Consider the following 99,651-nt stretch of genomic DNA (forward strand, 5'->3'; position numbering starts at 1 on the left):
AGTGTAGGCGGTATCTCGTTGCTCCTTAGCCCGATTGTACAGCTTCTGGCACAACCTCAACGTTCGAATCATGAGTTGCTCCTGTTTGGGAGTTGGATAGAGGCGAAACTGATAAGTGATTTGCACGAAAGGTCACCACCTCGATCGGATCATATGTTCCTATTATATCACACAAACATCCAACATCTATCCTCTTATTGGAAAAAGATAGGATGAATTTGACGCCCAAGGGTACACACAATAGAAAATGCATTTAGGCTTCGCCTAACCGAGATTCATCCCCTACCTGCAGAGGAAGGGGACTTCTCTCAGAAGGCCGTTAAAAATATATAGGTTAAACTAAAAGTTATTTCCGGGGTAGTCCTAATTAAGCAAAAGAGAACAACTCACAGTAAACCTGATGTCCTCGCTCATACAATCACAAAAAGAAGAAGCTCAAGCTACAGCTAGCTTAAGCTTCTTCTTTTTGTAACTCATGCACGTCCTGCTGATTCTGCGATTTTTCCTGCACGGACTTCTTTCTTCCACCAGGATCTCCACTAACGCTACAGCAGTTCCTTGCGAAGCTGCTCCGGCGATTTCGGCGAGAGCAGGCCGAACGGGATATCGAAGACGGTGTGCGCGCCGGACTCTCCCTTTTGCGCCAGACGGTAGGCCGCGCGGGCATAGGCGACCAGCACGCTGGCGGTAAATTCGGGATTGCTGTCCAGCTTCAGACTGAACTCGACGATCTGCGTATTCCCCGCCCCAGTCCGCCCGCTTCGGATAACATGGCCGCCATGCGGCATTGCACCATGTTCTGCAGCCAGCGTCTCTTCGCTCACGAAATGAACCACAGTCTCATAATCGGCAAAATAATTCGGCATGCTGCGGATTGTCTCCGCAATCGCCTCGCGGTCTGCGCCTTCCTCAGCCACTACATAACACTCGCGCAGATGCTTGTCGCGGGTAGCCAGCACCGGATTCTCCCCGCTGCGTACACGCGCCACTGCCTCTTCACGCGGAATGGTGTACTGGATGCCGTTCTTGACGCCGGGAACACGGCGGATGGCATCGGAATGGCCCTGGCTCACGCCTTTGCCCCAGAAGGTGAACTCGCTGCCTTCCGGCAGCACGGCTTCTGCCAGCAGACGGTTCAGCGAGAACAGTCCCGGGTCCCAGCCGGTAGAAATGACGCTGACAGTTCCCGCCGCCTTGGAGCTGGCATCCACTTCCGCATAATACTCCGGAATCCTCGCATGGGTATCGAAGCTGTCGACCGTATGGAACAGCTTCGCCAGAGCCGGGCCCTGTTCCGGCAGATCGGTTGCGGAGCCGCCGCATAGGATCAGCACATCAATTTTTCCCCGATAAGCCTCAATATCGTTAATGGACACCATCTGTGTGCCCGTCTCTAACGTGTGTGGATCGCGGCGCGTAAAAATCGCTTCCAGCCGAAGATCAGGATTTTGCCGGATTGCCGCCTCGACGCCACGTCCGAGATTGCCGTAGCCGACGATGCCGATGGAAATAGGTTGGGTCATGGTTATTGTGTCCTCCATTTCATAATATGCCGGATCAGATCCAGCCTCTGGCGCTCATCGCTTCGCTGATCCGTTTGATAGAGATCATGAAAGCGGCGGTGCGCAGATTGGTGCCGTGCTCACGGGATAAGGCGCGGACCGCATCATAGGAAGCGTACATCCGTTGTGACAGACGCTCCAGCACCTCTTCTTCCGTCCAGTAGAAGTTGGCCAGATTCTGCACCCATTCGAAATACGATACGGTGACGCCGCCGGCATTGGCCAGAATATCGGGAATGACGAGCACGCCATTTTCCTGCAAAATTTTGTCCGCTTCCGGAGTGGTCGGGCCGTTGGCCGCTTCGGCGATGATCCGGGCCCGGACGTTGGCCGCATTGGCGCCGGTAATCACATTCTCGAGTGCCGCAGGGACAAGGATATCGACATCCAGCTCCAGCAGCTCTTCGTTCGTAATCACGTAAGGCTCGCCGTAATCGGCCAGCTTAGCATGGTCTTTGAGCGCAAAAACTCTCTGCAAGTCAAGACCTTCCGCCTGATACAATCCGCCCCTCGAATTGCTGACCGCAACAACCTTACAGCCTTGTTCAGCCAGCAGTCTGGCTGCAATCCGTCCGGCGTTGCCGAAGCCTTGCACCGCAACCGTTGCACCTTCGGGCGATACGTCCAGCTCCTTGAGCGCAGCAAGCACTGTGTACACGCAGCCCTGCGCCGTCGCTTCATTCCGGCCTTTGGAGCCGCCGAGGATGAGCGGTTTGCCTGTGATGACGCCCGGCGTGTTGACGCCCTTCAGGCGGCTGTATGTATCCATCATCCAGCCCATAATCTCCGGTGTCGTGTAGACATCCGGCGCTGGAATATCTTTACCCGGACCGATGAAATCGGCGATAGCCTCCATAAAGCCTCGGCTGACGCGCTCCAGCTCGCCTTTGCTCAACTTGTGCGGGTCACAGATGACCCCGCCCTTGCCGCCGCCGTAAGGCAGACCCACAACGCCGCATTTGAAGGACATCCACATCGACAATGCTTTGACCTCGTCCAGCGTAACGTCGGGGTGGAAACGAATGCCCCCTTTTCCCGGACCGACCGCATCGTTGTGCTGGGAACGGTAACCTTCGAACACGATCACGCTGCCGTCGTCCATCTTAACGGGAAAGTTGACGGTCAGCACACGTTTCGGTTTTTTCAGAATATCGGTAACATGCTGCGGAAGCTGCAAATAGGCAGCCGCTTCATCAATCTGCTTTTGCACAATTTCAAAGGGGTTTAAGGTCTCTTGTGCCGGTGCTACATTCTCTGTAATACTCATGTGCTTCAGCCCTTTCTCCATCTGATTTTGCGGTTCACCGCATTAAAGAAGGTTAAAATACATCTTACATCATACGTCAGCTTTGTAAAAGACTTTTTACGGAAAATCAATGATATTTTTTTCATCAGATACGAAAATGTGCCAATTATTCGCTTACATTTATGCTTATAGATTCGATTCGGGCGGTTGATTTTATACGTTTTGAGCAGAATTCTTCTGCCGAACCGGCAAAGGGGCTTTTGCTGTGAATCCGCAAAAGCCCCTTTCGAGATACGTAACATCCCACAACGCTAAAGATATTCTTTGCTCAGATTTATATCGCTTTTGTCTTCCGGCAGCCGCTAAATCAGGCGGTTCACCGCATTATTCGGCACGGCAAAGACGACTATCGTCCCTTGACCCGGTTCACTCTGAATGTGTAGCCCCTTCCCATATAATTGTTTCAACCGTTGATTAATATTGAACAAACCGACTCCCTGCCTTTGGTTCGAACGTTTGTCGAATATATGTTGCAGCGTTTTTGTATCCATCCCCACGCCGTTATCGGCAACGGTTACTTCTGTACGATCCTCATATTCGGCGATATGAATATGAATTATTCCGCCAGACGAACGACTCATGATGCCGTGCCGCACTGCGTTTTCGACAAGCGGTTGAATGGAAAGCGGGGGAAGCCTTAGCTCCATGTCCGCTTCGACTTCCCAAACCGTATTCAGCCTGCCTTCGAAACGTTCATTTTCGATATATAAATAAGAACGTACGAGATCAAGTTCCTGTTCAAGCGGAACAAGCAGCCCGGCATTTTGAAAGTTGAAACTGGCCCGTAGATAATTGCCGAACTCGTCGAGCAGTAGGTGCATTCTGTTCAGATTAACGTCGCTAAGCGCAGCTATCGCATTGAGGACGTTGAATAAAAAGTGCGGTTGTATTTGCGCCTGCAGCCATGCTGCTTCCATACGCAGGCGTTCGCGCACGGAACGGTTCAGATCCGTTAATGCCCGCACCCGAACCTTTAACTCCATCGCATCCGCAGGCTTCACAATGTAATCGTTAGCCCCAGCCAAAAAACCGGCGGTGATATCCTCAGGCTTGTTGCGCGCGGTCAGAAGCAGAATGGGCAGTTCAGAGCTCGAATAGCGCTCACGTATAGCTCTCGTTAACTCATACCCCGACATGTGAGGCATCATAACGTCAGCAATAACAAGATCCCATACTCTCGTGTTCAGATGAGACAAGGCGTCAGTGCCGCTCGTAACCGTAATGATATCGAAAGCTTCCCCACCTAGAATGTTCTCCAGTATTCTCAAGTTAAGCGGATCATCGTCCACAGCCAATACCGAAGGACGCACCGGTCTCTCCGGAGCGGCAGAATCGTCATCCGTACCGTAACGGATGTTCGCGTCGGCAGCGGCAGCGGTTTCTGCATAGACAGGCGGCAGGCCTGCTGCAAAATCTGCTTCCCGTTGAACGGGCGAACCGGACAGCGCCAAAGCAAAGGAGAATGCCGAACCTTGGCCAGAGGCAGATGTCACTTCCAACGTTTCGCCGTGCAGCTCTACTAACTGCTTGCAAATGCTGAGGCCCAGTCCGATACCGCCCCCGGGCGCCGCCGTCATGCCGGAGTCGCCTTGCTCGTAAGGGTTGAAGATTCTTTGCAGCGTTTCCTCGTCCATGCCGACGCCCGTATCCGCAACGCTAATGTACGCCTTCCCGTCTTGTGCGACCACCCGGATGGCGACAGTTCCTTCGTTGGTAAATTTGATTGCATTGTGAACGAGATTAAACAAAATTTGAATGAGCCGGTTCTCGTCGGCCATCACAGGAGGAAACTCGTTCGGAATCTCATTGACCAGCCGGATCGGTTTACTAACGGTCATGAAGCGGAGCATGTCGAATACGCCGGAAGCGATCGCCTGCACCTGAACGGTCTGCACGTGCAGGCGGATGTTCCCCTCCTTGAGACGAGTCAAATCAAGCAGGTCATTTAACATAAACGACATGCGCCGACCGACCGTCATCGCCAATTCCAAATTTTGGACGCTCTCGCCGCTCAACGAATGTTTTTCGCTGTCAACGACGGTTTGCACCATATTCAGAATCCCGTGCAGGGGATTTCGCAATTCATGGGATGTGTTCGCCAGAAAATCATCCTTCTGCTTGTCTGCTATTCTTAATTGCTCATTTAGTTTGGCGTTTTCTTGGGAATTGCGGAAGTACTGCTTAAACCAGTAAGCGGAAAAGCTGATGATAGCCACCAGCACGTCAAACGGGAAGTAAATGTTTATTACTTCTAAGTGAGCATTAATCAGTCCCCATGCGGAGCTGGATAATATGCTCATGGTGGCAAGCAGCAGGAAGGTGGCACCGGGCTGATTTCTGGCTATAAGTTTGCCAATCAGATAGATAATCCAGGCCATTGGAAACCAATAAAGCAGTCTGAATATTTTAAATTCGATTAGATAGTAAATGAGCGGAGGCGGCATGACCAACACAAATCCTGAATATAAAGCCATAACAATGGCGTACGTACGGAACAAAACCGCGTTTGTCCGGAGCTTGGCAAATATTCCGGTAATCAGCAGGAAAAAAAAGGGGACTAATGAGTACGAGAGCATCTTAATTTTCAGTGCCCATGCATAGTTGATGAAAGGCATGCATACCAGCAGCAGGCTGTCGTTATCAGACACAATCGTAAGCCCGGCGGTCAAAAGCAGCAGAAAAAAGGCAATCAACCCTTTTTGCCAACTGAACAAGTATAACATCACGGCGTACAAGCCAAGAAACATCAGTACCACGAAGGTCATAATCTGAAAGCCGATGGAGATCCATCGTTCGGTATTGATGGCCGTATCCGACCCGAAGCGGATGGCTTTGACAATGCCGCCATTAAACGGATTATCAAAATTGGCCACGCGTACGAGCAGCTCGATCTCATTCACTCTGTCTGCCTTATAAAGCGGGGTATAAGAAATCCGGCGGGGCTTATACGTATTCGCTTGCTCCGCCGGTTGGCCGACTCCTGCTATTTGACCGTTGAATTCAACAACTGAAGAGGCTTGAATTTCCTGAATCCAGAATTTGAACGACTGTTGCGGTAGAGGATCGACCAGAATGCGCAGCCGGTACGTACCGTATCCGAACGACGACTTTGAATCTGCCGGTAAAGCACTTCGCCAATCTCCCGGAACCATGATATTACGCTTGTCCAGGGACTTCCAATCCTTGTTTTCATGCGTGACGAATGCTTCCGGATAAAAATCCCACTCGCCGTTCAGCGTAATGGAACGGGAGCTCGCGAAGTCCCAGCCGCGCAGATCGAGCACGCCTTGAACCGCACGAGGGTGTTCTGGCGTAAGGAAAAACCCGGACCAAAGCCACCGGACTCCGAGAAGTATAGAGAGAAACAGGATGAACGTTACAGCATATTTCAGAGTGGTTTTGTTTTTTAAAATATAAGAACTTATATGTTTCACACTATAAATTATCCTTCTATTTCTCGCTGAAACGGATACCGTCTTTTTAAGGACGGTGTAGCCGTTTCCACTTGTCCAAATCATACAGAGCTCACTCCCAACGTTTCGCCGTGCAGTTCTGCCAAGTGCTTGAAAATGCTATGGCCTAATCCGGCAGCCTTCATACTTCGACAAGAACAGCGGGAATCCCTTGTTCCATAAACCGGGTGATTAGGCACATTAGCCAGTGTTGTGAGGGACAAAAAAAGAGGAGGCAGTTAGCCCCCCTCTTAATCATTAATACTAGTCGATCAGCTTCGTAGCTTTCAGCAATCTTTCAACCATAGCCGTTGTTTCCGCGCGCGTCATCGCCGCTTTCGGGTTCAACTGCTGTCCGCCGGTCCCTTGCAGGATACCAGCCTTAATCAGTTGGGCTGCGGACTCCCGTGCATACCCGGAGATTTGGTCCATATCGCTGTAAGGAGCCAGAATCTGATTGATTTGTAGTGCGCTCAGCGCCTCTTGCGGCTGAACGATATGCAGGGAGCGGGCGATCATAGCGATGCCTTGCTCTCTTGTAATCTGTTCGCTGCCGTGGAAACCACCGTCTTCAAAGCCTTTGATAATACCAAATTCGCTGGCAATCGTTACGGCATCGTGGTACCAAATCGACGGTGCTACGTCGCTATACGGCGTACCGGATACACCTTGATGCATTAAGCCCAGTCCGCTTGCCACAATCGTAGCAAACTCCGAACGGTCAATACTGCGATTCGGGGAGAAGGTATTGTTGCCTGTACCTGCAAGCTGCAGTCTGGCTGCAATGTTATTGATGCTCGCTTGTGCCCAGTGGCTCTTCACGTCATCGAAATTTTGCGGATTCCAGATGACCGAATAGCTGCCCTGGCTGCGCAGGTCGTTGATCATTGCAAAGTAACGGTTGTTGATTTTCGTTACAACTGTCGGCACATGGAACACGGTACCGTCCGGATTAACAATGACGCCGGTCGTAATTTTGTTCGGATCAATACCTTCAGGCAATGCGATATAGCGGGGCGCGTAGCCCGTCAGTTGATCCGGCTTAAGCATTTGACCTTTGTAAGTGAAGTTAAGCGATAGATCGACCGGATCGACGAGCAGATCATAGCCGCCTTTGGTCGCCTGAGCTTTTGCTGCGGCTTTTAATGCTTCAGATGATTTCTTAATATCAATATCGACTGCAATTTCGCCAAGCGGCGCGCCGTTCCATTGTTTGATGATTGAACCCAGATCCAGTTGTTTGCTTGGAATCGGATAAATAGCAAGCAGGTTCTCGATGTTCAGTGTGGAACCAGTATCGGACAACTGCTTCAGTGTTGCTGCAGTCAAACCCACAACCTTGACCTCACCGTCGCCAGGCACAAGCACATTCAATTGCTGTCCGTTGCCTTTGGTGAGATGAGCCGATAGTTTATCTTGATCAATCACAACGGTCGTTACGTTGTTTGCCGTTGTGCCAGTAGCGAAGCCACTGTTCTCATTGTTTACGGTTGTTGTCACGCCCGATGCCGGAGCAGGAGCGGATGAAGGTGCAGATGTAGGTGCAGGATTTCCGTTCGTGCCGGAGCCACCGCTAGGGGCGCGCGTCACCGTTACGATGTACGTCTGCGTCGTGCCGTCCTGCGCCGTTACGACCACCTTGATCGTATTGATGCCTACGCTCAGCGGCAGCGAATTGGAAGCGACGCCACTTGTCAATTTAATCGGGCCTTGTACCAACAGGCCTTCGCTATTGTACACGCTCGCCGTCACCGTAGAATAAACAGCATCATATACCGTTGCCGTCACTGTCGTGTTGCTCACGCTGTTCGGCACACTTGTCGTATAATTTGTAGTGCCTGCCGAAAATACCGGGCTTAACGTGCCGCCCGACATCGTCAAATCTTCCAAGCCCGCGTTGTTAGCCACTGTACGAATCACTGTTCCTGTGCTGATAGCAGACGCGAGCTGAGTCGCTGTCGCTTTCACACGGGTTACAATCGTATAATCCGTCCCTGGCATCAGTCCGGCGAACGTCGAACTATCTTGCCACGTCACGCCGCCGTCTATGCTGTATTCCTGACCAGGGGCGGCTTGCAGCGTAATACTCTTTGTTGTTTTGCTTACTTCTACCGGTGCTGCCGGAGCCGCAGCGCCGTCCGCAGCCGTTACCGCCCCCGTTGCCGCGCTCGTCACGCTCCCTGTCGCATGCGTACCGTCAGCGGTTACCATCACGGTGATGCCTGCGCCGAAGTCGTCAGCGGTTAACGTGTAGTTTGAACCCGTCGCATTCGTGATGGCGACTCCGTTCCGGTACCATTGGTAAGTCAGCAGATTGGCCGACGTGTCAGGCGAATAAGTGATTCCCGATAAGTCCGCAGTCAACGTTTCACCAACTTTGGCAACACCGCTGATTCCCACGCTGCCTCTTAGCTCTGAAATCCCAATATCTTTTGTGGTAGTGATATTGTTGCTGATGACACCGGAATTATACTCGACAATAACTCCCGGATCGAAATATCCGCTGCTGCTGCCGTGTGTATTATTTACAGCTAAGTAACCTATTTTATTACTAGTCGTGTCTAGCAGAAGTGTAAGATGGTCATATGCTCCATTAGGCACAAATTCATTCGATGTATCAAGACCTGTGGGCTGACCGTTTGATACATACCTTGTAGCGCTATAAGTAGAAGTGTCCCAATTAGGTGCTGTAGTTTTAGTAGCGCCTATAAAGGTTAAAAAGCTCCAATTTCCCATAAAGGCACTTTTAAATTCTTTAAACATACTGGCAATCGCAAAAATTTCTTGAGGATTATTTGATTTTGGCTCTACAAGATGTCCGCTATTGTTCGTTGCAATCGTCACAGCATCTTTAAAAGTCAGGGTAGCAGCCTGTCTTTGCACATATACAAAATGGCGCCCGTTGTAGGTACGCACAGATGTTTTTCCATCGGTCAATGGTGCCCCTGGCGCTACATTTACTGTTACACTTTGGGTTTGCCCCACAGTTTTTGTAAATGTCAAATTTTGAATAACAGCCAGAATATCTTCATAAGTATTACCATTTGAAAAATTGAATACTCGATTTACAGATGTAGATTGATCAGTCACAATGCCGCTGATTTTTATGCCATTAATCAACTCGGTGATACCACTTGGAAGAGCTCCAACAGCAATAGAGCCATTATTTACTGCCACAGTAAAGTATCCGCCTGCTCCATTCACGACACCTGATCTTCCAAATGTAGCATTGGATAGCTGATAGGTTGTTTTCGTTACACTAACAGGAGTACCAAGATCAATTGTAGGTGTTGCAGCGGCTTTTACTTCTAACGGATGAAAAGGCATCATCGTCAATACCATAACAATTGCTATTAGAACAGATAACATTCTTCGATTTTTTAATTTCATATTTTGTGTATACCTGCTAGCGAAAGCATATAGAAATTCTATATTTGCAGATTTCTTTCAGTTAAGCAGGATTCTCCTTTCTTCTTGATAAGTTTGTCTATTCCTTCTAACTCAGGCGCTTCTGCTCACGCTGGAGTAAAACAATCGTTCTTTTTCTATTCCGCTTTTATCCTCCCCCCTGTCCCATAGGGACTCCAAGCCCCTTAATCCTATATCTTGATATAATCCACTTTCTTTCGACAGGTGTGATCATAACAAAAGGAACTTTACAAAATCTTTACAACTGCTTTACATGCTGTTTTCGCTCAACACCCATTGCTAAAATTCCGATAGTATTGGTGTAACAAATCGAATCTTGCCAAAAAACAATGCATACATGTTATGGAGCGTGAAATACATGAAGATCATGCTGGTGGATGACGAAGCGCTGGTGTTAAGCCAGATTCGGCGAATGCTGTCGGGATATCCCGGTATTTCAGTGGTAGGCTCGTTTGGGAATGCGCGAGAGGCTATTATGCGAATGCCGGAACTTCAGCCGGACGTCGTATTTTTCGATATTCACTTGCCGGAAATATCGGGAATCCAAGCGGTAGAGCTGGTACAGGAGGCTTGTCCTGGAGCCGATATTGTATTTGTAACGGCATACAGCGAGTATGCTGTCCAAGCTTTTGCGCTGAATGCGGTCGATTATTTGCTTAAACCGTTGCATCAGGCACGTTTGGATCAAACGATAAAGCGGCTGATGCAAAAAAGAATGCATAAAGAAGATATGCGCTCAACAGCGCCTTCTCGCATTCTGTGTTTTCGTTCCCTCCGTTTTCAGAGCAGCGGCGGGTCTCCGGAAATACCGAAATGGCGCACGGCAAAAACGCAGATTCTGTTTGCTTACCTGCTGCACCATCGCGGCAATATCGTCCTCAAGGAGACACTTTTGGAGCTGCTGTGGCCAGAGCTTGATGTGAAACAGGCGGCGAATCAATTGTACACATCGATTTATCACATTAGAAAGTGCTTGAAGCAAATGGGCATTGATGCTCCCATCCAAAATATCACTATTCAAGAAGGCTACATACTCGACACAAGCCGCATCCGGATTGACGTGGATGAATGGGAAAACGGCTTGCGGCAGGTGAATGGCGTAAATTTGACCGATAGTCACTCCGAACTGCGGCGGTTGCTTTCGCTTTATGAAGGGGACTATTTACCAGAAATCGGATATGGGTGGGTGGAGGACGAACGCGAAAGACTACGGAAGCTATGGTATCAGAATGCACGTTCGTTAGCCCGGTTCTATGAGAAAGCCATGATGCAGGAGGAAGCGCTGGCGCTGTATGAACGGATTCAGGATATGGACCCGTATAACGAAGAAGACGGACTTGCGCTAATGAAGCTGTATACGGCAAGCGGAAGGCACAAAGAAGCGGAGAAGCATTACCATAAGCTGGATCATCTATTTTCAAACGAGCTGCGGATCGGCTTGACCGATAAGCTGGTAGAGTGGTTCGAACACGCGAGAAAGAAATTGCCCACCGCATACAGGAACTGAGGCAGACCAGATACGCGTATACACTCTTCCCGCATGAAACAATTTATGGTACGGTTCAGCTTAACGTCTCTATCAGCGAATTTGCTAAAGGAGCTGTCGCCGACAGCTCCTTGTTTTAATTCGATCTGGTGTGCGTATTATCATTTTCTGACCTGTTTACCCACTGGAATACTCTGAGCGAAACGAAACACATTATGAGGATCGTACTTTCGTTTCACCTGCTTCAGTCTGCCAAAGTTCTCGCCATAATACGCCTTGGGCCAGTTCTTAATCTGCAAATCGGGAAAATTCACATAATCTCCTTTAACAAAGGGACGCAACGCTCTGCGGAACCTTTCCACCCACTGAATATTCCGCTCCTGCTCCCTGTTGTTTCTCCACCGGGCTGACAGTTCGTAGATTGTCTCAGCCTTCCGATGAGGATAAGCCGTTTCAGTAGGCGATACCTGGCTCACCGCGCTTCCTGCACCACCTAAGCTCTGGCTCCACACGCTAGAATGCCTGTTGGGTGCTTTAGATAAAAAGTCACGTATAATTCGTACTCCTTCAGGCGGCAAAGGTTGGAACCCGTAGGCCCCGGTTATTTTGAACTTTGGTTCCAAATTCAGGTCCGATTCGGCAAAAAATTTGGTTGCTTCAATAAAAGGCACTGTCTTCACCATCACCTTCACCGGAGTGCCTGCCCGCAAGAGCGGTCTAATCAATCGACGCAGCTCCTCTGCACCGCCAAGCAATTGTCCGGTAGATACAATGGTTCCCACCTGTTTGGCAGCCACTTCAATTGTTGAGGTTAAGCGGTTTGTGACAGATGGGGCCCAGCGTTGCCAAGCCGGTAACACCTTCTCAAGATCACTCCATTTCCACGTAATACTGTATATAGAAACCGATGAAATCGGTCTAACCCGAAATGTATATTCTGTAGCAACACCAAAGTTCCCTCCCCCTCCGCCTCGTGATGCCCACAACAGATCGGAATGTTTCCTTCTGTTTGCCACAATCGTCTTTGCCCCATATTGCCCCGAAGCTACGACCATCTTCACTTGTTTCAAGTTATCGCACGTAAGTCCATATTTGCGGGAAAGTAGTCCAATGCCTCCTCCCAGGGTAAGCCCAGCTACGCCTACGTCGGGCGCGGTCCCCGCCGGAATTGCCACGCGCTTATTCCACAGCCTTTTGTACACACGGGCAAGTGGATTTCCCGTCTGGACAATGGCCACTCTATTTTTTCGGTCAACTTTAACCTTATTCATCTCGCTCACATCGATAATAATACCGCCATTTACAGCTGAGAAGCCTTCATAGCTATGCCGTCCACTGCGCACTCGCAGCCGTATGCCCCGCTCACGAGCCCATTTGACTGCGTTGATCACATCCTGAGTTCGTTGGCAAAAAACAATGACCCTTGGAAATTTAGAAAAGCGCCTATTGAACTCCATTCTGGCCGTATTGTATGACGGATTGCCCGGAATTACGATCCTTCCGGTTAACCGTGTACTTTTATTTTTCAACTTTTGTGCCATCTACATTACACCATCCCTGCTCATGACATAAGCCTTTCTCATCAGCTTATGTCTATGTAGGGACATCTGTCCTAGTAACGGCAAACGCCCAGTTTGAACCGTAAAATAGTTCAAACCATGATCGAGGTGGAATATGAGGAGGCGCCTTCTGTAATTAAAAAAAGGGAATAGTAGAATAATGCCGAACTACATAACATTCATCGGATGAAAATATAAATGAGGTTGGAAGGTTGGCACAATGAATAATAATAGAAACTGGACAGTTTTATTTATTGGTGGAGCATCGGGAATAGGTAAATCAAGTATTGCTTATGAAATTGCACGATTTTATGGTGTGAATGTCTTGGAAGTAGATGATATTCACCTATCCGTAAAAGCAGTTACAACAAAGGAGCATTTTCCTGTAATTCATTATTGGGATTCTGGTATTGACTGGAAAGACGTTGGAGTTGACGGCAATGTAGACTGGCTGATTGGTGTAAGCAAAGAAATGGCTCCAGTATTAAAACAACTCGTAAACAGGCATATTGAAGATAAAGTACCTATCATTATTGAAGGTGATTTTATTAATCCTGAATTTACATTATCTTTCGATAACCCGGAGGTAAAATCAATATTTATACAGGAATCGGACAAAAATCAAATAGTGCAGAATTATTTAGCAAGAGAAGGTGGCGAATTACAACATTATAGAGCTGAAATAAGTATTTCGTATGGAGATTGGATAGCAGATACCTGTAAGCAAAATGGGATTGAATTGATCGAATCAAGACCTTGGAATACTGCTTTAAGCAGAGCCACCAAGTGTTTATTGTAATGAAAGGCCTTAGTCTACATTGGTAAAGTAAAGCGGATACCAATGTGTGAAGTATCCGCTTTCTTAGCTAACCGCCTCTACTCCCTCTCAAACAAAAAACCGATGATCCCGTCCGGGAGCCAAAGCCATTTGATTAACAATACGACGGCGAGTACGATCACACCTAGAATTACATTTTTCCTCCCCTTGCTCATACGAAGTCTCCTCCCCTTGCAAAGTCCGTCAGTAACGCTACTTGTCAAAACGTTTACCGCCGTAAATTAAGAAGACCAGCACTGTGGAAAGAACCAACCATACAAGCAAGTTGCCAAGGCTCAGCCAGAGCTGCTCCAACCCCTTGTCCAGAACAAGAGCTGACAACCCCTCCATGAAATGGTGCGAAGGAATGAAGCTAATCACATCCATAACGAACGGTACCTTCAGCCCAGGCGCAAAAATGGGGCCAAAAACAAAAAACAACAGGATCGGAAGCCCCACGATGGACGTCTCGGACGCCGTTCGAGAGATCAGACCGATGGATGTGCCCAAAGCCATGAAAATCACCATCAGAAGCAGAATGAATAAGACCAGGTACCCTAGATGTATCGCCGGAACTCCTGTAATCAGCATACAAACAGCCATGACGACAATCGTATACACTGTGGTCATTGCACTTTTGCCCAGCAATACCTCCACCGGCGAGGCCGGAGACAGCATCAGCGCACGCAGGGTGTTCTTTTCCTTTTCCTCCGCGATCATAAGAGCCTGAACAAAAGCACCGACCACCGAGATGGCAATCATAATCGGCATGGTAAAGTGATCGATGGTACTGCCCTCAGACAATGCCTTTCGGCCTTTCATTAAGATGGAGAGAACAATGGGCATGCCTGCCATCAGCAGAATTTGCGGGTTCTTAACATAGTCCTTCCACTCCTTCCCGGCGATGGCGAGTAGTCGGTTAAGTGAAAATGTCATTCCAGGCCCCTCCCTGTCAATTTTACAAAAATATCACCGAGCGTCGGCTCATTCGAGTGAATCGCCAGCAGTTCTCCGCTGTGGATCAGCTCGTTAATGCGGATCGCCCCTGCAACATTCCGTCCTACAATCTCCGGGCCCTCCGGTGTCGTCAGGGTAATGGTCTGATCCCCATGCTGCAGTCTTAACTGCAACGGGGTATCCAGCGCAGAAATTTCGCCATTGTTCAAAAAAGCAACACGATTACACAGCGCTTCTGCCTCCTGCATGTTGTGTGTTGTCAGGAAGATCGTCGTCCCATCCCGGTTCAACCGCCGCAGGGTCTCATGAATCTGCAGGACATTCACGGGATCGAGTGCAGATGTCGGCTCATCGAGGAACAGAATCTCCGGGCGGTGAAGAATGGCCCTGGCCAGCGTGACTCTCTGCTTCATCCCCTTGGACAACCGCTGCACTAGCGTATTCTGGTCAGCCGAGAGATTCACAGCATCGAGCACACCTTTAAGCGACTTTTCAGGTACGCCATACAAACGGCAGAACAGAGCCAGATTGTCATAGACGCTAAGGCGATCATACAAGCCGCTATTATCTGTCAGAATTCCGATTCGCCCCAAGTAATGTGCTTTGCGGCTGCGGCTCGGGGCTATTCCAAAGACCGTTACCCTCCCGGATGTAAAGCGAAGTTGTGAAGTCAGTATTTTCACCGTCGTTGTTTTCCCTGAGCCGCTGGGTCCGAGAAACCCAAATATTTCCCCTTTCCGCACTTGGAAGCTAAGATTCCTCAGCGCCTGCTTCTTTTGGTACATTTTCGCAAGTTTATCCACCTCGATGATGCTCTCCATGACGATTCACCCACTATTGCTTAGTAGCCTTTTCAAGCTCACGGCAAATCTATCGCGAATAAGGCATCGCAGCAATAAATCCCCCATGAAAAGCGCAGTCAGGGGGATGAATGGAGTCATTTTTGGGTTGAAAAATCAGGCGTTACAGCCCCACAATATTCTTAATTTCTTCGAAACGGGTCTTGGACATGGGGATCATCGACTTCTTGTCGTCACGGATAACCAGGCTGTAGCTATTGCGTGTCCAAGTAATCAATTCGGACGCATGATTAAGATTTACGAGGTAGGAACGATGGCAGCGGTAGAACTGATACGGGGCAAGCTTCTCCTCCAGTTCAGTTAATGTCCATGCCGTCGTGAGGTCGCCTATGCTTGTATGGATATGTGATAGGCCATCGCTGCTTTCAATATAATAAATGTCCGCCGGGTCTACGAAGACAAATTTGTCGTCCGCTTTGATCATCAGCTTTTCCAGCTTGGCTACCGTTACAAGTGAAACATTTGGATCACTTTCTGGATCGGGTTCTCCTGTCCCTTGCACAGTCTGCTCAGAGGCTTCCGGTTCGTCCTGCGTCGTAACCGGGTATAGTCCTCCTTCCGTTAACCGGTAGATATGCTCGGAAAGGAACATGGCCTGCTCCATTGTTGAACAAGTAACGAGTATCGCTGTGCCACGATCGACGAGAGCGGTGATCAATTTTCTGAGAATGATGCAGCTCTCAAGATCGAGATTCTGCTCCGGATTCTCCCATATGACAAGCTCAGGGTTGTGGATGAGGCTTCGCACCAAGTTAAGCAGCCGTTTCTCGGAATAACTGAGTCTGGAGACTAATACCTTGGCATGGCCTTCAAGCCCCACCAGCGTCAACAGTTCACTGGCCGGCATCCGAGTGGTGTATAGCCGTCCCCAAAAGGCCAAATAATCGGCAACCTTCATTCGTTCATATAATCCGTCATCCCAAAAGCAGCACCCAACACGCTGCACGATTTCAGAACGGTTCAGCCGCAGACGCTCACCGCGGTATAGCGCCTGAATCCCAAGCCCAGACGGCTCGCCCAGAACGGAGCGGATGAACTGACGGCCATGCTCGTAATTACACTGCACCACCGCACACTGTCCAGCCATCAGTTCCAGTTCCACTGATGACGATGCAGCATCGCTTTTTCCAGCTTCACTTTGTATATGCAATACGGTCATGCGTATCCAGCCTCCTGTCATCCCCACAACGGAGTATTACATAGCATTACTCAATATATTCCGATTGTAACCTATAATAGAAGGTTGAACCACATCAGCTGAACCATACCTAAGTCGAGCAGAGGATATTCTTCACATGCACTAAGATTTTACAATGATAAGCTTAATAATGTATGCCTTATGGCACTTTAGGAGGTAATTACGACGAAGCCATGAAGCTGCTGGAAGAACAAGTGGGTAACAAGGACGGCCTGATCTCTCTGTCCACCATCGCGCTGGAACCGGGGGCCAATGGCAAAAGCCGTCCCGCCGCCCGCATTGTAGACGCCTATTATGAGGACGGCGCGTTCTACACCGTAACTTACGCGACCTCAGGCAAGATGCAGCAGACCGCTCAAAACCCCGAAGTCGCCGTTTGTATCATCGTCGAAAACTTTACGGCTGATGGTATCGGTGAAAACCTGGGCTGGGTATGTGACGAGAAAAACGCGGAGATGATGGCAAAGCTGCGCACAATTTTCGCCGATTGGTATTACGAAGCTAATAACGATGAAGACCCTAACACATGCCTGCTGCGCATTCGCCTGACAAAAGGCCTGTGGAATGACGCCCATAAAGGGATCAGAAATGAGATTGATTTTGTCAATAAGACGGCAAATTAAGTAGTCGTGGTTCGCCTTATTGGATTAATGTGAAGTAGATATTTGATAACAGACACTGTTAGAACAAGGGGAGTGTGCGGACACTCTCTTTTTTTGCCGTTACTTATATACGGCTGCTTGTGCGATAGTGGCTTGGCGGGTCTATAAATTTCACCAAAATTTCATTACTCAACATAATTGTTTAAAAAAGGCGGGGATTCTGCCGATAATTATCTTGTTACAAAAAAAGTATGGGTTTGAACGGGTATCGACGATTAACCGAGACGGTAGAGTCTAAGGAGGAGGATTTGTGAGAAAAAAATGGGTTGTTTTATTTTTGGTTTTACTAATGTGCATGTCTGGCAGTGCGGTTTATGCGGAGGCGAAGACTTCAGCAGACTTCTCTGATCTAAAGGACCTGGATGCGGCGACGAAAGCCAAGTTTGATGCTTTGATTTCAGCGGGTATATTTAACGGGGTCTCTGACACTAGTTTTGGATTAAAAGAAGAGATGAATCGAGCACAATTCGCGAAGGTAGCTAGTTTAATTTTCGGTCTTAACGTCGATACATCAAAAAAAATTTCAAGCTTCTCAGACGTAAAATCAGATGACCCTGCGAATGGCTATGCTCTGCCTTATATTGAGGCAGTCAAGGCCGCTGGCATCACTGATGGAATAGGACAGGGTAAATTCAATCCTGCTGGAGAAGTTACGAAGGAACAATTGGCAACATTCTTGGTTCGTGGTCTCGGAGGCGAAGAGCTAGCGAAGAAAACTGACGGAGTGCAAGACAGCACAGTGTCTGGTTGGGCGCAAGGATACGTAGCACTAGCTCTGGAACTTAAATTGCTAAGTAATGGTGCTGATGGCAAGTTTGGCGGCCAAACGAATGCTACGCGTGATTTGCTAGTTACGGGTGCCTACGAAGCGAAATCACAATATAAAGCGCCGACACCAACGCTGACGTCGACACCAACACCGACGGCGACACCAACACCAACACCGACGGCGACACCAGCACCAGCACCGGCGTCGACACAAGCACCGACGCCGACGCCGACACCAACACCGACGCCGACACCAACACCAACACCAACACCAACACCAACACCGACACCAACACCAACACCAACACCAACACCAACACCAACACCAACACCAACACCAACACCAACACCGACACCGACGCCGACACCGACGCCGATGCCAACACCACCAACACCACCACCGACGCCGATATCTACATCGACACCACCACCGACACCGACATTGCCACCATCCAATATCGCACTAGATACGATTAATGCATCTGTTGGGACATGGGTCAATGTTGATGAGACGACTTTTGCTGATGCAGGTATTACGGGCGTAACGACATCCAATGTAACAGCCGTTCAACAAGCACTCGACTCTGATGGAAGATCTCCGTGGACGGTTTCAGAAATTCAAGCCATCGTCAATACGGTTATTGACGGTATTACGAAACAAGCGGCACTGGATTTGATCAATGCTGCATCGGCTTCGGGTTCATGGACGAATGTTAATGCGACCACTTTTGCCAATGCAGGCATTACCGGCGTCACTTTACAAGACCTAGCCTCCTACCAATACGCATTGGAAACCGGTTCAACACCACTTCCAAGAACATTGTCTCAAATTCAAGCGATTGTTGACGAGACTAATCAAGCAATTATGTTAGCTGCAATCTATGATTATTTGAATCCTTTCGGCGGAGGATCTATTCCTAACGAAGAAGTCTTCGCTCAAGCCGGTATAACCGGAGTGACAGCTTCGAACTTAAGTGAGGTCTTATCTGCCCTTGAATCGGCCTATCAGGAGGCCAAAAACAATCCTTTTGGAACGCCTATGTCTACTAGACAAGATATCCAAGATGTTGTTGACCTTGTCTTAAGCTACTATATGGATTAAGGCAAGTCATCATCGTAATACCGCAGAGGGGTTCCTTATTCAATCTTGAGTTGAAGGCAGCTCCTAAGCGAGAAGATAATTCCAACTAGAAAAATAACGGCGTAAGGGAGGCTGTCCCTTCGCCGTTATTTTTTGTTCCGGTACAAAAAAGCTAAATATTCCGCTCCTCATACTCGAAGGGTTCTTCACACGAATAAATCTCATGGAAAAAACCGAAATACGGGATATCGTCTTCCAGGCATTTTATATAATACGACAGCTCCTCATCACACTCCGGCCCTTCGCCGTTGTTTCGCATTACCTCGAATGCATCTATAATACCCTCCATGAGGTTTGCTTGAATAAGCAAGGGCAAACTATTCAACATCGAATGATCAAGCTTGGTTTCGGATCTGTATCCTGCGAGGACGCTTTCAAAATAATCCTCCATAAACTTTTTACGTTTACCGGCGTCTGGTTCAGATTGTATCCAGCCCATTCCGTTTCCCCAGATACTGGCCAAGTCAAACATATACCAACCGAAACAAGAATTATCGAAATCATAAACGGTTATTTGCCCGGTATCAAAATCTATAAAATAATTCCCATCGTTGTAATCAAAATGAATCATACCGAACGACTCGTGGTTCCTGTCCAACCCTTCCAAGGTTTTAAGGAGCCCTAACAACTTCTCTTTAAGCAAAGATAAAGAGCTGGGTATCAGTTTATCGATATATTCGGCATTGTATTTATCAAAAAAACTGTGCCGGGGATGAACTGGAGCATACCCTTTCGACAATTGGTGCAGCTTCCCCAGAACTTTACCGCAGTTATAATAGTATTCAGAAAGAGGAACGCCTTCCCGATAGCGATAATGATTTTCCACAAGCATTTTCCCTCTAGCCTTTTCAAACAGGCAGACAAAAAAGGTGTGATTATTATGAGTGATCTCTTCCAGCAGATTCCCCCTCTGGGAACTGACTACATTCGAGACACTACCGCCATGCTCGAATAAATACCTGACATACTCAAGTTCACCTAGAACATCTTCCCGGCTTCTGTCATTTAAGAAGGCGATTCTGAGTATTTTTGCATCGGTGCCTTCCTTCACACAGGTATAAACGACATTACGCCCTCTCTTATGTTCCTTAACCGGCTTAATTTCATAGCCTTCTAATCCGTACAACTCTGATACAGATGGAAGTAAATATGCATCACTGATTTTAACAACCTCGTTATAATTTATAATATCTCCTCCAGTAAAAAAATTTGTAAATCTTTCCACACTGAAATCACAACACAAGAAACCCAAACATGAAAAGTCCTTCTGTGGACTTAAAGGATACTCACCTTGTTTAACATTTACATATCACTCCTTTGAGCATATTTTACCTAAAATACCATGCAAACTCGAGGTAGACTTTCAGTATAATCAAATTCAACTTTTAAAAAAGTAAATACTCTGAGCAAAACGAAACACATTATGAGGATCGTACTTTCGTATCACCTGCTTCAATCTGCCAAAGTTCTCGCCATAATACGCCTTGGGCCAGTTCTTAATCTGCAGATCGGGAAAATTCACATAATCACCTTTCCACCCACTGTATATTCCGCTCCTGCTCCCTGTTGTTTCTCCACCGGGCTGACAGTTCATAGATTGTCTCAACCTTCCGATGAGGATAGGCCGTTTAATCACGCTTTTGCGCCAAGCGGTCGAAATTTCCGCAAGAAAAAAAAGGGCGCCAGCGAAGTTAACCCGGAAGGCGAGAGTACGGGGACGAAATGGTTATTTTTATTCCTGCTTAAATCAACTATAATGGGGGATAGCTTTATCATTCGTTGGAAGAAGGTTGAGAAGTGTCGCTACGCAATTGGAAATATACACCGCTGCTGTTGATGCTGATTTTCCCGGTGCTTGGGAAGATGTATGCATGGGTCAACAAGCCGAGAGGCAAAGTCTATCATTTGATGACCTCATGGGATAACGCTATCCCTTTCGTCAAATATTTTGCACTGCCTTATTCCGTTTGGATCTTTTATATTTATCTATGTCTTTACTATTTCTTCAAGAACGATTTGCGTGTGTATTACCGTGCTTTGTTGATTTATACCGTATGCGCCTGCATTTGTTACGGGATTTACTCTGTAGTTCAAACAACGGTGCCACGCCCCGAGTTGGTGGGCCATGACGTCTTTACCTTGATCGTGCGTTTTGTGTACCACCGGGACCAGCCGTTCAATTGTTTCCCCAGTATCCATGTGTTCTCCAGCTACATGGTGTTCCGCCTGACCGCTAGCAGCGGCTTCCGGAACAAATGGAACATGCTCCTGATCGGGGGGATGTCCGGGATGATTATATTGTCCACGCTGTTCATCAAGCAGCATGCGATTCTCGACGGCCTTGCCGGCATTATGCTGGTCGAAATTGTATTGGCCGCCGTTCTGCTGGTGGAGCACTTCTTCACCCGCAGCAGCACTCCCCAAGAGCATTCTTACAAAGATAGTCCTCAAAGCACCTGAAGCTCCTTCCGCAGATAAGCGAAGGGGGCTTGTGATCACCAGGGCAGAAGTGCGCTAACTGATTCGGTTCTAATCACCCTTGGGTAACCGGACCAAACTCCGATGCAATCGCTGGTTCAATCTCGCCCTGAATAATCATCCCAAAGATAATTCTTATTTTCTATCATTAGTTTTGGAATTTCCATGAATCCACAATTGATCTTACGAATGCAAGGTGCCCCGGCAGAAGCCATTGCGTCGATGCTAAACCGAAGTATCAAAACCGTGAAAGCGATACGTATCAAACAAGGCTTAAGCCAAGAAAATCTAGCGCATGAATGCAATGTCGACCGATCCTATATTTCCATGATTGAGGTTGGCAGAAACGAACCTTCCGTCACAAAAATTTTCGACCTCTGCAAAGGACTGAAAATCAAGCCCTCCGACTTTTTCAAGCTGATTGAGGTGGAGTATGAGAAGGCGCAAAAGAATGAGTGAATGTGAATAAGAGCGGGACATAAGGCTGGTGGCCTGTGTTCCGCTCTTGTAATGATGACTTTGGCTATACTTATGATAGGTTCGGCGTAATATATCAAAACACAAAGTACAGTTTGACCATATATAAATGAGGTTGGAGGGTTGGCAAAATGAATAATAATAGAAACTGGACAGTTTTATTTATTGGTGGAGCATCGGGAATAGGTAAATCAAGTATTGCTTATGAAATTGCTCGATTTTATGGTGTGAATGTCTTGGAAGTAGATGATGTTCACCTATCCGTAAAAACAGTTACAACAAAGGAGCATTTTCCTGTAATTCATTATTGGGATTCTGGTATTGACTGGAAAGATATTGGAGTTGACGGCAATGTAGACTGGCTGATTGATGTAAGCAAAGAAATGGCTCCAGTATTAAAAGAACTCGTAAACAGGCATATTGAAGATATCCAAGTTGATTTCAATCCTCATATCTTCATGTTCATTAATAGCAATTAATGTTTTATCTTCGATACTCAATTTTTTGATAGGATTTGTTTCATCAAAAAAAATACCCCAAACCAAACTGTCGTTTGCATCTGTGCAAGCAATGAAGCCTTCATTCCCCATCTGCCCATCGCCGCCATAGATTTTACCGCCCTGATAGTCAATACTCGTCCATACATCAACTATTGTCCAATAGTCATTGTTGTATTTTTCAATGCTTTCAATAGTTGTATCACACAGGGGAGAACAGCTAATGGTACGCTCATTGTTGTTAGGGTTGTAATATGTCCCGATGTTTAGAATGATTATGTTGCCATTTGCAAAAGCAATGCAATTGATCCCAGGCAGCTCACGCTTAGCAGACCAATGCTTCATTATTAAGTTATCCATTTCTTTATCCTTTCAGGGTCGGTATATTAATATAACAGAAAATTTCAGGACTATCCTATGAGCACATCCATAAGCGCTCTCTGCTCAAGTGTACTCATGCCCTTTCTCTTAATCCAAATATACAGGCCATTTCAGAGAATGGAAACGATAACTATAGACGCACAAAAAACCGCATCCCCTTGGGATACGGCTTTACTCAATCTACACCATGAATCAGTCCACTTCCATTTATGTTAAGTAATAACTAGGCTGTGTCTACCATATACCAGTCCTTATAGAATATATGCCCTATAACGCTAGCCTTAAAAATCCCACTTAGAAATGCATTCAAATCAGGGCTTTAATCAGCTCTTCTAGCTCATCTACCAATACCTTTGCAAGTTCAAAATCAGTATCTTTTAAAGCCAATTCTATTTTCATTTCAACTGATTTTTTCTTTTGTTCAGTTTCTAAATAGTCTCTATCAAAATGACTAGCATAAATCATCTGTCTAAATTTTCGCATACTCATTTTTCTAATCGTCTTATCGTCAATGATTAGAACATAATCCATACCATTCACAACAGAGTAGAAATCATGAGAAATCATGAGAATTGCACCTTTATAGTCTTCAATGGCTTTCTCCAGTGCTATTTGTGTATAGGTGTCCAAATGGCTTGTCGGTTCATCAAGAAGCAATACATTTGCTTTACTGGCAGAAACTTTAGCCAATTGAAGCATATTTTTTTCTCCACCCGATAAAGATTCTATCTTTTGATTAAGGATTTCTCCTTCAAAGCCATAGTTTGAAATATACGATCTAATCTCATCATAAGTTTTAAACCCCGCGTCAATGAATTCCTCTAGTATTGTATTAGAATCCTTTAGCATTTCGCCTTGAAGCTGGGATAAATAGGCCACTTTAGCATCAGCATTTATTTCAATTGAAACATGATTATTTTTAAAGATATCTCGGAGTAAAGTCGTTTTGCCGGTACCGTTTGGACCAATAATGGCGACTTTATCCGTAGATTTTATCTCAAAGTTAACATTGTCTAAAAGCAACTCATCAAAGGCAACACTATAATTATTGACATTCACAACAATGGTGTCTTCAATTTCATTATCCATACCAAAACTAATATTCGGTTGCTTAATATCAACAAATGGCGCTTTAATTCTACGCGCTTCCAATCTTTCTTGAAACTTAACTCTAGCTTTTAACGCTCTACCTCTCGATGCTTCTGCATTATAGGTTGCGATAGCTCTAAGATTATTGACGATGTTCTCGTTTCTCGCAATTTCTTCCTCTTCAGTGATTGTGAGTTCTTGTAACTCAATTTTAGTCTGAAGTAATGAGAAGTTATAATCAATATATCGCCCATCAAACTCTTGGATCTCCATGTTTTCAAGATGTATAATTTTGTTGAAGCAATGATTGAGTAGATAACGGTTATGAGTAACAACCAGCAGCATTCCCTTGTGGGAATTAATAAGATTTTTAAGCGCATTTAGGTTTTCAAAGTCTAAAAATACATCGGGTTCATCCATAATCATTAAGTCTGGACACTCAAGCATTTCCTTCATCACTTGAATAAGTTTGAATTCCCCGCCACTCAGGTCGGATACCCTAAGATCCTTTAGCTTCATGAGGTTTGCTAGATTTAGTTTCTTATTAATGTTGCTTTCAAAATCATTTCCGTCCATTGCATCAAAAGCGTCTAAAGCGGATTGATACTTTTCTAGCAGCGAATCAATATCAGAGGATGTTTCCATTTCAGCCAAAATGGTATTAATTTCATTCTGTATCTTAATAAATTCTTCTCCTATATATTCAAAGACAGTTGTTTCTTTAGTTTTGTCTACTTGTGAGAACTGACTTACATACCCAATTTTGCAAGCTGGGTCTATCTCTAGCTTGCCCTCGAACATATACCTTTCTGGGTCCATCAGTATATCTATCAGTGTACTTTTCCCACTGCCACTTGTTCCTATAAAAGCGCAATGTTGTGCCTCTTCAAACGTAAATGAAATGTTTTTATATAGTTCTTTTTGCGGATATGAGAAGGAGAAGTTATCAACTTTTATCATTGTGTTACCTTTCTTTATAACTAAAATGGTGACTATTATTAGATGTATTGCAGAACATAAATTTTGAGTTTACCGTTGTTAGAGTAACACTGTTTACCAACAAGTTCAATCCATTTGTAGCCCATCCCTTGGAGGTCAGTATCCCATTTAATTCCATTGGCCTGCACATAAAACATTCACCTTCCGATCTCTCCCATTATATTTATTTTCTAGTATAATAACTTGATACAACAATAATAATAAAATTATCCTGCCTTCAGCCTGTAAGGAACTCTTACGACTTTTTTAAGGTAGGAAGAAGGAGAGTTGTTATGGAATATCATGTATCCATACATGGGAATGATCAACTAAAAGGAACAGCGGATCAACCCCTTCGTACAATATCACGCGCTGCGGCTCATGCCATGGCTGGTGATACGGTTATTGTTCATGCCGGAGTATACAGGGAATGGGTTAACCCGGTTAATGGAGGGACAGCGGAGCATAGAATAATATATCGAACCGCAGGAGACGGGGAAGTAGTAATTACAGGAGCTGAACGGATTACCAACTGGAAGTCTGAAGGAGACAATGTTTGGAGCACAGAAGTGCTCAATTCCATCTTTTCCGTTCGTAATCCCTTTAAGGTGGAGCTCGGTGGAGACTGGTTGTTTGACGGGCCCTTCCCGATCCATCTCGGCGATGTATATTTGGATGGCAAATCATTGTATGAATGCGATAGTGTTGAAAACGTTCACAATCCTGAAGTTTGGCCCGAAGCCAAGTATCCCAAGGATTCACTGTTAAAATGGTATGCGGAAGTTGGTTCTACAACAACAAAAATCTGGGCCATATTTGGCGGAAAGGATCCTCGAAAGGAAAATGTAGAAATTAATGTACGTCCTTATTGCTTCTGGCCTGAGAAACCAGGACTTAACTATATAACCGTAAGTGGCTTCACACTTCGTCAAGCCTCTCCTCAATGGGCACCGCCTACTGACTACCAGGAAGGTTTGATTGGACCTCACTGGAGCAAGGGCTGGATTATTGAAAACAATATTATCAGTGAATCCAAATGCGTTGGTATTAGCCTGGGTACCGAAATCGGTACAGGTCACACCAAGTCTTTGGAGAAGCATATTAAAGGCGGTACTCAACGTGAGCAGGAGGTTATTTTACGAGCATTACGCTCCGGCTGGCATAAGGATAGCGTCGGCAGTCACATCGTTCGAGGCAATGTGATTCATGATTGTGAACAGGCAGGTATTGTGGGTCATATGGGAGGGGCCTTCAGCCACATTTATCAGAACCGTATTTACAATATTCACCACAAACGACTCAGACACGGTGCCGAAGTAGCGGGAATTAAACTGCATGCTTCCCTGGATACTCAGATTAGCGAAAATATAATCTATAGCTGTTACCGTGCGCTTTGGCTTGACTGGCAGGCACAGGGCACCCGCATCAGCCGCAATGTATTTTTTGACAACATTTCTGAAGACCTCTTCGTTGAGGTTTGCCATGGTCCGTATATGGTCGATCATAATCTATTCCTCTCTCCCATGAATTTCAGAAATATGGCACAAGGCGGGGCATTTGCTCATAATTTATTTGCAGGCAGATTTGTAGTTCGTTCCGAGATTACCCGTATTACGCCATATCACTTCCCTCACGAGACGGCAATGGCAGGATACTCCAATATCACTGGAGGCGATGATAGATATTACAATAATATCTTTTTGGGTGATAATGACGCTAATAAGGAACCTGTTCCTATCACCTTTTTTGAGCATCTTCCACTTAAATCAAGGGATGAAGCTGGAGAGGATGGGAAAAGTGTCATGGATGGTGTTCCGGACAATTCCATTTGCTTTCTGCATGCTGTGGGACTTGGCGGCTACGATAAACATCCTGATGTAAAAGATAAGAAATGGTGGGAATATACCAAAGAGGAGCTTACCCAGCTTGGCGATGCCGCGAAGGATTTCTTTATAGGAAATGCAGTTCTTCCGGTAGCTATGGGTGGAAATTTATTTCTTAACCATGCGGTTCCAAGTAGTAACGAATCCAATGCGAAGATATATACACAGAAGGGTTTAAAAATTGAGATCAATCCTGCGCAAGGTAGGGTGCAAATTCAGATCAATGAGCCCGAATTGCTTCGGGCAACCTCTGCAATGTTGATTACCACTGACCTGCTTGGAAAGACTTATCACGCCGATATGAAGTATGAGGAACCAGACAGCACTCCATATCATTTTGACTCCGACTTTTTCGGAATAAAGAGACCCGATGCAGATGTCACACCTGGTCCGTTTGAATTAACCGAAAATGGTACCATCGATTTTGAAATCTAGTTTATTATTGAGGATCCAGTCATTTTAGGTGATTGGATCTTTTTCGTGTGTAGAGCCTCTACTCTGCTAATCAGGATAGAGGCCTGACACATCGAATACTCGTATTATTTAGAACAGAATGCGCACAAATGGAGCCTTTGTGATGGCTAGAACTTCCAAACTACGTTTCGCTCATGCTGCCGACTTCAAGCAGGTTACCCTCCGGGTCGGCGACATAAAAGTTGCGGATGCCGAAGGAATAGGTTATGGGTTCTCCAGTCGGAAATCGCACGTCCAACTTCGATAGTCGCTCATATTCCGCATCAACATCGGCAAAGCAGGGTAACCAGAGGGCGATTTCAAACGTTTGATTGATTCCCTTTGGAGGCACGTAGCTCTCCCCAATTGCCTGCGCGAATGCTTTCCTGCTGTACATGAATAAGGATAGCGCACCGCTTGCCGTCTCAAACTCCGCGAAATTTCCGCCATTCCATTGAGTATGAAAGCCCAATGTATCCCTGTAGAATCGAACCATACTGTCCATGTCGTCGGCGTATAGGCACGCACCCACCCTTACATCTCGTCCGATCAATGTCATCCATCTCCTCTAGTCACAATGTTTATTGGTGCATTCGTATTCGTATCCTTATATCACCGCGCCTTAAGTCGGGCTTTTGTATAATTACCGCGAGCATACGATCAATTCCCTCTGCCGTCCATTCTTTGTTAAAATAGATTGCACCACAAGCATTAACAAGCACATGCAATTGATCATATTTCCGTTTTGACTTAGATGAGGATTCTCTAATTTGTTACGTTTGATTATATTTCACCGCAAATTCTGCTGCGTATTCTTTCAATTTTGTTGTTCCTAAAGTTGGGCGGTTCTTGTAATAATCTTCATACACGTAACCTGTCCGGGCCGCCACGCCCATCTCCACAAACCCTTTTGCCATTTGCTCGTTCATACCACTTTTCAGCATGGTATTGGCGAGCATTTTATCGGATATTTCCCCATGTTTCAAATAGGGTTTACCAATGGCTTCACCTAATATTTTAGCAATCTCATTACAGGTAAGCTCCTAGTAAACCTCCGATCCCATAATGCTGCAAAGACAATAATCCACCTAAAAACCCTTTGCTTGTTGATTTTATTACATCAATATTAGCCAATAAATTACTGTAAAAGCCAACTGGCCGCATAAATTTGATTGCCACATCATTAGGTAGTTGTTTCAAAATAGTCTCGGCAATGTTGTGAATTTTTAAAAAACCCGTACCTTTGTCCGTGTGAGCTCCGATACTGCTCAGATGCACGACTTTTTTTACCCCTGATTGCTCAACCGCTTTTTTATAAGCAGCTACTATTTCATTCACTTCACTGTAGATATCATAATTCACATCAGTCACATTAGCGGGAGGTTCCATCAGGTAGACGATGTCTGCTCCGGTGAAGGTCTCGCGAAGAAAAACACCGTCCGAAACTGACCCAATGGCCGCCTTTGCCCCTAGTGCTTCAATCTCCTTCTGCCTCTCATGTTTACTGCTTATAACGGTAACAGAGTGGCCTTTCTCAACTAGCTTCTCAGTGAGCGGTCTACCAATATGCCCCAAAGAACCCGTCACGATAATCTTCATCTTATCCCTCCTTAATTTCTGACACTTGAACAATTAAAGCATAAACTTTAGAGTTGACTATAGGTCAAGTCTTATTGAGGAGAGGTTTCATGCGAATAAAGGATCTATCTGAAAAGTCAGGATTATCCGTCTACACTATTCGTTATTATGAAAAGGAAGGCTTATTGGATAGCCGGCATTTTCAAAGAGATGAAAACAACTATCGTAACTACAATGAGAAAGCAATCGAACGTCTGAAGCTCATTAAGAAGTTTCAAAGTGTAGAATGTTCATTGGCTGAACTGAGCGATTACTTTCAAGAACAGGATACACATTCGCCTAACTATCTGAAAGGCATTGAGTGGATTCGGCTAAAACTCTATGAAATCGAACGGAAGAAGGAGGAATACGATCAGATCATTGAAAAACTTAACTGGATGCTGGAATACAAACTGGCATTGGTAAATGACCCGCAAAAGGTAAAAGCTTTGATCACCCATCATCCTTTTGACTAATCAAAACACGGTTCCCCCCTGAAAGCTGAAGAGACAAGTTGAACAGCCATCCCGACGGGATGGCTGATGGCAAGCGTCTATGATGGCCTAACGATTTCAGCAAATACAGGCGCGGGCGACAAGCAGAACCATCCCTTTGGCTACCTACACAATCTCTTTATTAAAATGTCCTCTTGTGTCTGTTTCCTGATTGAAGACAGCATTATTCATTGAGCCATTTAGTTTACCCGAGGCCATATGAATGACGTTCACAACCTGCTCTTTAGATTCAACTGTGAAGTTTAATCTCAGCGCCTCAATTCCTTGGATGTTCGGCAGCTCATCTATAAGATTAAGTGTCTTCCCATTAAGGAGAGTCGTTGTACAATCCTCATGGGAAAGGATAGGGAACGTTCCGTGCTCATCCTTTAACTCATAGCTCTTCGTTTTGCAGACTCTGCATTGATTCATTTTTCTCATCGGACAATACTTGGTAAACATCAAAGGGGTCTTGCCATATACAATCATTTCCAGCGCAGGATAGCCGTCATTTTCCTTATAATAGGCATTCATTAAATCTTCAATTTGGCTTTTATTCAATTCATAAGATAAAGTCACTCGCTTGGCACCTAATTTATATAATTCATAGCAACTAGTCGCATTAATAACATTTAGAGAATAGTCCGTAACAAACGGATTGGTATCTCTGTAATGATAAATTCCGCCATATCCGCCGATCAGCAGCTGCCCTTCTTTTTCCTCATAATCATTCTGATTTCTTCTAACCACATTGTCAAAATAGATCTCCTTAATTCCACAGCTCACGCAGGCATCATACTGTTCCTGATTCGTGACAGAGGCCGTAAGGTATGGTGTTACAGGGGCAAAGCTTATTTTTTCTTCTGCAGACACAGCCTTGGTTCTTTTCTTCTGGTTGTTAAGCTTCAAGTCATATAAGCCCAGAACAATATCTCTTCTTGCGGCATTTAACAGTTTAGCTGGAATAAACGCATTGCACTCCTCATAATCGACCTGATGAAGCTCGAATATCGTATCATTTAATCTGGAGAATTGCTTGATGACCTGGTCTTTGGTTGTTGGATTATTAATGGCTTCGCCTAGTATTTCCTCGCTTTCATAAGAATAATTGAAGCCTAAGCCCTCCGCAGCTATGACAAGCTTTGAATCTGGACTAGCATATACTCTAATATCCAGGTTAAACCGCTTAAATTCCTTTTCCAGTGATGCTTCTAATTCTTTGTGGTAGAAATAATCCTTCGTTTTATAGACTACATCGCCTATAGACATCTTTTCTTTGATTTTGATATAGCAGACATCATCTGCTGTGTTGATTAAGCCGCCGTCTTTATTGTACAGTTTGGCAACCGTTAGATTCACATCTTCATGGTTATGGCTTATTCGGATGGTATCGTTTTGATGTAGAGTACGTGTAAGTGTTATTTCATACCTGTCTTTCTCAATCCTGCTGATGGTCCCAATGGGATACCCAAAGTTATTCGGTCTTGAGATGTTTGTAATATTTCTTCTGTCTTCGTGAAACAAATATCCCTTAGTAAATGTCCTGTTGAAGGTTTTTTTCAGATTCTCTTTATCTTCCGCGGTGATTTTATGATCTAAGGCCCTGCGATATTTGGATACAACATTAGCCACATAGGTAGGCACTTTCATTCTGCCTTCTATTTTTAGAGAATCAATTTCTTGTAAATCATGGGTATAATCAATCGTATTCAAATCCTTAGTAGATAGAATATAGCTTGTCCCTAAAGATGTACCTGTTGTCTTATCAATGAGTTCGTACGCCTTACGGCATGAACCCACACATCTTCCGCGATTTGCGCAACGGTAGCCGGTTAGTCCTGACATCAGACAGTTTCCCGAATAAGATACACATAAAGCACCGTGCACGAAAATTTCTAAAGGGATATCAGCTACTCTTTTGATTTCTTTTACTTTTTCAATCTCAACCTCACGGGACAGAACCACTCTTTTGGCGCCAAGCTCTTTAAATAATAAGGTTCCGTCTACATCGTCGATTCCCATCTGAGTGGAACAATGTGCTTCCATATCAAGAAAGTTGTTAACGATATATTTGAAAGCTGTCAGGTCCTGGACGATAATGCCATCCACACCGATTTCATTTAACTCGCGGATCTGCTGTTTCATCTCTTCAACTTCGTTTTCGTACACGATGGTATTCATCGTAACATAGATTTTAACGTCCCTCAGGTACGCATACGTCACAGCCTCTTGTAACGATTCCAGATCAAAATTAGATGAGTATGCGCGTGCACCAAATTTTTGCATCCCTAAGTATACGGCATCACAACCATTAGATATTGCAGCTTTCAAAGCCTCCATATTCCCTGCTGGCGCTAATAATTCAGTCATAAAGTATCCTTACCTCCTGCTTCTTTTAACACTATAACCGTGATCCCTGAAGTACAGAAAACAACTGCTGCAACTTAGCACCATTGATCATAAAATAAGAACCACACTTAAGCTACGGCAAAAAGCACAAACCAATGGCTTGTGCTTTTGTTTCTGACGATCTTATTTGCCCTGAGAGGGTTGCTTTATAATGATTCGTTATAGTAGTTCAGCAAAAATAGAAGCCAAAAGAGTGCTTCAGACTACATGAAAAATTATAACTTTCTTGCCCATATAATAGCGCGATTTATAGCTTCACCAATCGGCTCCGGAATCGGTTCAGCCGTATAATTTTGATAGGTACGCTCTATGGTAAACCCTGCATCTGATAGCCAATCGTATACTTGCATTTGCGTAGGAATGTGCTTATACCAATACTTAGGTATATTGATTTGCTCACCGCTATTTGTGATGAGCTCCCAGTGACCAATTCCGGTACAAATTTGGGTAATGGGGTCATACACGCTCCCATAACTAACGGTTCGTCCAGTTGTGCCCAATTCGTCAGTCCCATTGAAATAGCTGCTCTCTTTCAACCTATTAAACCGGTCTGCTGGATTATTATTCAAGTCAAAATCCATATAAAGATGTCCACCCGTGCGAAGCGCCGCAGCAGCATTTTTAATAAGAGTCTTTTGTGCCTCTTTGTAATCATTCTCACTTTCAATGTTAATCAGGATATTACCTGCCATGACTACGAGATCATAATCAAGGCCCCATACGGAATTTGCTGCATCAGCTTGGTAACAGCGTATATTTGCTAAACCCAACATCCGGCGATAACAGCGCAGGAGCATATATTCATCGACATCAAAGCCTGTAACGAAATGTTTCGCCTTTGCTAGAGGGACACAGATCCTGCCACCACCGCAGGCAACTTCAAGTATATTCAGTGGATGATTGCCTGTATGCTCTGTAAGTATTTTCAACAGAAAATCCACGTCTTGTGTTTGGTTTTCAAACTGTTCATACACACTGCCATACCAATGTTTAGCGATAAATTCTCTATTCACAAATTTACCTCCATTTTATTATAGGAGGGTTAAATTATAGTCGCCCTCCAAAACAACGCGGGTAGACATTTCCGTTAGATTATTCATCTAAAATCATCCTTTCATCGTATGATGGTAAGCAGGATAGATAATTCTTTGTTTCTCAATGATTATAGCTAGTAAAAATTTTACATACAATGTAAAGATTAAATATAACTATTCCCGTCAGTTCAAGCTCCATCCCCCGATACGTTCACACAAGCAATAGGTCAGCTAGAAGCAGACGCCCACCTTTTCGCGTGCTGTATCCACCGCCAGTTGCCGTGGTACACAGAAGATCTCAACGCGAGAGTTTGGTCGCTCCTGACACATTCGTACTCAGAGGCTTCTAACCAGTCACGTCCACCTTAACGGCGGAAGGGCTTTTGCTTTCCCCCGCCAAGTTCATCATAGTTGTGTGACCACCTGTCTCAGAGCTGTATTTTGAACCGTAAGTTGCGTCAGTTGCCGCCTGATAGATTTGACACTTCTGACACAAGTAATTTTTGGTTCGGTCCACAGAAGGGCTCTCAGTGGGGTGTGCTATGGATAACTGCGGCTTAATAATGCCCAGAGACGCAAATAAACCCGAGTGGGGTGCTAACCCAACGCGAGAAAATCCTTGCGAGGCAATTGCCCTCTCTCCCCTAAAAAAACTTGCCGTTACTTATGATACGGTTCCCCCCGATTTATCTTCACCGCGCGATAAATCTGCTCCACCAAGACCAGCCGCATGAGCTGATGGGGCAGCGTCATGCGGCCGAAGCTCATGCGCTGCTGGGCGCGGCGCATGACCTCATCGGAGAGCCCGTGGCTCCCTCCGATGACGAAGACGACATGGCTCGTCCCGTAGGTGCCGAGCCGGTCGATTTCGGCGGCAAGCTCTTCCGAGCTCCAGAGCTTGCCGTCGATCGCGAGCGCAATAACATGCGCCTCGCTCTTGATGTGCGCGAGGATGCGCTCCCCCTCGCGCGCCTTCACCTGGACAACCTCGGCTTCGCTGAGGTTGTCTGGTGCTTTCTCATCCGCCACCTCAATAATCTGAAATTTGAGGTATGGCGTCAGCCGTTTGGCATATTCTGCGATGCCGAGAGTCAAATACTTTTCCTTCAATTTGCCTACGCCAATAATTTGTATGAACATAAATCCTCCATTGATATGTATGTGTAATAAACTACCCGTCGTCTTCTACAATCTGCCCGAACTCCAGCCCATATAAGCCTGGCAAACGGTTATACTCCGAATTATAACACCAATGAATACCCCTCTGCTCTCAACCCTGGGCTGCATTTGAACCCCTGGCAGCTTCCGTATATGATAACCATATGATGATCACATAGGCTGAACTTAAGGATGGCGTTGTCATTCTTATGTTCACCTGATACAGCAGGAGGTTGGGTTACAGTGGCAGTCTTAATTAACGAACAAATTAGAGCATCTGAAGTCGTGCTTACCGGACTGAATGGTGAGGCAATCGGCGTTGTTTCGAGGGAAGAGGCACTGGCTATGGCCCGGTCCAAAGGAGCAGATCTCGTCTGCACCTCACTGATGAGCAGCCCCCCGCCCTGCAGCCTGATGGCCAAAGGCAAAGCCAAAGCAGCCGCACAGAAAGAGTCCGCGGCGGCACGTAAATCAGGCAAAGGCCAGCAAGCTGGCGGTAACGGCAGACAAGAAAAGGTCAAGGAGCTGCGCTTCACTGCCCACATCGAGGAGCATGATTACGATACGAAGCTGCGTCAAGCAGACAAGCATCTGCGCTCCGGCAAGCCGGTGCAGCTTGTAGTTAAGGCTTCCGGTGCGAAGGAAGCGGCTGACGCCAAGGCAGTACTGGAACGTTTATTGGCCGACCTGAAGGAAGCCGGAACCAAGGAAACAGGCATTCAGACCAGCGGGAAAGGCTCACAGGTAAAGGTCAACCCGCGCTAAAGGGTTAGATGAAGGATTGATCCTATTAGAAATGATCTAGCTGTCCTCTACAGGAGCATCCGCTCCCACAGCAGCGTTACTCTGCATCGATTTCAGGTACCGGTTCAGCGGAAAATATGGGGGTGTCCCAAGCAGCCACTTTCGTGGCTTTTGGAGCACCCCCGTTTTACATTACTTATCCCCTTCAATTTCTTATCCCTGCAGCTCCGCCATAAAAAGAAACCGCTCTCCAAAATAAACCCGATTACTATTTTCAAAAGCCCTTCGTCAGACGCCCTGAGCGAATATCCTTCATTCTTCGAGTGCTTCAGGCTGCTCCCCAGCCTCATAGGCACTCAGTACGGAATCAAGCACCCCGGGAAACCGGGCATTCAAATCCTCAGTGCGCAGCGACACAATGCGCTGTGTACCATGGACACGCGTATGAACAACTCCTGCCTCACGAAGTGTCCGAAGATGGTGGGACATGGTCGACTTGGCAATTGGCACAATGAAGCTGTTGCAGGCCTGTTCGCCATTTTTATGAATATCCGAAACGACAGATAAGCGAATCGGATCGCTGAGCGCATACAGTACAGAGGCAAGCTGGATATCCTTGCGATCCGGATGAAAAAGTATCTTCATGAATAAAATCCCCTTCGCGGTACAAATGGCTGCTGAATTTTTCATGTTCCTAATTGCATTTTATATCAACGCATGCTATATTTCAAATGTTCGAATATAATCGAATTATAAAACAAATAAAAGGAGTGGCCATCACATGGACTCAACAAATCAAACTTCTGCTGCTGCGGAAAATGAAGGCTCATCCGTGGAAGCCACTCTTCCAAAGGAAGGGCTGCTGACCCTTCTATTCAGTATTGCAGTTGTTCTCGTCATTATGAACACTGCCATGTTCAACCTGGCACTGCCCGATGTGACCGAGACATTCGGCATTTCCCCTGCCGCCGCATCCTGGATCGTAACCGGGTACTCCATTATGTTCTCCATCGCTTCAATTACTTATAGCAGGCTCTCTGACTTCCTGCCGATCCGCAGGCTGCTAGCGCTTGGTATGCTGACGCTTGGTGTTGCCGCAGTTGCCGGCTTTTTCAGCACCAACTTTATCTTCCTGCTGATTGTGCGTATTGTGCAGGCCTCCGGCGCGGGGGCGGTCATGTCACTGTCGCTGGTTCTGTTCACCCGGTATGTTCCGGTGAAGCGCCGCGGAAAAGCGATGGCTACCATTATGTCCGCAGTTTCGCTTGGCCTTGGCCTCGGCCCTGTTGCGGGCGGAGCTATCACCCAATATCTTGGCTGGAACTGGCTATTTGCCGTCACTACCTTCATTCTACTGCTCGTACCGCTGTTTCTAATTTTGCTGCCAAAAGAAGTGCCTAGCCGTGGTTCGTTTGATGCCCTTGGCGGCTTATTCCTTGGAGTTGGCACCACCGGTCTCCTACTGTTCCTGACAAGCGGGCTTTGGATTGCACTTGTCGCAGGGCTTGCCGCTATTTTATTGTTCGTGAGCCGGATCCGCACCACTCGCGATCCGTTTGTCCTGCCGTCCCTTTTCCGGAACCGTTCGTATCTGGTGCTGTCTCTGGTTGGGATTGCCTCTTACTTGTGCAGCTTTGCAACGCTGTTCCTGCTGCCGCAAATCCTAACCCACCGCTTCGGCTTCAGCGCAAGCCATGCCGGGCTTGTGATTTTCCCCGGTTCGTTGCTCGCGATTTTCGTCTCGCGTTCGGTTGGGCGGATCATTGACCGCTATGGCAACGGAGGAATTTTGCGTTATGTGCCGCTGCTTGTACTTACCGCTACCGTGCTGTTTGCTATATTCGCCGGACATTCATGGGTGGCTGTAATGCTCGTATATATGATTATGAGTCTTGCCTTCACAACACTGTCGAGTGGTGTATCCAATGAAATCTCCCGTATTCTCCCTGCCTCCCAGATTGGCTCCGGGATGGGATTGTTTCAGCTCATGCAGTTCTTCAGCGGAGCGTTCGGCGTAGCCCTGGCGGCCAGCGCCTTACAATGGCAAAGCCGCTTGTCACTGGCTGCGGCGTACTCCAACATCTATTGGGGACTTTCCATTGCCGCACTGATCGCCGTTGCCTCAGCCTTTGCCTACCGGCGCAGCAGCATGGGCGGGAATCTGGCGGATGCATAATGTTCCTCAGGCACGCACACAGTCTGTATTACGCAAAAATACCCTGCAGCTCATTTCACAGCCGCAGGGTATGCCTGATTAAAAGCGACCCCATTCATGGGTGTATGCACACCACGTCTGCGGTCAGCTTTTAAATAATTGTTCCAAGTTATGATGAAGTACTGCGGCCCTAAACTACCAGGACCTCTGCATTCTTATCGCATTCCGCACATTTCGCCGGCGGGTCCCAGTCCGAGAATTCCGTCTCCTTCAGATCCACAATATCCGGTGCATCCTCGTACTCGTCCACAAATTTCTCAATGGCCAGCTCCACGTGTTCCTTACACACTACATACATTCAATCAAGCATCCCTTTCTGTGCTGCTACGGTATATACTCCTTCTATTGTTCTACCACACTTCCCCGCAAAAAGGAACTCCCGGAGCGTAATTTGCACACTAGCCTGCAAACTTCTGAATATGAATAAAAAAGCTCCCCCGCCCAAACCGGGCGGAAGGAGCCTCTCGGCATCTCCAAATGTCTAATTCCCCGCAAGCTCTCCCAGGAACCCGCTGGGCCGGTCCAGCTCATACAGCCTGCGGTAGCGGGGTTCGCGGGCCATTAGCTCCGCATGGGTGCCGCGCATTTCCACAATCCCGTTCTCCATAAAAATCACTTCGTCCATCTGTTCCGCACCCACCAGATGATGCGTGACCCAGATTACGGTCTTATCTTCCATCACCTCGAACATCGTGGCCAGCAGCTCGCGCTCTGTCCGCGGATCAAGACCGACTGTTGGCTCGTCGAGCACAACAACGGGGGTATTCTGCAGCAGGATACGGGCCAGTGCAATCCGCTGGCGTTCCCCCCCGGAGAAGCGCTGCCCCGCTTCACGCACAGGAGTATCGTAGCCCTCAGGCAGCGAAGTGATCAGGGCATCCAGCTTAGCCAGCTCCCCGGCCCGCTTGATGTCTTCATCTGATGCTTCCGGGCCGCCAAGCCGAATGTTGTTCGCCACCGTGGTGTCGAACAAATGCGGGCTTTGGTTAAGCACAGCGATGATCTTCGGGATCATCTCGCCGTATGCCGAGGCATCAACCCCGTTGATTACAGCCGAGCCATTGGAAGGGGTTATTACGCCTTGAATCACCTTCAGCAGCGTGGACTTGCCCGCTCCGCTGCGGCCAATGATCGCAATCTTCCGTCCCTGCGGAATGTCGAGATTCAGATCGCGTATCGACCAGTCATCTCCGGCAGCATAGCGGTATCCGGCATTCCGCAGCTCGATATGCGCCTGCTGATTTTCCTGGATTCTCTTCGTAGCATTTTCTGCAAGAGCAGCCGCATCCGCGGTTCTAGCTTCTGCCTCCACTCCCGGGATACTATCTTTCGCTTCTTCCACACCGGACAGGCGCTCCAGCGAATTGCGGTACTGTGGTATCTTCTCCACAGCATCCGATACCGGCAGAAAAGCATCCGCCACCGGAAACACCACCAGCACGAACGCTGCGATCAGCGTTCCGGCGATGGCGCCGCTCTGGTACTCGCCCGCCGCCCAGTAAATCATCGACAGCACACCGAAGCCAACAACGGCCTGGCCGATGAACATCCGCAGGCGCGCCCATTGCCGCAGCGCTCCGTCCGTGCGGGCGACCAACTTCTCGTCCGCTTCATAGGTGGCGACGAATTGGCTCTGCCGTCCGCTGATCACCCAATCGCCCATGCCCAGTACGGCATCGGTCAGCTTCTGGTAGAGCCGGTTGCGCTCCTGCTTCACCTGCCGCTGGCGCGAGCGCGTCAGCAGCAGGGAAACCAGCGGCAGCACAACAACCAGCACCAGCATGTACAGCCCCATCAGCAGGGCAAACGCCACATCGAATGTGCCCAGCGAAATAATCGCGGTGGCATAGATCAGAAGGGCAATGATGCTGGGGAATACGGTGCGCAGGTACACATTCTGCAGATATTCTATGTCATCGGCCAGCATGCCGAGAATATCCCCGGTACGGAAGCGCGAGGAGAGGAACAGCGCCTGCGGTTCCAGAATATTGTACAGCCGGATGCGCATCCTGGAGAGAATCCGCAGGATCGTATCATGGGAGACGAGGCGCTCCACATAGTGGATTACCGCCCGGCTCGTTCCGAAGGTACGTACGCCAACAATCGGCACATAGATCATCAGAATATTTTCCGGCGGTATGGATGCTTTCGAGATCAGGAACCCCGAGGTGTACATCAGGGAGGAGGCTGAGAAAATCGTCAGCGCACCCAAGGCAATAATCAGCAGGAACCGCCAGAAGTACGTATGAAAATAGGGAGCAAACCATCCTTCACGTTTCAATGGATTCCCTCCAATTGGCTTTGAATAAGGTCATAATAGACCCCTTTGCGGGCCACAAGTTCGCGATGGGTGCCAACCTCGGCGACCTGCCCCTGCTGCATAACGACAATGAGATCCATATCGACCATCCAGTGTAGCCGGTGGGTAGCGAGAAATACCAGCTTCCCTTCAAAAAGAGGCAGCATCGTTTCCTTCAGCTCATATTCTGTCTCAATGTCGAGATGGGCGGTCGGCTCATCCAGCAGCATTACCGGACGGCTGCTCAGCAGTGCGCGGGCCAGCGCTACACGCTGCTCCTGTCCGCCGCTTAGCGAACGGCCGCCGCCGCCGATCATTTCATCCAGCCCATTCGGCAGGGAGTCAGCCAGCTTCGATAGTCCTGCGGCAGCAATAACCCCTGCAACAGCTTCATTCGTCGCTTCAGGGTAATAAAAACGAACATTATCCGCTAGCGTACCGCTGAAAATATAAGGCCGCTGCGGAATATAAGAGGTCATCTTGCGCCATTCCTCATCTGTAAGCGCACTGACCCGGTTACCGTTCAACTCAATCGTGCCGGAGGTAGGATGCAGAAAGCCGCCCAGAATATCTACCAGTGTAGACTTGCCAGCTCCGCTCTCTCCGATAATGCCGATTTTGGCATAACCTTTGAACTCCAGATTCACTTCGTTCAGCGAAGCAACGCCGTCTTCTTCATATTTCACGCCCACCTGATGAAGCGCAAGCACACTGTCCTTCTGCCAATTGAATACGGCAGCTCTGGATGCAGCAGCCTTGGAGCCTTCAGCACCATCCGCCTCCAGCATCTCAGCCTGGACAGCCTTCCGGTCAATAATGCTCCTCATCGCTTCTCCCGCTTCCTTGCCGTCCAGTGTAGCGTGGAAGTCCGCCCCGACCAGCCGGACCGGCAGGAAATATTCCGGTGCGAGAATCAGAATCGTCAATCCCGTGACCAGTGTCATTTGTTCGTTAACAAGACGCAACCCCAGGCTCACTGCTACCGATGCGACGGACAGCATGGTGAAGAAATCCATCGCGAATGAAGACAAAAAAGCTACGCGCAGCGTGCGCATGGTGGCCAAGCGGTAGCGGTCGCTGACAGCGGCAATACTCTCGCTGTGGCTGCGGCTGCGCCCAAGAAACTTGAGTGTCTCCAGACCGCGCAGCGAATCCACAAAATGATTAGACAGCGTGCGGTACGACTTCAATTGGCGGTCCATCTGCTTGCGCGCCGTCATTCCGATCAGTATCATAAAGACAATAATAATCGGCATCGTCAAGGTGAGAATGACACCGCTTGATGTATCCAGGGTATAGACGTACACCAGCAGCAGGGCCGGCGTTACCGCCATTCCTACCATTCGCGGGATGATCAGCTCCATGTACGTTCTGAACTTCGCAACTCCTTCAAGCACAAGCGTGACCAAATCCCCGGTTCCCCGGTCGCCCGCCAGCCTCGGCCCCAGCTGGAACAGCTTATCCATCGTTTGTCTCCGCATGCTGCTGCCGGTGGCTTCCGCGAAACGGTAAGACACACGGCTCATCAGCAGCGCACAGGCGTGGCGCACCAGAAACGCAAGAAGGAACAAGAGCGCTTTAGCCCCTTGTTCCTTCAGCGGTTCTCCCGCAAACAGCGCAGAGACAACTTCTGCCAGCGATTTCGCCAGCAGAAGGATGGACAGGCTTTGCACCAGGGTAAGGAAGCCTACGATCAGAAAGACCGGCTTAACTCCTGCAACCCTAAGCAAATTTTTATCCATTAGTATTCAAGATGCTCCTTCTCGTGAACCCGTTTGTGGAAGATAAAATAACTCCAGATCTGATAACCTAGCACGAACGGCAGCAGCGACAGCGCCACAATCGTCATTACCTTCAGTGAATAATGGCCCGACGCAGCATTGGTAATCGTCAAGCTAAATGCCGCATCAATTGAGCTGATCATTACACGCGGGAACAATCCGACGAAGATGGAGAGCACCGACAAGGCCATAACCGCTCCGGTCATTCCAAACGCCCAGCCATCTCTCTTCTTGCTCATGAAATAGCCGGACAGCACGTAAGCAGCAATTCCAAGAATGATAACTACGAGCAAAAGTCCCCCGCGTTGTTCAAATACATCAGTCATGTAATATGTCATAGCTACAAAGGCAACCAGCAGAGCCGCCAGCGGGAACAGCAGCTTCTGTGCCAGCTTGCGCGCCCGTTCTTGAAGATCGCCAACCGTACGGAGTGTCGTGAACATTAGGCCATGCACAAGACAGAGCAGCACAACCGTAAGTCCTGCCACTACCGTATAGACGTTGACGATATCGAAGAAGCCGGCATGCATCTGCATGTCGCCGTCAATCGGCAGCCCTTTGATGAAGCTGGCGAACACTACGGCGAGCAGGAATGGCGGAAGGAAGCTGCCGAAGAAGATGCAGGCATCCCAGGTTCTTTTCCAAGCCAGCGAATCACGTTTGCCCCTGAATTCAAAAGCGACACCACGGGCAATCAGCGCAAGCAGAGCGAAGACAAACGGAATGTAGAAGCCGCTGAACAGTGTTGCATACCAGTTAGGGAAAGCCGCGAACATCGCGCCCGCACCCGTAAGCAGCCACACCTCATTCGCATCCCAGAAGGGGCCAATGGAGTTGATCAGCACCCGGCGCTCCGTATCATTTTTGGCCAAAAACTGGGTTTCCATCCCTACGCCGAAATCAAAGCCTTCCAAAAAGAAGAATCCGATAAATAATACCGCAATCAGCACAAACCATAATTCATTAAGAGAAAGCATGCGATCCCTCCTTCGTGTATGGATCATGCGAGTCACCGTGATCGTTATCCATGGCATAAGGGCCTTTTTTGATCACTTTGATGAACAGTCCAACCAGCACAGCTCCCAGTATGGCGTAAATTGCCGTAAAGGAAATGACCGAGAACAGCACCTGACCAGCCGTAACATTAGGAGACACACTATCCGCTGTGGTCATGAGTCCAAATACCGTCCAAGGCTGACGCCCGATTTCAGTCATGATCCAGCCCGACACATTAGCGATTGGCGGAAGCAGCAGCCCCCAGAGCATTAAGCGCATGAACCAGGTATTCGGACGTTCCATCTTCTTGCGCCACATCAGGTAGATCGCATAGACTCCAAGCCCGATCATCGCCGTACCTGCGGCAACCATGATCCGGAAGCTCCAGAACGTTGTGCGTACAGGCGGGATATAATCCCCAGGTCCGTACTTCTGCTCATACTCTGCCTGCAGCGTATTCATACCTTTAAGAGATCCGGAGAACTTGCTGTAGGAGAGAAAGCTTAGCATATACGGAACCTTAATCTCGTGTGTGCTTACTTTATTATCAGGATCAATGTTTGCGTAGACCGTCCACGCCGCAGGATCTCCACTGTCATCCCAAAGCGCTTCTGTAGCAGCCATTTTCATCGGTTGAGTCTCTACGAGATACTGCGCTTGAGCATGACCCGCAATGGCTACGCCAAACGAGGATACAACCCCGACAATAGCAGCAATTTCAAACGATTTTCTGAAAAAAGAAACATCCTGCTTCTTCAGCAGCTTATACGCACTGATACCCGTTACCAGGAATGCGCCTGTAGCGTAAGCGGCGAGCACCGTATGCGGGAATTCCACCAACAATTGTCCGTTCGTAATGAGGGCGAAGAAATCATTCATTTCAGCTCGGCCATTGTTAATGGCAAAGCCGACCGGATGCTGCATAAAAGAGTTCGCGGCCAGAATCCAGAATGCCGATAACATCGTTCCCAGGGCTACCAGCCAAATAGCGAGACAGTGAACCTTCTTCGGAACCTTGTCCCAGCCAAAAATCCACAATCCGATAAATGTAGACTCCAGAAAGAAGGCCAGCAGCGCTTCAATGGCCAGCGGAGCTCCAAACACATCACCGACAAAGCGTGAATAATCGGACCAGTTCATTCCGAACTGAAACTCCTGCAGGATTCCTGTTACTACACCTACGGCAAAGTTAATGAGGAAAAGCTTCCCCCAGAACTGCGCCATTCTTTTGTACTCGTCATTGCCTTTTCTGACATACATCGTCTCCATGATTGCAATCAAGAGCGCAAGTCCAATTGACACCGGTACAAAGAAATAATGAAAAATCGTCGTCGACGCAAATTGTATACGCGACAGTATTACTGTATCCATATTTCTCCCCTTCCTTCTCCCCATTCATTACATATATTCTGTCAAAAATCTAACACCTTAAGTGTGATATTAATCACATTATACACCCTGTTTCGGCCTAAAAATCAATAAATTTGTGACAAATATCACAATATTACGTTCATAAAGCAAAAAAAATAAGACGGTTTTACCGTCTTGGATGTGTGCATCATTCTATAGAGAAAGCTTGACTCATAAAGGTGCTCATTAGCTAATGGAAGTGCCCTTCTTCAGCGATTTAAGATCGCCATTCGAATTAAGCAATTGTGGCAGCATTTTCATGGAACGCTCCATCGGAGAGTTGCAGAGACGGCAGGAAGGCGCATGCTCAAATGCGAAATTATCCCTCATCCATCCGTTACATCCATCGTTGGTACAGGCCCATATTTCAGTATTTTCCTCCGGTACTTCCTCCAAAGGCTTCTTCCGGTAGTTCATTGCCGTTCCTCCCTTCCTTTATGTAACAAGCCCGAGAATCCAGACAAGTAAAAACGGCGTTGCCGCCCTTTATTCTAAGGACGGCAACCGTTTCATTGAGAATATAAGGATTGTTACTCCTTATCATTCTAAAAAAAGACCGTCCCAGCTTTCACAAGCGGGACGGTTCCTTCTATTATTACAGTTTTACAACGTTTTCGGCTTGTGGTCCACGGTTGCCTTGAACAACGTTGAATTCAACGCGTTGGCCTTCATCCAAAGTTTTGAAGCCTTCGCCAGTGATTGCGCTGAAGTGAACGAATACGTCGCTTCCGCCTTCAACTTCGATGAATCCGAATCCTTTTTCTGCGTTGAACCATTTAACTGTACCTGTTTGCATGTGTGTTACCTCCACAAATTTAAATTAATATGTTCTTTTTATCTTCAAACAAAGAAAAAATTCACACATTGAAAAAGGTTGTGCTTCAGTTGACAGCCCTTTTCAATACGTGAATCAGGTATCAATTGTATGATTAATTTTCATGTTACCACACCTCATTAACAAAGGCAAGCTGGCTCATCCGAATTTCTCCGTTTTTCCCCTAATAAGGTTGCTCTCCCAATGTAAGGGCTACCAGCATATAAAAAGTATATAAATTAATTCCTTCACTATCCTTTACCCTAAGTATTTCACTTAGAAACGGTTGCCGCCCTTAAATAATAATTATAAGGGCGGCTCGCCGCCTCTCTTTATGTGACTGCTTCATCATTATATACTGCCTGATGCGTTTTTATTCCTCCGGCTTCTCAAGAAGCTTCACAGTGACCTGCTTCATTTCCCCATTGCGGTAAAAAGTGATTGTAAGCTCATCGCCGATCTTAGTGTGATCATACAGATATTTCCGCAGTGAAAGCGTAGATGTAATCGGCTGGTCGTCAAACTTCGTAATGACATCATTGAGCTGCAGTCCCGCTTCCTTTGCTGGACCTACAGCATCAAGCACGACTACCCCATCCTTCACACTCGTCGGCAGGTTCAGCTCCTTGCGCTGATCCTCTGCGAGCGGCACATAAGGATTGTTCAGATCAACGGAATATACACCCAAGTACGAACGGGCTATTTTCCCTTTGGCTGTCAGTTCATCCGCCGTTTCTATCACATGATTGGCAGGAATGGCAAAGCCGAGGCCTTCCACACCTGTATCAGAGATCTTCATTGTATTGATGCCTATTACCTTGCCGTTCAGATCTACGAGTGCGCCTCCGCTGTTGCCCTCATTAATCGCGGCATCGGTCTGAATAACCTCCTGCTCCCAGTCATATACGCCATCCTGGTTCAGCGATACGGGAATGGTCCGCTCGGTATAGCTGACAATACCTGAGGTTAGCGAATCCCCGAGTCCCAGCGGATTGCCGATGGCGATCACCGTCTCACCAAAACGCAGCTTGGAGGAATCGCCAATCTGGGCAATGGTATTGATGCCTTTGGCGTCTATGGAGAGCACCGCGATGTCGCTTACTTTATCCGCACCAACAAGTGTCGCCTTGCGGGTCTCCCCGTCAACCGTAACCACTTCCAGCTTGCCTGCGCCATCAATCACGTGATTATTGGTGATGATGAAGGCCTTGCCGTCGTTTTTCTTATATATAACCCCTGAACCCAATGCCGACTGATCTTGGATATTGAGTTCCTTGTTATCTTCTTTATGATTAATAATGCTTACTACCGCAGGACGCACTAGAGCGGCCGCCTGAACAATCCGGTCAAAGGGATCGCCGCTGCTTACAGCGAGCTTACCTATCACTGCCGGTGAATTGGCTTTCACATGAGTGAACTGCCCTGTGACCATACTGAAGAGAAGCACCGACATCACAGCGCTGGCTATGGAGCAGATCATTGCCACCTGCCACGTTGCTAGTCCCCTCCGCGATCTGCGCACAGCCCATTTACGGCTGCCAGCTCCACTGGAGGCCTCATGTTCCCTGCTTATGCGCCGCGACACTTTCGTTGAATAGAAATCATCATCAAACAGTCCCACCGTTACACCCTCTCCCCTCTATTGCTACTGCATTCAAGACCTGAACGCCAAGCAACCACGTCCGAGCTTATTACTTTATCTCTTAGACTCCAGGAGGCACTAAAAGGTTTCAACTGATTCATTGCCGCATAGGTGCGGCTTATAAGTATAAAGGCTCTCTTATTCTTGCAGCCTAGCATAAATCGTTACGTATTTTTGAGGAATATTTTGCAACTTAAAAGACTACAATAGTAGAAACAGCTAATCCTGTCTTGCACCTGATCTGTTCTATACAATTGTATCACAGGCAGCGGCCGTTCCGTATTTTTTCTGCAGTAAATTTTGTGTAAATTTATTACAGTTAAAGTGTATATTCAGCATCGAAGGAGGAATGCAAAATGGAATCTTTTGGGACAAGCATGGACCTCGTGCAATTTATCGGCAAGCTGGGTGATCTCAAGGATGAGCATTATCATTTGGTTCTAGTTCAAAGTGCGATGATCGAGCTGCTGATTGATAAAGGGCTCTTCTCACGCCAAGAGCTGGAGCATAAAATCGCCGAAATGGACCGGCTTATGACTGACTCACCTTATCCCATGGCGTAGGACGGTCATAGTAGGTATCACACAGCCTGAATTCACTGTCTTTGAAAAAACAGCCCCGGTCTTCCATCGCCCCGCGCACCGACATCCTCGCAAGATCAATCATATTATGATCCCGGCTCAAGTGAGCCAGATAAGTGCGTTTGGTCCGCCCTGTAAGAATCTCGCTCAGCGCCGCCCCCGCCGCCTCATTGGACAAATGGCCCAGGTCGCCAAGAATACGCCGCTTGGTGTTCCACGGATAACGTCCCATTCTCAGCATTTCAATATCATGATTGGCTTCCAGCACAAGGACATCGGCATCCGAAATCGCTGTACGCACTTTATCGCTGACATAACCAAGATCCGTCGCGACACAAAGCTTCTCCTTGCCGTCATAAAAGTTGTAGCCCACCGGTTCAGCAGCGTCATGCGAAATTGCAAACGACTCTACCCGCAGACTGCCGAAATCCCTGTGCTGCCCAGTCTCCAGAATTATGCGGTTATGTTCAGCAATGTTGCCGATTCCCTTCTCTATCGCTCCCCAGGTATTGGTGTTGGCGTAGATCGGAAGATCGTATTTGCGCGCCATAGCTCCGAGCCCCTTAATATGATCGGAATGCTCGTGCGTAACCAGAATTCCATCAATATCCTGGCCCGTCAGCTCGCGCATGGCCAGCAGCTCATCAATCCGTTTTGCACTTAGACCGGCGTCGATCATCAGCGTGGTCTCCCCGTTCCGCACCACCGTTACGTTACCGGTAGAGCCGCTCGACAGCACCGTAAATGATATTCCCATCTCTCTCCTGCTCCTTCTACTTCTACTCTGTTGTCTTGGGACTGATTATGTCCGCACTAATGGCATCCACATAATAGGCGTTGCCATTCTCCAGCATGAACCGCCACATGGGCGAAGCTACCTGGCTTTCGGAATTGAACAGCTCACCGTAGTAGCCAAGCTCAATCTCCTTGACCACTGAATTCGCCGGTAAATATTTCTCAATCAGGCTGCTCAGCGCCTGGGAAGCCGGAAGCACCTTCTGCGCTTTGTCTTCGCTGCCGGCTTCAATCTCAATCTTCGGCCAGCGATACGCCACAATTTTCTGGTCGCTGTTAATCAGCTCCAGCCTGACTCTGAACAGCGAATATTTCTTATCGACCAGTGGATGGAGCACGAACTTGCCGACCTCACTTTCCTGTGAATCGAAGCGGTAATTAGCAATATCCGTGATCTGGCCCTGCAGGGCACTGCTCAGCTCCGTGAACGAGGAGTAGATCAGCTTGCTGTCTACCGGCTCCTTCAATTGAACCGGAGGATCATTCTGCTCATCGCTGGAGTAATGGTACGTAATATTCGGAAGCTGCGGTGTGGCTGCCGGGATCGGGCACAGCACCCGGATAGCCTTCTCTTCCATCACCGCCTGTGTTTCCTGGGACAAGGAAGTGAAATCCAGGTTGGCACTGGCCTGATCGCGCAGATCAATCCAGAGCTGATAACACAGCAGCAGGTTCAGCACCAAAAAGGCGTAAATCATTACATTTTTCGCTCTTCCCCAGTCCATACCTTCCCCTCCTCAAAGTTTGGGGCCTGGTCGTAACTGCGGGGATGTTTGGACTTCCGGTCGCTGTCGCTCCGTAAGTATCCAAACTTCCCCTCCGTCACTTCTGCCCCTTTTAGTACGCCTAGTTCAACGGAAGCACAGTGCCGTCTTCCAATGTAACCCGCCATACCGGGCGAAGCTGCAGCGATTCTCTCTTCACGACAGGCACATAGGCCGGAGTCAAATCCTTTACCGCCGAAACCTGGCTGATTTGCGCCAACTGATTGCGCAGCCTGTCTCCTACCGGCAGATCGACAATTCGCTTAACCGCCTTAGCCTCCTGCACATACATCAGGGAGCGCTCGTAGGAGGATACCGTTCCCTGCTGCAGCTCCAGATTAATGATTCCATACTTCAGCCGTGGCTGGCTAATGATCGGATAAGAACCGTAAGGCGAGTCGCCGTAGAACTGCTGAAAAGAAACCTTGCGTTCCTGCCGGCCCTCCTCCGTCGCCTCCAGCCGGTATGTTCCATTCCATCCGCCATGCTGGTTGACAAAGTCCACAGCTTCCAGAGCGTCCTTCGCCGGCGTGCTTTCCCCGGCTGGAAGGGCCGCCGGATCGCTGTAGCTCATCCAGTTCTGCTCCTGATCCACCTGAAGACTGCGTTTGCTGTCCGTATAAATCTCCGTTCCGTCTTTCTCCGGGATATATCTGGTGCTTCCTGCATCAAAAAAGAGATTGCTCTGCATTTGCTGGATAGTGTACATGCCGGACGGCATCTCCGCCTCAACCATGGATACCTTGCCCTCCGGCACGTAATAGTCACCGTTCACGGCCGTATAATTAGGGAGATTTTTTCCGAAATCTACATGCTGCTGCACGTCCTGAACCGTGAGGTCGGCTTTGGCTGCTTCATATACGATATCGCCCCGGGTGCTGAAGAAGATGGCATGCGCTTTGGAATCATTTTTAACATTGTAAATCCAAATCCGGTCGATGCTCTCCCCTTCAAACAATGAATCAGGAGACAACTGCATCACCCGCTGCAGCAGCGTTACCGGGATACCTGCCCCGTAGGACAGCTCAATCCCCGGGTTCTCGTTACGAATTTTATCCCAATCGAAATCTTGTACAGAACGCCGCTGAAAGCTCTCAAAGCTGCGTCCTTTCAAGCGGTTCAGGATAAGATTATAGAAAGTGGTGCTTGGATAAAAAAGCGTATGCTTGCTCTCCCCCATATGAATGATCATTTTATCGGGATAGAGCAGATTCTCTACCTTTTCTTCCGGCCCCATGTTATCCGTCTTCACATACAGATTCTCCGACATGACCGCCGAATCGCTGCCCGGCAGCCGGTAGATCAGGTAATAGCTCTCTACAAGACTTCCGAACACTAGCAGCGCCAGAATCCATGATTTCACTTTTTCCTTCATGACTCACTCCCCCTTTGCTCCCTCAGAGGTAGTGTGAAGGTCACGAGCGAACCTTCATTAAGCTCGGATTGCAGGGAAATAGAGCCGCCATGCGCTTTTACAATTTCCCGGGCAATGGACAGCCCCAAGCCAGTCCCACCCATATTCCGCGAGCGGGCCTTATCCACTCTGTAAAATCGTTCAAAAATACGCTCAATATCCTTTTTCGGTATTCCAATCCCGGTATCCCTTACAGAAATAGCCAGCATTCCTTCTTCATTCTTCAGAGCCTTAAGCTGGATTGTTCCGCCCTCCGGCGTATACTTCAGCGCATTGGAGACCAGATTGCCCAGCACCTGATCAATTTGGTCGCGGTCAAGCCAGGCGCTCTCAACCTCCTTGCGGACTCTTGTGCTGATATGAATCCGCTTCTGGCGAATCTGAAATGAGAAGCGGTCAGCGACATCCTCCAGCATCTCGGAGATATCGGTCTGCTGAATGCGCAGGCTGGATTCCTTCGAATCAAGCCGGGAAAGATGCAGCAGATCCGTAACGAGGCGGATCATCCGCTCGGTTTCATTGCGGATAACTCCAACGAACCGCACAGCTAGCTGCGGATCATCAAGTGCGCCGTCATCCAGCGCTTCGACATAGCTTTTGATGGTCGTAAGCGGCGTCCGCAGCTCATGCGACACATTGGCTACGAACTCGCGGCGGGACTCCTCCAAGTTCTCCTGCTCGGTCACATCCTGCAGCACAGCAATCGTGCCCGCGATTCCCCGGCCTTCCCGGCGGTGAATCGGCGTAAAGGTGACGCGCACAATGTTGGAACTGCCGCCCCCGACGGGCGAGAGATGGAGCATGGCCGACTGGGCGTTGCCCTGGGCAAGCGATCCCGATTGCTCATGGTCCAGGCCCAGCAGCTCGTCCAGGGGAGCGCCCTCAGGAAGCGGACCTTCAGAGCCTAGCATATGTGCTGCGCGGGTATTCATCAGAATGACAACGCCGCTCTCATCCGTAGCCACTACACCATCGCTCATATTCGCCAGAATGGAAGCCAGCTTCTCCTTCTCCTCCTCATTCTGTGACAGGGCTTCACGAAGCCTTCCAGTCATATAATTGAACGCCTGGCTTAGCTGGCCGATTTCATCGTTGCCGAATACAGGCATCTTGCGATTAAAGCGTCCTTCCGCAACCGCTGTGGCATGACGGGTCATTTCCTTGATCGGATGCGTGATCGTATGAGCGAGAATAACACCCAGAACGGCCGTCAGCGCCAGAGCCAGCAGCAGTCCCGAGAGAAATACGCTATTGATCCGGCTCATTGTGGCGTATAAATCCTTCATGTCGGCAGCAATATAGATTGCGCCTACGACCTTGTCACCGGAGAGCACCGGCTTGGCGACTACCTTCTTTCGCACATTATCGTCTGCAATAATATATTCTTCATTGTCGCTGATCCCCTGCAGAGCACGGCTGACGACAGTCTGCGTGTTGCGCTGGCCGACATAATCATTCTGCGAAGGAACAGAGGTGGTGATGATTTTACCGCTTGCATCCAGAACCTGAATTTCAGCACCGTTGATATAGAGATTGTTGACCATGCCCCGCAGACTCTCTACAGCGGTTTCTTCATCTGCCGTTCCGGCCTGGCTGCCGAGCTTGTCGGCGGTCAGGATAGAGAGCATTTCTGCGCGCGCCTTCAGATCCTTGGTGAAATTATCGGTTAGTGAATTCTTCATCGAGCTAACAAAATACACACCGATCAACTGCATGGCGATCAGAATCAGCAGCACATAGATAATAATAAGCCTCGCCTGTATCGTCCGGAAAAAGGACAGTCCCTTCATCACAACCCTCCGTTTTTGGGGCTATGCATCAAATAACCGAGTCCGCGCCGGGTAAAAATATATTCCGGTTTGCTAGGGTTCTCCTCAATTTTTTCTCTTAGACGGCGGATAGTTACATCAACGGTCCGCACATCACCGAAATACTCGAAGCCCCATACGGCCTGCAGCAAATGCTCCCGGGTCATCACCTTGCCGGCGTGACGAATCATATAATAGAGCAGCTCATATTCCCGGTGGGTCAGATCAAGCGGCTCTCCTTCTTTGTAGACCATGTACATATCCGTATCCACAAAAAGTCCGAAATGCTGCACCCCTTGCTTGCTCTCCAGCGGTTCACTCTGCGTTTCGGAGGGCATCGGCTTATGCTGGCGGCGCATCTGCGCTTTGACTCTGGCCAGCAGCTCGCGCGTACTGAACGGCTTGGTCACATAATCATCCGCCCCAAGCTCCAGACCCAGCACCTTGTCGATTTCCCCGTCTTTGGCTGTAAGCATAATAATCGGAATATCGAGATGCGCGGACCGCACCTCACGGCAGACATCCATGCCGTCCTTGCCGGGCAGCATCAGGTCAAGCAGCATCAGATCGGGCCGTTTAGACAGTGCCAGCTCTACTGCGCTGTTGCCGTCAAAGGCACAGATCACCTCATAGCCCTCTTTTTCCAAATTGAATTTCAATATATCAGCAATAGGCTGTTCATCGTCTACTACCAGAATCGTTCCCATCTGCATAGGCTCAGCTTCACCTTTCTACCCTTACTTATCATTGATTCTTTTATTTTAACATACCTGATCTGGCGCCACATCCTACGATATACATTCTGCTCCTGCGTGAAATATAAAAACCGCCCGAAATCATTCGGACGGCCGAACCTGTCATATGGATTATTGCAAAAACCTCATTGGATTGATCGCTGTCCCGTTCTTGCGGATTTCAAAATGAAGATGGGTGCCGGTCGAACGTCCGGTGCTGCCCATAATCCCGATTTTGGAGCCCTTCTCAAGCCTTTGGCCCAGAGAAACGGAGATTTTGCTTAAATGCCCGTAATACGTAATATATCCGTTGTGGTGATCCACTATAACTACGTTGCCGTATCCGTTCTGTACACCGGCGAAGCTGACCGTTCCGGCATCGGCGGCTTTGATCGTGCGGTTGCCGGATACCAGGTCCACGCCCTTATGTACGCGTCCCCACCGTTCGCCATAGCTGCTGGAAATCGACGCACCGACCACCGGCCAGGCGAACATCCCTGTTGCTTCTAAGGTAGCCTTGGTTTCCGGCGTCTTAGTTCCTTCCCCGATCACCTTGGTTCCCCGGTACACCACTTCCGGAAGTGAAGCCTGCACTACCGTCTGTCCCAGCCATTCCTCCTTGACGACCAGACCGTTCTCCTTCGTCAAGCGATACTGCATCGTTTTTAGACCGGCCAGTCCCGGACGGACCACTTTGCGCTTACCGGCAGGAAGCAGATCGCTGGTCCGTACAACAACTTCAGGCTCTGTGGGAACCTTCTCTGTAACCTGCTCAACTGTCACTACTGTGAGGTCAGGCTGTGGTACGGTTAATTGCAGCGTGTCCCCAATTTGCAGGGTCAATTCTTCGACCGACGGATTGTTGCGGAAAATTTCAGCTTGAGTCGTGCCATACAGCTTGGCGATGCCGGAAACCGTGTCACCTTCCTGCACTGTGTATAGCAGCGGAGCCTCTTTGCCTTCGGTAAGCGTCTTGACAGCTTCCTCTACACTCAGCACTTTGTTCGGGTCGGCTTTTACCGGAGCAATGGACACTTTCTCGCGGATCGCAGCCGATTCCACTTTGTCTGCGCCTGCAGCCGAGGTTTTGGCAGAGTTTGAAGCTGCTGTTTTCTTGAGCTGGGCTCCTGTGGAAGCCTGGGCCTCTGGAAGATAATGCTCCTTAACTCCCTTCAACACTGCAGCCGCCGTCTCCTGATCCTTGACGATTCCAAGCACCTTGCCGCCCACGGTCAATTGTACGCCTACCGCATAAGCCTTGAGCATGCTATCCAGCTTATCCAGTGTTGCGGCACTGTCGATCTCCGGCTTATACGCCTTCTCCGGTTCTGTAGTAATTCCGTCTGTCTGCAGCACCATCACCGAGTCAGGATATTTGAGCTGGTATTCCTTCCGTTTCTTTTCGAACAGCCCATCGAGCTCGGCCTCCTGGCTGATCTTTCCGATCTCCGCGCCCTTCACCAAAACCTTGTAGTAGGTCACTGTGTTCGCCGCTACATGCCTCTTCTCCGCTCCGACCGCGAAAGCCCCAAGCAGCATCAGACCGGCAGAAGCTGCAATCCATGAGCGCCGGATTCTCCGAGGTTTGTTTTCTGCACCGAATTGCGCTGAACGCTCCTCTTGGTTCCGCATATTCCCCAACCGGCGCATGAACTTAAATCCCTTCATGAAACTCTCCCTTTCAGTCCGCCCATTCATTCCTCCTAGAGCGATCAAGCTATGATATACGGCCCCTTGTATATATTCTGCTGCATCTATTTTTCTGTTGCGTTAGTATGAATAATCATGCTGTTACAAAGCGGAAAAAGGTTACAAAAAATTAACCCCTTTTAGTCCTTTTTTACTGTACCATAGCCGGAAGAAGGATTTCAACTTTCTTCACATGGCAAAACCCGCGCAAATGGCGGGTTTTATCCGAAAATATGATCGTTCATAGGCTTTGTTGTGTCTGAAAAATGACAATTATTAATTTTGTGGTGTATCTGTTGCACTAGGTGTAAGCATTTTCATTAAGGTCTTATATTCATCCGGATCTACATATTTGGCAATAACCTGCTGCAATTCCTGCACTTCGCTCTCCGTTAATCCATCCTCCATGATCTTGGAGATTTTTTGCATTTCATCCGGCGGCAGCTTGGTCATCAGAATATTGAATATATTGGTTTTTTCATCAGTTGGCAGTTTGTCCTTCATATCCCGCATCGCTTCCGGCGTCATTACCAGCTGCTGATCGGCAGCGCTCCCGCCCTGTTCCCCGCCACCCGAAACTCCCCCCATTACGGGCAGAGCATTCTCAGGGACCTTCTCCTCCGCAGGCTGCTCGCCGCTTTTGCTGTCCTTATTGCCGGTGCTGCCTTTATCCGTCCCCTGGATTGGTGTTTTCGCCTTATTTGTCTCCGCATTGTCAGCAGTTGTATCTTTACTGTTCATCCCTACAAGACTCTTCATGAATCCGCCAATTCCCGGCTCCGGGCCGTCCAGCTTAATATCAAAGCTTGCCAGCACAGACTGAATATACGTATTTACAACAAATGCTGTAGTCAGAATGGAAAGTCCGCTGGCCAGAACTACAATCAGGCAGACGGCAAGTGCCCGTTTTACTAAATTCATCTTTATCTCTCCCTTGCGCTATGTTCATATCCAAACTCTCAGGAATCAGGTCTTTATACCTTCCATCCATCCAGTATTGACTAGAACCCTGCCAGGGAAACATATAAGTATGGAAAAAAAAGGAGCCTCAAATGAGGCCCCTTATGTGGACTTAAAGCATATTCAGCTTAAATATAAATTGGCAGCACTTGATTGGTTTGCTCCCGGTTGCGGCCGACGGAGAAGATCGAGATCGGAATGCCGGTAAGCTCCGATACCCGTTCCACATATTTGCGGGTATTCGCAGGAAGATCATCCAGCGTTTTGGCCGAAGTAATATCCTCGCTCCAGCCTGGAAGCTCTTCGTAGACGGCTTCACATTCCGCCAGCATTTTCAGGCTTGCCGGATAGTGGGTAATCACCTCGCCACGATACTTGTATCCTGTGCAAATCTTCACCGTTTCGAGTCCGGTAAGCACGTCTAACGAGTTAAGAGATAGACCGGTGATGCCGCTGACACGGCGGGCATGACGCACCACTACACTGTCAAACCAGCCTACACGGCGGGCGCGTCCGGTTACTGTGCCGTACTCATGACCGGTTTCACGGATATAGTCACCGATGGAATCATTCAGTTCGGTAGGGAACGGACCATCGCCAACACGGGTAGTGTAAGACTTGGCAACCCCGATAACCTGCTTGATCTTGGACGGACCTACACCAGAACCGATGCAGACACCGCCGGCCGACGGATTCGATGAAGTAACGAACGGATAAGTACCTTGGTCAATATCCAGCATGACGCCTTGCGCGCCTTCGAACAATACCTTGGAATCAGCATCAATCGCATCGTTCAGCACAACCGAAGTATCGGTAACATAGCCGCGAAGCACTTCCGCATATTCCAAATATTTAGTCAGCACTTCTTCCACATCCAGCGCTTCCGCTCCGTAGACCTGAGTGATAACCTGGTTCTTCTCTTCCATCAAGTGGCGCAGGCGAAGCTCAAATTCCTCTGCATCCATCAGATCGGCGATGCGGATACCGTTGCGGGCGGCCTTATCCATATAAGCCGGGCCAATTCCCTTGCGAGTAGTGCCGATCTTGTTCGGACCTTTGCGGTCCTCTTCCAGAGCATCCAGAACCATATGATAAGGCATAATGACATGGGCGCGATCACTGATCACCAAGTTCTTGGTATCAAAGCCGTTCTCATGAATATAATTAATTTCTTGGATTAGGGCTTCCGGATTGATAACCATTCCGTTGCCAATTACGCAAGTCTTCTCTTTATAAAATACACCTGATGGAATCAAGCTCAGCTTGAACTTCTTCCCGTCAATCAGAATCGTGTGACCGGCATTGTTTCCTCCTTGATACCGAGCGACCACATCTGCACTTTCTGCCAGAAAGTCCGTGATCTTCCCTTTGCCTTCGTCTCCCCATTGTGTTCCCACGACGACTACCGTTGACATGTTCATTCCTCCGTAGGTGCCTCGCTTAGCACCATTATTTTTCATAATATGGGCCCAGTACGTATTTCTTATGTACGCAGCCCTGCGGGCGCCAAAGCGGTTTAACCCGCTAAAGCACAATAATCAGTGTAACAGCGGTACTTTTTAAAGTCAAACAAAAACGAACGATCTCACGATGAAATGTGTGATCGTTCGGATATTGTGCGAAAACTGCCTAACCTGCAAAGGGTTCGTTGTGGGCACGCTCGTAGTTGACGAACTTGTTGAAATTTTTCAGAAACACAAGCTCCACGGTGCCAACGGGACCATTACGCTGTTTGGCGATAATAATCTCAATAATATTTTTCTTTTCGGTCTCCTGGTTGTAGTAATCGTCACGGTACAGGAAAGCAACAATGTCGGCATCCTGCTCGATGGAGCCGGATTCACGAAGGTCACTCATCATCGGACGTTTATCCTGGCGCTGCTCCACACCCCGGCTAAGCTGGGAGAGGGCAATGACAGGAACATCCAGCTCACGGGCAATCTGCTTCAAGGTACGGGATATCTCCGATACCTCCTGCTGGCGGTTCTCGCCGCCCTTGCCGCGTCCCTGAATGAGCTGCAAATAGTCGATGACGATCATGCCGAGGCCTTTTTCCTTCTTCAGTCTGCGGCATTTAGCGCGAATATCTGTAACCGTAACCCCGGGAGTATCATCAATATAAATTTCCGCCTCCGACAAAGACTGAATGCCCATTGTCAGCTTTGACCAATCATCATCGCTTTTGAAGTCGCCGGTACGCATAATGTTGGCATCCAAATTAGCTTCGGCGCAGATCATACGCTGAACAAGCTGGGGCGCCGACATTTCCAGACTGAAGATGGCTACGGTCTCTTTGGCGCGTACCGCCACATTCTGGGCAATATTCAGCGCAAAAGCCGTCTTCCCTACGGAAGGACGGGCCGCGACAATGATCAAGTCATTGCGCTGGAAGCCGTTGGTCATATGGTCGAGATCAACGAAGCCGGTAGGAATCCCCGAAGTGCCGCCTTTATTCTGATGCAGCATCTCCACACGGTCGAATACCTGCATGAGCACATCGCGGATGGCAATGAACCCGCTGCCGCTGCGGCGATTGGATATCTCCAGAATCCGCCGCTCAGCATCACTCAGCATATCGGCTACATCTTCCCCGCCCGTATAACCTTCGCTGACAATCTGCGTCGCCGTGCGGATCAGCCGCCGCAGCATCGCCTTCTCTTCAATAATTTGCGCATAATAGTCGACGTTGGCCGCAGTTGGAACCGCATGCGCCAGCTTCGCCAAATAGCTGACACCGCCGATATCCTCAAGCTGTCCCTTGTCCTGCAGTCTGGACGTCAGTGTAACCAGGTCAATCGGCTGGCTCTCTTCTCCGAGCTGCACCATCGCTTCAAATATCATCTGATGCGGTTTATCGTAGAAGTCTTCGGTATTCACCCGCTCCATCGCGGTAATAAGCGCTTCGTCCTGCAGCAGCACAGCGCCGATTACAGCCTGCTCCGCCTCCAGGTTCTGCGGGGGAATCCGATCGAAAAAGAGATCTCCACCCATGTTACTCCTCCGTTACCTGAACCGTGAGGTTAGCCTTTACTTCAGTATGCAGCTTAACCGCTACCTGGAATGTACCCACATGACGAATCGGATCACTCAGCTCAATTTTGCGCTTATCAATCGAAATGCCATGAGTCGCAGCAAGCGTTTCACCGATCTGCTTGCTTGTAATGGCGCCGAACAGGCGGCCGCCCTCTCCGGCTTTGGCCCTCAGAGTCAGCGTCAGCTCGTCCAGCTTCTTGCCAAGCTCCACCGCTTCCTCTTTCTCTTGATCCTTGCGGCGCTGTTCAGCAGCCGCCTGGTTCTCCAGCGTCTTCACATTGCCCTCAGTAGCCGGACGAACCAATCCGCGCGGCAGCAGGAAGTTGGTTGCGTAACCTTCCGATACCTCTTTGACTTGCCCCTTCTTACCTTGACCCTTGACATCTTTTATAAAAATGACCTTCATTCGAACAGACCCTCTTTCGCTTCAATTTCAGCCAGCACCGCAAGCAGTCTGGCTTCTGCTTCCTTACTTGTTCCTTCAAGCTGTACCGCAGCATTGGACAAATGTCCTCCGCCGCCCAGCTTCTCCATGACCACCTGCACGTTCATCCGCCCGAGTGACCGGGCACTGATGCCGATGAGGCCGTCAGGCCGCTCGCTGATGACGAAGGAAGCTACCACATTCGTCATTCCCAGCAGCGTATCCGCCGTCTGGGCAATCAGCAGCTGCGGAATCTTCATTCCCGGCGCCGTCACAACCAGCGCTATATGGTCATATACCATCCGCGCATGCTTGATGATTTCCGCTTTGGAAATGTACTCCTGCAGATCCTCCTTCAGCATGCGCTGAATCAGGATCGTATCCGCGCCAATACGCCGCAGAAATCCAGCCGCCTCAAAGGTGCGCGATCCCGTGTGCAGCGCAAAATGCTTGGTGTCCACCGTAATTCCGGCGAGCAGCATTGTGGCTTCTAGCGGACTCAGCTTGATCTTCTCATGGATGTACTGCAGCAGTTCTGTAACCAACTCGCAGGTGGAGGAAGCGTATGGCTCCAAATAGACCAGTACGGCATCATTAATGAATTCCTCACCCCGGCGGTGATGGTCAACCACCACAATCCGGCTGGCATACTGCACCAGGCGCGGCTCCATCGTCATCGACGCCTTGTGTGTGTCCACAACTATCAGCAGCGTATGCTCAGTCATAACCTGCAGCGCCTGCTCCGTGGAGATGAAGGACCTGTTCAGCTCTTCATCCCGGCGGATCTGCTCCATCATGCGGGTAATGGAGGGATTCGGCGTTTCCATTACAATGTTTGCTTCCACATTGTACATCTGAGCCGCCTTTAAGAGACCAATGGACGCCCCCACGGCGTCAATATCCGGTGCCCGGTGGCCCATAATCAGCACCCGGTCGCTCTCTTGCATAAGATCACGCAGCGCGTGGGCGATGACCCTGGCCCGTACTCTGGTGCGCTTCTCTGCGGCGTTGCTCTTGCCGCCGTAGAAGGACAGGCGCTGGCCTGCCTTCACGGCCGCCTGATCGCCGCCCCGGCCCAGCGCCATATCCAGACTGGATTGTGCCAGCGCGCCAAGCTCACTTGCTGATTCGGTGCCGTAAGCCAGTCCGATGCTCAGCGTCATCGGCACCTTGAGGTCAGCAGTCATTTCCCGGACCTCATCCAGAATTACGAACCGGCTCTCTTCCAGCGCCTGCAGGCTGCGGTGATTGAGCAGCATGAGGTAGCGCTCTGAAGACAAACGCCGCAGATATACCTCAAACTGCTTGCTCCATTCCGTAATCTCGCTGGCCACCTTGGCGATCAAAGATGTGCGCTGCTGATCATCCATGCCTTGCGCTGCTTCATCGAGATTATCCATCATCACGATGCCGATGGCGAGCTTCTCTTCCTCATAACGTTCCCGCAGCACCACAAGCTCAGTTATATCGTATAGATACAGCAGCCGTTCACTGGGAATAACCACCGCCTGATAATACCGGTCGTCCACTGTGATTTCCTGCCGGACATCCTTCAGCGCATTGTCCTTGGTAGCTTCCCGCTTCACCGGAACGTTACCCGTCAACAAGGGCATGAGGTCAGGAAGCAGATCCTGCATTTCTTCTCCCACCAAGGATTTGCGGGTGAAAATATCTCCGGCATTGCGGTTATTCCACTCCACGGTCCGGTCCTCGCTATACAGGATAATGCCGAGCGGAAGCATACTGACCGCTTCACCCTCTACCCGCTTAATCCGGAATGAAAGCCCGTTTATATACTCCACCAGATTACGGCGGAACGCCAGCTCTGCTTGCAGCATTGAGAAGCACAGAGTGCCGGCCAGAAACAGACAGGCGACACCAATAACCCAGTTATAGACACTGACTGCTATAATCAGGAGCAGCATCAGCATGAACGCCCAGACGGTATGATAGCCGTGCCAGCGTCGTTGCAGAAATTTTGGCATGAGCCCTCACCCTATCGTTTCGATTTCGTCACAAGCTCCCGCAGCGGGAACGCCAGGTCGACTATACCGATAATCCACAGCCCCGGCAGCAGAATAACGGGCACTGCCAGCAGAAGCGCCACAACCTTGCTCCATTTGCGCTCATGCACCAGGAAGAAGAGGAAACCAATGGACTGAATGACAAAAGCAATCCTTAGCAAAGGCAGCAGATTATCCGAGATCATTGGCATGAACCCGCTGTTTCCGCCCCCGAACAGAAGACTAAGCACGACACCAAGCAGATAATACCAGATGAACGATCTTGGAAGTCTCCAATCGCGGGCCGGTTTCAGCTTCGGTACTGCATATTCCATACTGTTCAGAATCGGACGGACGATGGAATGTGTGATAACAGATATCATGAATGAGCTCATAATCAGCGCCATCGGAATGATCTGGACGGTCATATGGCTGATCGCATTTACATCCTCTCTTGTGAACCTCAGCTCGGTCAACAGCGGATTGCCCGCACCCAGCTCTGCCAGCGGCGAATTCACCATCTGCAGCACATCGTTCACATAAGTGGAGAGGTCAAAGCCAAACACCGCAGTCCCGATCAGCAGCAAAAGCAAAAATTCGCCGAGGATGGCAACCGTTCCGGCAACAAGGGTGGACATAGCTGAAGCCCGCTTCTTATACCAGCGCCCCATAACTAAGGCAGGTATTAAGAAATAGACCGCTATCAAAACATAAACAGGTGTGATCAGACCTACAATCAGCAGTACGGGCAGGATATGGAGGATAAACTGCTTGGTACTTAGAGTAGTGAACAGCACGACTGCAGGAATAATCATAAAAAGGGTCGTGATAATGAGTAGCGGGGTTGATAACGACAGCAGCAAAAGCAGATAAGCTATGCTCCATGCCACAGATGTCCAGCGAAATTTCAACAGTATTCACCTCTTACGCATATGTTCTTCTAACGCAGATATATCCTGGTACCATTCTTCCAGCTGATGGCCTTCCTGTCTGTGCTTCTTAAGCTTCTCCATCAGCAGGTCATCCATCTCACGATAAGGGATGCCAAGTCTGCGCCCCAGGATATAAGAGCTCATAATCAGGCTGGCCAGGCTGTCGCCGACACGGGTAGTGCTGCCCTCCCACAATGCTTTGAATAACCGCGAGACTTGATCAACGACTTCGGTCTTCAACCACTCAATTACCTTGGCGCGTTTGGCTACATCCAGATCCTTCGGATTGGGCACGATCTCTCTACCTCCGGCAAAAAGCATTATTCTCCATTATAGCATAAATAATTACCCTAGCTACACGGGACGACTTACGTCCCACAAATTGGCTGTACCGCTTCCAAAAAGGCCCGCATTCCGTTGTCGCCGGAAATACAGGCCTTGGTCAACCTTGCTTCTGTTGCCGCAGTGGATGAATTATAATGATTCCTGCGACTGGCGTGCAACAACCTTCTCACAATACTCAATAATTTGACTGCGGCGGACAATGCCAATGAACCGGTTCATATCATCAACTACCGGCACAAAGTTCTGCACCTTAGCCAGATTGATTAAATCCTCCATGTCAGCATCTATGGAGACCGGAAGATTATTCATCCGCAGCGGCACATCCTTAAGCAAATACTTCGAAGCGTTCTCGAACGTAACCGCACCACCCGAATCCTTCATATACCAGAGCAGATCGCCTTCCGTTACAGTACCGGCGTATTCGCCGTCACGGTTCAGAATCGGGACAGCAGTATAGCGGTGAAACTCCATCCGTTCCAGGGTCTGGCGCAGCGTTGAATCGAGTGTTACGCAGGCCACCTCCTGCTTCGGCAGTAAAAAAAACGCAATATTCATCTCTTGATCCTCCTCAAAAAGTTTCCGAAGGAATTTTAAACCGAAACGGATACCGTCTTTTAAGGACGGCGAGGCCGTTTCCGCTTGGCTCCACACCATTATAACATGAGAACAGTAAGCAGCAGCCATCGACCCTGCACATGGCTGCTGCTGCTGTATCTTATGGTGTTATAACCGGGGCTATTATTGAGCTGCTGCTGTAGCCGCAGGCTCCAGCGCATTTTGCGCCTTGCCCGGCTCGATCAATTGATCTACCGGCGTGCTGGCATTCATCCAGTTGTCGATCATAGCCTTCGCTTTGCTCAGATCCTCTTCATTAACGATGTCATAGTATATCCCGCCAATGCGTTTGCCTTCACCCATAACCGTGAAGCTGGATATATCCATATCCTTGCCGCCCATGAACTTTCTCGCAAGACTGATGATCATGGAAGGCTGGATATCGGTCTTGAAGTTCTCACCCATAATATCCAATAGCTCAGGAATATTGCCGATTTGGCTGATGGATAACATTTTATTCGCTACCACATCAATAAAGACCTGCTGCCGTTTCGTGCGGTTGAAGTCACTGTCCTCACGGTACCGTGTATAATTGAGCGCTTCTTCACCGTTATAGTTCGATTTTCCGCCTTTAATGGTGAATTTCTCATGATCCTTACCCTTATTCACAATATCCTTTTTGATGGGCAGCGGAACACCGCCAATGGCATCAACTGCATCCTTCAGACCCTGAAAATTAATTGTGGCATAATATTGAATTTCGTGGCCGAGCAGTGCTTCCAGCGTGTCTTTAGCCATTTTCTGACCGCCAAATGCGTAAGCATGTGTTATTTTATCTTTTTTATTATCGTCGTGTCCAATGATTTCGGTATACGTATCACGCGGTATGGAGATCAGCAGGATCTTATAATCCTCCGGACGAATAACCGCATAGATCATGGTATCCGAACGGGCAGTTTCGTTCTTGCGCTGGTCTGTACCGAGCAGCATCAGCGAGAACGGATCACTTTTGTAGACAATGGGTTCCGGTTTGACCGTAGTGGTGCTGTCATTAACCAAAGGCTTATAAGATTCCTCCGCCAGCTTGTTCTCGACCCGATCCGACAGAAATAGATCAAACGCCAGTACAGCCAGCTGTTTTTGGAACAGAAATCCTCCGAGGAGAATCACTACCAGCGCAGAAATAATGACGATATATCGTTTCTTTATTTTTCTGAATTTGTTCATGATTTTTGATTCCTTCTTTATGGTGGAATGTATAGATAATTGCTTGCGATCTATTTACAATGCTTGCCTGTAACGTACCAAGCAGTCATAGTGGGCTTTTCTCGGCTGTTATGGGTTGTGCCCGATTCAGTATTAGGGTTCCCTCCTTTCCGGAATTCGGGTCATTCTAAAGGGTGGTATATACTTGGAAAACTACATTGGCACACAAACAATATTTCTATTGTAATCACTTGTCACCGAAAAAGAAACAACAAATAACGACAGTATTAGTGCTAAGGGTACTTGTAATCTGTAAAGTATATGACGAACTAAACTTCATTTTGATTCAGATTTCGCAAAAAAAAAGCAAAGCCGGGGGGTCCTCCGGCATTTGGCCGCGTCTCCCGAGCTTTGCTGCTATTCATTCTTTATCCACCATTTTTGCGGCTCAATAATGCTGCTCATGGAATTGACGTGCACGTTCTGCAGACGTTTATTGACGGCAGTAATATTCGTCCGCTCGGCAAAAAAGATCATCGGCACTTCATCATTAATCAGTTTTTGCCACTCATAATAGACCTGCTTGCGGTGCTCCTTATCGTATGATTTCACTCCTATGCCTTCATGAATCAGCTCTTCACTGCGCTTTGAGCTCCACCGTGCATAATTCCACAGGTCATTTGCCCGCCATAAGCCTGAAGGATCGGGATCACTGGCCAGTCCCCATACCCCGTTGAACAGCTCGACTGACGGGTCGTCATTCTCCACCGCTTCATAGAAGGTGTTAAGCTCCTTCAATTGCCCGCCGTTCAGCCGGACATCCAGCCCCACATCCCGCCAGTTCTGCAGGATAGCCTGGGTACGCGGCTCCGCCGTCGTGCTGCCGGTCATGGCGTCATAATGAATTACCAGCTTCTTGCCTTTGGGGTCCTCGCGGAAGCCATCGCCATCTGTGTCAACATATCCCGCCTCGTCCAGCAGCGCTTTTGCTTTTTCCGGGCTATAAGGATAAGTATTGATTTCTGAATCGGCGATTTTGGCCCAGCTTGAGCTGGGAACCGGTGTTTCAATCAGACTGCCTAGCCCATAAGAATATTTATTGATAATGCCTTCACGATCCAGCGCATAATACATGGCCTGGCGTAAACGTTTGTCCTTAAACTTGGGATTATTCATAACAATCTTCTGGGCTTCTTTATCCCAAGACCCAAATTTGAACCCGATGTACTCGTAAGACAGCTCTGGGGACTGTAAGATATCCACCTTGTCCAGCTTCGCAAGGTCTGCATACCTGTCACGCGGCGCCATCGCCATATCAAGCTTGTTTTCTTCAAAAAGTCCTGTGATTTCTTTGTCATCAAATACCTTATACTGCACACCGTCCAGCAGCGCCTTGCCCTGGTAATAATCGTCAAACCGCTTCATTTCCACGAGCTGCCCCGGAACAATATTGGTTACCTCAAACGGACCTATGCCGATGGGATGCTTTCGCACCTGATCACTGGCAGCCATATCCTTGACCGCTACTCCGCTGAAATACTTTTTGTTCATCGGGTATGGCCACAGATTGTCGATCGTATTCACACGGACGGCATTCATCGTAATTCTCAGCGTGTAGGGATCAATGACCTTAATGCCGGATATCTCCTTGGCTTCTCCCTTATGATAAGCTTCCACACCTTTAATCATTTCCACACTGTAGTAACGCGACCCCGTATAATCGGGACTGGCAATCGTTTCAAGCGCAAATTTCCAATCCTCCACCGTCAGCTCGTCGCCATTATGCCAGAGAACACCCGGTTTTATTTTAAAAGTAAAGACCGTATGGTCCTCGGACTCCTGCCAAGTAGCAATATTGGGTACTGTAGACAAGTCGTCCTTTACCGTAAACATGGCCTCCGTAATGAACTCCAGAACCTGAGCGTCGTCTTCACCTTCATAAAAGACAGGCTCAAACAAGCCCTGGAATGGAGAGGAGTAGCCGTATGTAACAATTCCCCCAGCCACAGGCTTTTCTGCCGTCTTATCAAATTGCACCGAATCGGAATGGTTGTCTGAGCCCGTTATGCTGCACGCGGATAACAAGATTGCCACTGCAAGCAGCAGCCCGCTAAATTTGAGCCTACTCATATAGTCCTTCCCTTCCCAAATGTAAGCGCTCTCCGCAAGCACTTTTCTTAAAAACTTCTCTAGTTCTATATATATGCCATTATATTTCTACAGGTTAAAAAGAAAATGACAGATTCCGCTCAAGTATATCAACGAAATTCTTGGATTACCAGACTATAGCATTATAACATGCTCTTCAGCGATGCCAAATGAGGTCCAAATCGCCCATATAAACGCAAAAAGAGCGTTCCGCCCAAAAAATCTCTGAGCGGAACGCTCCTGCTACTCGATTATTTTCCAGCCCCCCGTACATATACAGGTGCTGATTTGTTGCCGGCGTAGTCCTCCATAACAAGTGTAATGTTGCTTGAAGTAGACGCAGGCGTTACAAATAAGGAGGCCTTTGTAGAACGTCCGCGAACGATATAAGGCTTCTTACCGGATGAGTAGGTGGTATCGAACTGCATGGCAACCCCATTCTCGTAGACGTACAGATAGCGCCAGTCTCTTGTGTTCGGCATCGGCAGGCTCAGCGTATTTCCTTTCCAGGACCAAGCTTCCGCATAAGGCTCTATTGTTTTGTCAATAAAATTGCCGCTCTTCGCAACCGGGTGCTGATTGCCCACTGCTATGCTGACAACATAGTCATCCCCATTGATAGGCATGCCCGTAAATAGTGCGGAAGTCGATCCGGCCGGGACCGTCTTAGTCGCGGATATCGGCGCTGCTGTTGTCGTCCAGTTTAGCGATTTCACGCTTACTGTAATTGCGCCGGATGCTGCTGCAGGATTCGTCCAGGATACCGCAAGCTCTCCATTCTCCCCGGAAACGGCTCCGATGCCGGAAACGGCGGCATTCAGATCGAACGGCAGCGCTGCTGCTGCACCTTCGCGGCCATCCGCTCCCACCGGAATTACTTTTACAACCCCCGAACGGGCCGGCAGTTTTTTGATGTAAAAGGTTTTGTCGTATTTGCCGCCAACGAATACATCATTGACGTAAACATTATAATTTTTGACCTGGGAAAAATTTGTATTGATGTCCCAATGGATAACCATTTCGTTGGTATCGGTGAACACATTGGTCAAGGCAAGACCTGTTGGAGCCGCCGGAAGAGCGGCTGTGCCGTCATAAATCCGGATTTGCCCGACATTCATCTGATAGCCCGTAATCGCGCTGCCGTTCGGAGCAGCAACGAGACCGAATGCCACGATAGTCTTACCGGCATAGATGCTAAGATCCAATTCTTTCGTCGTCCATCCGGTTGTTTTGCTGCCGTCAGCTACAGGCACTTTGACAACCGTGTTCGGCTGGTCTTTAAAGATCAGGCCGATAGACATCGAAGAAGCATCATTCACCGAAGGTTTGTTGTACGTAAGCGACAGCTTGGAGGTGGTTTTGACGTCCAGCTCGGTTTTATACAAACGCAGGAAGTTCTCGGCATTAAGATTGCCGCTTATAGCAAGCGAGCTCCCTCCGTCGTAGCCTCCGATTTGTGTATAGCTGAAAGCCGGGTCCTTCTTATATTTGTAGCCGTAGTCATAATCCACCGTCAGCCTGCTGCCAGTGGTATCCTGCCACCATTGCCAGGTTACCGGCACATCCTGCAAGCTCATGTTGGACCATTCATTATTGCTCGAAACCGCGCCAGCTTTATAGTAGGACAAACCGTGGCCGGTGTTGAAGTTCGTATAGAAGTTGGTGCTGCCAATGACGGAACGCTCCGCAATGACTGATGAAATTCCCGGCCAAGCCGTGGAAGCAGCCGTTTCCCGGGGGTTCGCGTTCGGGCTTGACCACCATTGCTGCTCTCTTTTCTTCGTTTCCCACTGATAGTCATTATTTGCCCGGTCATTCGACGGCCAAGGCAGATTATCATTATAGCCAGCATGTACAAAATCGGCTCCAAGCGTCGCTATACTGACGAGCGGCACACCGCTTCCGTCCAGCTTGCTTTTGAGCGCATTGACGTTAGTCGAGGTAAATCTGTCGCGTCCCGCTTCCAGACCGGCAAAGCCGACATCATAAATGGAATAGCTGGTTCCGGAACTGGCATTCAACTGGTTCAAATAGCTCTTGGCGCTATTAATCTGGGTCTGACCCACGCCGTAATCAAAGAAATAGGAGTCAGAAACCGCCTCCTTCTTGTTCTTGTCATACAGCAGCGAAATATTGCTATCGTTGAAGGTTCTTGCAAAAGTATTTTGCCCGCTGGACGTATTCAGGGAGTCATACCATTGTACGTATAAACCGCCCTTTTTCAGTGTCTTAATAAATTCAATATAATCTGGAATATCGCTCGTTTGAACGTTGGGGCTTTGTTCCTCCTGATTGATGAAATAACCGTCATAGCCGAAGTATTTGGCCATCTGGGCCAGCTTCTTGGCAACAGGGAACCCGCCGCTCGCATCCTTGACAAGCATCTGTTTATACGTCTGCTGTCCACGGTCATTGTTAGAGAAAAAGATGCCGGCCAGGGACAATACGCCATTCTTGTGAGCGGCATCCGTATAGGTCGGGTTCGGAATGTTCAGGATCCCGAATTCGAACCATTTCTGCTTCCAGTCAGCTTGCGCAACATCATCATAATATGCAGATGGCGTATAAGCCGTGGCCGTTCCATGCCAAGGCGACCAATAGTCCACATACTGCCAAAAGCCGAAGTGGTATTGGGCAAACTTGTTCGTATAGGCAGCATTTTCGATGAACGCATTGCCGTAATCGCCACTTACATTGGTCATCTTTACATTTGGATTCAGGTTGGGTTTAGCCTGTGTAGCGGCAAATGGAGCAATTCTGTGCTGCAAAGGAACGAAGGACCGCAGCATCTCCGCATCGCGGTCCGTTTCCGGACTCCAATCCAGAATGTGGCCGCTTGTGTAACCGTGTACGCTTGGTTGATTCACACCATGCGCTGCTTCTTCTTTGAACGGCCACGTATCTCCAGCTTGTACTTGCAATGGCATGCCTGTCGCAACCAGCGCAGCAATCAACAGTACTGCAGAAATTCTGGAAACAGCTTTCTTTTTAATTTGCAAATGCATGTTCATTAGTCAACTCCTTTGTTGAGAATATGAGAACGCTTGCAGTCATGCCTGTGATACGATAAATCTCCCGTTTAGGTCCCTCCCCTCCTCTCCCGGGCAAGATATTTGCTTTTCAATATAGCCCATGAAAGCCCTTACATATAGTGGAAAAATAAAAGATACAACTGACAAATTAAAGAAATTTCCCAGTAGTACCTGGCAGAAAAAGGCCCGCCCATACGGGCAGACCTCGGGGTGTACTACACCTCTTACCTTTCTTCCTCCTTATGGATGATTGTCAGGCCTTCCACATGCTTTCTACGCATCAGCTTGCGCTTTTTCCGCGTATCCTTGCTCTCGAAAATAATATCAAAATCATAGTCGTCCGGATACAGCTCCTCTTTGGAAAGGTACGGCTTTAGCCGTTTGTGATTAAATCTCATTTTTTGCTTCTGAATCATCACTCCGACCATTCCCAGTGCGTCCCTCTTCTCATAGACAATTCCCGTCCGCCCCATCGAGCTGACATACACCGCATCCCCGACTTCAAAATCTTTCCTCTTCTCTTTACCGTCGGTGTCCTGTTGAGCCTGCTCCTCATCAATTGGGCGTGTTGAAGTATCCTCTGCTTCGTTAATAACTGGTTTTGGACCTGCAGACCCCTCTCTGCCGGTATCCTTGCCAACCTCAGGCGTTTTATGGCCTCCTTGCACATTGAAACTGTTCCTGAACCTTCTGTTCCCGTCTAATTCGCGCTGCTGCACGACCAGCTCCTGCGAGCGCCGGATGACCGCTTCCGGTATCCCCAGCTTCTCGGCAATCTGCAGGGCGTAGCTCTCGCCCGCCTCGCCAATCGTCAGCCGGTAGAGCGGCTGCAGCGTATCCTTATCAAACTCCATCCGCGCATTTTGAAACCCGCTGGTGGAGGCGGCGAAGACCTTTAGCTCATTAAAATGCGTGGTAACCATAATATTGGCGCCTTTGCGGTTCAGCTCTTCGAGAATAGCGATAGACAACGCAAACCCTTCTTCCGGGTCCGTACCCGCCGCCAGCTCATCAATCAGCAGCAGCACACCTTTGCCTGCATCCCTCAGCATCCCCTCAATGCTCTTCATCTGCGCCGAGAAGGTGCTTAGCGACTGCGTGAGGCTCTGTCCGTCCCCGATCACACTGATCACATCCGTAAATACTGTAAAATCGCTCCCTTCCTCTGCAGGAATCAGCAGCCCGGATTGCGCCATCAGTGTTAGCAGCCCCAATGTTTTCAGCACGACCGTTTTGCCGCCTGTATTTGGCCCCGTGACGATCAGAGATTTGTATCCTTTGCCGAATTCCAGGCTGACCGGCACCATATCCTTCAGCTTCGGATGTCTGCCGCCGTTCATTCGTAGGAAGCCCTTGTCATTCAAGGCCACTGCCCTTGCGCCAAGCGTCCGTCCATATTTGGCTTTGGCAAAAATAAAATCGTAATTCCCGGTGATTTCAACATTGAGACGCAGCGCCGCCTGCTCCTGCTCAAGGAGGCCGGTCAGCATGCTTAGAATCAGCGTTTCCTCCCGTGCCTCATCCGCTGACAGCAGCTCAAGCTCTCCCTGCAAAGCAGCGATCTCGTCAGGCTCTACAAATACCGTCTGCCCGCTGGTCGACTGATCCAGCACCGCACCCTTCACCTGCTTGTGATATTCCCTTTTAACAGGGATGACATACCGTCCACCGCGCATACTGACCAGATTCTCTTGAAGAATTGCCTGGTGCCTGGACATCACACCTTCTATTTTTCTTTGCAGCCGGTCTTTAGCCACGTTCAGCCGTTTACGGACCCGCTCCAGTCCCTTGCTGGCCTGATCGTCAATAGCTCCAAAACGGATACAGCGTTCAATCTCCTCCTGTACAGACTTAAGCTCCATCAATGAAGCCGCATATGAAGCAATCCGTGGAGCACTCTGCTCCTTGGAGGCCATATATTTGCGCAACTGGCCGCAGCTATTCAGAAACAGGGAGACCGCTGTAAAATCCTGCACACTGTACAGATAGCCCGTGCCAAGCAGCGAGATGATCCACTCCATTCCATCCAATGAAGGAATAGGGACACTCGCGCCTCTTTCCAGCAGCTCCTTGGCCTCGGCCGCTTCATCCATCGCCCTATGAATCGCCGGCAGATAAGTCATGGGTATAAGCTCGTTCACATGTCTTTTCCCCTCATAAGATACCGCATGCCTCCCCAGCTCCTGCTTGATCTCCTCGTACTCCAGAGTGTTCAGGCTTTGTGAATTCATCTTCGTAATCCTCCTTCAGTCCTCGCCTGAGTTCTCAGGCTGACAGAGCTATTTCCTAACGCTAACGCAAAAAAGGGCAAAGACTGCCACCACGGCGGTCTTTGCCCTCAATTGGCAGGCTATTGCCCTCTTTGCATTCTGTCAGCTCCGCACCTTGCGTGGAGCGTATCTGACAACAGAAAAACCGTGCTGCAAGAGCACGGTTTAATAACAAAGAGATCATTAGCCGTAAAGAGGCTTCATGACGCTTCTAGTGTGTTCTTAACTAAATCATTCATCCTTCAACAAGCTTCGATTAGATCCTCGGCGGACATAATCAAATAGAGCACATGTATCGCCATAAGCGAGACCTGCACAGCCTGCTAATCAGATGATATGAAATTGCTTAGTTAAGAACGCTCACCGACATCAATATTTCCCCTTTAGTTATAGGATATCTGTAATTTACTACATTCTGTATTCTACGTCAATTAACAGCCGGCATACAGGAGTCTATTTTCATTAAAATTCCGCATCCAGGCTGTAATTGGCACAAAAAAGCAGCCGGTTTCCCGGCTGCTTCGTATAACGTCTTATTCCGTTGTGTAAGGCAGCAGCGCGATTTGACGCGAGCGTTTTACAGCAATGGTCAGAGCGCGTTGGTATTTTGCACTTGTACCAGTTACACGACGCGGCAAAATCTTTCCGCGTTCGCTGATGAACTTCTTAAGAAGCTCAGTGTCTTTATAATCAATGTGAGTAATCTTGTTCACAGTGAAGTAGCACACTTTCTTACGCTTGTTGCGTCCACCACGACGTGCTGGTCTTTTGTCGTTGTCTCCGCCTTCTCTTTGCTTGAAAGCCATGTCAGTTCAGTCCTTCCTTATTAAAATGGCAAATCATCGTCCGATATATCAATCGGTTTTCCATCGCCCGAAAAAGGATCTTGATTATTGTTGCTACGCGAGAAATTATTGCTGCTTCCGCGTCCACTGTTACCGCCGTTACCACCGCCATAGGCTGGTTCTTCGGGCATATTTCCACTGCCAGATGCATTTCCACCTTCACGATTCTGCGAAGATTCCAGAAAACGGACATTATCAGCAATAACTTCAGTAACGTATACACGTTTACCTTCATTATTCTCGTAATTCCGTACTTGGATGCGGCCTTCCACGGCTGTCAGACGTCCTTTGCGCAAATAATTGGCACAGGTTTCAGCCAGCTGTCTCCAGGTTACTACCGGGATAAAGTCCGCCTCGCGTTCACCGTTCTGGCCCGTAAAGTTACGGTCTACGGCAAGCGTAAACTGTGTTACGGCAACACCAGCAGGAGTATAGCGAAGTTCCGGGTCACGGGTCAACCGACCGATCAGAATGATACGGTTCAACAATTATGGTCCCCTCCTTGTAGAGCGATTCATTACAAAGCTTGTCAATACCTTAGGCAACGTCGTTCGTAATGAGATAACGAATGACTTCGTCGGAAATCTTCATGAGACGTTCCAATTCAGTAACTACTGCAGGTTCTGCAGTGAAGTTAACCAGAACATAAACGCCATCACGGAATTTCTTGATCTCATACGCAAGACGGCGCTTACCCTGCACATCGTGCTTTGTAATTTCTCCTCCGCCGTTGGAGATGATGCCTTGGAATTTTTCGACTGCTGCTTGAACGGCTTCTTGTTCAATGTCAGGACGAATAATGTACATGACTTCATATTTGCGCATAATTTTCACCTCCTTATGGTCTGCGGCCCCTGATCATGTCAGGAGCAAGGAACGAGCACAAACATAGACTCGCACCAAATGAATATACCAAATTGTTCTGATGATTGCAAGCATTATTCATGCACGCCAGATCATGGGTCTTAAATAATTTACATGAAGACAATCCTCTGTGCGCACAATATACAATGCATTTACTACGCTTACAGAAGGAGAGATATCATGGGCGAAAAAACAGAATATGAAAAAGGCGACAAGGCCCCGAATCCAGGCTTGTACACCGAGGTAGGCGAGGCGCGGAGCTTCCACACCGAAATTCAGAACCCGAAGCGGATCAAGATGGAGAAAGGCGACCCCTTCCCTGAAACCACAAATAAAAACCGCAAGTGGAAAAAGGTTGAAAAGGCGCGCGTCCACTAATTTATTTTTAAAGCGGTGTATAAAAAAACTGTACATGCACATAATACAATTAGGCAGTACAAAAGAGAGGTGTGGTTCCGTTGGACGTCGTAGACGAACACAATCACAGGATTTCTGAATCAGCAACTATTGTAAGACAGGGAGAGTAAAGGCTGAGTCCCTTAAATAAGGATTCAGCCCAGCAATACCTTTTTCACTTTAGCGGCTATAGACAGAAAAAATCCGAACATCATTGATGTACTGCCTCTGGAGAGGGACCTGAAAAGGTTCCTCTTTTTGCATATGTCTAAAGTATGTAAAGAAACAAAAAACCTTCGTTCTGATAACGAAGGATTCATAAACAAATGATATTATACTGAAGTGGCGGAGAGGGTGGGATTCGAACCCACGCACGCTTTGACACGCCTAACTGATTTCGAGTCAGCCCCCTTGGGCCTCTTGGGTACCTCTCCGCAGCAAGAATTATTGTATCATGGCACCGTTGCTTTTGCAAGTCCCATTATTCAGCATCTGGCGCTTCTGCTGCACGCAGCACTTTTTTCATGTTCTTCTCGAACTTGGCACGGGGAATCAGGACACTATGCTGACAGCCGGTACACTTAATCCGGATGTCCATCCCCATACGGATAATCTCCATTTCATTGGTGCCGCAAGGATGCTGCTTCTTCATTTGCACGATATCGCCCAGTCCAAAAACCTTCCGTTCCATTAGTCTCCCTCCTCTTCTCCCTCTTGTGCTGCCGCCACTTGCCTATTCAGACTCCGACTAGACGATTCATGTCCCCGCTGTGCGTCCGCCAGAGCCCTTGCTTCCATTGCCGCCCTTGCCTCCCGCTCCACCTGCTGGCGTGCTTCCTGTTCGGCCCTAGCCGCCTCGAGTGCGCTCTGCTTCTCCAGCGCCTGCTTAATATCACTTTGAATTTGCCGTTCCGCAGCATCCCGCGCATTAGGAAGGCAATTCGCCGCTACCCGGATCACATACTCTGAGGTGCTCATCGACTGGATGCCAAGAATATTGGGATAAGCAATAACATTTGGACTCCGGTCCTCGATCCCTACAAGTGCTTCCCCGATTAATGACAATGTAGTCTCCAGGCCCCGTTCGATCTTGACCGGAACATCCACTACCGCGAGTGCGTTCGCCAGCGAATAGTTCGTAACATTGATGATTGTACCATTAGGGATGATATGCACCTCTCCGGTGCTGCTAAGCAGTCTGGTCGTTCTGAGACCAATCATCTCAACCGTCCCTTTGTAGGTTCCCGTCTGAATCACATCGCCAACCGCGAACTGATCCTCAAAAATAATAAAAAACCCTGTGATTACATCCTTGACCAAACTTTGTGCGCCAAACCCGATAGCAAGTCCAACCACGCCAGCACCTGCGAGCAGTGGTCCAAGGTTGATATTGAACTCGGAAAGAACAAGTAGAATCATGACAAAATTGCAGATGAACGTAACTACATTTTTAAGCAGCCCGCCTACGGTTGAGAACCGGCGATTGTTCGAGAGCAGTCTGCCACGGGTTTCTCTCTCCATTGAACGGTCGATCACCTTCGATACAACCTTAATAATGACCCGGGTTACAATAAAGATGATTAGAATCCTCAGGCCTGCAAAAAGCACATTTACCCACATATCTACATCTGACAGCAAATTCCATACTTTATCTCTGAATTGAACGATCCCTTTTACAGCTTCCTCAGTTGTTGTTTCCAGTGTCCACTTATTCATTGGGTTCCTCCCTCTCTTTCCCCGACTAATAAGTAGCCGCCGTCTGCGGATTTACCATAAATCCCGCGTATTTCAACATTCTGCTCCTCAATAATTTTCTGAACCTCTTCCAGCGCCTCAGTTGGAAATTGAATCGACATCGCGCACCCTGCTGTAATCTCCTTGGGAGTCGGGAATATATCAATCTCAACTTCTGCATATTCGAGCAGCATTTCGGCACGCAGCGCCTGCTGGGTGGAGTCAAAGGCAATCAGTAGTTCTTCATCCATACACACGCGCGCCTCCTTAGGCTAATCGTCCTATCTCTTCCCACTCAAGTATAAAAAGCTTCTTGCATCCATATACTAGGATCATAATAACTCCCGGCTCAGAAAGGAAGATCCTATGAATTTTTCTTCTAAAGCTGCTCCATTGCCAGAACCGTCTTGTTTAAAAATATCACATGCCGATCCCAATATCTATTCTGCCATTACCCATCGGCTGCTTTTCCACTTTTCACGCACCCGCTCTGATACACCGATCATTATTGTATGTGTGGGTACAGACCGTTCGACCGGGGACGCACTCGGCCCGCTTGTCGGCACAGCGTTAGCCCGTTTCCATAGTCCCCTGTTTCATCTGTATGGCACACTAGACGAGCCTGTGCATGCTGTGAATCTGGAAGAAACCCTTACCCTTATTCATGAAAAGCATAATAATCCTTTTATCATCGGTATTGATGCCTGCCTGGGTCATTCCGCAAGTGTCGGCTGCATTCAGGTCGTTGACGGCCCGCTGCGGCCCGGAGCCGGGGTGAACAAGCAGCTTCCCCCTGTCGGGGATATCCATCTGACCGGGATTGTAAATGTCGGCGGATTCATGGAGTACTTTGTCCTGCAGAATACAAGATTGAGTCTTGTAATGCGGCTATCAGACATCATTGCCTCTAGCCTCTATTCGGCCTTGAAGCAGTGGAATACCCACGCTAGCTCTGCTGCAACGCGAGAGCAATAACCTCTTTTTCTTCAGGAGACAATGGATATTGTGATTCCCCGTTCTCCAGGGGTTTGGAGTAAATATAAGAATTTTCCCGGTTATGAAGGCTGGTCAGAACAATTCCGTTGCGATTGTCATCCAGTATAGCAAGCGAGAAGCTCAGGTCATTTCCACGCTCCCCAAAGGCATTGTACCGCTTCAACGCAACCTTTGATTTCATACCGCGGATTTTGGCCTGCGCTGCTTCAATCATTGCTTTATGCTCGCGTTGGCCTTCTTCCAGCATGTCTCCTTGATTTTTCAGATCAATCAGCAGGGTTTCGAGGTCCTCTACACCATTACCGGTCATCATGGCTTCATATCTGCGCCGCATTTTCCGGATTTTCGCCCCCTGAACGATTAGAACTATTGCCAGCAGTATGATTACGAATGCAAATCCCATGATAAATAGTGATAGCTGCTCTGTAATTATTTGATTTAATTCCGACATGTATGGACCATCCTTTATTTTTATCTTATGCGAGCGCGGCCATACATCTCCACCATGGCGGCCAGCATTCTGTCAATATCCTGCTCCGTTGAGCTAACGCCAACACTTGCTCTCACAGCTCCGCTCTCCAATGTATCTACAGCCATATGAGCCAAAGGAGTGCAGTGCATCCCTGCACGCACGGCGATATTATATTCACGATCCAGACGGTGAGCGATATGTGCTGACTCCTCCCCCTCAATGACGAAGGCTACAATCCCGCTGCGCTGTGATCCCAGACCCGGCCCAAGCAATCTGATACCAGGAATGCCGGACAAGCCTTCCATAAGCTTTTGAGTCAACAGCCACTCCTGCTGGTGAATATTCCGTGTCCCAATAGACATTACTTTTTTCACACCTGCGAGTAGCCCCGCTATGCCTACAGCATTTTGCGTACCTGCCTCATAACGATCGGGCCTCACACTCGGCTGGGCGCTATTTTCCGACTGACTGCCTGTCCCTCCGTGCAGCAGCGGCTCCAAATCCAGTGCAGGTGATATATACAGTCCCCCTGTCCCTTGTGGACCGAGCAGCCCTTTGTGCCCCGGAAAAGCAAGCAGGTCTATATTCATCCCCCCCACATCAATAGTCAGGGAGCCGGCACTTTGAGCAGCATCAACTAAAAAGACCGCACCATGTGATTTCGCCATATCCCCAATTTCGCCGATGGGCAGAATACTCCCCAGCAAATTGGAGCTGTGATTGCAGATCACCATTTTTGTGTTTGGCCTAAAGCTACTTTGCAGCTCAAGTAAGTCCACTTGTCCCTCTTGATCAACCTTTACATAATCAACGGAAATTCCTTTTGTCGCGCGCAAGTATTCCAGCGGCCGGCGCACAGAGTTGTGTTCCGTCATCGTCGATATCACATGATCCCCTGGTTGAAGTGTACCCTTAATAGCCATATTTAGTCCCATTGTGGTGTTGTTTGTGAAGGCAATGTCTTGAGCGTTGGAAATAGAAAAAAGTCCAGCGAGCTGGTTCCGCGCTTTCACCAGCACCCGCCCCGCACCTATCGCCAGTGAATGATTTCCTCGTCCGGCATTTGCTCCGGAATGCTCAAGCACCTCCATCATTGCCGCACCGACTTCAGGCGGTTTTGGCCATGATGTTGCCGCATGATCCAAATAAACCAGCTTTTCCATCTCCTACCCCCACCTTCTCATTATAAAAACATACCCCTCCATATCCGTTTTAAGGGATATCTCAGGATATGTTTTCGGGCACAGATATCCATCTCAGTTTCCCAACAGCTCCAATAATCTTTCCAGGTCTTGGGCACTGTAATAGTTCAATTCGATTTTCCCTTTTTCTTTTCCTTGCTTAATTTTTACCGTCGTTTTGAATCTTTCGCGCAGCATTTCCTCTACATTATCAATATATGGATCCCGCTTGACCACCTTCGTTTTAACTGTCCCTGTAGGTTTACGGTCGAGGTTTTTCACAACCTCCTCCAGCTCTCTGACACTCCATTGCTGCTCCACGCATTGATCCGCGAGTTGCTTCACTGCTTCGGAATCCTTCAGCCCCACGATAGCTCTGGCATGTCCCATGGAAATTGTTCCACGTGAAACATATTCCTTAACCTCTTCCGGCAATGACAGCAGACGGAGAAAGTTGGCAATATGGGATCTTGATTTTCCTACCTTCAGAGAAAGTTCTTCCTGGGTAAGCGCAAATTGATCCATCAGCCCTTGGTAAGCTACAGCAATTTCCATTGCATTAAGATTTTCCCGCTGCAGGTTTTCGATCAGCGCTATTTCCATGACCTGCTGATCACTCAAGCTCCGAACTACCGCTGGGATCGTTGCTTTTCCACAATACTGTGAGGCCCGGAATCGGCGTTCACCGGCAATGATTTCATAACCTTTGAGTACGCTGCGAACAATAATAGGTTGAATCACACCATGCTGTCTGATTGATTCTGCCAATTCTTGAATAGCTTCGTCATTGAAATCTTTACGCGGCTGATAAGGATTAGCCCGCAACTGCCCCAGTGGTATCTCCACAACCTTATCATCTTCATTGATGGATAAGGATGGGATTAATGCATCTAGTCCTTTCCCTAAGCGCTTACTCATATGAGATCACTTCCTTTGCCAACTCTAGGTACACTTCCGCTCCCTTAGAGCGGTTATCGTAAGTAATAATAGATTGTCCATGAGAAGGTGCTTCACTTAACCGGACATTGCGAGGGATAATTGTTCTATAGACCTTCTCCTGGAAATATTTCTTCACTTCTTCAATAACCTGAATCCCCAGATTGGTCCGGGCATCCAGCATCGTCAACAATACACCTTCAATTTTCAAATGCGGGTTTAGATTCTTCTGGACAAGTCGAACGGTATTGAGCAGTTGACTCAATCCCTCCAGCGCATAATATTCGCATTGGATCGGAATGATCACAGAGTCAGCGGCAGTCAGCGAATTAATGGTTAGAATCCCCAATGATGGCGGGCAGTCAATAATAATATAATCATAATTGCCCTTAACCGCATTGAGTGCTTTCTTCAGCTTCAGCTCTCTGGATATAGTGGATACCAATTCAATCTCCGCACCAGCCAATTGAATCGTCGCCGGAATAATATGAAGTCCTTCAATCTGTGTCTCTAATATGGTTTCCTCTGGATCGGCTTCGTTGATAAGAATATCATAGATGCAATTTGCTACATCCGCTTTGTTGATGCCAACACCGCTTGTAGTGTTGCCTTGTGGGTCGATATCAACAAGAAGCACCCTTTTCCCTAGAGTCGCCATTCCGGCCCCCAGGTTAACAGAGGTTGTTGTTTTGCCGACACCACCCTTTTGATTTGCTATGGCAATAATCTTGGACACTAATTTCACCTCGAATTGTTAGAAAAATCATCTTGTAGGTCGTAAGTTGTAACGGCGTAAGCGCCATTGAAATTCGGCATCAATTTCTGCGAGAAATATAGACAAATATACAGGTAATTTCAATATTTAGCCCATGTGATACACTTCAGTTCAAGTCACAGAAAAGGCGGCCAATCACCTCAGGGCCGCCTTCAGCTATTGAAACCATTTATCTTTTTGGGATCTGAATTACAATCTCATAATGGTCCCCGCGATCATTTTCGGAGGTCTTAATCTCCATTCCAGAACCGGACACCATGTCGATGGATTGGCGAATTGTATTGAGTGCAAGACGAACATCCTTGGTGTAGGAAACCCGTTTTGATTTTTTTGTCTGTGTTACTGTTTTATAGAAAGCAATGCGTGCTTCCGTCTGCTTGACGTTTAATCCCTTGGCAATAATCTCATCCAGAACTTTTAGCTGCATTTCCACAGTGTCCAGTGACAACAGTGACCGTGCATGACGCTCTGTAATTTTTCTTTCCATTAATGCTGTTTTAACTTCTTCCGGCAACTGCAGCAAGCGGATCTTGTTAGCAATGGTCGATTGGCTTTTGCCGAGCCGCTGTGCCAAGCTTTCTTGAGTTAATTGGTGAAGATCAATCAGCTTCTGATAGGCAATAGCTTCTTCAATTGAAGTCAAGCCCTCGCGCTGCAGATTTTCTATCAAGGCGATAGATGCAGCCTGAGAATCATTGAACTCACGGACAATGGCCGGGATCGTTTCCAGTCCCAACTTCTTAACTGCCCGCCAGCGCCGTTCACCTGCAATAATCTCATACTGGGAATCACGCACGCGCACAACAATCGGCTGGATAACCCCATGAGTCTTGATAGTCTGGCATAGCTCGTCTATCTTTTCGTCATCAAAAATCGTCCGTGGCTGATAAGGACTGCTGACGACCTCATGAACTGGGATTTGTTTGATCTCTTCTCCGCTGCTCCGCTCGGTAAATCCAAAAAGCTTGGTGAATTGTTCTTTCATTCCGTTCATAACCACCTAATTTCGTTATAGTACGATCCTCTTGACCATGCCTAGCGAAAAGCTTATCGTACAGCAAGTAGAAGCAGTTGCGCCGCCCTTAAAAGGAGCATTGGCTTCCGAAAAAGCAGCGATAGTCCGTATCGCATTCAGGTGTCCGTTTCAGCCCGGAGATCACCTGGCTCTTAGCCTTCATATACTACCACATGAAAAGTCTTACTATATTATTCTATCACTTTTCAGCCTATAATCCTATTCTCCATAGGGACCTATTTTTCCTGCATTTTGTATTTGATCAATGAACTTCTGGAATCATGAGCATCGCTATATTCACAAAAAGATCAAGCCTTCATTAATATGAAGAGCTTGATCTTGATTTGACTCATATGGATTGGAAATTGTTTCACGTGAAACAATTAGAGCAGTGGCGATTTGGCCGGGATTCCAGCCTTTCGGGGATACTTGGCCGGAGTGGCTCCGGTTTTACGGATCATCACAATATGCCTTGCGGACTCTTCAACAGGCAGGCTGAACGATTCTACCTTTTGTAATTCAGCACGCAATTCCTTCAAGCTGCGTTTGGCTTCGGTTAGCTCCTCAGAAGGATCATTCCCCTTCATAGCTGCAAAGATACCATCTTTGCGAGTGAACGGAAGACAAAACTCGTTCAGCAGCGATAACCGGGCAACTGCCCGGGCTGTAACAAGATCATACGCATCGCGGTGAACAAATTGCCTTGCAACATCCTCTGCCCGGCCGTGAATCAACTGCACATTACTTAATTTTAAAGTATCGCAGACATGCTGGAGAAAAGCTATCCGCTTGCTGAGAGAATCAATGATCGTCAGCTTAAGATGCGGAAAACAGATCTTCAGAGGTATTCCCGGGAAGCCGGCGCCGGAACCGATGTCCGCTAGATTCCTCACTTCTCCCATATTGACATAGAAGGCAAGTGATAGTGAATCGTAAAAATGCTTAGTATACACCTGGTCGCGTTCGGTTATGCCGGTGAGATTCATTTTTTCATTCCAGGAAACAAGCTCCTGGAAATAAAGCTCAAATTGTGCGAGTTGCTCAGGTGTCAGCTTGATTCCTTGTTCCTGCAATAAAATTGTAAACTGCGCTGCAGTGTTATCCATAAATTATCCTTTCGCTGCCGTCACACGATTATAATGCTCCAGATATACGAGAAGAATTGAAATATCCGCCGGCGTTACGCCGGAAATACGCGAAGCCTGACCGATGGATATTGGAGCAATCTTGGTCAGCTTTTGCCGTGCTTCAATGGCGAGTCCATGAATCTCATTGTAATTGATATCATCCGGTATCTTCTTTTTCTCCATCTTCTGCAGCTTTTCAACATGCATAAGCTGTTTCTCGATATATCCGGCATATTTGATTTGAATTTCAACCTGCTCCTTCATCTCTTCATCCAAGCCTTCAGGAGAAGGCGATATCTGGTCTACAAAGCTGTACGCTACTTCCGGACGGCGCATCAGCGTAAGCAGGTTGCTTCCATCCACGATAGGGGCAGAATCATATTCAGCAAGTGCAGGATTCACATCGACTGGCTTGACCTTGGTTTCCTGAAGCCGGACAATTTCCCGTTCCACCCGTGCTTTTTTATCCAAGAAAGCCTCATAACGTGTTTCTGGAATCAGACCAATCTCATACCCGATCGGAGTCAAGCGCAGGTCAGCGTTATCATGACGGAGCAACAGGCGGTATTCTGCGCGCGAAGTAAGCAAACGATAAGGCTCATTCGTTCCCTTGGTCACCAGATCATCAATCAGTACGCCAATATAACCTTGCGAGCGATCCAATACAACCGGCTCTTTGCCCTGCACTTTACGGGCTGCATTAATGCCTGCCATCACTCCCTGCCCTGCCGCTTCTTCATAACCGGAAGTGCCGTTAATTTGTCCGGCGGTGAACAGTCCAGGCAGACGTTTGGTTTCGAGTGAAGGCCAGAGCTGGGTTGGAACCATTGCATCATATTCAATGGCGTAACCGTTACGCATCATCTCAACCTTTTCCATCCCGGGGATCGAGCGGAGTATAGCCAGTTGAACATCCTCAGGAAGACTGGTAGACAACCCTTGGACATAATATTCTGCTGTGTTTTTACCTTCTGGCTCCAGGAAAATCTGATGCTGCGATTTGTCACTGAAACGAACAACCTTATCTTCAATGGACGGACAGTATCTTGGACCAGTTCCTTCAATAATACCTGTAAACATCGGCGCCCGGTGCAGATTGTCATTGATGATCTGATGAGTCACCTCAGAGGTATAGGTTAACCAACAAGGAAGCTGTTCATTATCTGAAGATTTAGTTTCAAAGGAAAAGAATTTCGGCTTCTCGTCTCCCGGTTGAATCTCAGTTTTGGAGAAGTCGATCGAATCCTTATGCACCCGTGGGGGTGTGCCTGTCTTGAAGCGCACAAGATCAAAGCCCAGCTCGCGCAGATTCTCAGACAGCTTCACTGACGGCTGCTGGTTGTTCGGTCCGCTTTCATAGGTCAGCTCGCCCATAATCACTTTGCCGCGCAGATAAGTTCCAGTGGTTAGAATCACCGTTTTGCTGTGATATACCGTTCCTGTCTTCGTAATAACACCAGTACACTTTCCATCTTCAACAATCAGTTCTTCCACCATCCCCTGACGAAGCGTCAGATTCGGCGTTTTCTCCATCGTTTCCTTCATTGCATGCTGATAGAGAAATTTATCGGCTTGCGCACGCAGAGCGTGGACTGCAGGGCCTTTGCCTGTATTGAGCATCCGCAGTTGAATAAAGGTTTTATCAATATTGCGGCCCATTTCTCCCCCTAATGCATCTATTTCACGCACTACATGTCCTTTTGCAGGTCCGCCAATGGACGGATTGCACGGCATGAAGGCTACCATATCCAGATTGATTGTAATCATCAGCGTGCGGCAGCCCATCCGGGCTGCGGCCAGTGCAGCTTCGCAGCCGGCATGGCCTGCGCCAATGACCACTACGTCATAACTGCCTCCATCATAATTCATATCCTGTTACCTCCTTAATTTGTGCTTACAATCTTCTATTTAAAACCTAAGCAATGTTACTTGCCTAAACAAAATTGCGAAAAAATTTGATCAAGCAGCGAGTCTGCAGCCGTATCTCCAATAATCTCACCGAGCTGTTCCCACGCAAGACGGACATCTATCTGGATCATATCAATCGGAATATGCATATCTGCAGCCTCATAGGCATCCTGCAACGATTTTTGCGCTTTTTTGAGCAGAGCAATATGCCTTACATTACTTACATAAGTCAGGTCGCCCGACTCCAGCTTGCCGCCAAAAAACAGCTCAGAGATCGCTTCCTCAAGCTTATCCAAGCCTTGCTCTTCCAGCACAGACATCGACACAATATTCGCTTCATTAAAGTAAGCAAGCAGCTCCTTTTTATCGAGCCGGGACGGTAAGTCCATTTTATTCATGATTACCAAGGCTTGTCTACCGTGGATTTGTTCCATCAATGCCAGTTCATCCTCATGCAGCTCTTCGCTTGCATTCAGTACCAGGAGAATCAGGTCTGCATCGCTAAAAGCAGCTTTGGAGCGCTCCACCCCGATTTTCTCCACAACATCCATTGTTTCGCGGATTCCGGCGGTGTCCAGCAGCTTCAGCGGGATGTTGTTAATCGTTACATACTCTTCTATAACGTCACGCGTCGTTCCCGGAATGTCGGTTACAATCGCTTTATTGTCACGGGCAAGCGCATTAAGCAGTGAAGACTTACCGACATTGGGACGCCCAACAATCGCCGTCGTGATGCCTTCGCGCAGTATTTTACCTTCATTAGCCGTTTTCAACAGCTTACTAATGCCGTCCATTACCTCACTGCTTTTGGTTTTGATGAACTCGGCAGTCAAGGATTCCACATCATGCTCGGGGTAATCAATATTCACTTCAATATGAGCCATCGTTTCAATTAAAGTATGGCGCAGCGCCCCAATCCGTTCCGACAAAGAGCCGCTGACCTGCTTAAGCGCAACTGAAAAAGCCCGGTCTGATTTGGAACGGATCAGATCAATAACGGCCTCCGCCTGGGAAAGATCAATACGCCCGCCTAAAAACGCACGTTTGGTGAACTCACCCGGCTCCGCCAGTCTGATGTCCTGCTGCAACAGAAGGTCCATTACTCTTCGTACAGAGATCACCCCGCCATGGGCGCTAATTTCTACAACATCCTCGGTAGTAAAAGAACGCGGGCCCTTCATTACAGTTACGAGCACTTCTTCCAATTGTTCTCCATTAACGGGACTAATGATATGTCCATAATGAACGGTATGCGACTCCACTTCCGTAAGCGGTGTCTTGCTGCGGAACAATGGGGCCACCTGGGATATCGCTTGCGGGCCGCTGACCCGGATAATTGCAATTCCTCCCTCGCCCAATGCCGTCGATACGGCAGCAATAGTGTCACTAAGCATGCTTTTATTCACCTCAATTTTATATGCACTTCAGCTACGCTGAAAGGTTCATTTCATCTTATTTTCAAAAAAACAATGACCCCTTATATTGGTCAAGGAGTCATTGCGGCAATTTAGTCTTACTTCAATGTTATAACGACGCGGCGGTTGGGCTCTTCCCCTTTGCTCAGGGTGCTGACCTGCCGGTGATCCTGTAATCTGGAGTGAATAATCTTCCGTTCCTGCGGTGACATCGGCTCCAGTACAACCTCTTTGCGGGTTCGAACGACCCGGGCCGCCAAGCGGTCGGCCAGTTCCTCCAGCGTCTTCTTGCGGCGTTCGCGGAAGTTCTCGGCATCCAGCACAAGCCGGATGAAACTATCAGAATAACGGTTGGCAACGATATTAGCCAAATACTGCAGAGCATCGAGAGTTTGTCCTCTTCTGCCGATCAGCAGCCCCAGATCCGGACCGGATATTTGCAGAACAGTCGATTCCTTGGCATGAACGGTTTCCACTTCCACCTCGAGCCCCATGCTCTTGGCAACTTCCACAATGAAATGAACAGCCTCTTGGTAAGCTTCCTCCACCGGGTGTCCGGAATCTTGGCGCGTTGCACCGTCGGCAGCCTCCTGTTTGTCCTCTCTTGCTGACTGCTGAGGCAGTGACGGAGCACTCGCCGCTGACGCCGGTGCGGGTTCGGCAATCAAGGTCAATTCCACCTTGGCGCCTTTCGCACCGATGAGTCCCAGGAATCCTCTTGACGGCTGTTCCAGTACGTTGACCGTTACCCGGTCCTTGTGAACTCCAAGCTGGCTCAGTCCCTGTTCTACAGCTTCTTCAATGGTTTTCCCTGTCGCGACGACTTTGCTCATTTTGACTTTTTGGCCCCCTTCGTTCCTTTGCTGCCATTGCCTTTCGCAGCCGGAGTAACATCCTTACGGGCGGTATCCTTGCTCTTCACAAGATTAACTTCTTTGCTGCTGCCAGCACCCGCGCCAGCGACAGCCAGTTTGGTCTTATCGTTGTTGCGGTATAAGAAGTAGTTCTGAATAATGGTATACAGGTTACTGTAGAACCAGTACAGTGGAAGTGCTGAAGGGAAATTGTAGGACATAATGAAAATCAGAACCGGATACACCATCATCATGAACTGCATTGGACCTTGCTGCTGAACCGGGTTCATCTTGGTCATCATCCGGGTCTGCAGGAATGTGGTTGCTGCTGCGAGCAGCGGCAGAATGAACAGGTGATCGGGCTTGCCGAGCTGCAGCCACAAGAAGGAATGCAACCGCAGGTCAGGGTTATAATAGATCGAGTTATACAGCGCGATAAAGATCGGCATTTGCACAATCAGCGGCAGACAGCCGGCCATCGGATTAACCTTGTTCTCTTGGAACAGGCGCATCGTTTCCTGCTGCACCTTTTCCGGCGAATCTTTATATTTTTTCTTTATTTTCTCAAGTTCCGGTTGAATCGCTTGCATTGCACGCGAGCTCTTCACCTGCTTCATAGTAAGCGGCAGGATCAGCGTGCGGACAATAATCACCATTACAAGGACGGCTAAGCCATATTGTCCATCGAACCATTTAGCGAAAGTATCCAGGGCTGTGGCGAAGTAGTACACAACGTTACTCTGCCAGAAGCCTCCATTCTTCAAATCCTCCGTAGTGTGCGTAACCGTTGACGACGGGGTACACCCCGACAGAACAGCAATCATCAATACCATTACTCCGAGGAGAAGAAACCATTTTCCCCGTTTAGTCTTCATTAGAGACACCTCAAAACCCCTCTCTTAAACATTCCATTGCACCGTAAATCATACCATAATTATGAGTACAAATAAACAAGCCCCTTCTGCCCCTCTTACATACGTGAGGCCTTGAGCAGCTTGGCTTTGCGCAGCACATGCAGCACGCTTTTCTCCAGCTCGGAATAATCCTTGGAAAGCGCTCCTTTTCTTACGATAAACACCATATCAATCCCGCCGGTAATTTCCGGTTCATGGTGCCTTACAATCTCCTTCACCAGTCGTCTCATCCGGTTGCGGACAACGGCGTTTCCGACCTTTTTGCTGACCGACACCCCGACCCGGAAGCGCTCCACCTCTTTTCTGTTGAACCAATAGACCACAAACTGATGATTCGCAAATGACTTCCCATGGCGGTATACGCGGCTGAAGTCGGCACGGTTTCGTAATCGTAAACTTTTGTGCATGGGAATCTCCTATTCAAAGACCGGATTCATAAGGCTCCGGAATTTTATCTTCTAATTATTATTGTCATACGAATGCCGTCATAAACGGCTAGTGTACTGCTTAAGACTTAATCTTAGGCAGTACACGCATACATTAAAAAGCCCCGCAAAGTATAGCCAACGCTGTCTTAGGCGTATTCCTCTGCAGAGCGAAAATAAATTATCCATACAATATAATGAAACGAATGCCCTAGCTTCTCCAAGAGCATGTCCGTTTCTGCGGGTATATAAGGAAGCAATTTGTTCAAAGTACACAGATTACTTCATTATATTTAAAAAGGACCACCATAGTGGTCCCTAAGTGGCCTAACTTACGCACTCAAAACTTTTCTGCCTTTCAAGCGGCGGGCTGCCAGCACTTTACGGCCGTTTTTCGTGCTCATTCTTTTGCGGAAACCATGTACCTTCTTGCGTTTGCTCACATTCGGTTTGAACGTCGGTCTCATGTATTGCACCTCCCTTACAGGATCTTAATTACTGTCATATAGCAGAAACGGACTAAGCCGCCCTTTGAGTAGGGACAGTATCTACAAGTATCATCATTTTAATTTGGAGACATATCCTCACAGAAAACACCTTTATATATTTAAACACATAATGAAGTCAAAAGTCAACCATATCTCCTTGCCAGCCGCGCCCCCATTTCAGGGGCTTTATCCACAATCCCCTCACTCAAACAAATAATCCACAGACTTGTACAGTTATCCACCTGTGATCAAAAAAATCTCCGGCTACTCACAATTGAGCACAACCTGTGTATAAAAAAGTCGAAGTCTTGGCAGAAACTGTCGAACGGTAAACAAATTATCAACAATATGTAGTGTTGTGCCTAATAATTATACACAAGTGATTGAATTTGTGGATAAAATGTCCCTGCACATTGAAAAACAAGGGCCATTTTGCTATGATGGTATTACTTTTGAATGTGAATAGGTTTGTTTGTTCTATAAATTATCAACAAGCTGTGGATAAAGTTGTGAACAATTCAAATTTATCCATATTTTTTTGTCTCTTTATATTGCATATTGGGGATAAGATGCAGTACCAACCCATTTTCTTCGACATTTCCACTTCATGGCTGACGCCACATTTGGAAGATTTAAAGGAGTGACAGTCTGTGGACAGCCATACTTCCGAATTATGGCAGCAAATTTTAGAGATTATTCAAACCAAATTAAGCAAGCCGAGCTTTGATACCTGGTTTAAGGCTACGAAAGCGTTAACCTTCAGCCCCCAGGCTCTAATCATCTCGGCGCCTACAACTTTTGCCGTAGAATGGCTGGAAAGCCGCTATACAAAATTGGTGGGAGCTACCGTTTATGAAGTCACCGGACAGCAGGTTGACGTCAAATTTGTGATTGAGGAGAACAAGCCCTCTGAGCCTGTGATACAACAAATGGCACCCTCGCCCGCAGTATCGCGTGAAGAAGCGCAGACCCATTTGCTCAATCCCAAATATACTTTTGATACATTCGTAATCGGTTCCGGCAACCGTTTTGCGCATGCCGCCTCACTGGCGGTGGCCGAAGCGCCTGCCAAAGCTTACAACCCGCTGTTTCTGTATGGAGGCGTAGGACTCGGAAAGACTCATTTGATGCATGCCATCGGACACTATGTTCTGGAGCACAATCCGAACAATAAGGTCATCTATATCTCGTCCGAGAAATTCACGAATGAGTTCATCAATTCGATCCGTGACAACCGCGGCGAAAGCTTCCGCAACAAATACCGCAATGTTGATATTCTGCTGATTGACGACATCCAATTCCTCGCCGGCAAGGAATCAACGCAGGAGGAATTTTTCCATACGTTCAATGCCCTGCACGAAGAACGCAAGCAAATTATTATCTCCAGCGACCGTCCCCCAAAGGAAATTCCCACCCTGGAAGAACGGCTGCGCTCCCGGTTTGAATGGGGACTCATCACCGATATTCAGCCGCCGGATCTGGAGACGCGAATCGCCATTTTGCGCAAGAAAGCCAAGGCAGAGAATCTGGATATCCCGAATGAAGCTATGATGTATATTGCCAACCAGATTGATACGAACATTCGTGAGCTGGAAGGCGCATTAATTCGGGTTGTGGCCTATTCATCGCTTACCAACCAGGATGTAACCACTCATTTGGCAGCCGAAGCGCTTAAGGATATCATTCCATCAAGCCGGCCGAAGATGATCACAATCGGTGATATTCAGCAAAAAGTCGGCGAGTATTACAATTTGCGCATGGAGGATTTCAAAGCGCGCAAACGCACCAAGGCTGTAGCTTTTCCACGGCAAATCGCTATGTATCTCTCTCGTGAATTAACGGATTATTCGCTGCCTAAGATCGGAGAAGCCTTTGGAGGACGCGATCATACCACCGTTATCCATGCCCATGAGAAGATTACACAGTCATTAAAGGTAGACCAGGAGTTGTACAAAGTGGTAAATAATCTTGCGGAGAAAATTAAAAATCCTTCATAAGAGTAACAAAGAGCCTATACACAATCTATTCACATGTGGGTAGGCTTAATTTTATGCTGTTTTTACGGTTATCCACATAAACGGCGCCCCTACTACTAATACTATTAATTAACTATAATAATTCATCATCTAAGAGCGCCGTTTCAAAGAGAATCCACAGCCACCCAATTCCCAATTTTCCAGCTAGGAGTGAAATCATGAAAATAAGCATTCTCAAAAATGAGCTCAACGAATCAATAGGTCATGTATCCAAGGCGATTTCCAGCAGAACCACTATCCCCATTCTTACCGGCATTAAGTTTGAAGTCAGTCATCAAGGCGTTACCTTAACTGCAAGCGATACGGATATTTCCATCCAATCTTTCATTCCTGCAGAAAGCGACAGCCAGACCATCGTAAAAGTAGAACAGCCCGGAAGTGTTGTGCTTCCAGCAAAGTTCTTCGTTGAAATCATCAAGAAGCTTCCCTCCAAAGAAATCCATATGGAAGTCAAAGAAGGCTTTCAGACCTATATCTCTTCCGGTTCCACCGAGATTCAAATCGTTGGCCTTGATCCCGAAGAATTCCCTGTGCTGCCTAGCATAGAGGAGAATGATACGATCTCACTGCCCGGCGATTTGCTGAAAAATATGATCAAACAAACCGCTTTCTCCATCTCCACCCAAGAGACAACACCGATTCTTACAGGGATTTTGTGGAATCTTAGTGATAATGAATTCAAATTCACGGCAACTGACCGCCACCGTCTCGCGACAAGAGCTGCACACCTGGAAGGAACGGACAATGTTCAGTTTGCCAATGTTGTTATTGCCGGTAAAACGCTGAATGAACTTAGTAAAATCATTCCCGACCAGAATATGCTGGTGGATATTGTCGTAGCGGATAACCAGGTGCTGTTCAAAATCGACAAGGTGCTGTTCTATTCGCGCATCCTGGACGGAATTTATCCGGATACTTCTAGAATTATTCCGACTGCCTACAAAACAGAACTAACTTTGGATACAAAAAAATTAAGCGAATCCATAGACCGTGCTTATTTGCTGTCCCGTGAGGAAAAAACCAATATCGTACGCATGCAGACACTTGATAACGGTGATGTTGAGATTTCCTCAAGCTCGTCGGAGCTGGGCAAAGTGCGCGAGGAGCTGGAAGTGATTGATTTTAAAGGCGAACCGCTGAGAATCTCCTTCAACTCCAAATACATGCTTGATGTGCTTAAGGTTGTCGAGAGCGAACAACTGGTGATCGCTTTTACGGGAATGATGAGTCCAATCATCCTGAAGCCGCTTGATGAAAGCCGCAGCCTGTATGTCATTCTCCCTTACCGGACCACCAATTAATGCCGCTGTCCATGCACCTGTGGATAAGTGGCTGAAAGGATAAAAATCATGAAAAAAATACTTATCCACAGTGGATATATTAAGCTCGACCAGTTTTTGAAGCTCTCCGATTGTGTATCCACAGGAGGGATGGCCAAAGCCCTGCTGCAGGAGGGTTATGTGAAGGTTAACGGCGAAAAAGAAGAACGGCGTGGAAGAAAGCTGTACCCGGGTGATACAATAGAGGTTCAGGACAACGGTGTTTTTGTGGTTGAAGGCGGCGGAATAAAAGAGGAATAGTCTAAAGGGAGGCACAGGCTTGTGTTCGTCAAAAATATCGGTCTGCAGTATTACCGCAACTACGGGCTGCTGCGTCTGGAGAGCCTGGGCGATGTGAACCTTATTCTCGGTCAGAACGCCCAGGGCAAAACCAACCTCATGGAGGCTCTGTTCGTCCTGGCAATGACCAAAAGCCACCGGACCTCCAAGGACCGGGAGCTTATTTCCTTTGATGCCCCGGCAGGCTCCGCGCAAATTGTGGCCGATGTAGAGCGCAAATACGGTGATCTGAAGCTGGAGCTGACCTTGTCCTCCCAAGGCAAAAAAGCCAAAATTAACGGACTCGAGCAGCGCCGGCTCAGCGAGTTTGTGGGCTCACTGAATGTCGTCATGTTCGCCCCGGAGGATCTGGAGATTGTCAAAGGCACGCCCGGTATCCGGCGCCGGTTTCTTGATATGGAAATTGGCCAGGTTCAGCCAAGCTACCTGTTTCATCTGCAGCAATACCAAAAGGTGCTGCTCCAAAGAGGCAATTTGCTGAAGCAGCTATGGGGCAAGGAGGCTGCAGGCCAAGAGCTTTTGGAAATATGGGATGCCCAGCTTGTGGAGCATGGTGTTAAAATCGTAAAAAAAAGGAAACAATTCATAAAGAAGCTGCAAGTATGGGCAGAGAGCATCCACAAGGGCATTACCAACGGTGGAGAAGAGCTGAAACTAATGTATGTTCCCTCTTTCGGTGAACGGGAGATGGAAGATGAAGCTGTTTTATTGAACAATTTTATGTTAAAGTTATCACAAACGAGAGATCAAGAAATCAGGCGTGGCATGACGCTGACGGGTCCCCATCGGGATGACCTGTCCTTTTTTATCAACGGAAGAGAAGCTCAGGTCTACGGTTCCCAAGGGCAGCAACGTACGGCGGCTTTATCGCTCAAGCTGGCGGAAATTGAGCTGATCCATGAGGAGATCGGAGAGTATCCTGTGCTGCTTCTTGATGATGTTTTGTCCGAACTTGATCCCTACCGTCAGACCCAGCTTATCGAAACCTTTCAGAGCAAGGTCCAGACCTTCATTACCGCCACCGGGGTAGAGAGTCTGAATGCCGAAAGATTAAAAGGCGCAAGCCTATATCATGTTCATGACGGCAAAGTGGAGCTATAAAGAGCGGAGGAAGATCATGTATATCCATTTAGGCGGGGAAAAAATTATTCGATCCTCAGAGTTGATTGCTATATTTGATATCTCGATTGAGAAATCTTCCAAGGTGTCGAAGCAGTTCATTATTCATTCCGAGCAGGACAAAAGACTGGAACGAATCGGTGAAGAGGAAGCGAAGTCCATTGTCGTAACCAAAAACACTGTATATTACTCCCCTATTTCCTCCTCCACTCTCAAAAAAAGAGCCAAAATCTTGTTAGAAATATAGTGTATTCAGAGTTACAAGAGATAATCAGAAAGAAGTAGGTGAAGACATGTCAATGAATCAACCGACATATGATGAGAGCCAGATTCAGGTACTGGAAGGGCTAGAGGCAGTTCGGAAACGTCCCGGCATGTACATCGGCTCCACTAGCGCCAAAGGTCTGCATCATTTGGTCTGGGAGGTTGTCGATAATAGTATCGACGAGGCGCTGGCAGGTTTTTGCGACCGGATTCAGGTAAAGATTCATGAGGATAATAGTATAACTGTTATTGATAATGGCCGGGGTATCCCTGTCGGAGAGAACGAGAAGCTGAAGAAATCTACCCTCGAAGTTGTCATGACTGTCCTGCATGCAGGCGGTAAATTTGGCGGTGGCGGGTATAAAGTATCGGGCGGTCTGCACGGCGTAGGGATATCGGTAGTGAATGCTTTGTCCGAGAAGGTAGTTGTAAAAGTTAAACGCGACGGCCACATCTATCAGCAGGCATACAGACGCGGCGTACCGGAGTATGAGATCAAGGTGGTTGGGGATTCCGATGAGACCGGGACAACGACTACTTTTCATCCCGACCCGGAGATTTTCACCGAAACTACTATTTATGATTATGCGACTCTGCTCACCCGTATCCGCGAGCTGGCTTTTCTTAACAAAGGCATTGAGCTGTCCCTGCTGGATGAACGGACGGGAGTATCCAACGTTTTCAAATATGAAGGCGGTATTGTTGAGTATGTGAAATATTTGAACGAGAAAAAAGAAGCTCTGCATGAGGAACCGATCTACGTGGAAGGCTCGCGGGATATGATTGCGGTGGAAGTGGCTCTGCAATATAACGATTCATATACAGAGAATATCTACTCTTTTGCCAATAATATTCATACCCATGAGGGCGGAACCCATGAATCGGGTTTTAAGAGCGCATTAACGCGAATCATTAATGATTATGCCCGTAAGACGGGAGTCATTAAGGACAGCAACGCGAATCTGACCGGGGATGATGTTCGTGAAGGATTGACAGCAATCATTTCGGTCAAAATTCCGGAGCCCCAATTCGAAGGCCAAACCAAGACCAAGCTGGGCAACAGTGAAGTCCGTGGTATTGTTGAGTCTCTCTTCGGGGAGAAATTGCAGCAGTTTCTGGAAGAGAATCCGGCGGTTTCCCGGCGTGTGCTGGAGAAATCACTGCAGGCTTCCCGTGCCCGTGAAGCAGCCCGTAAAGCCCGTGAGCTGACTCGCCGCAAGAGTGCGCTTGAAGTTAGTGCACTGCCGGGTAAGCTGGCCGACTGCTCATCCAAGGATGCCTCGATCAGTGAGCTGTATATCGTCGAAGGTGACTCTGCCGGCGGCTCTGCCAAGCAGGGGCGTGACCGTCATTTCCAGGCGATTCTGCCATTGCGCGGTAAAATCCTGAACGTCGAGAAAGCCCGTCTTGATCGTATATTGTCCAATGCCGAGATCCGGGCAATTATTACGGCACTGGGAACCGGCATCAGTGATGATTTCGATTTGTCCAAAGCCCGTTACCACAAGGTCGTCATCATGACCGATGCGGATGTCGATGGAGCGCATATCAGAACATTGCTGCTGACGTTCTTCTACCGCTACATGCGCAAGCTGGTAGAGGCAGGCTTTATCTATATTGCCCAGCCGCCGCTCTTTAAGATTGAGCGCAACAAAGTCGTTCGTTACGCCCAGTCAGAACGTGAACGTGATGAGATCATCGCTACGTTTGGCGAGAATGTTAAAGTTAATATTCAGCGCTATAAAGGGCTTGGAGAGATGGATGCAGCTCAGCTATGGGATACAACAATGGACCCTGAGAGCCGTATCATGCTACAGGTAACGATTGAGGATGCGATACTCGCTGACAGTATCTTTGATACTCTCATGGGAGATAACGTCCAGCCGAGATATGAGTTCATTCAAGAGCATGCGAAGTCAGTTCGGAACCTTGATATCTAATAGGTGTACATTATAGTGAACCACCGCTCCCTGTTCTCTGATGAATAGGGGCGGAGGTTCTTTTTTCTGTCCGTTACCGGGATTTTGAAATAGACTTGCGGCGGGAAGCTGAAGCAGGCTTGGGGCTCTTAAACCGGCCATAGGCTGCAGCATAACGATGGATTCTGCGATATATTGATTTATTGGGAAATGTTTTGAAAATCATAACTGCCGGAAGCGTGTTGACCTCCAGCAGCCACATATCATGATGCGGGTCAAGCGCTACATCAAGTCCAATCTCTTTAAGTCCCGGATAGGCAGTTTCAAGCTGTGCGGCGATTTTTACTCCAAGCGATTTCAATCGCTGTATGGCTGCAGTCATTTCAGCCGGGTCCATGTGGGCTTTCAACAGGTCGTGAACGGTAAAAATACTGCCGCCATTGTGATAGTTGGTGACAACCTTTTGCGGGGCGGCTACTCTGCCGAGCATTCCTGTCGTTTCCCAGCCTCCTGTCAGATTTTTCTGAGTAAGTACCCGCAAATCAAAGGGCAGGTTCTGATGGCACAGCAGGTCAATTCCCTGTTGGATCAAATAAGGCCGTCCTTTTATCCGCGGCATGATAGCTGCGTGCAGCTCTTGCGGGGTGTTAAAAACCTCAGCGTCCTTTGCATACCGGAGGATGTACATAACCTTCTGCTCGGTTTCGCGATTGTCGATCAGATGATCGGGGCTGCTTTCATTGTCCGGCTGCTGATCGCTTGGGCTTAAATGAACCGTACGTTGTTCAGCCCTCATTACTCCACTACCATAGGTCCCGCGGTCCGGCTTAATGTATACCGTTCCATGGATTTTAAGCAGTTCTGTTAGAGCTTCCAGTTTATATTTCCTCGTTTCCGGTATGAAGGCTGAAAGCTTGCTGTTCTGCAGGATGACTTTCGTTTTAGCCCATTTACTGGACACCCGTTGAATCCTCATGATCATCCTCCTAAAAAGTATTGTTAGTTACTTGGAAAGCATGGCTGCGGGTTGAAATGTCAGGACAATCCGCCTAAACAATGTTATAATATAAGGATATGGGGTTATGTCTTTTTGGACGAAATCAGGGTCATAAGACCATTCTTCTTGTCTTTACAGTCTATGTGCTGAAGACATTGGCGGACAGGGCATATACCCGTATTCTGCTAAAGAAAATCAATGCAAAGGCTATCATGTTTAATTGTGCTACTTTTGTGAAAGTAATATAATTAGGGGTAGCGGTTTTTAACTGAAGGAGGTCCAGCAACTCATGGCTGAACAAAATAACCCGCAAGTCCACGATCGGGACATTGGTGTGGAAATGCGCGAATCCTTTATGGATTATGCGATGAGCATCATTGTAAGCCGAGCTTTGCCGGATGTGCGGGACGGACTTAAGCCTGTCCACCGACGCATTTTGTTTGCGATGTCGGAACTTGGAATGTTTTCGGATAAACCTCATAAGAAATCAGCAAGAATCGTCGGTGAGGTTATCGGTAAGTATCATCCTCACGGAGACTCTGCAGTTTATGAAACGATGGTCCGGATGGCCCAGGATTTCTCAATGCGGTATATGCTGGTGGATGGTCACGGAAACTTTGGATCTATCGACGGAGATATGGCTGCAGCTATGCGTTATACCGAGGCGCGGCTATCCAAAATCGCGGGTGAAATGCTTCGTGATCTGAACAAGGAAACAGTAGATTTCGCACCCAACTATGATGGTGAAGAAAATGAGCCGGTAGTTTTGCCTGCCCGGTATCCCAACCTGCTCGTTAACGGGGTATCTGGTATCGCTGTTGGTATGGCTACCAATATTCCTCCGCATAATCTGGGTGAGGTCATTGATGGTGTTCAGGCAATGATCAAGAATCCTGATATTACTCCTATGGAACTCATGGAATATATTCAAGGCCCGGATTTTCCAACTGCCGGTTACATCCTGGGCCGTGAGGGCATTCGCCAAGCTTACCGCACTGGCCGCGGATCGGTCACTATGCGAGCCAAGGCGGATATTGAAGAGAATAACGGTAAAGCGCGGATCATTGTGAGTGAGCTGCCTTACCAGGTCAATAAGGCGAGATTGGTTGAGAAGATTGCCGAATTAGTACGTGAGAAGCGGATTGACGGCATTACGGATCTTCGCGATGAATCCGACCGCAATGGTATGCGTGTTGTGATTGAGATGAGACGTGATGTGAACCCGAACGTCGTGCTGAACAATCTCTACAAGCACACTTCAATGCAGTCTACGTTCGGCATCAACATGCTGGCTATTGTCAATAACGAACCAAAGATTCTTAATTTGCGTGATGTGCTGCATCACTACCTGCAGCACCAAATAGAGGTTATCCGCCGCCGGACCGTCTTTGATCTTAAGAAGGCTGAAGCACGGGCGCATATCCTGGAAGGTCTGCGCGTAGCACTGGATCATTTGGATGAAGTTATTGCCTTGATCCGTGCCTCACGCACAACGGATATTGCGCGAGATGGCTTAATGAGCACCTTTAGTCTCAGCGTAGAGCAGGCACAAGCTATCCTTGACATGCGGATGCAGCGCCTGACCGGTCTGGAGCGGGAAAAGATTGAGAACGAATATAACGAGCTATTAGCCAAGATTGCTGAGTATAAAGAGATTCTGGCTAATGAGCACCTTGTGCTGGAAATCATCGGCAATGAGCTGCAGGAGATTCGCGATAAGTATTCGGATGACCGCCGTACAGAAATCACAATTGGAGAAGAAAGCATTCTCGATGAGGATCTGATTCCACGTGAAGAGGTGGTCATTACCATCACGCATACTGGCTACATCAAGCGTTTGCCGGTAAGCACCTACCGCAGTCAGAAGCGCGGAGGCCGCGGTGTAATGGGAATGGATACCAAAGATCAGGATTTTGTGGAGCATCTCTTCGTGAGCAACTCTCATAATTACCTGATGTTCTTTACCGATAAGGGCAAGGTGTACCGGATCAAAGCGTACGAGATCCCAGAGCTTGGACGTACCGCACGCGGGACACCAATCATCAACCTGATTCAAATCGAACAGGGTGAGAAGATCAACGCGGTAATCCAGGTTGAGGATACCGATAGTGATAAATATCTGTTCTTTGCTACCCGTGAAGGGATCGTGAAGAAGACCCCGCTGGAGGATTATAATAACATCCGTAAGGGCGGGCTCATTGCGATTAATCTTCGCGAGGAGGATTCGCTGATTGAGGTTAAGCTGACGGACGGCGAGCAGAATCTGATCATCGGTACCGCACGCGGGATGTCGATTACGTTCTCCGAGAATGATGTGCGTTCTATGGGCCGCAGCGCAACCGGCGTTAAGGGAATTACTCTCGACGATAATGACCATGTTATTGGTATGGATTGTGTGGATAAGGAGCTTGAAGTGTTGATTGTAACCAGCAATGGTTACGGCAAACGGACACCTGCAAGCGACTATCGTTCACAGACTCGTGGAGGTAAGGGAATCAAGACCATCAGCCTTACCGAAAAGAACGGTCCGGTAGTGGGTCTGAAGGTAGTTAAGGATGACGAGGACCTGATGATTATCACCACCAGCGGTACTCTGATCCGCACAAGTATGGATGGCATTTCCACCATGGGCCGTTATGCACAGGGCGTTAAGCTGATCAATATCCGTGAGGATGACGCTGTGGCAACTCTTTGCAGAGCTGATAAGAATGAAGAGGATGAACTCTCAGAGCAAGAAGGCGGAGAAGAAATTCAAGGCGAGCCTGTAGAGGACGCTGGAGATGCGAACCAGCCTGAAGCAGGTGCAGACAGCGAAGAGGACAGCCTCGAATAGAACAACTAAAAAGATCAAGAGTTTCTGTTTGCAGAGACTCTTGATCTTTTTGTATTTATACATCCCCTTGGTAGGAGCTCGTAATAAATTTTTGCCAATTGACATTAATCTATCTAGTCGCTTACGGCTATCCATACTATAATTAGAGAGTTATATTACCCAGAGCGCAGTGTCACAGAAATAGAGGGGCTGATTTTATGCCAAGCATATCCGTAGGAGATGTTAAACCGGGTTCAAAAATTGTAAAAGATGTAATAACACCTTTGGGAGGTGTTTTATTTGCTAAGGGGAAGATTATACTCCCACGGGATATCGAGATTTTGCAGGCATTCCTGATCCAACAGATAGAAATAGAGGGTGCCCAGGGAGATAATAAAGCTTCCGAAACAACCAAAGCAGCCTCCAAGCGTGCGTCGCTCAAAGCAGGTGCGATGATCAATGAGTCACTGCTAGCCAAGAGCAACTCTCCTCTTCATGATGAGTATGAGAAGATGCTGGCGTTAATTAAGAAAAGCTACGCTTCCGTGGCTGCTGCTCCCTTGCCTATTTATGAATTGCGAAGTCAATTAGAGACATTAATCAGTTACTTGAAGGACTATCATATTTTAAAATTTACCCCGCGGGTTGTGCTTGACCAGGATTATTACTATCACAACGCTGTACTCTCAGCACTGACCTCCTACAAAATTGCCCAATGGTGCGGGTATCCGCAAAAGGATTGGCTGCAAGCTGCATTCGCCGGGCTGCTGCATGATATAGGGAACGTTAAGGTCGATGCCTCACTGCTGCAGAAGCCGACTCCGCTGACAGCAGATGAAGTAGAGGAAGTTCGCAGGCATACCACCTATGGTTACCAGCTGCTGCGCAATGTTACGGCAATCAATGAAGGCGTCCGATTGGCGGCACTGCAGCATCATGAGAAAATTGACGGTTCAGGCTATCCACTCCATCTTGAGGGCACTCAGATCCACTTCTACGCCAAGATTGTGGCTGTTGCGGATATATTCCATGCCATGACTCTGGAGAAGGCGTACAGAAAGGCACAGTCGCCGTATCTGGTTCTGGAGCAGTTGCTCACGGAGAGCTTTGGCAAGCTGGATCCGGTCATCGTTCAAACGTTCATTCAGAAAACAACCGATCTTTATAACGGCACAAGAATACGTCTTAGCGACGGCCGCCATGGAGAAATTATTTTCACTGACCGCAGCAATCCTACACGCCCAATGGTTCAAGTCGAAGGCGAGATTGTTAATTTAATGATGGACCGTGAACTGTACATTCAGGAGATTATTGCTTAAGACTGTCTGATAAGCTTTTATACTAAAAGGCTACGCTCTCATACAACTGCTGGAGAAATTCGCGGTGATAAAGGGGCGTAGCCTGTTCTATATAAATCATTCAAAATAAAGCTTGCAAAGAATCTCTATACATGGTATATTCTTATTCCGGCCAAGAAAGTTCAATGCCAAGCTCGAAAAAAGAAATTAAAAAAAGAGCTTGCATTAATCGGCCGAACATGATATATTATAAGAGTTGCTGGTGACGAGAACATCGACGCCGACAACGAGCTTGATCTTTGAAAACTGAACAACGAGTGAGTATCGGAAATCACGCAAGTGAGTTCCAAAATGAGAATTTTAATTCTCGTCAGATGTTTCAAAATGAGCGAATCGCTCTTTCTAATACGTTTCGGTTGGTTCTTTTCTCGAAGCAATTCGGGTGAAGGATCGCTCGAAAAAACCTTATTGGAGAGTTTGATCCTGGCTCAGGACGAACGCTG

86 protein-coding genes, 1 tRNA gene and 2 pseudogenes are annotated in these 99,651 nt (G+C 48.1%); 23 read left to right on the plus strand and 66 right to left on the minus strand.

Annotation, left to right across the window (positions count from 1 at the left end; translation table 11 throughout):
- The 5 genes from AC0LWN_RS26990 to AC0LWN_RS27010 form a co-directional block, all read right to left on the minus strand.
- Positions 1–126 (minus strand): helix-turn-helix domain-containing protein (locus tag AC0LWN_RS26990; RefSeq protein ID WP_474671040.1); only part of this gene is annotated, 126 nt, incomplete at its 3' end.
- A gap of 419 nt (positions 127–545) precedes the next feature.
- Positions 546–1,523 carry a diaminopimelate dehydrogenase gene (locus AC0LWN_RS26995; RefSeq protein ID WP_474670886.1) on the minus strand — a complete coding sequence of 326 codons (978 nt, stop codon included), beginning with the start codon at positions 1,521–1,523 and terminating at the stop codon, positions 546–548.
- Positions 1,524–1,557: 34 nt separating this feature from the next.
- Positions 1,558–2,829, minus strand: coding sequence for a Glu/Leu/Phe/Val family dehydrogenase (locus tag AC0LWN_RS27000; RefSeq protein ID WP_474670888.1), 1,272 nt, complete (start codon positions 2,827–2,829; stop codon positions 1,558–1,560).
- 341 nt (positions 2,830–3,170) lie between these two features.
- The gene (locus AC0LWN_RS27005; protein ID WP_474670891.1) at positions 3,171–6,302 is read right to left on the minus strand and encodes a hybrid sensor histidine kinase/response regulator; all 3,132 of its coding nucleotides are present in this window, start codon (positions 6,300–6,302) and stop codon (positions 3,171–3,173) included.
- Positions 6,303–6,584: 282 nt separating this feature from the next.
- Positions 6,585–9,710: an S-layer homology domain-containing protein gene (locus tag AC0LWN_RS27010; RefSeq protein ID WP_474670894.1), complete on the minus strand. Its 3,126-nt coding sequence runs from the start codon at positions 9,708–9,710 to the stop codon at positions 6,585–6,587.
- A 397-nt stretch (positions 9,711–10,107) separates the two neighbouring features.
- Here AC0LWN_RS27010 and AC0LWN_RS27015 point away from each other — a divergent pair, with 397 nt between their 5' ends.
- Positions 10,108–11,256 carry a response regulator gene (locus AC0LWN_RS27015; protein WP_474670896.1) on the plus strand — a complete coding sequence of 383 codons (1,149 nt, stop codon included), beginning with the start codon at positions 10,108–10,110 and terminating at the stop codon, positions 11,254–11,256.
- A 140-nt stretch (positions 11,257–11,396) separates the two neighbouring features.
- On the opposite strand, the gene AC0LWN_RS27020 is transcribed toward AC0LWN_RS27015, so the two are convergent.
- Positions 11,397–12,776, minus strand: coding sequence for an FAD-binding oxidoreductase (locus AC0LWN_RS27020; RefSeq protein ID WP_474670899.1), 1,380 nt, complete (start codon positions 12,774–12,776; stop codon positions 11,397–11,399).
- Between the two features lie 238 nt (positions 12,777–13,014).
- Between AC0LWN_RS27020 and AC0LWN_RS27025 the strand changes: the two genes are divergently transcribed.
- Positions 13,015–13,593 (plus strand): hypothetical protein, encoded by a 579-nt coding sequence (locus AC0LWN_RS27025; protein ID WP_474670901.1) that lies wholly within the window; start codon positions 13,015–13,017, stop codon positions 13,591–13,593.
- Between the two features lie 231 nt (positions 13,594–13,824).
- On the opposite strand, the gene AC0LWN_RS27030 is transcribed toward AC0LWN_RS27025, so the two are convergent.
- The 3 genes from AC0LWN_RS27030 to AC0LWN_RS27040 all read right to left on the minus strand — a co-directional run bounded on the left by AC0LWN_RS27030 (position 13,825) and on the right by AC0LWN_RS27040 (position 16,587).
- On the minus strand, positions 13,825–14,547 hold the full coding sequence (locus AC0LWN_RS27030) for an ABC transporter permease (RefSeq protein WP_474670902.1): 723 nt from the start codon (positions 14,545–14,547) through the stop codon (positions 13,825–13,827).
- A complete protein-coding gene (locus AC0LWN_RS27035; protein WP_474670904.1) occupies positions 14,544–15,389 on the minus strand; it encodes an ABC transporter ATP-binding protein in 846 nt (281 codons plus the stop codon). The genes AC0LWN_RS27030 and AC0LWN_RS27035 overlap by 4 nt, the downstream gene beginning before the upstream one ends.
- A 142-nt stretch (positions 15,390–15,531) precedes the next feature.
- A complete protein-coding gene (locus AC0LWN_RS27040; RefSeq protein WP_474670906.1) occupies positions 15,532–16,587 on the minus strand; it encodes a LytTR family transcriptional regulator DNA-binding domain-containing protein in 1,056 nt (351 codons plus the stop codon).
- A gap of 212 nt (positions 16,588–16,799) precedes the next feature.
- Here AC0LWN_RS27040 and AC0LWN_RS27045 point away from each other — a divergent pair, with 212 nt between their 5' ends.
- From AC0LWN_RS27045 to AC0LWN_RS27055, 3 genes and pseudogenes are all read left to right on the plus strand, one after another.
- Positions 16,800–17,249, plus strand: a complete 450-nt coding sequence (locus tag AC0LWN_RS27045) for a pyridoxamine 5'-phosphate oxidase family protein (protein WP_474670908.1) — start codon at positions 16,800–16,802, stop codon at positions 17,247–17,249.
- 334 nt (positions 17,250–17,583) lie between these two features.
- Positions 17,584–17,898: pseudogene (locus AC0LWN_RS27050) on the plus strand (S-layer homology domain-containing protein); the annotation flags it as partial.
- Positions 17,899–17,952: 54 nt separating this feature from the next.
- Positions 17,953–19,158 carry a hypothetical protein gene (locus tag AC0LWN_RS27055; RefSeq protein ID WP_474671042.1) on the plus strand — a complete coding sequence of 402 codons (1,206 nt, stop codon included), beginning with the start codon at positions 17,953–17,955 and terminating at the stop codon, positions 19,156–19,158.
- Positions 19,159–19,309: 151 nt separating this feature from the next.
- Here the strand turns inward: AC0LWN_RS27055 and AC0LWN_RS27060 are convergent, their stop codons facing one another.
- Both AC0LWN_RS27060 and AC0LWN_RS27065 read right to left on the minus strand, forming a co-directional pair.
- Positions 19,310–20,422 (minus strand): phosphotransferase enzyme family protein, encoded by a 1,113-nt coding sequence (locus tag AC0LWN_RS27060; protein WP_474670911.1) that lies wholly within the window; start codon positions 20,420–20,422, stop codon positions 19,310–19,312.
- A gap of 153 nt (positions 20,423–20,575) precedes the next feature.
- A pseudogene (locus AC0LWN_RS27065) lies at positions 20,576–20,825 on the minus strand (BBE domain-containing protein); the annotation flags it as partial.
- Between the two features lie 169 nt (positions 20,826–20,994).
- Between AC0LWN_RS27065 and AC0LWN_RS27070 the strand changes: the two are divergent.
- The 3 genes from AC0LWN_RS27070 (at position 20,995) to AC0LWN_RS27080 (ending at position 22,631) form a co-directional block, all read left to right on the plus strand.
- On the plus strand, positions 20,995–21,657 hold the full coding sequence (locus AC0LWN_RS27070) for a phosphatase PAP2 family protein (RefSeq protein ID WP_474670914.1): 663 nt from the start codon (positions 20,995–20,997) through the stop codon (positions 21,655–21,657).
- A gap of 183 nt (positions 21,658–21,840) precedes the next feature.
- Positions 21,841–22,134: a helix-turn-helix domain-containing protein gene (locus AC0LWN_RS27075; RefSeq protein WP_474670917.1), complete on the plus strand. Its 294-nt coding sequence runs from the start codon at positions 21,841–21,843 to the stop codon at positions 22,132–22,134.
- A gap of 149 nt (positions 22,135–22,283) precedes the next feature.
- Positions 22,284–22,631, plus strand: a complete 348-nt coding sequence (locus AC0LWN_RS27080) for a hypothetical protein (protein WP_474670919.1) — start codon at positions 22,284–22,286, stop codon at positions 22,629–22,631.
- Here the strand turns inward: AC0LWN_RS27080 and AC0LWN_RS27085 are convergent.
- Together AC0LWN_RS27085 and AC0LWN_RS27090 are read right to left on the minus strand one after the other, a co-directional pair.
- Positions 22,548–23,009: a hypothetical protein gene (locus AC0LWN_RS27085; RefSeq protein WP_474670921.1), complete on the minus strand. Its 462-nt coding sequence runs from the start codon at positions 23,007–23,009 to the stop codon at positions 22,548–22,550. The genes AC0LWN_RS27080 and AC0LWN_RS27085 overlap by 84 nt on opposite strands.
- A 327-nt stretch (positions 23,010–23,336) precedes the next feature.
- A complete protein-coding gene (locus AC0LWN_RS27090) occupies positions 23,337–25,079 on the minus strand; it encodes an ABC-F family ATP-binding cassette domain-containing protein (RefSeq protein WP_474670923.1) in 1,743 nt (580 codons plus the stop codon).
- Positions 25,080–25,390: 311 nt separating this feature from the next.
- On the opposite strand from AC0LWN_RS27090, the gene AC0LWN_RS27095 reads away from it, so the two are divergent.
- Positions 25,391–27,415, plus strand: a complete 2,025-nt coding sequence (locus AC0LWN_RS27095) for a right-handed parallel beta-helix repeat-containing protein (RefSeq protein ID WP_474670925.1) — start codon at positions 25,391–25,393, stop codon at positions 27,413–27,415.
- 160 nt (positions 27,416–27,575) lie between these two features.
- Here the strand turns inward: AC0LWN_RS27095 and AC0LWN_RS27100 are convergent, their stop codons facing one another.
- The 3 genes from AC0LWN_RS27100 to AC0LWN_RS27110 all read right to left on the minus strand — a co-directional run bounded on the left by AC0LWN_RS27100 (position 27,576) and on the right by AC0LWN_RS27110 (position 29,032).
- Entirely contained in the window at positions 27,576–27,986 is a 411-nt protein-coding gene (locus AC0LWN_RS27100; RefSeq protein ID WP_474670927.1) for a VOC family protein, read from the minus strand.
- 220 nt (positions 27,987–28,206) lie between these two features.
- Entirely contained in the window at positions 28,207–28,392 is a 186-nt protein-coding gene (locus tag AC0LWN_RS27105) for a hypothetical protein (protein ID WP_474670930.1), read from the minus strand.
- 70 nt (positions 28,393–28,462) lie between these two features.
- On the minus strand, positions 28,463–29,032 hold the full coding sequence (locus tag AC0LWN_RS27110; RefSeq protein ID WP_474670933.1) for an SDR family oxidoreductase: 570 nt from the start codon (positions 29,030–29,032) through the stop codon (positions 28,463–28,465).
- Between the two features lie 89 nt (positions 29,033–29,121).
- On the opposite strand from AC0LWN_RS27110, the gene AC0LWN_RS27115 reads away from it, so the two are divergent.
- A complete protein-coding gene (locus AC0LWN_RS27115; RefSeq protein WP_474670935.1) occupies positions 29,122–29,526 on the plus strand; it encodes a MerR family transcriptional regulator in 405 nt (134 codons plus the stop codon).
- Between the two features lie 144 nt (positions 29,527–29,670).
- Here the strand turns inward: AC0LWN_RS27115 and AC0LWN_RS27120 are convergent, their stop codons facing one another.
- The 3 genes from AC0LWN_RS27120 to rlmH form a co-directional block, all read right to left on the minus strand.
- Positions 29,671–31,914, minus strand: a complete 2,244-nt coding sequence (locus AC0LWN_RS27120; protein WP_474670937.1) for a U32 family peptidase — start codon at positions 31,912–31,914, stop codon at positions 29,671–29,673.
- A gap of 254 nt (positions 31,915–32,168) precedes the next feature.
- Entirely contained in the window at positions 32,169–32,966 is a 798-nt protein-coding gene (locus tag AC0LWN_RS27125) for a class I SAM-dependent methyltransferase (protein WP_474670939.1), read from the minus strand.
- 681 nt (positions 32,967–33,647) lie between these two features.
- Entirely contained in the window at positions 33,648–34,127 is a 480-nt protein-coding gene (gene rlmH / locus AC0LWN_RS27130) for a 23S rRNA (pseudouridine(1915)-N(3))-methyltransferase RlmH (protein WP_474670942.1), read from the minus strand.
- 261 nt (positions 34,128–34,388) lie between these two features.
- Between rlmH and infC the strand changes: the two genes are divergently transcribed.
- Complete coding sequence (gene infC / locus AC0LWN_RS27135; RefSeq protein WP_474670944.1) at positions 34,389–34,910, plus strand: translation initiation factor IF-3; 522 nt, start codon at positions 34,389–34,391, stop codon at positions 34,908–34,910.
- Positions 34,911–35,201: 291 nt separating this feature from the next.
- Here the strand turns inward: infC and AC0LWN_RS27140 are convergent, their stop codons facing one another.
- Positions 35,202–35,534, minus strand: coding sequence for an ArsR/SmtB family transcription factor (locus AC0LWN_RS27140; RefSeq protein ID WP_474670946.1), 333 nt, complete (start codon positions 35,532–35,534; stop codon positions 35,202–35,204).
- Positions 35,535–35,670: 136 nt separating this feature from the next.
- Here AC0LWN_RS27140 and AC0LWN_RS27145 point away from each other — a divergent pair, with 136 nt between their 5' ends.
- Entirely contained in the window at positions 35,671–37,065 is a 1,395-nt protein-coding gene (locus AC0LWN_RS27145; RefSeq protein WP_474670947.1) for an MFS transporter, read from the plus strand.
- A 169-nt stretch (positions 37,066–37,234) separates the two neighbouring features.
- On the opposite strand, the gene AC0LWN_RS27150 is transcribed toward AC0LWN_RS27145, so the two are convergent.
- From AC0LWN_RS27150 to AC0LWN_RS27185, 8 genes are all read right to left on the minus strand, one after another.
- On the minus strand, positions 37,235–37,402 hold the full coding sequence (locus AC0LWN_RS27150) for a CxxH/CxxC protein (protein ID WP_458964955.1): 168 nt from the start codon (positions 37,400–37,402) through the stop codon (positions 37,235–37,237).
- Positions 37,403–37,585: 183 nt separating this feature from the next.
- Positions 37,586–39,385 (minus strand): thiol reductant ABC exporter subunit CydC, encoded by a 1,800-nt coding sequence (gene cydC, locus AC0LWN_RS27155; RefSeq protein ID WP_474670949.1) that lies wholly within the window; start codon positions 39,383–39,385, stop codon positions 37,586–37,588.
- Complete coding sequence (gene cydD / locus AC0LWN_RS27160; RefSeq protein ID WP_474670951.1) at positions 39,382–41,145, minus strand: thiol reductant ABC exporter subunit CydD; 1,764 nt, start codon at positions 41,143–41,145, stop codon at positions 39,382–39,384. The genes cydC and cydD overlap by 4 nt, the downstream gene beginning before the upstream one ends.
- A complete protein-coding gene (cydB, locus tag AC0LWN_RS27165) occupies positions 41,145–42,161 on the minus strand; it encodes a cytochrome d ubiquinol oxidase subunit II (RefSeq protein WP_474670953.1) in 1,017 nt (338 codons plus the stop codon). The genes cydD and cydB overlap by 1 nt, the downstream gene beginning before the upstream one ends.
- Entirely contained in the window at positions 42,148–43,551 is a 1,404-nt protein-coding gene (locus AC0LWN_RS27170; RefSeq protein WP_458964951.1) for a cytochrome ubiquinol oxidase subunit I, read from the minus strand. Before AC0LWN_RS27170 ends, cydB begins: the two co-directional genes overlap by 14 nt.
- A gap of 225 nt (positions 43,552–43,776) precedes the next feature.
- A complete protein-coding gene (locus tag AC0LWN_RS27175; RefSeq protein WP_019914583.1) occupies positions 43,777–44,007 on the minus strand; it encodes a cold-shock protein in 231 nt (76 codons plus the stop codon).
- 178 nt (positions 44,008–44,185) lie between these two features.
- Complete coding sequence (locus AC0LWN_RS27180) at positions 44,186–44,386, minus strand: cold-shock protein (RefSeq protein WP_039878010.1); 201 nt, start codon at positions 44,384–44,386, stop codon at positions 44,186–44,188.
- A gap of 391 nt (positions 44,387–44,777) precedes the next feature.
- Positions 44,778–46,025, minus strand: a complete 1,248-nt coding sequence (locus AC0LWN_RS27185) for a S1C family serine protease (protein ID WP_458964950.1) — start codon at positions 46,023–46,025, stop codon at positions 44,778–44,780.
- A 377-nt stretch (positions 46,026–46,402) separates the two neighbouring features.
- On the opposite strand from AC0LWN_RS27185, the gene AC0LWN_RS27190 reads away from it, so the two are divergent.
- Positions 46,403–46,609 (plus strand): hypothetical protein, encoded by a 207-nt coding sequence (locus tag AC0LWN_RS27190; protein ID WP_458964949.1) that lies wholly within the window; start codon positions 46,403–46,405, stop codon positions 46,607–46,609.
- On the opposite strand, the gene AC0LWN_RS27195 is transcribed toward AC0LWN_RS27190, so the two are convergent.
- The 21 genes from AC0LWN_RS27195 to rpsF all read right to left on the minus strand — a co-directional run bounded on the left by AC0LWN_RS27195 (position 46,578) and on the right by rpsF (position 72,409).
- Complete coding sequence (locus AC0LWN_RS27195; protein ID WP_458964948.1) at positions 46,578–47,384, minus strand: MBL fold metallo-hydrolase; 807 nt, start codon at positions 47,382–47,384, stop codon at positions 46,578–46,580. The genes AC0LWN_RS27190 and AC0LWN_RS27195 overlap by 32 nt on opposite strands.
- 22 nt (positions 47,385–47,406) lie before the next feature.
- Positions 47,407–48,147: a two-component system regulatory protein YycI gene (gene yycI / locus AC0LWN_RS27200; protein WP_474670955.1), complete on the minus strand. Its 741-nt coding sequence runs from the start codon at positions 48,145–48,147 to the stop codon at positions 47,407–47,409.
- Between the two features lie 121 nt (positions 48,148–48,268).
- Positions 48,269–49,561, minus strand: coding sequence for a YycH family regulatory protein (locus tag AC0LWN_RS27205; protein WP_474670958.1), 1,293 nt, complete (start codon positions 49,559–49,561; stop codon positions 48,269–48,271).
- The gene (walK, locus tag AC0LWN_RS27210; RefSeq protein WP_474670960.1) at positions 49,558–51,390 is read right to left on the minus strand and encodes a cell wall metabolism sensor histidine kinase WalK; all 1,833 of its coding nucleotides are present in this window, start codon (positions 51,388–51,390) and stop codon (positions 49,558–49,560) included. The genes AC0LWN_RS27205 and walK overlap by 4 nt, the downstream gene beginning before the upstream one ends.
- On the minus strand, positions 51,390–52,121 hold the full coding sequence (yycF, locus tag AC0LWN_RS27215; protein WP_019914571.1) for a response regulator YycF: 732 nt from the start codon (positions 52,119–52,121) through the stop codon (positions 51,390–51,392). The genes walK and yycF overlap by 1 nt, the downstream gene beginning before the upstream one ends.
- Before the next feature lie 153 nt (positions 52,122–52,274).
- Positions 52,275–53,810: a peptidoglycan DD-metalloendopeptidase family protein gene (locus AC0LWN_RS27220; protein ID WP_474670962.1), complete on the minus strand. Its 1,536-nt coding sequence runs from the start codon at positions 53,808–53,810 to the stop codon at positions 52,275–52,277.
- A 297-nt stretch (positions 53,811–54,107) separates the two neighbouring features.
- Positions 54,108–54,752: a hypothetical protein gene (locus AC0LWN_RS27225; RefSeq protein WP_474670966.1), complete on the minus strand. Its 645-nt coding sequence runs from the start codon at positions 54,750–54,752 to the stop codon at positions 54,108–54,110.
- Positions 54,753–54,919: 167 nt separating this feature from the next.
- On the minus strand, positions 54,920–56,206 hold the full coding sequence (locus AC0LWN_RS27230) for an adenylosuccinate synthase (RefSeq protein WP_458964942.1): 1,287 nt from the start codon (positions 56,204–56,206) through the stop codon (positions 54,920–54,922).
- Between the two features lie 214 nt (positions 56,207–56,420).
- The gene (gene dnaB / locus AC0LWN_RS27235) at positions 56,421–57,782 is read right to left on the minus strand and encodes a replicative DNA helicase (RefSeq protein ID WP_458964941.1); all 1,362 of its coding nucleotides are present in this window, start codon (positions 57,780–57,782) and stop codon (positions 56,421–56,423) included.
- Position 57,783: 1 nt separating this feature from the next.
- Positions 57,784–58,230 (minus strand): 50S ribosomal protein L9, encoded by a 447-nt coding sequence (rplI, locus tag AC0LWN_RS27240; RefSeq protein ID WP_474670970.1) that lies wholly within the window; start codon positions 58,228–58,230, stop codon positions 57,784–57,786.
- Positions 58,227–60,233: a DHH family phosphoesterase gene (locus AC0LWN_RS27245; RefSeq protein ID WP_474670972.1), complete on the minus strand. Its 2,007-nt coding sequence runs from the start codon at positions 60,231–60,233 to the stop codon at positions 58,227–58,229. Before AC0LWN_RS27245 ends, rplI begins: the two co-directional genes overlap by 4 nt.
- An 11-nt stretch (positions 60,234–60,244) precedes the next feature.
- Positions 60,245–61,162 (minus strand): DUF2232 domain-containing protein, encoded by a 918-nt coding sequence (locus tag AC0LWN_RS27250; protein ID WP_474670974.1) that lies wholly within the window; start codon positions 61,160–61,162, stop codon positions 60,245–60,247.
- Positions 61,163–61,168: 6 nt separating this feature from the next.
- Positions 61,169–61,477, minus strand: coding sequence for a MazG-like family protein (locus tag AC0LWN_RS27255; protein ID WP_474670976.1), 309 nt, complete (start codon positions 61,475–61,477; stop codon positions 61,169–61,171).
- 180 nt (positions 61,478–61,657) lie between these two features.
- Positions 61,658–62,083, minus strand: coding sequence for a CBS domain-containing protein (locus tag AC0LWN_RS27260; protein ID WP_019914561.1), 426 nt, complete (start codon positions 62,081–62,083; stop codon positions 61,658–61,660).
- A 183-nt stretch (positions 62,084–62,266) separates the two neighbouring features.
- Complete coding sequence (locus tag AC0LWN_RS27265; RefSeq protein ID WP_474670979.1) at positions 62,267–63,310, minus strand: LCP family protein; 1,044 nt, start codon at positions 63,308–63,310, stop codon at positions 62,267–62,269.
- A 396-nt stretch (positions 63,311–63,706) separates the two neighbouring features.
- Positions 63,707–65,419, minus strand: coding sequence for an oligopeptide ABC transporter substrate-binding protein (gene opp4A / locus AC0LWN_RS27270; protein WP_474670981.1), 1,713 nt, complete (start codon positions 65,417–65,419; stop codon positions 63,707–63,709).
- Between the two features lie 269 nt (positions 65,420–65,688).
- Entirely contained in the window at positions 65,689–68,448 is a 2,760-nt protein-coding gene (locus AC0LWN_RS27275; protein ID WP_474670983.1) for an endo-beta-N-acetylglucosaminidase, read from the minus strand.
- A 245-nt stretch (positions 68,449–68,693) separates the two neighbouring features.
- Positions 68,694–70,700 carry an endonuclease MutS2 gene (locus AC0LWN_RS27280; protein ID WP_474670985.1) on the minus strand — a complete coding sequence of 669 codons (2,007 nt, stop codon included), beginning with the start codon at positions 70,698–70,700 and terminating at the stop codon, positions 68,694–68,696.
- Positions 70,701–71,272: 572 nt separating this feature from the next.
- On the minus strand, positions 71,273–71,545 hold the full coding sequence (gene rpsR / locus AC0LWN_RS27285; protein ID WP_019914552.1) for a 30S ribosomal protein S18: 273 nt from the start codon (positions 71,543–71,545) through the stop codon (positions 71,273–71,275).
- Between the two features lie 20 nt (positions 71,546–71,565).
- Complete coding sequence (gene ssb, locus AC0LWN_RS27290; RefSeq protein WP_474670987.1) at positions 71,566–72,072, minus strand: single-stranded DNA-binding protein; 507 nt, start codon at positions 72,070–72,072, stop codon at positions 71,566–71,568.
- Positions 72,073–72,121: 49 nt separating this feature from the next.
- Positions 72,122–72,409 (minus strand): 30S ribosomal protein S6, encoded by a 288-nt coding sequence (gene rpsF / locus AC0LWN_RS27295; protein WP_474670988.1) that lies wholly within the window; start codon positions 72,407–72,409, stop codon positions 72,122–72,124.
- A 219-nt stretch (positions 72,410–72,628) separates the two neighbouring features.
- On the opposite strand from rpsF, the gene AC0LWN_RS27300 reads away from it, so the two are divergent.
- A complete protein-coding gene (locus AC0LWN_RS27300; protein WP_474670990.1) occupies positions 72,629–72,826 on the plus strand; it encodes a YjzC family protein in 198 nt (65 codons plus the stop codon).
- Between the two features lie 361 nt (positions 72,827–73,187).
- Here the strand turns inward: AC0LWN_RS27300 and AC0LWN_RS27305 are convergent.
- The 4 genes from AC0LWN_RS27305 to AC0LWN_RS27320 all read right to left on the minus strand — a co-directional run bounded on the left by AC0LWN_RS27305 (position 73,188) and on the right by AC0LWN_RS27320 (position 74,829).
- Positions 73,188–73,278: transfer RNA gene (locus AC0LWN_RS27305), tRNA-Ser, on the minus strand.
- Positions 73,279–73,325: 47 nt separating this feature from the next.
- Entirely contained in the window at positions 73,326–73,535 is a 210-nt protein-coding gene (locus AC0LWN_RS27310) for a DUF951 domain-containing protein (protein ID WP_458964929.1), read from the minus strand.
- Positions 73,535–74,560 (minus strand): mechanosensitive ion channel family protein, encoded by a 1,026-nt coding sequence (locus AC0LWN_RS27315; protein ID WP_474670992.1) that lies wholly within the window; start codon positions 74,558–74,560, stop codon positions 73,535–73,537. Before AC0LWN_RS27315 ends, AC0LWN_RS27310 begins: the two co-directional genes overlap by 1 nt.
- A complete protein-coding gene (locus tag AC0LWN_RS27320; RefSeq protein ID WP_474670994.1) occupies positions 74,557–74,829 on the minus strand; it encodes a putative Se/S carrier protein in 273 nt (90 codons plus the stop codon). Before AC0LWN_RS27320 ends, AC0LWN_RS27315 begins: the two co-directional genes overlap by 4 nt.
- A 115-nt stretch (positions 74,830–74,944) precedes the next feature.
- Here AC0LWN_RS27320 and yyaC point away from each other — a divergent pair, with 115 nt between their 5' ends.
- A complete protein-coding gene (yyaC, locus tag AC0LWN_RS27325; RefSeq protein ID WP_458964926.1) occupies positions 74,945–75,553 on the plus strand; it encodes a spore protease YyaC in 609 nt (202 codons plus the stop codon).
- Here yyaC and AC0LWN_RS27330 read toward each other — a convergent pair.
- The 12 genes from AC0LWN_RS27330 to rpmH form a co-directional block, all read right to left on the minus strand.
- The gene (locus tag AC0LWN_RS27330) at positions 75,525–76,025 is read right to left on the minus strand and encodes a DUF4446 family protein (protein WP_458964925.1); all 501 of its coding nucleotides are present in this window, start codon (positions 76,023–76,025) and stop codon (positions 75,525–75,527) included. The two genes, yyaC and AC0LWN_RS27330, sit on opposite strands and share 29 nt — an antisense overlap.
- A 20-nt stretch (positions 76,026–76,045) precedes the next feature.
- A complete protein-coding gene (locus AC0LWN_RS27335; RefSeq protein ID WP_474671002.1) occupies positions 76,046–77,209 on the minus strand; it encodes an aminotransferase class V-fold PLP-dependent enzyme in 1,164 nt (387 codons plus the stop codon).
- Between the two features lie 93 nt (positions 77,210–77,302).
- Complete coding sequence (locus AC0LWN_RS27340; protein ID WP_474671004.1) at positions 77,303–78,145, minus strand: ParB/RepB/Spo0J family partition protein; 843 nt, start codon at positions 78,143–78,145, stop codon at positions 77,303–77,305.
- Positions 78,138–78,899, minus strand: coding sequence for a ParA family protein (locus tag AC0LWN_RS27345; protein WP_474671008.1), 762 nt, complete (start codon positions 78,897–78,899; stop codon positions 78,138–78,140). The genes AC0LWN_RS27340 and AC0LWN_RS27345 overlap by 8 nt, the downstream gene beginning before the upstream one ends.
- A gap of 208 nt (positions 78,900–79,107) precedes the next feature.
- Positions 79,108–79,923, minus strand: coding sequence for a nucleoid occlusion protein (noc, locus tag AC0LWN_RS27350; RefSeq protein ID WP_458964921.1), 816 nt, complete (start codon positions 79,921–79,923; stop codon positions 79,108–79,110).
- A 413-nt stretch (positions 79,924–80,336) separates the two neighbouring features.
- Complete coding sequence (gene rsmG, locus AC0LWN_RS27355; RefSeq protein ID WP_474671010.1) at positions 80,337–81,059, minus strand: 16S rRNA (guanine(527)-N(7))-methyltransferase RsmG; 723 nt, start codon at positions 81,057–81,059, stop codon at positions 80,337–80,339.
- Positions 81,060–81,062: 3 nt separating this feature from the next.
- Positions 81,063–82,949 carry a tRNA uridine-5-carboxymethylaminomethyl(34) synthesis enzyme MnmG gene (gene mnmG, locus AC0LWN_RS27360; protein ID WP_474671012.1) on the minus strand — a complete coding sequence of 629 codons (1,887 nt, stop codon included), beginning with the start codon at positions 82,947–82,949 and terminating at the stop codon, positions 81,063–81,065.
- Between the two features lie 56 nt (positions 82,950–83,005).
- On the minus strand, positions 83,006–84,382 hold the full coding sequence (gene mnmE, locus AC0LWN_RS27365) for a tRNA uridine-5-carboxymethylaminomethyl(34) synthesis GTPase MnmE (protein WP_474671014.1): 1,377 nt from the start codon (positions 84,380–84,382) through the stop codon (positions 83,006–83,008).
- A gap of 119 nt (positions 84,383–84,501) precedes the next feature.
- The gene (gene jag, locus AC0LWN_RS27370; RefSeq protein ID WP_474671018.1) at positions 84,502–85,236 is read right to left on the minus strand and encodes an RNA-binding cell elongation regulator Jag/EloR; all 735 of its coding nucleotides are present in this window, start codon (positions 85,234–85,236) and stop codon (positions 84,502–84,504) included.
- Positions 85,233–86,141 (minus strand): YidC/Oxa1 family membrane protein insertase, encoded by a 909-nt coding sequence (locus AC0LWN_RS27375; protein WP_474671020.1) that lies wholly within the window; start codon positions 86,139–86,141, stop codon positions 85,233–85,235. The genes jag and AC0LWN_RS27375 overlap by 4 nt, the downstream gene beginning before the upstream one ends.
- A gap of 86 nt (positions 86,142–86,227) precedes the next feature.
- The gene (rnpA, locus tag AC0LWN_RS27380; RefSeq protein WP_019914531.1) at positions 86,228–86,578 is read right to left on the minus strand and encodes a ribonuclease P protein component; all 351 of its coding nucleotides are present in this window, start codon (positions 86,576–86,578) and stop codon (positions 86,228–86,230) included.
- Positions 86,579–86,928: 350 nt separating this feature from the next.
- Positions 86,929–87,063 carry a 50S ribosomal protein L34 gene (rpmH, locus tag AC0LWN_RS27385; RefSeq protein WP_019914530.1) on the minus strand — a complete coding sequence of 45 codons (135 nt, stop codon included), beginning with the start codon at positions 87,061–87,063 and terminating at the stop codon, positions 86,929–86,931.
- A 671-nt stretch (positions 87,064–87,734) separates the two neighbouring features.
- On the opposite strand from rpmH, the gene dnaA reads away from it, so the two are divergent.
- The 6 genes from dnaA (at position 87,735) to gyrB (ending at position 94,062) form a co-directional block, all read left to right on the plus strand.
- A complete protein-coding gene (dnaA, locus tag AC0LWN_RS27390) occupies positions 87,735–89,081 on the plus strand; it encodes a chromosomal replication initiator protein DnaA (protein ID WP_019914529.1) in 1,347 nt (448 codons plus the stop codon).
- Between the two features lie 197 nt (positions 89,082–89,278).
- Entirely contained in the window at positions 89,279–90,421 is a 1,143-nt protein-coding gene (dnaN, locus tag AC0LWN_RS27395; protein WP_458964915.1) for a DNA polymerase III subunit beta, read from the plus strand.
- 48 nt (positions 90,422–90,469) lie between these two features.
- The gene (gene yaaA, locus AC0LWN_RS27400; RefSeq protein WP_474671023.1) at positions 90,470–90,700 is read left to right on the plus strand and encodes a S4 domain-containing protein YaaA; all 231 of its coding nucleotides are present in this window, start codon (positions 90,470–90,472) and stop codon (positions 90,698–90,700) included.
- Between the two features lie 21 nt (positions 90,701–90,721).
- Positions 90,722–91,840, plus strand: a complete 1,119-nt coding sequence (gene recF / locus AC0LWN_RS27405) for a DNA replication/repair protein RecF (RefSeq protein WP_474671025.1) — start codon at positions 90,722–90,724, stop codon at positions 91,838–91,840.
- A gap of 16 nt (positions 91,841–91,856) precedes the next feature.
- Complete coding sequence (remB, locus tag AC0LWN_RS27410) at positions 91,857–92,105, plus strand: extracellular matrix regulator RemB (RefSeq protein WP_219220158.1); 249 nt, start codon at positions 91,857–91,859, stop codon at positions 92,103–92,105.
- 46 nt (positions 92,106–92,151) lie between these two features.
- On the plus strand, positions 92,152–94,062 hold the full coding sequence (gene gyrB / locus AC0LWN_RS27415; RefSeq protein ID WP_474671030.1) for a DNA topoisomerase (ATP-hydrolyzing) subunit B: 1,911 nt from the start codon (positions 92,152–92,154) through the stop codon (positions 94,060–94,062).
- 73 nt (positions 94,063–94,135) lie between these two features.
- On the opposite strand, the gene AC0LWN_RS27420 is transcribed toward gyrB, so the two are convergent.
- Positions 94,136–95,017 carry a YheC/YheD family protein gene (locus tag AC0LWN_RS27420; protein WP_474671032.1) on the minus strand — a complete coding sequence of 294 codons (882 nt, stop codon included), beginning with the start codon at positions 95,015–95,017 and terminating at the stop codon, positions 94,136–94,138.
- A gap of 310 nt (positions 95,018–95,327) precedes the next feature.
- Here AC0LWN_RS27420 and gyrA point away from each other — a divergent pair, with 310 nt between their 5' ends.
- Together gyrA and AC0LWN_RS27430 are read left to right on the plus strand one after the other, a co-directional pair.
- Complete coding sequence (gyrA, locus tag AC0LWN_RS27425; RefSeq protein WP_474671035.1) at positions 95,328–97,871, plus strand: DNA gyrase subunit A; 2,544 nt, start codon at positions 95,328–95,330, stop codon at positions 97,869–97,871.
- 197 nt (positions 97,872–98,068) lie between these two features.
- Complete coding sequence (locus AC0LWN_RS27430; RefSeq protein ID WP_474671038.1) at positions 98,069–99,169, plus strand: HD-GYP domain-containing protein; 1,101 nt, start codon at positions 98,069–98,071, stop codon at positions 99,167–99,169.
- The last annotated feature ends 482 nt before the right edge of the window (positions 99,170–99,651 follow it).

The sequence above is a fragment of the Paenibacillus sp. sgz302115 genome, from assembly GCF_056120445.1.

Bases quoted from the DNA above. Each gene is read 5' to 3' on its own strand.
- AC0LWN_RS27330 (WP_458964925.1), bottom strand. From the start codon at position 76,025: ATGTCGGAATTAAATCAAATAATTACAGAGCAGCTATCACTATTTATC.
- AC0LWN_RS27110 (WP_474670933.1), bottom strand. From the start codon at position 29,032: ATGAAGATTATCGTGACGGGTTCTTTGGGGCATATTGGTAGACCGCTC.
- AC0LWN_RS27300 (WP_474670990.1), top strand. From the start codon at position 72,629: ATGGGCGAAAAAACAGAATATGAAAAAGGCGACAAGGCCCCGAATCCA.
- mnmE (WP_474671014.1), bottom strand. From the start codon at position 84,382: ATGCTTAGTGACACTATTGCTGCCGTATCGACGGCATTGGGCGAGGGA.
- AC0LWN_RS27195 (WP_458964948.1), bottom strand. From the start codon at position 47,384: ATGGGAATATCATTTACGGTGCTGTCGAGCGGCTCTACCGGTAACGTA.
- AC0LWN_RS27245 (WP_474670972.1), bottom strand. From the start codon at position 60,233: ATGCCAAAATTTCTGCAACGACGCTGGCACGGCTATCATACCGTCTGG.
- gyrB (WP_474671030.1), top strand. From the start codon at position 92,152: ATGTCAATGAATCAACCGACATATGATGAGAGCCAGATTCAGGTACTG.
- rsmG (WP_474671010.1), bottom strand. From the start codon at position 81,059: ATGGATAACACTGCAGCGCAGTTTACAATTTTATTGCAGGAACAAGGA.
- AC0LWN_RS27040 (WP_474670906.1), bottom strand. From the start codon at position 16,587: ATGACCGTATTGCATATACAAAGTGAAGCTGGAAAAAGCGATGCTGCA.
- rpmH (WP_019914530.1), bottom strand. From the start codon at position 87,063: ATGAGACCGACGTTCAAACCGAATGTGAGCAAACGCAAGAAGGTACAT.
- AC0LWN_RS27145 (WP_474670947.1), top strand. From the start codon at position 35,671: ATGGACTCAACAAATCAAACTTCTGCTGCTGCGGAAAATGAAGGCTCA.
- jag (WP_474671018.1), bottom strand. From the start codon at position 85,236: ATGAGCAAAGTCGTCGCGACAGGGAAAACCATTGAAGAAGCTGTAGAA.
- dnaB (WP_458964941.1), bottom strand. From the start codon at position 57,782: ATGGGTGGAGATCTCTTTTTCGATCGGATTCCCCCGCAGAACCTGGAG.
- noc (WP_458964921.1), bottom strand. From the start codon at position 79,923: ATGAAAGAACAATTCACCAAGCTTTTTGGATTTACCGAGCGGAGCAGC.
- AC0LWN_RS27075 (WP_474670917.1), top strand. From the start codon at position 21,841: ATGAATCCACAATTGATCTTACGAATGCAAGGTGCCCCGGCAGAAGCC.
- AC0LWN_RS27105 (WP_474670930.1), bottom strand. From the start codon at position 28,392: ATGCTCGCCAATACCATGCTGAAAAGTGGTATGAACGAGCAAATGGCA.
- AC0LWN_RS27000 (WP_474670888.1), bottom strand. From the start codon at position 2,829: ATGAGTATTACAGAGAATGTAGCACCGGCACAAGAGACCTTAAACCCC.
- rnpA (WP_019914531.1), bottom strand. From the start codon at position 86,578: ATGCACAAAAGTTTACGATTACGAAACCGTGCCGACTTCAGCCGCGTA.
- AC0LWN_RS26995 (WP_474670886.1), bottom strand. From the start codon at position 1,523: ATGACCCAACCTATTTCCATCGGCATCGTCGGCTACGGCAATCTCGGA.
- AC0LWN_RS27230 (WP_458964942.1), bottom strand. From the start codon at position 56,206: ATGTCAACGGTAGTCGTCGTGGGAACACAATGGGGAGACGAAGGCAAA.
- AC0LWN_RS27015 (WP_474670896.1), top strand. From the start codon at position 10,108: ATGAAGATCATGCTGGTGGATGACGAAGCGCTGGTGTTAAGCCAGATT.
- rpsF (WP_474670988.1), bottom strand. From the start codon at position 72,409: ATGCGCAAATATGAAGTCATGTACATTATTCGTCCTGACATTGAACAA.
- remB (WP_219220158.1), top strand. From the start codon at position 91,857: ATGTATATCCATTTAGGCGGGGAAAAAATTATTCGATCCTCAGAGTTG.
- AC0LWN_RS27085 (WP_474670921.1), bottom strand. From the start codon at position 23,009: ATGGATAACTTAATAATGAAGCATTGGTCTGCTAAGCGTGAGCTGCCT.
- AC0LWN_RS27310 (WP_458964929.1), bottom strand. From the start codon at position 73,535: ATGGAACGGAAGGTTTTTGGACTGGGCGATATCGTGCAAATGAAGAAG.
- AC0LWN_RS27335 (WP_474671002.1), bottom strand. From the start codon at position 77,209: ATGGAAAAGCTGGTTTATTTGGATCATGCGGCAACATCATGGCCAAAA.
- AC0LWN_RS27420 (WP_474671032.1), bottom strand. From the start codon at position 95,017: ATGAGGATTCAACGGGTGTCCAGTAAATGGGCTAAAACGAAAGTCATC.
- AC0LWN_RS27090 (WP_474670923.1), bottom strand. From the start codon at position 25,079: ATGATAAAAGTTGATAACTTCTCCTTCTCATATCCGCAAAAAGAACTA.
- AC0LWN_RS27035 (WP_474670904.1), bottom strand. From the start codon at position 15,389: ATGGAGAGCATCATCGAGGTGGATAAACTTGCGAAAATGTACCAAAAG.
- AC0LWN_RS27180 (WP_039878010.1), bottom strand. From the start codon at position 44,386: ATGCAAACAGGTACAGTTAAATGGTTCAACGCAGAAAAAGGATTCGGA.
- AC0LWN_RS27225 (WP_474670966.1), bottom strand. From the start codon at position 54,752: ATGAATTTAGTAAAACGGGCACTTGCCGTCTGCCTGATTGTAGTTCTG.
- AC0LWN_RS27275 (WP_474670983.1), bottom strand. From the start codon at position 68,448: ATGAACATGCATTTGCAAATTAAAAAGAAAGCTGTTTCCAGAATTTCT.
- yycF (WP_019914571.1), bottom strand. From the start codon at position 52,121: ATGCAGATGGGAACGATTCTGGTAGTAGACGATGAACAGCCTATTGCT.
- AC0LWN_RS27265 (WP_474670979.1), bottom strand. From the start codon at position 63,310: ATGAACAAATTCAGAAAAATAAAGAAACGATATATCGTCATTATTTCT.
- AC0LWN_RS27010 (WP_474670894.1), bottom strand. From the start codon at position 9,710: ATGAAATTAAAAAATCGAAGAATGTTATCTGTTCTAATAGCAATTGTT.
- AC0LWN_RS27175 (WP_019914583.1), bottom strand. From the start codon at position 44,007: ATGAACTACCGGAAGAAGCCTTTGGAGGAAGTACCGGAGGAAAATACT.
- rplI (WP_474670970.1), bottom strand. From the start codon at position 58,230: ATGAAGGTCATTTTTATAAAAGATGTCAAGGGTCAAGGTAAGAAGGGG.
- AC0LWN_RS27045 (WP_474670908.1), top strand. From the start codon at position 16,800: ATGAAGCTGCTGGAAGAACAAGTGGGTAACAAGGACGGCCTGATCTCT.
- mnmG (WP_474671012.1), bottom strand. From the start codon at position 82,949: ATGAATTATGATGGAGGCAGTTATGACGTAGTGGTCATTGGCGCAGGC.
- cydB (WP_474670953.1), bottom strand. From the start codon at position 42,161: ATGCTTTCTCTTAATGAATTATGGTTTGTGCTGATTGCGGTATTATTT.
- AC0LWN_RS27205 (WP_474670958.1), bottom strand. From the start codon at position 49,561: ATGAAGGAAAAAGTGAAATCATGGATTCTGGCGCTGCTAGTGTTCGGA.
- walK (WP_474670960.1), bottom strand. From the start codon at position 51,390: ATGAAGGGACTGTCCTTTTTCCGGACGATACAGGCGAGGCTTATTATT.
- cydD (WP_474670951.1), bottom strand. From the start codon at position 41,145: ATGGATAAAAATTTGCTTAGGGTTGCAGGAGTTAAGCCGGTCTTTCTG.
- AC0LWN_RS27280 (WP_474670985.1), bottom strand. From the start codon at position 70,700: ATGAATTCACAAAGCCTGAACACTCTGGAGTACGAGGAGATCAAGCAG.
- AC0LWN_RS27150 (WP_458964955.1), bottom strand. From the start codon at position 37,402: ATGTATGTAGTGTGTAAGGAACACGTGGAGCTGGCCATTGAGAAATTT.
- AC0LWN_RS27120 (WP_474670937.1), bottom strand. From the start codon at position 31,914: ATGACTGAATTATTAGCGCCAGCAGGGAATATGGAGGCTTTGAAAGCT.
- AC0LWN_RS27430 (WP_474671038.1), top strand. From the start codon at position 98,069: ATGCCAAGCATATCCGTAGGAGATGTTAAACCGGGTTCAAAAATTGTA.
- AC0LWN_RS27115 (WP_474670935.1), top strand. From the start codon at position 29,122: ATGCGAATAAAGGATCTATCTGAAAAGTCAGGATTATCCGTCTACACT.
- AC0LWN_RS27320 (WP_474670994.1), bottom strand. From the start codon at position 74,829: ATGGATGAAGAACTACTGATTGCCTTTGACTCCACCCAGCAGGCGCTG.
- AC0LWN_RS27260 (WP_019914561.1), bottom strand. From the start codon at position 62,083: ATGAATATTGCGTTTTTTTTACTGCCGAAGCAGGAGGTGGCCTGCGTA.
- AC0LWN_RS27315 (WP_474670992.1), bottom strand. From the start codon at position 74,560: ATGAATAAGTGGACACTGGAAACAACAACTGAGGAAGCTGTAAAAGGG.
- opp4A (WP_474670981.1), bottom strand. From the start codon at position 65,419: ATGAGTAGGCTCAAATTTAGCGGGCTGCTGCTTGCAGTGGCAATCTTG.
- AC0LWN_RS27030 (WP_474670902.1), bottom strand. From the start codon at position 14,547: ATGACATTTTCACTTAACCGACTACTCGCCATCGCCGGGAAGGAGTGG.
- dnaN (WP_458964915.1), top strand. From the start codon at position 89,279: ATGAAAATAAGCATTCTCAAAAATGAGCTCAACGAATCAATAGGTCAT.
- gyrA (WP_474671035.1), top strand. From the start codon at position 95,328: ATGGCTGAACAAAATAACCCGCAAGTCCACGATCGGGACATTGGTGTG.
- AC0LWN_RS27190 (WP_458964949.1), top strand. From the start codon at position 46,403: ATGGAATCTTTTGGGACAAGCATGGACCTCGTGCAATTTATCGGCAAG.
- AC0LWN_RS27170 (WP_458964951.1), bottom strand. From the start codon at position 43,551: ATGGATACAGTAATACTGTCGCGTATACAATTTGCGTCGACGACGATT.
- yaaA (WP_474671023.1), top strand. From the start codon at position 90,470: ATGAAAAAAATACTTATCCACAGTGGATATATTAAGCTCGACCAGTTT.
- rlmH (WP_474670942.1), bottom strand. From the start codon at position 34,127: ATGTTCATACAAATTATTGGCGTAGGCAAATTGAAGGAAAAGTATTTG.
- AC0LWN_RS27220 (WP_474670962.1), bottom strand. From the start codon at position 53,810: ATGAAGGGATTTAAGTTCATGCGCCGGTTGGGGAATATGCGGAACCAA.
- yyaC (WP_458964926.1), top strand. From the start codon at position 74,945: ATGAATTTTTCTTCTAAAGCTGCTCCATTGCCAGAACCGTCTTGTTTA.
- yycI (WP_474670955.1), bottom strand. From the start codon at position 48,147: ATGGACTGGGGAAGAGCGAAAAATGTAATGATTTACGCCTTTTTGGTG.
- AC0LWN_RS27020 (WP_474670899.1), bottom strand. From the start codon at position 12,776: ATGGCACAAAAGTTGAAAAATAAAAGTACACGGTTAACCGGAAGGATC.
- AC0LWN_RS27095 (WP_474670925.1), top strand. From the start codon at position 25,391: ATGGAATATCATGTATCCATACATGGGAATGATCAACTAAAAGGAACA.
- AC0LWN_RS27140 (WP_474670946.1), bottom strand. From the start codon at position 35,534: ATGAAGATACTTTTTCATCCGGATCGCAAGGATATCCAGCTTGCCTCT.
- rpsR (WP_019914552.1), bottom strand. From the start codon at position 71,545: ATGGCTTTCAAGCAAAGAGAAGGCGGAGACAACGACAAAAGACCAGCA.
- AC0LWN_RS27080 (WP_474670919.1), top strand. From the start codon at position 22,284: ATGAATAATAATAGAAACTGGACAGTTTTATTTATTGGTGGAGCATCG.
- AC0LWN_RS27025 (WP_474670901.1), top strand. From the start codon at position 13,015: ATGAATAATAATAGAAACTGGACAGTTTTATTTATTGGTGGAGCATCG.
- AC0LWN_RS27340 (WP_474671004.1), bottom strand. From the start codon at position 78,145: ATGAGTAAGCGCTTAGGGAAAGGACTAGATGCATTAATCCCATCCTTA.